The sequence below is a fragment of the Curtobacterium sp. MCBA15_004 genome (assembly GCF_001865055.2).
Classification (GTDB): Bacteria; Actinomycetota; Actinomycetes; order Actinomycetales; family Microbacteriaceae; genus Curtobacterium.
In genome coordinates this window covers 1712712-1828054 of sequence record NZ_CP126266.1, presented here as the reverse complement: position 1 = coordinate 1828054, position 115343 = coordinate 1712712, and the positions used below count along the sequence as shown (strand labels likewise).

General features: G+C 73.2%; 106 protein-coding genes, 5 tRNA genes and 1 pseudogene (1 of these 112 only partly in view). 53 read left to right on the top strand and 59 right to left on the bottom strand.

Annotated features, from left to right (window positions below; genetic code table 11):
• From deoC to QOL16_RS08620, 3 genes are all read left to right on the top strand, one after another.
• Positions 1-116 carry the end of a deoxyribose-phosphate aldolase gene (gene deoC, locus QOL16_RS08630; RefSeq protein ID WP_071281823.1) on the top strand. 631 nt of this gene lie to the left of the window's left edge, so 116 of the gene's 747 nt are visible here — the last part of the coding sequence; the start codon falls outside the window, past its left edge; it ends in the stop codon at positions 114-116.
• Between the two features lie 163 nt (positions 117-279).
• Positions 280-1263: an ROK family protein gene (locus tag QOL16_RS08625; RefSeq protein ID WP_071281820.1), complete on the top strand. Its 984-nt coding sequence runs from the start codon at positions 280-282 to the stop codon at positions 1261-1263.
• A 75-nt stretch (positions 1264-1338) separates the two neighbouring features.
• Positions 1339-1899 (top strand): type IV toxin-antitoxin system AbiEi family antitoxin, encoded by a 561-nt coding sequence (locus QOL16_RS08620; protein ID WP_175473021.1) that lies wholly within the window; start codon positions 1339-1341, stop codon positions 1897-1899.
• A 127-nt stretch (positions 1900-2026) separates the two neighbouring features.
• Here QOL16_RS08620 and QOL16_RS08615 read toward each other — a convergent pair whose 3' ends face one another.
• The 14 genes from QOL16_RS08615 to QOL16_RS08550 form a co-directional block, all read right to left on the bottom strand.
• A complete protein-coding gene (locus QOL16_RS08615) occupies positions 2027-4381 on the bottom strand; it encodes a bifunctional (p)ppGpp synthetase/guanosine-3',5'-bis(diphosphate) 3'-pyrophosphohydrolase (RefSeq protein ID WP_253181636.1) in 2355 nt (784 codons plus the stop codon).
• 57 nt (positions 4382-4438) lie between these two features.
• Positions 4439-4807 (bottom strand): rhodanese-like domain-containing protein, encoded by a 369-nt coding sequence (locus QOL16_RS08610; protein ID WP_065962263.1) that lies wholly within the window; start codon positions 4805-4807, stop codon positions 4439-4441.
• Entirely contained in the window at positions 4807-5811 is a 1005-nt protein-coding gene (gene secF / locus QOL16_RS08605) for a protein translocase subunit SecF (RefSeq protein ID WP_071247120.1), read from the bottom strand. The genes QOL16_RS08610 and secF overlap by 1 nt, the downstream gene beginning before the upstream one ends.
• Positions 5811-7559: a protein translocase subunit SecD gene (gene secD, locus QOL16_RS08600; RefSeq protein WP_065962268.1), complete on the bottom strand. Its 1749-nt coding sequence runs from the start codon at positions 7557-7559 to the stop codon at positions 5811-5813. The genes secF and secD overlap by 1 nt, the downstream gene beginning before the upstream one ends.
• A gap of 90 nt (positions 7560-7649) precedes the next feature.
• Complete coding sequence (gene yajC, locus QOL16_RS08595; protein WP_065962270.1) at positions 7650-8069, bottom strand: preprotein translocase subunit YajC; 420 nt, start codon at positions 8067-8069, stop codon at positions 7650-7652.
• Positions 8070-8196: 127 nt separating this feature from the next.
• Positions 8197-9228 carry a Holliday junction branch migration DNA helicase RuvB gene (gene ruvB / locus QOL16_RS08590; protein WP_071247124.1) on the bottom strand — a complete coding sequence of 344 codons (1032 nt, stop codon included), beginning with the start codon at positions 9226-9228 and terminating at the stop codon, positions 8197-8199.
• A complete protein-coding gene (gene ruvA / locus QOL16_RS08585; protein ID WP_071281818.1) occupies positions 9225-9848 on the bottom strand; it encodes a Holliday junction branch migration protein RuvA in 624 nt (207 codons plus the stop codon). The genes ruvB and ruvA overlap by 4 nt, the downstream gene beginning before the upstream one ends.
• A gap of 150 nt (positions 9849-9998) precedes the next feature.
• Positions 9999-10643 carry a crossover junction endodeoxyribonuclease RuvC gene (gene ruvC, locus QOL16_RS08580; RefSeq protein ID WP_065962278.1) on the bottom strand — a complete coding sequence of 215 codons (645 nt, stop codon included), beginning with the start codon at positions 10641-10643 and terminating at the stop codon, positions 9999-10001.
• Positions 10644-10647: 4 nt separating this feature from the next.
• Positions 10648-11412 carry a YebC/PmpR family DNA-binding transcriptional regulator gene (locus tag QOL16_RS08575; protein WP_065962279.1) on the bottom strand — a complete coding sequence of 255 codons (765 nt, stop codon included), beginning with the start codon at positions 11410-11412 and terminating at the stop codon, positions 10648-10650.
• An 80-nt stretch (positions 11413-11492) separates the two neighbouring features.
• Positions 11493-12086, bottom strand: a complete 594-nt coding sequence (gene pdxT / locus QOL16_RS08570; protein ID WP_139266263.1) for a pyridoxal 5'-phosphate synthase glutaminase subunit PdxT — start codon at positions 12084-12086, stop codon at positions 11493-11495.
• On the bottom strand, positions 12083-13009 hold the full coding sequence (gene pdxS / locus QOL16_RS08565) for a pyridoxal 5'-phosphate synthase lyase subunit PdxS (protein WP_065962284.1): 927 nt from the start codon (positions 13007-13009) through the stop codon (positions 12083-12085). Before pdxS ends, pdxT begins: the two co-directional genes overlap by 4 nt.
• A 12-nt stretch (positions 13010-13021) precedes the next feature.
• Positions 13022-13717, bottom strand: coding sequence for an HIT domain-containing protein (locus QOL16_RS08560; RefSeq protein WP_083394843.1), 696 nt, complete (start codon positions 13715-13717; stop codon positions 13022-13024).
• Complete coding sequence (gene thrS / locus QOL16_RS08555) at positions 13717-15738, bottom strand: threonine--tRNA ligase (protein ID WP_171898761.1); 2022 nt, start codon at positions 15736-15738, stop codon at positions 13717-13719. The genes QOL16_RS08560 and thrS overlap by 1 nt, the downstream gene beginning before the upstream one ends.
• A 53-nt stretch (positions 15739-15791) precedes the next feature.
• On the bottom strand, positions 15792-16334 hold the full coding sequence (locus QOL16_RS08550; RefSeq protein ID WP_065962287.1) for an adenine phosphoribosyltransferase: 543 nt from the start codon (positions 16332-16334) through the stop codon (positions 15792-15794).
• 149 nt (positions 16335-16483) lie between these two features.
• On the opposite strand from QOL16_RS08550, the gene QOL16_RS08545 reads away from it, so the two are divergent.
• Complete coding sequence (locus QOL16_RS08545) at positions 16484-17641, top strand: glycoside hydrolase family 6 protein (protein ID WP_071281814.1); 1158 nt, start codon at positions 16484-16486, stop codon at positions 17639-17641.
• Positions 17642-17877: 236 nt separating this feature from the next.
• Here QOL16_RS08545 and QOL16_RS08540 read toward each other — a convergent pair whose 3' ends face one another.
• The 3 genes from QOL16_RS08540 to ybaK form a co-directional block, all read right to left on the bottom strand.
• Complete coding sequence (locus tag QOL16_RS08540; protein ID WP_071281811.1) at positions 17878-18120, bottom strand: hypothetical protein; 243 nt, start codon at positions 18118-18120, stop codon at positions 17878-17880.
• Positions 18121-18843: 723 nt separating this feature from the next.
• Positions 18844-21441: an ATP-dependent Clp protease ATP-binding subunit gene (locus QOL16_RS08535; RefSeq protein WP_071281809.1), complete on the bottom strand. Its 2598-nt coding sequence runs from the start codon at positions 21439-21441 to the stop codon at positions 18844-18846.
• Between the two features lie 96 nt (positions 21442-21537).
• Complete coding sequence (ybaK, locus tag QOL16_RS08530) at positions 21538-22023, bottom strand: Cys-tRNA(Pro) deacylase (RefSeq protein WP_065962293.1); 486 nt, start codon at positions 22021-22023, stop codon at positions 21538-21540.
• Positions 22024-22090: 67 nt separating this feature from the next.
• Here ybaK and QOL16_RS08525 point away from each other — a divergent pair, with 67 nt between their 5' ends.
• Together QOL16_RS08525 and QOL16_RS08520 are read left to right on the top strand one after the other, a co-directional pair.
• Positions 22091-22381 carry a hypothetical protein gene (locus QOL16_RS08525; RefSeq protein WP_065963684.1) on the top strand — a complete coding sequence of 97 codons (291 nt, stop codon included), beginning with the start codon at positions 22091-22093 and terminating at the stop codon, positions 22379-22381.
• 52 nt (positions 22382-22433) lie between these two features.
• A complete protein-coding gene (locus tag QOL16_RS08520; protein ID WP_071281807.1) occupies positions 22434-23177 on the top strand; it encodes a membrane protein insertase YidC in 744 nt (247 codons plus the stop codon).
• A gap of 88 nt (positions 23178-23265) precedes the next feature.
• Here QOL16_RS08520 and QOL16_RS08515 read toward each other — a convergent pair whose 3' ends face one another.
• Entirely contained in the window at positions 23266-23523 is a 258-nt protein-coding gene (locus QOL16_RS08515; protein ID WP_065963679.1) for a hypothetical protein, read from the bottom strand.
• Between the two features lie 120 nt (positions 23524-23643).
• On the opposite strand from QOL16_RS08515, the gene QOL16_RS08510 reads away from it, so the two are divergent.
• Entirely contained in the window at positions 23644-24612 is a 969-nt protein-coding gene (locus QOL16_RS08510; RefSeq protein WP_071281783.1) for a hypothetical protein, read from the top strand.
• 238 nt (positions 24613-24850) lie between these two features.
• Complete coding sequence (locus tag QOL16_RS08505) at positions 24851-26251, top strand: MFS transporter (RefSeq protein WP_139266261.1); 1401 nt, start codon at positions 24851-24853, stop codon at positions 26249-26251.
• Positions 26252-26982: 731 nt separating this feature from the next.
• Here QOL16_RS08505 and QOL16_RS08500 read toward each other — a convergent pair.
• The 5 genes from QOL16_RS08500 to QOL16_RS08480 form a co-directional block, all read right to left on the bottom strand.
• Positions 26983-29244, bottom strand: coding sequence for a collagen binding domain-containing protein (locus tag QOL16_RS08500; protein ID WP_071284568.1), 2262 nt, complete (start codon positions 29242-29244; stop codon positions 26983-26985).
• A 698-nt stretch (positions 29245-29942) separates the two neighbouring features.
• The gene (locus QOL16_RS08495; RefSeq protein WP_065963670.1) at positions 29943-30398 is read right to left on the bottom strand and encodes an NUDIX domain-containing protein; all 456 of its coding nucleotides are present in this window, start codon (positions 30396-30398) and stop codon (positions 29943-29945) included.
• Between the two features lie 57 nt (positions 30399-30455).
• Entirely contained in the window at positions 30456-31556 is a 1101-nt protein-coding gene (locus tag QOL16_RS08490; RefSeq protein ID WP_071284566.1) for an SGNH/GDSL hydrolase family protein, read from the bottom strand.
• Between the two features lie 77 nt (positions 31557-31633).
• On the bottom strand, positions 31634-31990 hold the full coding sequence (locus tag QOL16_RS08485; RefSeq protein ID WP_065963667.1) for a PRC-barrel domain-containing protein: 357 nt from the start codon (positions 31988-31990) through the stop codon (positions 31634-31636).
• Positions 31991-32028: 38 nt separating this feature from the next.
• Complete coding sequence (locus QOL16_RS08480; protein WP_071284564.1) at positions 32029-33009, bottom strand: glycosyltransferase family 9 protein; 981 nt, start codon at positions 33007-33009, stop codon at positions 32029-32031.
• 63 nt (positions 33010-33072) lie between these two features.
• Between QOL16_RS08480 and QOL16_RS08475 the strand changes: the two genes are divergently transcribed.
• From QOL16_RS08475 to QOL16_RS08445, 7 genes are all read left to right on the top strand, one after another.
• Complete coding sequence (locus QOL16_RS08475; RefSeq protein ID WP_071247148.1) at positions 33073-33624, top strand: HAD-IIIA family hydrolase; 552 nt, start codon at positions 33073-33075, stop codon at positions 33622-33624.
• Positions 33625-33728: 104 nt separating this feature from the next.
• A complete protein-coding gene (locus tag QOL16_RS08470) occupies positions 33729-34802 on the top strand; it encodes a glycosyltransferase family 9 protein (RefSeq protein WP_071284576.1) in 1074 nt (357 codons plus the stop codon).
• A 135-nt stretch (positions 34803-34937) separates the two neighbouring features.
• Positions 34938-35939, top strand: a complete 1002-nt coding sequence (locus tag QOL16_RS08465; protein WP_071284562.1) for a glycosyltransferase — start codon at positions 34938-34940, stop codon at positions 35937-35939.
• Positions 35936-37255 carry a glycosyltransferase gene (locus QOL16_RS08460; RefSeq protein WP_071284559.1) on the top strand — a complete coding sequence of 440 codons (1320 nt, stop codon included), beginning with the start codon at positions 35936-35938 and terminating at the stop codon, positions 37253-37255. Before QOL16_RS08465 ends, QOL16_RS08460 begins: the two co-directional genes overlap by 4 nt.
• A complete protein-coding gene (locus QOL16_RS08455) occupies positions 37252-37878 on the top strand; it encodes an SIS domain-containing protein (RefSeq protein ID WP_065963657.1) in 627 nt (208 codons plus the stop codon). The genes QOL16_RS08460 and QOL16_RS08455 overlap by 4 nt, the downstream gene beginning before the upstream one ends.
• On the top strand, positions 37875-39401 hold the full coding sequence (locus tag QOL16_RS08450; protein ID WP_083395019.1) for a PfkB family carbohydrate kinase: 1527 nt from the start codon (positions 37875-37877) through the stop codon (positions 39399-39401). Before QOL16_RS08455 ends, QOL16_RS08450 begins: the two co-directional genes overlap by 4 nt.
• 139 nt (positions 39402-39540) lie before the next feature.
• On the top strand, positions 39541-40245 hold the full coding sequence (locus QOL16_RS08445; RefSeq protein WP_071284557.1) for an SDR family oxidoreductase: 705 nt from the start codon (positions 39541-39543) through the stop codon (positions 40243-40245).
• A 203-nt stretch (positions 40246-40448) separates the two neighbouring features.
• On the opposite strand, the gene QOL16_RS08440 is transcribed toward QOL16_RS08445, so the two are convergent.
• Positions 40449-41561, bottom strand: coding sequence for a glycosyltransferase family 9 protein (locus QOL16_RS08440; protein ID WP_071284555.1), 1113 nt, complete (start codon positions 41559-41561; stop codon positions 40449-40451).
• A 209-nt stretch (positions 41562-41770) separates the two neighbouring features.
• On the opposite strand from QOL16_RS08440, the gene QOL16_RS08435 reads away from it, so the two are divergent.
• Genes QOL16_RS08435 through QOL16_RS08425 form a run of 3 tightly spaced genes read left to right on the top strand, consistent with a single transcriptional unit; the run spans position 41771 to position 45932 of the window.
• Positions 41771-43411: an aldehyde dehydrogenase gene (locus tag QOL16_RS08435; RefSeq protein ID WP_071284553.1), complete on the top strand. Its 1641-nt coding sequence runs from the start codon at positions 41771-41773 to the stop codon at positions 43409-43411.
• A complete protein-coding gene (gene rfaE2 / locus QOL16_RS08430; protein WP_139266391.1) occupies positions 43408-45018 on the top strand; it encodes a D-glycero-beta-D-manno-heptose 1-phosphate adenylyltransferase in 1611 nt (536 codons plus the stop codon). The genes QOL16_RS08435 and rfaE2 overlap by 4 nt, the downstream gene beginning before the upstream one ends.
• Positions 45015-45932 carry a glycosyltransferase family 2 protein gene (locus QOL16_RS08425; protein ID WP_071284551.1) on the top strand — a complete coding sequence of 306 codons (918 nt, stop codon included), beginning with the start codon at positions 45015-45017 and terminating at the stop codon, positions 45930-45932. Before rfaE2 ends, QOL16_RS08425 begins: the two co-directional genes overlap by 4 nt.
• Before the next feature lie 186 nt (positions 45933-46118).
• Here the strand turns inward: QOL16_RS08425 and QOL16_RS08420 are convergent, their stop codons facing one another.
• On the bottom strand, positions 46119-46655 hold the full coding sequence (locus QOL16_RS08420) for an SIP domain-containing protein (protein ID WP_071284549.1): 537 nt from the start codon (positions 46653-46655) through the stop codon (positions 46119-46121).
• 201 nt (positions 46656-46856) lie between these two features.
• On the opposite strand from QOL16_RS08420, the gene QOL16_RS08415 reads away from it, so the two are divergent.
• Both QOL16_RS08415 and QOL16_RS08410 read left to right on the top strand, forming a co-directional pair.
• Complete coding sequence (locus tag QOL16_RS08415) at positions 46857-47450, top strand: molybdopterin-dependent oxidoreductase (protein WP_071284525.1); 594 nt, start codon at positions 46857-46859, stop codon at positions 47448-47450.
• Positions 47447-48256: an FAD-binding oxidoreductase gene (locus QOL16_RS08410; RefSeq protein ID WP_254780256.1), complete on the top strand. Its 810-nt coding sequence runs from the start codon at positions 47447-47449 to the stop codon at positions 48254-48256. Before QOL16_RS08415 ends, QOL16_RS08410 begins: the two co-directional genes overlap by 4 nt.
• Positions 48257-48409: 153 nt before the next feature.
• Here QOL16_RS08410 and QOL16_RS08405 read toward each other — a convergent pair.
• Positions 48410-48481, bottom strand: a tRNA-Gly gene (locus QOL16_RS08405).
• A 437-nt stretch (positions 48482-48918) separates the two neighbouring features.
• Here QOL16_RS08405 and QOL16_RS08400 point away from each other — a divergent pair.
• The 3 genes from QOL16_RS08400 (at position 48919) to QOL16_RS08390 (ending at position 50749) form a co-directional block, all read left to right on the top strand.
• On the top strand, positions 48919-49134 hold the full coding sequence (locus tag QOL16_RS08400; RefSeq protein ID WP_065963981.1) for a hypothetical protein: 216 nt from the start codon (positions 48919-48921) through the stop codon (positions 49132-49134).
• Between the two features lie 190 nt (positions 49135-49324).
• A complete protein-coding gene (locus QOL16_RS08395) occupies positions 49325-49957 on the top strand; it encodes a hypothetical protein (protein ID WP_071284523.1) in 633 nt (210 codons plus the stop codon).
• A gap of 45 nt (positions 49958-50002) precedes the next feature.
• A complete protein-coding gene (locus QOL16_RS08390; protein ID WP_071284522.1) occupies positions 50003-50749 on the top strand; it encodes a hypothetical protein in 747 nt (248 codons plus the stop codon).
• A 25-nt stretch (positions 50750-50774) separates the two neighbouring features.
• On the opposite strand, the gene QOL16_RS08385 is transcribed toward QOL16_RS08390, so the two are convergent.
• The 3 genes from QOL16_RS08385 to QOL16_RS08375 all read right to left on the bottom strand — a co-directional run bounded on the left by QOL16_RS08385 (position 50775) and on the right by QOL16_RS08375 (position 52284).
• Entirely contained in the window at positions 50775-51245 is a 471-nt protein-coding gene (locus QOL16_RS08385; protein ID WP_071284521.1) for a hypothetical protein, read from the bottom strand.
• 150 nt (positions 51246-51395) lie between these two features.
• On the bottom strand, positions 51396-51932 hold the full coding sequence (locus tag QOL16_RS08380; RefSeq protein WP_071284519.1) for a hypothetical protein: 537 nt from the start codon (positions 51930-51932) through the stop codon (positions 51396-51398).
• A gap of 52 nt (positions 51933-51984) precedes the next feature.
• Positions 51985-52284, bottom strand: coding sequence for a winged helix-turn-helix domain-containing protein (locus tag QOL16_RS08375; RefSeq protein ID WP_065963973.1), 300 nt, complete (start codon positions 52282-52284; stop codon positions 51985-51987).
• Positions 52285-52389: 105 nt separating this feature from the next.
• Between QOL16_RS08375 and QOL16_RS08370 the strand changes: the two genes are divergently transcribed.
• Genes QOL16_RS08370 through QOL16_RS08355 form a run of 4 tightly spaced genes read left to right on the top strand, consistent with a single transcriptional unit; the run spans position 52390 to position 57522 of the window.
• Entirely contained in the window at positions 52390-53910 is a 1521-nt protein-coding gene (locus tag QOL16_RS08370) for a proton-conducting transporter membrane subunit (RefSeq protein ID WP_071284517.1), read from the top strand.
• A complete protein-coding gene (locus QOL16_RS08365) occupies positions 53907-56363 on the top strand; it encodes a putative inorganic carbon transporter subunit DabA (RefSeq protein WP_071284515.1) in 2457 nt (818 codons plus the stop codon). The genes QOL16_RS08370 and QOL16_RS08365 overlap by 4 nt, the downstream gene beginning before the upstream one ends.
• On the top strand, positions 56360-56677 hold the full coding sequence (locus QOL16_RS08360) for a DUF190 domain-containing protein (protein ID WP_065963965.1): 318 nt from the start codon (positions 56360-56362) through the stop codon (positions 56675-56677). The genes QOL16_RS08365 and QOL16_RS08360 overlap by 4 nt, the downstream gene beginning before the upstream one ends.
• The gene (locus QOL16_RS08355) at positions 56674-57522 is read left to right on the top strand and encodes a DUF6671 family protein (RefSeq protein WP_071284508.1); all 849 of its coding nucleotides are present in this window, start codon (positions 56674-56676) and stop codon (positions 57520-57522) included. The genes QOL16_RS08360 and QOL16_RS08355 overlap by 4 nt, the downstream gene beginning before the upstream one ends.
• A gap of 278 nt (positions 57523-57800) precedes the next feature.
• On the opposite strand, the gene QOL16_RS08350 is transcribed toward QOL16_RS08355, so the two are convergent.
• The 3 genes from QOL16_RS08350 to QOL16_RS08340 all read right to left on the bottom strand — a co-directional run bounded on the left by QOL16_RS08350 (position 57801) and on the right by QOL16_RS08340 (position 58145).
• Positions 57801-57872: transfer RNA gene (locus QOL16_RS08350), tRNA-Val, on the bottom strand.
• Between the two features lie 45 nt (positions 57873-57917).
• Positions 57918-57991: transfer RNA gene (locus QOL16_RS08345), tRNA-Cys, on the bottom strand.
• Positions 57992-58073: 82 nt separating this feature from the next.
• Positions 58074-58145 (bottom strand) — tRNA-Gly (locus QOL16_RS08340).
• 376 nt (positions 58146-58521) lie between these two features.
• Between QOL16_RS08340 and QOL16_RS08335 the strand changes: the two genes are divergently transcribed.
• The 5 genes from QOL16_RS08335 to QOL16_RS08315 all read left to right on the top strand — a co-directional run bounded on the left by QOL16_RS08335 (position 58522) and on the right by QOL16_RS08315 (position 64977).
• A tRNA-Val gene (locus QOL16_RS08335) sits at positions 58522-58594 on the top strand.
• Between the two features lie 160 nt (positions 58595-58754).
• Positions 58755-60275, top strand: a complete 1521-nt coding sequence (locus QOL16_RS08330; RefSeq protein WP_071284506.1) for a DUF3375 family protein — start codon at positions 58755-58757, stop codon at positions 60273-60275.
• On the top strand, positions 60272-61123 hold the full coding sequence (locus tag QOL16_RS08325) for a DUF4194 domain-containing protein (RefSeq protein WP_083395018.1): 852 nt from the start codon (positions 60272-60274) through the stop codon (positions 61121-61123). Before QOL16_RS08330 ends, QOL16_RS08325 begins: the two co-directional genes overlap by 4 nt.
• Positions 61120-64497: an ATP-binding protein gene (locus QOL16_RS08320; RefSeq protein WP_071284504.1), complete on the top strand. Its 3378-nt coding sequence runs from the start codon at positions 61120-61122 to the stop codon at positions 64495-64497. The genes QOL16_RS08325 and QOL16_RS08320 overlap by 4 nt, the downstream gene beginning before the upstream one ends.
• Before the next feature lie 204 nt (positions 64498-64701).
• Positions 64702-64977 carry a hypothetical protein gene (locus QOL16_RS08315; RefSeq protein ID WP_139197471.1) on the top strand — a complete coding sequence of 92 codons (276 nt, stop codon included), beginning with the start codon at positions 64702-64704 and terminating at the stop codon, positions 64975-64977.
• Between the two features lie 673 nt (positions 64978-65650).
• On the opposite strand, the gene QOL16_RS08310 is transcribed toward QOL16_RS08315, so the two are convergent.
• Positions 65651-67114, bottom strand: a complete 1464-nt coding sequence (locus QOL16_RS08310; protein ID WP_065962975.1) for a peptide MFS transporter — start codon at positions 67112-67114, stop codon at positions 65651-65653.
• A 210-nt stretch (positions 67115-67324) separates the two neighbouring features.
• On the opposite strand from QOL16_RS08310, the gene QOL16_RS08305 reads away from it, so the two are divergent.
• Complete coding sequence (locus tag QOL16_RS08305) at positions 67325-69418, top strand: acyl-CoA dehydrogenase (protein WP_071284502.1); 2094 nt, start codon at positions 67325-67327, stop codon at positions 69416-69418.
• 218 nt (positions 69419-69636) lie between these two features.
• On the opposite strand, the gene csrA is transcribed toward QOL16_RS08305, so the two are convergent.
• The 13 genes from csrA to QOL16_RS08240 form a co-directional block, all read right to left on the bottom strand.
• Positions 69637-69990, bottom strand: coding sequence for a carbon storage regulator CsrA (gene csrA / locus QOL16_RS08300; RefSeq protein ID WP_083395017.1), 354 nt, complete (start codon positions 69988-69990; stop codon positions 69637-69639).
• Between the two features lie 4 nt (positions 69991-69994).
• The gene (locus tag QOL16_RS08295) at positions 69995-70993 is read right to left on the bottom strand and encodes a hypothetical protein (RefSeq protein ID WP_071247195.1); all 999 of its coding nucleotides are present in this window, start codon (positions 70991-70993) and stop codon (positions 69995-69997) included.
• Positions 70968-73022: a flagellar biosynthesis protein FlhA gene (locus QOL16_RS08290; protein ID WP_071284499.1), complete on the bottom strand. Its 2055-nt coding sequence runs from the start codon at positions 73020-73022 to the stop codon at positions 70968-70970. Before QOL16_RS08290 ends, QOL16_RS08295 begins: the two co-directional genes overlap by 26 nt.
• Positions 73019-74221, bottom strand: coding sequence for a flagellar biosynthesis protein FlhB (locus QOL16_RS08285; protein ID WP_071284496.1), 1203 nt, complete (start codon positions 74219-74221; stop codon positions 73019-73021). The genes QOL16_RS08290 and QOL16_RS08285 overlap by 4 nt, the downstream gene beginning before the upstream one ends.
• A gap of 6 nt (positions 74222-74227) precedes the next feature.
• Entirely contained in the window at positions 74228-75004 is a 777-nt protein-coding gene (locus QOL16_RS08280; RefSeq protein ID WP_071247199.1) for a flagellar biosynthetic protein FliR, read from the bottom strand.
• Positions 75004-75279, bottom strand: a complete 276-nt coding sequence (locus QOL16_RS08275; RefSeq protein WP_071247201.1) for a flagellar biosynthetic protein FliQ — start codon at positions 75277-75279, stop codon at positions 75004-75006. Before QOL16_RS08275 ends, QOL16_RS08280 begins: the two co-directional genes overlap by 1 nt.
• Entirely contained in the window at positions 75279-76100 is an 822-nt protein-coding gene (fliP, locus tag QOL16_RS08270) for a flagellar type III secretion system pore protein FliP (RefSeq protein ID WP_071284494.1), read from the bottom strand. Before fliP ends, QOL16_RS08275 begins: the two co-directional genes overlap by 1 nt.
• Positions 76097-76687: a flagellar biosynthetic protein FliO gene (locus tag QOL16_RS08265; RefSeq protein ID WP_071284492.1), complete on the bottom strand. Its 591-nt coding sequence runs from the start codon at positions 76685-76687 to the stop codon at positions 76097-76099. The genes fliP and QOL16_RS08265 overlap by 4 nt, the downstream gene beginning before the upstream one ends.
• Before the next feature lie 8 nt (positions 76688-76695).
• Entirely contained in the window at positions 76696-77400 is a 705-nt protein-coding gene (gene fliN, locus QOL16_RS08260) for a flagellar motor switch protein FliN (RefSeq protein ID WP_071284490.1), read from the bottom strand.
• Positions 77397-78275, bottom strand: a complete 879-nt coding sequence (locus QOL16_RS08255) for a flagellar motor switch protein FliM (protein WP_065962955.1) — start codon at positions 78273-78275, stop codon at positions 77397-77399. Before QOL16_RS08255 ends, fliN begins: the two co-directional genes overlap by 4 nt.
• A gap of 81 nt (positions 78276-78356) precedes the next feature.
• Entirely contained in the window at positions 78357-79289 is a 933-nt protein-coding gene (locus tag QOL16_RS08250) for a flagellar motor protein MotB (protein WP_071284489.1), read from the bottom strand.
• Position 79290: 1 nt separating this feature from the next.
• The gene (locus QOL16_RS08245; protein ID WP_071284486.1) at positions 79291-80109 is read right to left on the bottom strand and encodes a motility protein A; all 819 of its coding nucleotides are present in this window, start codon (positions 80107-80109) and stop codon (positions 79291-79293) included.
• Positions 80109-80423, bottom strand: a complete 315-nt coding sequence (locus tag QOL16_RS08240; protein ID WP_065962949.1) for a flagellar FlbD family protein — start codon at positions 80421-80423, stop codon at positions 80109-80111. The genes QOL16_RS08245 and QOL16_RS08240 overlap by 1 nt, the downstream gene beginning before the upstream one ends.
• Positions 80424-80657: 234 nt before the next feature.
• Between QOL16_RS08240 and QOL16_RS08235 the strand changes: the two genes are divergently transcribed.
• Both QOL16_RS08235 and QOL16_RS08230 read left to right on the top strand, forming a co-directional pair.
• Positions 80658-82241, top strand: coding sequence for a UDP-N-acetylglucosamine 1-carboxyvinyltransferase (locus tag QOL16_RS08235; RefSeq protein ID WP_253181654.1), 1584 nt, complete (start codon positions 80658-80660; stop codon positions 82239-82241).
• Between the two features lie 210 nt (positions 82242-82451).
• Positions 82452-84032: a Na+/H+ antiporter gene (locus tag QOL16_RS08230; protein WP_071284484.1), complete on the top strand. Its 1581-nt coding sequence runs from the start codon at positions 82452-82454 to the stop codon at positions 84030-84032.
• Positions 84033-84112: 80 nt separating this feature from the next.
• Here QOL16_RS08230 and QOL16_RS08225 read toward each other — a convergent pair whose 3' ends face one another.
• Positions 84113-84847: a FadR/GntR family transcriptional regulator gene (locus QOL16_RS08225; RefSeq protein WP_254780254.1), complete on the bottom strand. Its 735-nt coding sequence runs from the start codon at positions 84845-84847 to the stop codon at positions 84113-84115.
• Between the two features lie 82 nt (positions 84848-84929).
• Here QOL16_RS08225 and QOL16_RS08220 point away from each other — a divergent pair, with 82 nt between their 5' ends.
• The 6 genes from QOL16_RS08220 to QOL16_RS08195 all read left to right on the top strand — a co-directional run bounded on the left by QOL16_RS08220 (position 84930) and on the right by QOL16_RS08195 (position 90234).
• The gene (locus tag QOL16_RS08220; RefSeq protein WP_254780252.1) at positions 84930-85844 is read left to right on the top strand and encodes a proline iminopeptidase-family hydrolase; all 915 of its coding nucleotides are present in this window, start codon (positions 84930-84932) and stop codon (positions 85842-85844) included.
• 152 nt (positions 85845-85996) lie between these two features.
• On the top strand, positions 85997-87448 hold the full coding sequence (locus QOL16_RS08215; RefSeq protein WP_071284478.1) for an APC family permease: 1452 nt from the start codon (positions 85997-85999) through the stop codon (positions 87446-87448).
• Entirely contained in the window at positions 87445-88374 is a 930-nt protein-coding gene (locus QOL16_RS08210; RefSeq protein ID WP_071284476.1) for an acetamidase/formamidase family protein, read from the top strand. Before QOL16_RS08215 ends, QOL16_RS08210 begins: the two co-directional genes overlap by 4 nt.
• A 276-nt stretch (positions 88375-88650) precedes the next feature.
• Positions 88651-88896 carry a hypothetical protein gene (locus tag QOL16_RS08205; RefSeq protein WP_065962939.1) on the top strand — a complete coding sequence of 82 codons (246 nt, stop codon included), beginning with the start codon at positions 88651-88653 and terminating at the stop codon, positions 88894-88896.
• Positions 88893-89534, top strand: coding sequence for a gamma subclass chorismate mutase AroQ (aroQ, locus tag QOL16_RS08200; protein WP_071284474.1), 642 nt, complete (start codon positions 88893-88895; stop codon positions 89532-89534). The genes QOL16_RS08205 and aroQ overlap by 4 nt, the downstream gene beginning before the upstream one ends.
• Before the next feature lie 91 nt (positions 89535-89625).
• On the top strand, positions 89626-90234 hold the full coding sequence (locus QOL16_RS08195; protein WP_071284472.1) for a TetR/AcrR family transcriptional regulator: 609 nt from the start codon (positions 89626-89628) through the stop codon (positions 90232-90234).
• A gap of 30 nt (positions 90235-90264) precedes the next feature.
• Here the strand turns inward: QOL16_RS08195 and QOL16_RS08190 are convergent, their stop codons facing one another.
• A complete protein-coding gene (locus QOL16_RS08190; protein ID WP_071284470.1) occupies positions 90265-91335 on the bottom strand; it encodes a magnesium and cobalt transport protein CorA in 1071 nt (356 codons plus the stop codon).
• Between the two features lie 281 nt (positions 91336-91616).
• Between QOL16_RS08190 and QOL16_RS08185 the strand changes: the two genes are divergently transcribed.
• Positions 91617-92300 (top strand): DUF1345 domain-containing protein, encoded by a 684-nt coding sequence (locus tag QOL16_RS08185; protein WP_071284468.1) that lies wholly within the window; start codon positions 91617-91619, stop codon positions 92298-92300.
• Between the two features lie 99 nt (positions 92301-92399).
• Here the strand turns inward: QOL16_RS08185 and QOL16_RS08180 are convergent, their stop codons facing one another.
• On the bottom strand, positions 92400-93206 hold the full coding sequence (locus tag QOL16_RS08180; protein WP_071247230.1) for an alpha/beta fold hydrolase: 807 nt from the start codon (positions 93204-93206) through the stop codon (positions 92400-92402).
• A gap of 170 nt (positions 93207-93376) precedes the next feature.
• Here QOL16_RS08180 and QOL16_RS08175 point away from each other — a divergent pair, with 170 nt between their 5' ends.
• A complete protein-coding gene (locus QOL16_RS08175) occupies positions 93377-94135 on the top strand; it encodes an inositol monophosphatase family protein (protein WP_071284466.1) in 759 nt (252 codons plus the stop codon).
• 85 nt (positions 94136-94220) lie between these two features.
• Here the strand turns inward: QOL16_RS08175 and QOL16_RS08170 are convergent, their stop codons facing one another.
• Entirely contained in the window at positions 94221-94973 is a 753-nt protein-coding gene (locus QOL16_RS08170) for an SDR family oxidoreductase (RefSeq protein ID WP_071284464.1), read from the bottom strand.
• Positions 94974-95143: 170 nt separating this feature from the next.
• Here QOL16_RS08170 and QOL16_RS08165 point away from each other — a divergent pair, with 170 nt between their 5' ends.
• Positions 95144-95980 carry a helix-turn-helix domain-containing protein gene (locus QOL16_RS08165; RefSeq protein WP_065965061.1) on the top strand — a complete coding sequence of 279 codons (837 nt, stop codon included), beginning with the start codon at positions 95144-95146 and terminating at the stop codon, positions 95978-95980.
• Between the two features lie 100 nt (positions 95981-96080).
• On the opposite strand, the gene QOL16_RS08160 is transcribed toward QOL16_RS08165, so the two are convergent.
• Both QOL16_RS08160 and QOL16_RS08155 read right to left on the bottom strand, forming a co-directional pair.
• Entirely contained in the window at positions 96081-97049 is a 969-nt protein-coding gene (locus tag QOL16_RS08160; RefSeq protein ID WP_065965064.1) for an AraC family transcriptional regulator, read from the bottom strand.
• 72 nt (positions 97050-97121) lie between these two features.
• Positions 97122-97283, bottom strand: a complete 162-nt coding sequence (locus tag QOL16_RS08155) for a hypothetical protein (RefSeq protein ID WP_175473083.1) — start codon at positions 97281-97283, stop codon at positions 97122-97124.
• Positions 97284-97600: 317 nt separating this feature from the next.
• Here QOL16_RS08155 and QOL16_RS08150 point away from each other — a divergent pair, with 317 nt between their 5' ends.
• The 3 genes from QOL16_RS08150 to QOL16_RS08140 all read left to right on the top strand — a co-directional run bounded on the left by QOL16_RS08150 (position 97601) and on the right by QOL16_RS08140 (position 101119).
• Positions 97601-99151: an MFS transporter gene (locus QOL16_RS08150; RefSeq protein WP_083395015.1), complete on the top strand. Its 1551-nt coding sequence runs from the start codon at positions 97601-97603 to the stop codon at positions 99149-99151.
• Complete coding sequence (locus QOL16_RS08145) at positions 99144-100154, top strand: alpha/beta hydrolase (protein ID WP_071284462.1); 1011 nt, start codon at positions 99144-99146, stop codon at positions 100152-100154. The genes QOL16_RS08150 and QOL16_RS08145 overlap by 8 nt, the downstream gene beginning before the upstream one ends.
• Positions 100155-100276: 122 nt before the next feature.
• On the top strand, positions 100277-101119 hold the full coding sequence (locus QOL16_RS08140; protein ID WP_071284460.1) for a formate/nitrite transporter family protein: 843 nt from the start codon (positions 100277-100279) through the stop codon (positions 101117-101119).
• A gap of 258 nt (positions 101120-101377) precedes the next feature.
• Here the strand turns inward: QOL16_RS08140 and QOL16_RS08135 are convergent, their stop codons facing one another.
• From QOL16_RS08135 to QOL16_RS08115, 5 genes are all read right to left on the bottom strand, one after another.
• Positions 101378-101746 (bottom strand): hypothetical protein, encoded by a 369-nt coding sequence (locus tag QOL16_RS08135; protein WP_139266390.1) that lies wholly within the window; start codon positions 101744-101746, stop codon positions 101378-101380.
• Entirely contained in the window at positions 101733-102119 is a 387-nt protein-coding gene (locus QOL16_RS08130; RefSeq protein ID WP_139266389.1) for a hypothetical protein, read from the bottom strand. Before QOL16_RS08130 ends, QOL16_RS08135 begins: the two co-directional genes overlap by 14 nt.
• Positions 102120-102545: 426 nt before the next feature.
• Positions 102546-104234 (bottom strand): RHS repeat domain-containing protein, encoded by a 1689-nt coding sequence (locus QOL16_RS08125; RefSeq protein WP_071284458.1) that lies wholly within the window; start codon positions 104232-104234, stop codon positions 102546-102548.
• A gap of 111 nt (positions 104235-104345) precedes the next feature.
• Entirely contained in the window at positions 104346-104786 is a 441-nt protein-coding gene (locus QOL16_RS08120) for a hypothetical protein (RefSeq protein ID WP_139197440.1), read from the bottom strand.
• A gap of 414 nt (positions 104787-105200) precedes the next feature.
• The gene (locus QOL16_RS08115) at positions 105201-106427 is read right to left on the bottom strand and encodes a hypothetical protein (protein WP_305411569.1); all 1227 of its coding nucleotides are present in this window, start codon (positions 106425-106427) and stop codon (positions 105201-105203) included.
• A 1125-nt stretch (positions 106428-107552) separates the two neighbouring features.
• On the opposite strand from QOL16_RS08115, the gene QOL16_RS08110 reads away from it, so the two are divergent.
• The gene (locus tag QOL16_RS08110; protein ID WP_071246914.1) at positions 107553-107855 is read left to right on the top strand and encodes a hypothetical protein; all 303 of its coding nucleotides are present in this window, start codon (positions 107553-107555) and stop codon (positions 107853-107855) included.
• Positions 107856-107902: 47 nt separating this feature from the next.
• A complete protein-coding gene (locus QOL16_RS08105; RefSeq protein WP_071246912.1) occupies positions 107903-108265 on the top strand; it encodes a hypothetical protein in 363 nt (120 codons plus the stop codon).
• 213 nt (positions 108266-108478) lie between these two features.
• Here QOL16_RS08105 and QOL16_RS08100 read toward each other — a convergent pair whose 3' ends face one another.
• Positions 108479-110137 carry a glycoside hydrolase domain-containing protein gene (locus tag QOL16_RS08100; protein ID WP_071285370.1) on the bottom strand — a complete coding sequence of 553 codons (1659 nt, stop codon included), beginning with the start codon at positions 110135-110137 and terminating at the stop codon, positions 108479-108481.
• Positions 110138-110448: 311 nt separating this feature from the next.
• Here QOL16_RS08100 and QOL16_RS08095 point away from each other — a divergent pair, with 311 nt between their 5' ends.
• Positions 110449-112143, top strand: coding sequence for a ribonuclease J (locus tag QOL16_RS08095; RefSeq protein WP_071246910.1), 1695 nt, complete (start codon positions 110449-110451; stop codon positions 112141-112143).
• Positions 112144-112229: 86 nt separating this feature from the next.
• On the opposite strand, the gene QOL16_RS08090 is transcribed toward QOL16_RS08095, so the two are convergent.
• Positions 112230-113078, bottom strand: coding sequence for a helix-turn-helix transcriptional regulator (locus tag QOL16_RS08090; protein WP_071285372.1), 849 nt, complete (start codon positions 113076-113078; stop codon positions 112230-112232).
• 86 nt (positions 113079-113164) lie between these two features.
• Here QOL16_RS08090 and QOL16_RS08085 point away from each other — a divergent pair, with 86 nt between their 5' ends.
• The 3 genes and pseudogenes from QOL16_RS08085 to QOL16_RS08075 form a co-directional block, all read left to right on the top strand.
• A complete protein-coding gene (locus QOL16_RS08085; protein WP_065964913.1) occupies positions 113165-113950 on the top strand; it encodes an SDR family NAD(P)-dependent oxidoreductase in 786 nt (261 codons plus the stop codon).
• Positions 113951-114140: 190 nt separating this feature from the next.
• The gene (locus QOL16_RS08080) at positions 114141-114335 is read left to right on the top strand and encodes an MgtC/SapB family protein (protein WP_071246904.1); all 195 of its coding nucleotides are present in this window, start codon (positions 114141-114143) and stop codon (positions 114333-114335) included.
• Positions 114336-114348: 13 nt separating this feature from the next.
• Positions 114349-114561: pseudogene (locus QOL16_RS08075) on the top strand (RbsD/FucU domain-containing protein); the annotation flags it as partial.
• Positions 114562-115343: the final 782 nt, after the last annotated feature.

The following is a 115343-nucleotide window of genomic DNA, read 5'->3' as shown; positions in this document are numbered from 1 at the left end:
AGGCGGGTGCGGACCGCATCGGCACGAGCGCGTCGGCACGCATCCTCGACGAGGTCGCCCACCGCGCCGCGACGGGCACCGCGTCGACCGCGGGCGACGACACGTCGTCCTACTGAGCTCGTCCCGCCCACCCGGCACAGCCGGGTGGGCGGGACACCCTGCTCCCGTCCGCACCCGCGATCGGGAGCACCCACCACCACCGGACCGAGCCGTGCCGGACGCGACGAACGTCACCGAGCCGAGCCGGGCCTCCCGTCCATCCGCCGCATCGGAGCGCGCATGACCACCACCTCGTCCCCGGAACCGGCGACCACCGGTCCGACCACCGCCGGCGCACGCTTGGCCCTCGCCGTCGACCTGGGCGGCACGAAGGTCGAGGCGGCCCTCGTCTCCGACGCCGGCGTCGTCCTGCCGGCCACGCGCTTCCGCAGCCCGACCGGGCCCGGCCGGACCTCGGAGGAGCTGCAGGCCGCCGTGGACCAGGTCGTCACGAACGCCCTCGCGGCGCTGCCCGCGGACGCCGAGCTGGTCGGTGTCGGCGTCGGCTCGGCGGGACCGGTCGACGAGCAGCACGGCCTGGTGTCGCCGCTCAACATGCCCGTCTGGCGCGGTTACCCGCTGCGCGACCGTGTCGCCGCGCACGTGCCGGCCGGTGTGCCGGTGACGCTCCGCATGGACGGCCTCGCGATCACGCTCGCCGAGCACTGGGTCGGCGCCGCGCAGGGCCACGACCACGTGATGGGCATGATCGTGTCGACCGGTGTCGGCGGCGGGCTGATCCTGCACGGCCGCACCGTGAGCGGGCCCACCGGCAACGCCGGGCACATCGGGCACGTCGAGTGCGGCGGGTACGACGACCCGTGCGCCTGCGGTGGGACCGGCTGCCTCGAGGCCGTCGCGAGCGGCCCGAAGACCGTCGCCTGGGCCCGACGCCAGGGCTTCACCGGGACCACGGGCGAGGAGCTCGCGGCTGCGTACGCCGCCGGCGACGAGGTCGCGGTCGCAGCCGTCCGGCGCAGTGGTCGGGCGCTCGGACAGGCCATCGCGTCCGCCGCGAGCCTGGTCGACCTCGAGGTCGTCGCGATCGGCGGCGGGTTCTCGCACGTCAGCCCCGACCTGTTCGCGTACGCCCGCGAGGCGGTCGCCGAGCGCGTCGAGTTCGGGTTCGTGACGAAGGTGCAGATCGTGCCGACCGGGCTGTCGCAGGACGGGCCGCTCATCGGTGCAGCCGCGCTCGTGCACCGGGCCGACGTGCTGCGCTGAGCCGCGGCACCGGCGGTGCCCGGTCGCTCTCCACAGGGGGTGCAGCCGACGGGCATGGTCGGGCAGGATGAGCGGGTGTCGTCGCCCCGCCTCGTGACCAGCGACGACTGGCCGGTCGCCGAGCTGCACGCGGCGGTCCTCGCCGGGGAGCTCGTCGCGGTGGGGCCGTGCTGGGCCTCCCCCGCCGAGCCCCAGGACCCTGCCCTCCGAGCCGCTGCGCACGGCTGGCGACTGCCGGACCCGCGGCTCGTCGCGAGCGGGCGCAGTGCCGCCTGGATCTGGGGCGCGTGCTCGCGGGCACCCGAGCCCCTCGAGGTCAGCCTGCCGTCGCGCGTCCGCGTGCCGGTGGACCCGGACGTGCGCCTGCGCGAGGTCCGACTCCCGCCGACCGACGTCGTCCGGTTCGGGACGGTCGCCGTCACCACACCGTTGCGCACGGCGGTCGACCTGCTCCGGGTGCAGGACGGCTTCGACGACGCGTCCGCCGGTGCGGTGCACGGCCTGCTGGTGACCGGCACGGTCGACGAGGACGCCGTGCACGCGGCGCTCGACGCGCTCGGTACCGTCCCGATGGTGCGCCAGGCCGCACGACGGCTCCGGACCCTGACCGGCCGAGCCGGACCGACCCGGTCCTGACCGGCAGGTCAGCCCGACCGGGGTGGGTGGCACAGCGGCCCGCCGGCCCGGAGGGCTCGGCCGCACGACGACCCGGAGGCTCGGCCGCACGACGACCCGGAGGCTCAGCCCGCGCTGACCCGGAGGTTCAGCCCGCGCTGACCCGGTACACGTCGTAGACGGCATCGATGCGTCGCACCGCGTTGAGGACCCGGTCGAGGTGCGTCGTGTCGCCCATCTCGAACACGAACCGGCTCAGCGCAAGCCGGTCGGACGAGGTCGAGACCGTGGCCGACAGGATGTTCACGTGGTGGTCGGTCAGGACCCGCGTGACGTCGCTGAGCAGACCGGAACGGTCGAGCGCCTCGATCTGGATCTGCACGAGGAACACCGACTTGGACGACGGGGCCCACTCGACCTCGATCATCCGGTCCGGCTCGTTCATGAGCGACTTCACGTTCGTGCACGACGCCTGGTGCACCGACACGCCCTGGCCGCGGGTGATGAACCCGACGATCTGGTCGCCCGGCACCGGGGTGCAGCACTTCGCGAGCTTGACGAGGATGTCCGGCGCACCGCGGACCAGCACGCCGCTGTCACTGTTGCGCAGCTGCCGGCTCGTGACCTGCCGGGGGAAGGCGAGCTCGGACTCGTCCGTCTCGGTCTCGGTCTGCACGTTGCCGAGCACCTTCTCGATGACCGACTGGGTCGAGACGTGTCCCTCGCCGATCGCCGCGTACAGCGCCGAGACGTCGTCGTAGCGCATCGACGACGCGACCTCGGAGATCGAGTCCTGGCTCATGATCCGCTGCAGCGGGAGGTTCTGCTTGCGCATCGCCCGCGCGATCGCGTCACGACCCTGCTCGATGGCTTCCTCGCGGCGCTCCTTCGTGAACCACTGCTTGATCTTGTTCCGGGCCCGGGGGCTCCGGACGAAGGTCAGCCAGTCCTGGCTCGGCCCGGAGTCGGGGTTCTTCGACGTGAAGATCTCGACGACGTCACCGCTGGAGAGCTGGCTCTCGAGCGGCACCAGGCGGCCGTTGACCTTCGCACCCATCGTGCGGTGCCCGATCTCGGTGTGCACGGCGTAGGCGAAGTCGACCGGGGTGGCACCTGCGGGGAGCCCGATGACCTTGCCCTGGGGCGTGAAGACGTACGTCTCCTTCGCACCGATCTCGTACCGCAGCGAGTCGAGGAACTCCCCCGGGTCGCTCGTCTCGGCCTGCCAGTCGGTGATGTGGGCGAGCCACGCCATGTCCTGGTCGTCGGTGCTCGTCGTGTCGACGTCGCGGCCCTGCGCCCGCTGCTTGTACTTCCAGTGCGCTGCGACACCGAACTCGGCTCGCTGGTGCATCTCGTGCGTGCGGATCTGGATCTCGACCGCGCGCCCCTGCGGCCCGAGGACCGTGGTGTGCAGCGACTGGTACAGGTTGAACTTCGGGGTCGCGATGTAGTCCTTGAAGCGACCGGGCAGCGGGGTCCACCGCGCGTGCACCGAACCGAGCATCGCGTAGCAGTCGCGCACGGTCGGCACGAGGACGCGGATGCCGACCAGGTCGTAGATCTCGTCGAACTCGCGCCCCCGCACGATCATCTTCTGGTAGATCGAGTAGTACTGCTTCGGTCGGCCCATGACGTCGCCGCGGATCTTCGACGACTTGAGGTCCTTCTTGAGCGTGCCGATCACGTTCTGCACGAACTGCTCGCGCTTCGGCTGCCGTTCCTTGACCAGGCTGTCGATCTCGACGTAGAGCTTCGGGTGCAGGACCGCGAACGACAGGTCCTCGAGCTCCAGCTTGATCATCTGGATGCCGAGCCGGTGCGCCAGGGGCGCGTAGATCTCGAGCGTCTCCTTGGCCTTGCGCGTGGCCGAGGCGGACTCGACGAAGCCCCAGGTCCGGGCGTTGTGCAGCCGGTCGGCGAGCTTGATGACGAGGACGCGGATGTCCTTCGACATCGCGATGACCATCTTGCGGACGGTCTCGGCCTGCGCGCTGTCGCCGTACTTGACCTTGTCGAGCTTCGTCACGCCGTCGACGAGCATCGCGATCTCGTCGCCGAAGTCGGCGCGCAGCTGGTCGAGCTGGTAGTCGGTGTCCTCGACCGTGTCGTGGAGGAGTGCCGCCGCGATCGTGATCGTGCCGATGCCGAGGTCCGCGAGGATCTGCGCGACCGCCACCGGGTGGGTGATGTAGGGCTCACCTGACTTGCGCTTCTGCCCGTCGTGGGCGCGCTCGGCGACCGAGTACGCCCGCTCGATGAGCGTGACGTCGGCCTTGGGGTGGTGCGAACGGACCGTGCGGATCAGCGTGTCGACCGCGCCCGCGGGCTGCGCACGCGAGAACAGACGCGGCAGGAGGGACCGGAGCGAGCCGATGTTCCCCGTCGTGTTCGGTCCGAGCGGACTCGACGGGCGCGGGGCCGAACCGGGACGACTGGCGTCCTGACCACCGGCTCGTTGCGCAGGACCGCCCTGGGGCGTGGACTCACGGGTGTCCGTCATGAAGCGCCTCCAGCGACCGGTGTCCGGGTACGGTCCAGCAAGACTACGCGCGTCCGGTCAGTGCTCGTGACGCGGTTCGCCGTGGGCGTCGGCGTGCTCCACCTGGCCACCGTGCACGACCGGCTGGCCCGCCTGCTCCCACGCGACCATGCCGCCCGTCAGGTTCACGGCCGGCACACCCGACTGCTCGAGTGCCGCGACGACGCGGGCCGAGCGGGCGCCGGAGTGGCAGACCACGATCGCGGGCTGGTCACCCCCGTCGATCTCCTGCCAGCGCCCGACGAGCTCGGACATCGGCACGAGGGTGGCCTCCGGCGCGTGCACCGCGTCCCACTCCCCCTGCTCGCGGACGTCGAACAGCCGTGCACCGGCGTCGATGCGACGACGCGCCTCGGCGACGTCGACGTCCTGGACCTCGACCGCCATCAGACGGCCTCGGCGGTCGCGTCGACCTCGCGCTGCCGCTTGGCGGCGGCCTGGCGCTTCTTCTCGTCGGCCTGCTTCACCTTGGGCTCGTTCTCGCGCAGGTGCGCGTACATCGGCGACGCGATGAAGATCGTCGAGTAGGTGCCGACGATGATGCCGATGAACAGCGCGAGCGAGATGTCCCGCAGCGTGCCGGCACCGAGCACGTACGACCCGATGAAGAGGATCGCCGCGACGGGCAGCAGCGCCACCACGGAGGTGTTGATGGAGCGCACGAGCGTCTGGTTCACCGCGAGGTTGACCGACTGCGTGAACGTCCGGTGCGACTCCTGCGACGTGTTCTCGCGCACCTTGTCGAAGACCACGACGGTGTCGTAGAGCGAGTACCCGAGGATCGTCAGGAAGCCGATGACGGCGGCCGGGGTGACCTCGAGGCCAACGATGCCGTAGACGCCCGCGGTGATGAGCAGGTCGTGCAGGAGCGCCACCATCGCCGAGAGCGACATCTTCCAGGTGCGGAAGTACAGCGCCATGACGACCGCCGCCAGTGCCAGGAAGATCACGAGACCGCGGATGGCCTGTGCGAGCACGTCGGCACCCCACGTCGCCCCGATGTAGGTGGAGGCGACCTGGTCGTCGGAGACGTCGTACGCCTTCGCCAGGGCGTCCTGGACGTCGCTCGTCTGACGGTCGGTCAGCTGCTCGGTCTGGACGCGGATGCCGTCCTGGCCGACCTGCGAGACGCGCGGGATGCCCTCGGGGACGATCGACTCGACGGTGCGGGTCGCGATCGACTGGTCGAGGTCCTTCGCGTTCGAGATCGTGAACTCCGAACCACCGGTGAACTCGATGCCGAGCTGGTAGCCGCCGCGGAGCCACGGCACCGCGAGCGAGACGACGATCGCGATGATCGCGACGAGGTACCAGGTCTTGCGCCGGCCGACGATGTCGTACGAGCGCTTGCCCGTGTAGAGGTCGCTGCCGAACTGGCTGAAGCTGGCCATCAGTCGTCCTTCCCGTCCGTGGTCGAGCCGGTGGTGCCCGCGTTCTGCTGCGCCTTGCGCTCGGCGATGGTCTGGCGACGCTGCGCCTCGCCCGCGCTCCGCTGCCGCTTGCCGTCGACGACCGGGGCGCGGAACTGCGCGCGACCGCGGTAGACGGCGCCGAGCGCGGCCGGGTCGAGCCCGCTGAACCGGTGTCCTTCGCCGAAGAACCGGCTGCGGGCGATGAGCTGCATCATCGGGTGGGTGAAGAGCACGACCACGACGACGTCGATCAGGGTCGTCAGCAGCAGGGTGAACGCGAAGCCCTTCACGTCGCTGACCGCCAGGACGTAGAGCACGACCGCGGCGAGGAAGTTGATCGAGTCCGACGCGAGGATCGTGCGGAGGGCGCGCTTCCACCCGGCCTCGACGGCGCTCTCGAGCCCGCGTCCGTCGCGCAGTTCGTCACGGATGCGTTCGAAGTAGACGATGAACGAGTCCGCGGTGATGCCGATGGCCACGATGAGGCCGGCCACACCCGCGAGCGACAGTCGGTAGTCGACGCGCCACGACATGATCGCGATGACGAGGTAGGTCAGCGCGGCGGCGACGCCGAGCGACAGGACGGTGACGAACGCGAGCGCCCGGTACTGGATGACCGAGTAGATGATCACCAGGATCAGGCCGATCAGGCCGGCGACGAGGCCGCCGATCAGCTGCGCGGTCCCGAGCGTCGCCGAGATGTTCTCGTTCGACTGCACCTGGAAGTTGATCGGCAGCGCGCCGTACTTCAGCTGGTCGGCCAGGGTCTTCGCGGACTCGGCGGTGAAGTTGCCGGTGATCTGCGCCTTGCCGTTGGTGATCGCGGCGTTCGTCGCCGGAGCGGTGATGACCGTCCCGTCGAGGACGATCGCGAACTGGTTCTGCGGGGACTGCAGCTTGACGAGACGGTTCGTGACGCTGCTGAAGTCCTTCGAGCCGTCGCCGTTGAACGTCAGGTTCACGGCCCACTGGCCCGTGGTCGCACCCTGCGAGTCCTGGGCCAGGCCCGAGGTCGCGTTGCTGATGTCCGCGCCGGAGACCTCGACCGGGCCGAGCACGAACTTCGCGGTGCCGTCGGCGTCACAGGTGACGAGCGGCTCGTCGTCGGGCGCGGAGGTGACGTCGCCCGGCGCCTTGCAGTCGTAGTTCGTGTACAGGTCCTGCAGGCGCGGCGTGATCTGGTTCAGGTCGCTCGCGTCGGTCGGCTTCGCGCTCGGCGTCGCGGGCAGCGAGGCCGGCGGGGTGTAGGGCGTCGGCGACGCGGTCGCGGAGTCACCGCCGACGGCGGCGTTCGTCGCGGCCGAGGTGGTGAGCACCGGACGGAAGGTCAGCTTCGCCGCCGCCTCGATCCGGTCGATCGTCGCCTTGTCCGGCTTGCCCGGGATGGACACGACGATGTTGTTCGTGCCCTGCGTGTTGATCTGGGACTCGGAGACACCCGTCGCGTTGATGCGCTGGCGGATGATGTTGACCGCCTGGTTCAGCTGCTGCGAGGTGACCGAGCCGCCCTCGGTGTTCTGCGCCGCGAGGGTGAGCTGCGTGCCGCCCTGCAGGTCGAGCGCCAGTTCCGGCACCCAGCTCGCACCGGCGAACCACTTGCCCGTGTCGTCCTTGGTGTTGGCGGCCAGCACCGACGCCGCGGTGTTGAGGCCTGCGAGGGCCGCCATGATGATCACCAACCAGGTGAGCGAACGCAGCGCCTTCTTGACGGGTGTCGATCGTGCCACCGGTCGTCTCGTCTTTCTGTCAGGACCGACGGCGACGCCGGCGGCAGAGGTGAGGCCACCGGGTCCCGAGGGACCCGGTGGCCCGGGGTGTCAGTCTTCGGTCTTGCGCTTGGTCACATCGGGGTCGACCGGCTCGACCCGCTCGCCGAACTCCGGCTCGACGCGGCGGTCGGTGTCGTCCTTGCCGAGGTCGAGCACCGGGGCAGCGGCCGCGGTGTCGGTGACGACCGGGGTCTCCTCGACGTCGGAGGCGTTGTCGTCCACCACGCGCGAGAGCGTCTGGCGGTGGACGGTCACGACGGTGCCCGGGGCGATCTCGACGTCGGCGGTGACCTTCTCGTCGTCGACGGAGAGCAGCGTGCCGTACAGGCCGAAGGACAGCATGACGCGGGCACCCGGCTGCATCTTCGTCTGCAGCTCGGACTGCTGCTTCTTGCGCTTGCGCGAGCTGTAGAACATGAAGGCTGCGAACGCGACGATGATGACGATGAGGAAGATGGATTGGTCCATGGGGGCGTTGCCTTCTCTGGTTGCTCGACTTCGGGCCGTAGCAGTCTAGGGCACGGGTCGGCGGGCGGTCCTGCACGGTGCTGTCGCGCGGGGTGTCCGCTGGGCGGTACACAACATACCACGCGGTCTAGTCGTCGATGGGGAGTCCTGGTTGCGCAGCGGCACCCGCGCCCGGCGTGAGGCCGAAGTGCCGCCAGGCCTGCGGCGTGGCGATGCGCCCGCGCGGGGTCCTCGTCACGAGGCCGACGCGGACGAGGAACGGCTCGACGACCGACTCGATGGTCTCGGACTCCTCGCCCACCGACACCGCGAGGGTGTTCAGGCCGACCGGGCCGCCGTCGAACCGGGTGAGCATCGTCTCGACCACGGCGCGGTCGAGACGGTCCAGGCCGAGTTCGTCGACGTCGTAGAGGTCGAGCGCACCCTGCACCGCCGCCATCCCGTCGGACGTGCGGTGCACGAGGGCGAAGTCCCGGACGCGCCGCAGCAGGCGGTTCGCGATGCGCGGCGTCCCGCGGGAGCGCCCCGCGATCTCTCGCAGGGCGGTCCGGTCGATCTGCAGGTCGAGCAGGTGCGCCGCCCGGATGAGGACCTGCTCGAGTTCGCCCTTCTCGTAGAACTCGAGGTGGGCGGTGAAGCCGAAGCGGTCGCGCAGCGGGTTCGGCAGCAGGCCCGCCCGCGTCGTGGCGCCGACGAGGGTGAACGGGGCGAGGTCGAGCGGGATGCTCGTCGCGCCGGCGCCCTTGCCCACCATGACGTCGATGCGGAAGTCCTCCATCGCGAGGTAGAGCATCTCCTCCGCCGATCGCGCCATGCGGTGGATCTCGTCGATGAACAGGACCTCGCCGGGGACCAGGGACGACAGCACCGCGGCGAGGTCGCCGGCGTGCTGGATCGCCGGGCCGCTCGACATGCGCAGCGGGCGACCGGACTCGTGGGCGACGATCATCGCGAGCGTCGTCTTGCCGAGGCCGGGCGGACCGGCCATCAGGATGTGGTCGGGCGTGCGCTCCTGCATCGCTGCGGCCTTGAGCAGCAGGTCGAGCTGCCCGCGGACCTTGCGCTGCCCGACGAACTCGTCGAGGGACTTCGGGCGGAGCGCGCCCTCGAAGGCGAGTTCCTCCTGCGACTCGGCACCGGCGGACGTGATGCCGCTCACCGGCCGGCACCCGTCGGGCGGAGGGTGCCGAGCGCGGCACGGAGGAGCGACTGCGTGCCCATGGCTGCGGCGCCGGGGTCGGTCGCGACGACCGCGTCGACGGCGGACTGCGCGGCGTCCTCGCGCCAGCCGAGGCCGATGAGCGCCGACACGACGTCGAGCGCGGCCGGGTGCGCACCGGCGGCACCGGCGACGGGCGCACCGGCGGGGGCCCGCTCGAACGCGACGAGCTTGCCGGCCAGGGCGACCGTGATGAGCTTCGCGGTCTTCGGACCGATGCCGGACACCTTGCGGAAGGCCGCGTCGTCCTCGTTCGCGACGGCGTTCGCGACCTGGGACGGGTCGAGGTGCGCCAGGACGCCCATCGCCGACTTCGGTCCGACGCCGGACACGCTCCGGAGCAGGTCGAACACCTGGAGCGCGTCGGTCGACTCGAACCCGAAGAGCAGGTGCTCGTCCTCGCGCACGATCATCGCGGTGCGCAGGAACACCTCGGAACCCTGGCGCATGGTCAGGGCGTGGGCCGGGGTGACGGTGACGGCGTAGCCCACTCCCCCGGCCTCGACCACCACGGCCGATCCGGCGACGTCGATGCAGGTGCCCCGGAGACTCGCGATCATGCCCACGAGCCTAGGGCCGCCCACCGACGGCACCGGACCGCCGCGCGGCGACGGGCACGCCTGCCCGGCTGCGGTCGACCCGGCCAGCAGCGCGCCGACGGAGGCGCTCGGACGGGCAGCGGCGGACCAGGCCGGCCGCGACGCGTCGGATCAGGCCTGGCGGGCGGCCGCGCGACGCGCGGCGGCTGCTCCGTTCGGGCGCGCGGCGGCCGCCGCGGCACGCGCGAGCGGCGAGTCCGCGGTCCCGCCGTTCTGCGCCTCGCGCCACGCGCGTTGCGCCGGGGTGAGCGTCGCCGGACCGGGACCGACCCGGTCGGGTGATCCGAGCCTCCAGGCATGGCACACGGCCAGGGCGAGCGCGTCCGCGGCGTCGGCGGGCTTCGGGGCCTCGTCGAGACCGAGCACCCGCGCGATCATCGTCTGGACCTGCCGCTTGTCGGCGTTGCCGTACCCCGTGACCGCGGCCTTCACCTCGGAGGGGGTGTGCAGCCCGACGGGCAGCCCGCGCGCCGCGGCGGCGTGAAGGGCGAGCCCGGCGGCCTGCGCCGTCCCCATCACGGTCCGGACGTTCGCCTGCGCGAACACCCGCTCGACCGCGACGGCGTCCGGACGGTGCTCGTCGATCTCGGCGGCGATGCCGTCGGCGATGCGGAGCAGGCGCTGCTCGAGCGCCATGTCAGCCGGCGTGCGCACGACCGTGACGTGCACGAGCCGGGCGCGCCGGTTCGGTGCGACCTCGACCACGCCGACGCCGCACCGGGTCAGCCCGGGGTCGACCCCGAGCACCCGGAGCATCTGCCTAGTCCTCGTCCTCGTCGAGCTCGGCCTGGACGTCCGCGGGGATGTCGAAGTTCGCGTAGACGTTCTGCACGTCGTCGCTGTCCTCGAGCGCGTCGATCAGCTTGAAGACCTTGCGCGCGGTGTCGGCGTCGATCGGGACCTTGAGCCCCGGCACGAATTCGGCGTCGGCCGAGTCGTAGTCGATGCCGGCCTCCTGCAGCGCGGTGCGGGCCGCCACGAGGTCGGACGCCTCGGTGATGACCTCGAAGCCGCCGCCCTGGTCGATGACGTCCTCGACACCCGCGTCGAGCACGGCCGTCATGACGGTGTCCTCGTCGAGGCCGTCGACCTTCGACACCGAGATGACGCCCTTGCGGGAGAAGTTGTACGCGACGCTGCCCGGGTCGGCCATGGTGCCGCCGTTGCGCGACATCGCCGTGCGGACCTCGGCCGCGGCACGGTTCTTGTTGTCCGTGAGGCACTCGACGAGCATCGCGACGCCGTTCGGGCCGTAGCCCTCGTACATGATCGTCGTGTACTCGATCGACTCACCGGTCAGGCCGGCGCCGCGCTTGATGGCGCGGTCGATGTTGTCGTTCGGCACCGAGGTCTTCTTGGCCTTCTGGACCGCGTCGACCAGGGTCGGGTTGCCCGACAGGTCGGCACCGCCCATCTTGGCCGCGACCTCGATGTTCTTGATGAGCTTGGCGAACGACTTGGCACGACGGCTGTCGATGACGGCCTTCTTGTGCTTGGTCGTTGCCCACTTGGAATGCCCGGACACGGTGCTCCTTGCGTCTAGCGGAAGATCCGCACCAGTCTACCGGCCGGGAGGCGCGGATCGCCGCCGCCCCGCGGGTCGCGTCAGGCCGATGCGACCATCGCCAGGAAGCGGCGGTGGAAGCGGTCCTCGCCCGCGACCTCCGGGTGGAACGCGCTCGCGAGCACGTTGCCCTGCTGCACGGCGACGACCTGCCCGTCGGCGAGGGCACCGAGGACCTCGACGCCCGCGCCGTGCTGCTCCACCACGGGGGCCCGGATGAAGACCGCGTGCACCGGGGCCTCACCGAGCGCCGGCATCGGGATGTCGGTCTCGAAGGAGTCGTTCTGGCTGCCGAACGCGTTCCGCCGCACGGTGGTGTCGAGCACGTCGAGCGTCTGCTGCCCGGGGATGCCCGCGGCGATCCGCGACGAGAGCATGATCATGCCCGCGCACGTGCCGTACGTCGGCAGCCCGGCGCGGATCGCGGCCGACAGGGGCTCGGCCACGCCGAACGCCCGCGAGAGCTTGTCCATGACGCTCGACTCGCCGCCGGGGATCACGACACCGTCGAGGGTGTCGATTTCTTCCGGGCGGCGGAGCGGCACGACGTCCGCGCCGAGTTCGGTCAGCGAGGCGATGTGCTCGCGGAAGTCACCCTGCAGCGCCAGGACCCCGATGCGGGGTCGGGCGCTCACCAGCCGCGCTCGGCGAGACGGTGCGGGGCGGGGACGTCGGCGACGTTGATGCCGACCATCGCCTCGCCGAGCCCGCGGGACACCTCGGCGATGACCTTGGGGTCGTCGTGGAAGGTCACGGCCTTGACGATCGCGGCGGCCCGCGCGGCCGGGTCGCCCGACTTGAAGATGCCCGAGCCCACGAACACGCCGTCGGCGCCGAGCTGCATCATCATCGCGGCGTCGGCCGGGGTGGCCACGCCACCGGCAGTGAAGAGCACGACCGGGAGCTTGCCGGTCTGGGCGACCTCCTTGACGACGTCGAACGGCGCCTGGAGCTCCTTGGCGGCGACGTAGAGCTCGTCCTCCTTGAGGTACCGCAGCGCCGCGATCTCCTTCGAGATGGTGCGGATGTGCTTGGTCGCCTCGGAGACGTCACCGGTGCCGGCCTCGCCCTTGGAGCGGATCATCGCGGCGCCCTCGGTGATGCGACGGAGCGCCTCGCCCAGGTTGGTGGCACCGCAGACGAAGGGGGTGGTGAAGTTCCACTTGTCGATGTGGTTGACGTAGTCGGCCGGCGACAGCACCTCGGACTCGTCGATGTAGTCGACGCCGAGCTCCTGCAGCACCTGCGCCTCGACGAAGTGGCCGATGCGGGCCTTCGCCATGACCGGGATCGACACCGCGGCGATGATCTCCTCGATCATCGACGGGTCGGACATGCGGGCGACGCCGCCCTGCGCGCGGATGTCGGCGGGCACGCGCTCGAGGGCCATGACGGCGGTCGCGCCGGCCTCTTCCGCGATGCGCGCCTGCTCGGCGTCGATGACGTCCATGATGACGCCGCCCTTGAGCATCTCGGCGAGGCCGCGCTTGACGCGGTCGGAGCCGGTGATCGAGGTGCCGTTGCCGTTGGTGCCCGAGGTGCTGGTGCTGTCGCTCATGATGCCGACAGTCTAGTCCGCAGCGGGCCAGCCCTCCGCGACGAGACGGCGGGTGTCCCCCAACAGCTGGGACATCGACTTCGTGCGGGCGATGATCGGGAAGAAGTTCGCGTCCGAGGCCCACCGCGGCACGACGTGCTGGTGCAGGTGCGCGGCCACACCGGCGCCGGCGACCTCGCCCTGGTTCATGCCGATGTTGAAGCCGTCGCAGTGCGAGACCTCGCGGAGGACGCGCATCGCGGTCTGGGTCAGCTCGCCCATCTCGCGGAGCTCGTCGGGGGTCGCCTCGTCGTAGAGCGGGACGTGGCGGTAGGGGCAGACCAGCAGGTGGCCGTTGTTGTACGGGAAGAGGTTGAGCAGCACGTACGCGTGCTCGCCGCGGGCGACGATCAGGCCGTCCTCGTCGGACTTCCCCGGTGCCTCGCAGAACGGGCAGTCGTCCTCGTGCCCGCGCCCCTTGCCCTCGCGACCGGCGTCGATGTACGCCATCCGGTGCGGGTTCCAGAGGCGCTGGAAGGCGTCCGGCACCGCGGCGCCGGTGGCGGCGTCACGGATGACCAGCGGGTCGTCCGCGGACCCGGTGCCGGCGGCCCCGGGGCGGACCGTGTCCGTCGCGCCGGGCGCAGCATGGGCCCCGGAGCCGGCCGCGTCGACGACGTGACCGGTCCCGGGGACCTCGGGTGTGCCTCCCGGCTGCTCGGCGACCATCAGACCTGCGCGCGGTCGCGGATCGCGGTGGTGATGCGCTCGACCGCCTCGTCGACGGGCACGCCGTTGTCCTGGCGGCCGTCGCGGAACCGGAACGAGACCGCCCCGGCGTCGCGGTCGTCGCCACCGGCGATGAGCTGGAACGGCACCTTGGCCTTGGTGTGCGTGCGGATCTTCTTCTGCATGCGGTCGTCCGAGTGGTCGACCTCGGCACGGACCCCGTGCGCGCGGAGCTTCGCGACGACCTCGTCGAGGTAGTCGCCGTACTCGGCGGCGACCGGGATCGCGACGACCTGGACCGGCGACAGCCAGGCCGGGAAGGCGCCCGCGTAGTGCTCGGTCAGGACGCCGAAGAAGCGCTCGATCGAGCCGAACAGGGCGCGGTGGATCATCACCGGGCGCTTCCGGGAGCCGTCCGGCGCCGTGTACTCCAGCTCGAAGCGCTCGGGCAGGTTGAAGTCGAGCTGCACGGTGGACATCTGCCAGGTGCGGCCGATGGCGTCACGCGCCTGGACGGAGATCTTCGGGCCGTAGAACGCGGCACCCGCGGGGTCCGGGACGAGCTCGAGCCCGGACTCCTCGGCGACCTCGCGCAGGGTGTTCGTCGCGATGTCCCAGACGTCGTCGTCGCCGACGTACTTCTCGGGGTCCTTCGTGGACAGCTCGAGGTAGAAGTCGTCGAGGCCGTAGTCGCGGAGCAGCGAGAGCACGAACTCGAGGGTCGTGGTCAGCTCCTCCTTCATCTTCTCCTGGGTGGTGAAGATGTGGGCGTCGTCCTGGGTCATGCCGCGGACGCGCGTCAGGCCGTGGATGACGCCGGACTTCTCGTTGCGGTACACGGTGCCGAACTCGAACATCCGCAGCGGCAGGTCGCGGTACGACCGGGCCTGCGAGCGGTACGCCAGGATGTGCATCGGGCAGTTCATCGGCTTGAGGTAGTAGTCCGCGCCCTGCCGGGTGACGTTGCCGTCCTCGTCGCGCGCCTCGTCCATGTGCATGGCCGGGAACATGCCGTCCTTGTACCAGCCGAGGTGCCCGGACTGCTCGAACAGGTCGCCCTTGGTGATGTGCGGCGTGTAGACGAAGGAGTAGCCCTCCTGCTCGTGCCGACGGCGCGAGTAGTCCTCCATCTCGCGGCGGATGATGCCGCCCTTCGGGTGGAAGATCGCCAGCCCGGAGCCGATCTCGTCGGGGAACGAGAACAGGTCGAGCTCGGCGCCGAGCTTGCGGTGGTCGCGCTTGGCGGCCTCCTCGAGGCGCACGAGGTACGCCTTGAGCTGGTCCTTGTCCGGCCAGGCGGTGCCGTAGACGCGCTGCAGCTGCGGGTTCTTCTCGGAGCCGCGCCAGTACGCCGCGGCGACGCGCATGAGCTTCGAGGCGTTGCCGATCCAGCGGGTGTGCGGGACGTGCGGCCCGCGGCAGAGGTCCTGCCAGACGACCTCGCCGGTCTTCGGGTCGACGTTCTCGTACACGGTCAGCTCGCCGGCGCCGACCTCGACGCTCTCGCCCGAGTCACCCTCGGCAGCGGCGCCCTTGAGCCCGATGAGCTCCTGCTTGTACGGCTCCCCCGTCATGAGCTCGCGGGCCTCGTCGTCCGTGACGACCTTGCGCCGGAAGCGCTGGGCCTGCTTGACGATGCGGTCCATGCCCTTCTCGATCGCCTTGAGGTCGTCCGGGGTGAACGGCTCGGCGACGTCGAAGTCGTAGTAGTAGCCGTCGGTGACGGGCGGGCCGATGCCGAGCTTCGCGTCGGGGTTGATCTGCTGCACGGCCTGCGCGAGCACGTGCGCGGCCGAGTGGCGGAGGATGTCGAGGCCGTCCTGCTCGTCGAGCGTCACCGGCTCGGCGGTCTCGCCCGCCTGCACGTCGGCGGCGAGGTCCTTGAGCACGCCGTCGACGCGGATCGCCACCACGCCGCGGACGCCGTCGAAGAGCTCGGTGCCCGTCGTGGTCGTCGTCGCGGTGCGGGGCTCGGGTGCCTGGGGAAGGTCTGCGGGCGCGGGTGCGACTGACTCGGTCACGATCGTGGTGCTCCTCGGTTGGATCAGGGGTGGGTCAAGACTAGTGCGCGGCCTCAGGCGGGGACGCGTCCGAGCGTGGTCACGGGCAGGCGCGGCTCCAGGCGCTCCCGACCCGCCAGCCCGTCGAGCTCGAGCAGCGACGCGAACCCGATCGCCTCGTACCCGGCGCGCTCGAGCAGCGTGATCGTCGCCGCACCGGTCCCACCCGTGGCGAGGACGTCGTCGACGACGAGCACCCGGGTGCCCTGGGGTAGCTGCCCGGGGCGGAGCTCGAGTTCGGCCTCGCCGTACTCGAGCGCGTACTGCTCACTGAGCACCTCGCCGGGGAGCTTGCCGGCCTTGCGGACGGTCAGGACGCCGACCTGGTGCTGCGCGGCGATCCCGCCGGCCAGGGCGAACCCGCGTGCCTCGATGCCCGCGACGGCCGAGAACCCGGCGCCGATCGCGAACGGGGCGGCGAGGGCCTCGCAGACGCGGCCGAAGGCGACCGGGTCGGAGAACACCGGGGTCACGTCGCGGAACAGGATCCCCGGCTTCGGGAAGTCCGGGACGATCGCGGTGAGTCGTTCGACGAGGGCAGCAGCGGTTTCGGTCACCGCACAACGGTAGTCGACCGTGCCCGCACCACGCCGCCGCGGAGCCGTCAACCCCCTCCTTCTGGTGCTCGACCCGGCACGGGAGCAGGAGTTCCCATGGTCGGCACCGGGACCGCGTGCGCAGGGCACACGCCCGGTCGGGAGGAACCGTGCACCACCACAGGACCACCATCCCGGGCAGGGCCGGCTCCCACGGGACGACGACCAGGACGACGACCCCGGGCAGGGCCGGGCGCCGGGCAGCCGTCGTCACCGCCGCGGCCCTCCTGACCGGGGCGGTCGTGCTCACCGGCGCACCGGCGATCGCCGCACCGAGCGGGAGCACCGCCGCGCGCACGTCCGCCGTGGTCCCCCGCGGGTCGACCAGCACCACCGCGAGCACGACCGCCGTCGCCCGACCCCCGGTCACGCCGGGCACACTCCGCACCGCTCCCCCCGTCGAGGTCTTCGCGGGCGGCCCGACGCTGCAACCCGACGCGCAGGCCGGGGTCGCCGCCACCCGGCTCGCCGCCGAGGGCCGCACGACCGAGGCCGCCGCCGCCCGCACGATCGCCGCGCAGCCGGTCGCGACCTGGCTCGGCGACTGGCTCCGGGGCGACCTGCTCGACCGCGTCGTCGCGCGCAACCTCGCCGCCGCCGAGGCGTCCGGCACCACCCCCGTCTTCGTCACCTACGCGGTGCCGAACCGCGACTGCGGCGGGTTCTCGGCCGGCGGCCTGACCGCCGCCGACTACACCGCGTGGAACGAGCGCATCGCCGGGATGCTCCGCGGGCACCGGGCGGTGGTGCTCGTCGAGCCGGACTCGCTCTCGCACCTGCCGACCTGCCGCTCGGAGGACGCCACGCGCCCGGCACTCCTCGCGGCCGCGGTCGACGCGTTCGCCGCGGCCGGGGTGCCCGCCTACCTCGACGGCGGCAACGAGAACTGGAACAAGCCCGCCGTGCAGGCCGACCTGCTGCAGCGCGCCGGCATCGACCGCGCGCGCGGGTTCTTCACGAACGTGTCGAACTTCTACGCCCTCGAGGGCGAGCAGGCCTACGCCGAGCGCCTCAGCGCGCTGACCGGTGGCTCCCGCTACGTCGTCGACGTGTCGCGGAACGGCCGGGGCTGGCTCGGCACGTGGTGCAACCCGCCCGGCGCCGGGCTCGGGCAGACCCCGCGCGTGGCGAACGGGACGACCGGGCTCGACGCCCTGCTGTGGGTCAAGACCCCGGGCCTGAGCGACGGCACCTGCAACGGCGGCCCGGCGGCGGGCACCTGGTACGCGTCGTACGCGGTCGCGCTGGTCGCGAACAGGGCGCGCTGAGGCTGGCCGGGAGGCGCGCCCCACCTCCCTGCGCCCCCACCGCCCGCCGCGTGGGCGGCGCACCGCCGCGGGCTCGCCGGGCGCGCGAGCGCCGCTCGGCACCCCGCCCGAGCGGCTCGGGTGCGCGTCGCACAACGGGGAGCACCTCGCGCCACGGCGATGCGTGGCGCGAGGTGCTCCCCGTTGTGCAGATGGTCCGGCAGCGGAGCGCCCCCGGCGTCGGGCGACCGGGCCGGTCAGCGCCACATGCGCATCGCGGCGCCGCGGACGAGCAGGTCGAGCTCGCGCTCGCGCCGCTCGCGCTCCAGGCGCTGCCGGGTCGCGTGGTCGACGGACGGCCGCACGCGGCGGGTCCGACGACTCCAGATGATGAGCGACATGCCGACGCGCAGGGCGATGCGGTCGGCCAGGGACACGCGTCGCACAGCTGCGGCTGCGGCGGTGTCGGGCGGACGGGTGGACGTGGTCTTCGACGACACGGTGGTTCCCCTTCAGGGAGTGGTGCCCGGGAACGGGCGGTACGGAGGGTGCGGCGGAGCGCCGGCGCGGACGCCCGGCGGTCGGGCATCACGAGGACCCGGTCGACCGGCGCCACGGAAGAACCCGTCGGGAGGACGGTCCGACAAGCCCGGAGAACGGGCACGACACCTCGTCCGGGAATGCGGACGGGAATGTCGGGAACAATGCACGGACGGTGCATTCCGCAACGGTTCCGGATCGGAACGGGAGCGGTGTGGTGGAATGCCGCTGGACGAGCGCCGCACCGGCACGGGTACCCGCCGGGCGCAGCCGACACCGTCGCGACCACGCCGACACGGTCGGCGGTCACGGGTGCGGATGGGCAGGGCCCGGCGACGCCTGGCAGGTCACCCCCGGAGGGCGGACCTCAGTGCAGACGTGCCGGAACGGCAGGTGTCGAGCGGTGCGGGACGCTCGCGGTCAGCGGACCCGGAGCGGGGTCCAGCTGGCTCCACGGAATCCACGGAACGGAGTCATCGCGGTGATCATCATGGTCAGCCCCCCTCTCGGTCTCGTGCTGACGCGGTGTGCTCGTGAACACTATCCACACCGGGAATGCATGCGCAACCCTTTCCTCGAAGAATCTCGGAATGCATTCCTGCGCACACGGGACGACCCCGGTACCGAGGTGGTACCGGGGTCGTTGCGATCGTGCACGGACCGGGGTCCGGGCGCGCCGTCACCTACCGCGTGGCGTGCTCCGCGACCCGCGCCGTGAGCGCGCCGTCCTCGACGTCGACCAGGACGGTGTCGCCCTCCGCGACGGCGCCGTCGACCACCAGGGTCGCGATGCGGTCGTCCACCTCGCGCTGCACGAGGCGGCGGAGCGGTCGGGCGCCGTACTCGGGCTCGTACCCGTGCTCGGCGAGCCAGTCGGCGGCCGCGTCGGTGACCGTCATCGTCATGCCCTGTGCGAGCAGGCGGAGGCCGGTCTCGTGCAGCAGCAGCGACACGATCGAGCGGAGCTGTCCGGGCTCGAGCTTGCGGAAGAGCACGACGTCGTCGATGCGGTTGATGAACTCCGGCCGCATCGCCTCGCGCAGCTTGCCCATCACCCGGGCGCGGAGGTCCTCCTCGGCGTACCCGTCGGCACCGGCCGCCGAGAACCCGAGCGCGCCGGACCGCGACGCGAGGAACTCCGACCCGATGTTCGACGTCATCACGACGACGGTGTTCCGGAAGTCCACCGTGCGGCCCTGCCCGTCGGTGAGCCGCCCGTCGTCGAGCACCTGCAGGAGCAGGTTGAAGACGTCCGGGTGGGCCTTCTCGACCTCGTCGAGCAGGATCACCGAGTACGGGTTCCGCCGGACGCGCTCGGTCAGCTGGCCGGCCTCGTCGTAGCCGACGTACCCGGGAGGGGCACCGACGAGCCGCGACACCGTGTGACGCTCGCCGTACTCGCTCATGTCGAAGCGGAGCATCGCCGACTCGTCGCCGAACAGCGACGCGGCCAGGGCCTTCGCGAGCTCGGTCTTGCCGACACCGGTCGGGCCGAGGAACAGGAAGCTCCCGACCGGACGGCGCGGGTCGCCCATGCCGGTCCGGCTGCGCCGGACCGCGGTGGCGACGGCGCGCACGGCGTCGTCCTGGCCGACCACCCGCTCGTGCAGGTCGTCCTCGAGCGCGGCGAGCCGGGACCGGTCGCCCTGTGTCAGGCGCGTCGCCGGGATGCCGGTGGCGCGGGACACCACCTCGGCGACGTCGGCCTCCGTGATCGTGCGGTCACCGGCTGCCGGACGGGAGGCGCGGCTGACGTCACCCTGCGACGCGGCGGTGATCCGCGCCTCCAGTCCGTCCACCTCGTCGCGCAGGCGCGACGCGTCCTCGTAGCGCTCCTCGGCGACCGCGGCGTCCTTGGCCGCCGTGAGGGCGACGACCTGCTCGCGCAGGGCCGCGACGTCGTCGTCGCCCGACAGGGCGAGCCGACGGCGTGCGCCCGCCTGGTCGACGAGGTCGATGGCCTTGTCGGGCAGGTGCCGGTCGGTGACGTAGCGGTGCGAGAGCTCGACCGCGGCGCGCAGGGCGTCCGGGGTGTACTCGACGTCGTGGTGCTCGGCGTAGCGCGGGGCGAGGCCGGTGAGGATCGCGACGGCGTCCTCGACGCTCGGCTCGCCGACGGTCACGGGCTGGAAGCGCCGTTCGAGGGCTGCGTCCTTCTCGATGCGGCGGTACTCGGCGAGGGTCGTCGCACCGACGAGGTGCAGGTCGCCACGGGCCAGGCGGGGCTTGAGGATGTTGCCGGCGTCCATCGAGCCGCCCTCGCCGCCACCGCCCGCGCCGACCACGGTGTGCAGTTCGTCGACGAACAGGACGAGCTCGTCGGCGTGCGCCGCGACCTCGTCCATGGCCGTCGTGAGGCGCTCCTCGAAGTCGCCGCGGTAGCGGGTGCCGGAGAGCATGGCGGCGAGGTCGAGGGCGACCACGCGCTTGCCGCGCAGCAGGCCGGGGACGTCACCGTCGGCGATGCGCTGCGCGAGGCCCTCGACGATCGCGGTCTTGCCGACGCCGGGCTCCCCGATCAGCACGGGGTTGTTCTTGGTGCGACGGAGCAGGACCTCGACGGTCTGCTCGATCTCGGCGGCGCGGCCGATCACCGGGTCGATGCGGCCCTGCCGCGCGCGCTCGGTCAGGTCGGTCCCGAACCGGTCGAGCGTCGGGGTGTCGGACTGCTGCTGGTCGGTCTGCTGGTCGGACTCGGTGGTGCCGGGCATCGGGCGCCCCTCTCGTGCGGCCTCGGCCGCCTGCTGTGCGTACGACTGCAGGACCTGCGGCGTGACCCCGGCGCTCGCGAGGAGCTGACCGGTCACGGTGTCGTGGTCGGTGACGAGCGCGAAGAAGACGTGCTCGGGGTCGGTGTAGGTGCTGCCGAAGCCACGCGCGGCCTGGGCGGCCTCGAGCAGGATCCGCTGCGCGGTCGCGGTCAGCCCCGGACGCCCGGGAGCCGCGTCCTGGGACTCGCGGGCCATCGGCAGGCGCTGCTCGACCTCGGCGGCGAAGCGCTCCGGGTCGACGCCGGCGTGCTGCAGGACGGCGCCGAAGGGGTCGGTCCGGACGAGCACGTGCAGGACGTGGAGTGCGTCCACCTCGTGCTGGCCCTGGGCGACGGCGTACTCCGCGGCCTGCTGGAGCAGACCGTGGGTGCGGCGGCTGAGCAGCCGCGTGATGTCGACCGGTCGACCGAGCGGTACCGACCGCTGGCCGCCGGGCTGCTGTGCCGCGAGCAGGCGTGCGAGGAACGCGTCGAACGCGTCGCCGCCGGTCGGGCCGAACGTCTCTGGCAACGGGACCTCCTGGGGAACGTGAGTGCCTTCGACTCAGTGCAACGCAGGAGGGGTCGGCTCATTCCCGGCAGCGGGAAGAACTTGCGCCGGGGTGACTCAAGTCCGGGCGATCCGGGCCGTCCGGGCGTCCGTGGCCCGGACGAGGTCGGCCGGGGTGAGCTCGATGTCGAACCCGCGACGGCCGCCCGAGACGAAGATGCTCGGGTAGTCCGCGGCCGACGCGTCGACGACCGTCCGCAGGGGCGTCTTCTGCCCGACGGGGCTGATCCCGCCGACGACGTACCCGGTGCGCTTCTCGGCGAGGGCGGGCAGCGCGAGGGACGCCTTCTTGCCGCCGAGCACCGCCGCGACGGCCTTGAGGTCGAGACGGTTCGCGACCGGGACCACGGCGACGGCGAGCTGCCCGTCGACCGAGACGACGAGGGTCTTGAAGACCTGCTCCTCGCGGAGGCCGAGCGCGGCGGCGGCCTCCTCGCCGAAGTTCGTCGCCGTCTCGTGGTGTTCGTACACGTGCGGCGTGAACGGGATCCCTGCCCGTTCGAGGGCGAGGGTCGCTGGGGTGCTCGGCGATCCTGCGGTCATGGTCCGATCCTGCCCGCCCGGACCCGCCCGCCGACCGAGCCACGCGGGGCGCTAGCCTGAACCCACCATGACCGTGATCGAGCCCCTGCTGCGCATCGTCGCCGCGCTGGTGCTCGGCGACCCCTCGATCGGCCCCGCGCCGCTCGTCGCCGTGGTCGCCGTCCTCGGGGTGACGGCCGTCGCGGTCGCCGTGCTCGTGGCGCACCTGCTCGCGGTCGCGTTCGGGTTCGACCTCGCCCCCCTGCACCCGCAGCGGGGCGACCGCGACGACGACCTGCCGACACGGATCGCGTGGAGTCACCCGGACGCCGACGGACACGTCCGCGCCCGGGCACCGGGAGTGTGCACGCCGGCCTGACCACCGCGGTGGTCGGGTCACGCCTGCCCGTCCCTCCACCGAACGGAACGTCATGGACCCCACCACCCTGCCCGTCGTCGGCATGCTGCTGCACGGCGGCGCCGACCTGCTCACCGCCGTCGCCGAGGGCCTCTCCCCGTTCGTCGGGGACGCCGCCTCGGCGCTCGCCGTCGTCGCGCTCACCCTGGCCGTGCGCCTCGTGCTCGTGCCGCTCGCCGTCGTCCAGGTCCGGGCCGAACGCGACCGCCGGCGACTCGCCCCGCGACTGGCCGAGCTCCGACGTCGACACGGCCGCGACGCACAGCGTCTGCAGCGTGCCGTGCAGGAGCTGTACACCTCGGAGCGGGTCTCGCCGCTCGCCGGGTGCCTGCCCGTGCTCGCGCAGGCTCCGGTCCTGTCGCTCGTGTACACGCTGTTCAGCCACGGGACGATCGGCGGCGTGACGAACACGCTGCTCGAGGCGACGCTCGTCGGCATCCCGCTCGGGCGGTCCCTCGTGGTGGTGCTGACGTCCCCGCTGTGGACCCACGCCTGGGTCGTCGTGCTGCTGCTCGTGCTCCTCGCGCTCGTGGTCGAGGCCAGCCGCCGGGCGAACCTGCGGTGGAACCCGGTCGCGCCGGTGGCCGACGGGGCGGCGGACCCGAGCAGCGGGGCCGCCACGGCCGTCACCCGGTGGGTGCCCTTCGTGTCGGTCGTGTTCGCGGGGATCGCACCGCTCGCGGCGACGCTGTACGTCGTCACGAGCGCGGTGTGGACCTACGGCGAGCGGGCGGCGCTCCGTCGGGTGATCCGGTAGCGCCGAGTCGACACGCGCGCCCGCAGCGGTCGCGCCGGTCGCGACGGCCGGGTCGGTCCCGTCGACCGACCCGGTCCGGTGCGTCGGGTCAGCCGCCCTGGCCCTCCTGCTGTGGGCCCTGGTCGACCGGGTCGTACTCGGTGCCGCGCCCCTGCTCCTCGTCGGCGGTCGGGACGTGGCGCTCCGTCCCGCTGCCGCCGGGGCTCGTCGCGACGTAGTCGGCCTCGCCGGACTGGGTGTCGTGGCTGAGCGCCTCGAGGGTCTCCGGGTCGGCGTCGTGGCGGACGGCGTCGTGGCGCTCGGCGTCGCCCGTGGTGGTGGTGTCGGGTCCGGTGTCTGCGGTCATGGCACCCGTCTACCCGTCGCCGACTGGACAGCGGTCGGACGGTGGGCCCCGGGGAACGGGCACGCGGGTCGTCCCGGTGGGAGCATGGGCAGGTCCGGTGCGTCCGGACCGGGAGCGCTGATGGTCGACGACGACGTGGCACGGGAACGAGCACGGCTCGAGGCCCTCGCCTGGGGCCCTGCGACGCCTCCCGACGAGGCCGCGCGCGCCCGGGTCGCCCTGGCAGCGCTCGTGCCGTCCGACGATGGCCGAGCGGGCAGCGTGCACCCCGACTCCGCGCCGTCGGCCGACGGACCCGGACCCGGACCCGGACCGTCGAGCGGCACGCCCGCCGCGGTGTCGTCGACCCACCTCCCCGGGACGGACGCAGCCGGGGCGGAGCCGGTCGACCACGACCACGACCACGACCACGACCACGACGTGATGGGGTCCGCCCGCGCACGCTCCGACGGACCGCCGGGCGTGCGCGGACCCGGCGAGCCGACCCGTGTCGTGGACGCACCCGCTGACGGCGGCGACGGACGAGGCGGCGGTGGGTCGGGCCTCCCGTCCGACCGCGACGGCGGTCGTCGCGACCTGGTGACCCGGGTCCGCGAGGCGGTCCGCACGACGCGACCACGGATCTGGATCGTGCTCGGCGCGGCCGTGACCGCGGTCGTGGCGTTCGGTGCCGGCACGGTCGTCGGGACCGCGCACGAACAGACGGTGTCGGCGCCCCAGACCACCCCGACGCCCGGTGCGGTGACGCTCGAGGAGCTGCTCGACATCCCGCAGACCTACGCGGACCAGCTGCCGGGGCCGGTCGAGGCACCGGTCAGCCTGCGGACCACCCGCCTGGTGTTCACCAACCGTGCGCTCGACGGCAGCGCGTTCGAGACGCCCTGGAACGTGTGGGCCGGCGTCGGGACGGACCGGTCGACGATCTGCCTGGTCGCCACCGCGAACCGCCTGGCGTCGACGACGGCCTGCTACCCGCGGGAGGACGCCCTGCACGGGTCGGTGTCGCTCTCGGCGCAGTCGACCAGCGGGACCCTCACGGTGACGCTGCGCGGCGGCGCCGTCCAGGGCACGGTGACGAACGAGAGCTGATCGGGAATGCCCGCTCCAGCACTGCGTTGGAGCGCTCCTAGGACTTTCTCGGCTCCGCCCCTCGCGCAATCCGGATGCAGCGTGCAACACTGGATGAGCGCACTCGCCGTGGAGTCGTCCACAACCATCCCGGGTCACTCGACCCGGTCCACACCCACCGCGAGCGCGCACCTCGCACCGCCGTCACGACGGTCCGGTCAGACGCGTGCTCCGCCGTGCCCCGGAGGAGGTCAGCAGCGTGTCCACCAACACCACCACCTCGGCCGTGTCGACGAACACGCGGCCGATCACCGTCACCACCCAGTCCGTCGTCGGCATCGCCGTGCTCGGTCTCGCGACGTTCTTCGCGATCACCACCGAGCTCATGCCGGTCGGGCTGCTCGGGACCATGAGCCGCGACCTCGGCGTCAGCGAGTCGACCATGGGCATCGTCGTGACCGTGTACGCCGCCGCGGTGGCGCTGCTCGCGCTCCCGCTCACCTCGCTCACCGCCCGGCTCCCCCGCAAGGCCGTGCTCGTCGCGACGCTCGTCGGGTACGCGGTGTCGAACGTGCTCGTCGCGACCGCACCCTCGTTCGCGGTCGTGTGCGCCGGCCGGGTCGTCGGCGGCGTCGCGCACGCGCTGTTCTTCTCCGTGGCCTCGGCCTACGCGACCCGGATCGTCCCGCCGCGCCTGGCCGGCCGCGCGATCGCCTTCGTGTACTCCGGCAGCTCGCTCGGCTTCGTCCTCGGCGTCCCGCTCGCGACCTGGGTGGCGCAGAGCGTCGGCTGGCGTCCCGCCGTCGGCGGCGTGGCCGTCGCGGCAGCCGGGCTCGCGGTCGTCGCCGCAGCGTTCCTGCCCGCCGTCCGCGGTGCTGCGTCGCCCCACATCGGTTCGCCGCGCGCATGGGCACGCACCGGCCTGCTGTCGGTCGTCGTGGCCGACCTGCTGCTCTTCGGCGGCCACTACGTCGTCTACACGTACATCGGCCCGTACGCGATCGACGCCGGACTCGACTCCGGGATGGTGAGCGGCGCGCTGCTCGTGCTCGGTGGCACCGGGATCGTCGGGCTCTGGCTCGCGGGCATGTTCGTCGACCGTGCGCCCCGGCAGACCCTGCTCGCCGCGATCGCCGTGATGGTCGTCGCCTTCGCCCTGCTGCCGTTCGTGCACGGCTCCCTCGTCGGGACCATGGTCGTCGCCGGCGTGTGGATGGCCGCCAACGGCACCACGGGCACCCTCTTCATGGCCGCGGCGATCCGGACCGGGGGCGTCTCCCCCGACATCGCCGGCGCGCTCGTCAACGGTGCGTCGAACATCGGGATCGCCGGGGGTGCGGCCGTCGGCGGACAGGCGCTCGGGGCCGTCGGGCTGCAGTGGATGCCGCTCGCCGGTGCGGTCGTGCTCGTCGGGTCGCTCGGCGTCGTGCTCGTCGCGCGGCGCGGGTTCCCGGTGCACTCGCACACGCAGGAGCACCTGTCGACGTCGTCGATCGAGGCCATCACCTCGTCGCTCGCGGTCGTCACGACGTCGGTGCCGGTGGTCGGACGGGCGATCCAGACGCTCACCGGGTCGATCGGCGTGGTCACGGGGACGGTGCGGACGGCGACGGGGTCGGTGCGGACGGCGACCGGGTCGGTGCGGACGCACCGGGGCTGAGGGGCGGCGAGGCTGCGCTGCTGCGCCCGCTGCTGCGCTGCGCGCGTGCCGCGTGGTGCGAGCTGTCTGCGCACAACCAGAAGCACGTCGCGCCACGGAACCACGTGGCGCGACGTGCTCCTGGTTGTGCGGGAGCGCGGTGGACCGCGGAACCGCCGGACGGGAGGCGCGGGGCGGGCTGGCGCTGCGCCTCCAGACCGATGGGGCGGTCGCGGCCGCAGGCGCGGGCGCGGGCGCTGCGCACAACGGTCGGCACGTCGCGCCGCGGAACCACGTGGCGCGACGTGCTCCTGGTTGTGCGGGAGCGCGGTGAACCGCGGAACCGCCGGACGGGAGGCGCGGGGCGGGCTGGTGCCGCGCCTCCCGTCCGGCGGGCGGTCGCGGCCGCAGGCGCGGGCGCGGGCGCTGCGCACAACGGTCGGCACGTCGCGCCACGGAACCGCGTGGCGCGACGTGCTCCTGGTTGTGCGGGAGCGCGGTGAACCGCGGAACCGCCGGACGGGAGGCGCGGGGCGGGCTGGTGCCGCGCCTCCCGTCCGGCGGGCGGTCGCGGCCGCGTAGCGCTGCGCAAAGCGGCGGGCACGTCGCGCCACGGAACCACGTGGCGCGACGTGCTCCGGGTTGTGCGGGAGCGCGGGGAACCCTGGAACCGCCGGGCGGGATGCGCGGGGCGGGCGAGCGCCGCGCCTCCGGGTCGGCGGGCCCGCGGCTCCGCGCGAACCTCGCCGCGCTCAACCGCGCTCGGCGCCCACCCGCCGTCGCGTCCGGGCGGCGCGCGCCGTGAGGACGGCCGCACCGATCAGGACCAGAGCACCCGCGGCGATCGCCGTCGGGGCGACCTCCGCGCCGGTGAACGCGAGCGGCCCGCGGGGAGTCGCGCTCCCGACGCCGCTCGGGGCCGTCGGGCCGGCACCCGGTGTCGGAGCGGGCGTCACCGGGCCCGGCGTGACGGCGGCGGCGCGCAGGCGCAGCGCCAGCGGCACCGGCGTGGCACCCACGGCCGCCGTGGTGACCCGCTGCGCGGTACCCGCCGTCGCTCCGGTGCCGGCCGCGACGTCGTACTCGGTCGCCGACTGCAGACCGGGCAGCGTGAAGGTACCGTCCGTCGCGGTCGTCGTGGACACCGGGTCACCCGCGGTGGGCGTCGCGACGACGGGGACGCCGGCGGCGGGCCGTCCGTCCGCGTCCGTGACCGTTCCGGGTTGGTCGACCGTCGGCAGCGGGAGGACGAAGTCGACCCGGGCGGTCGCAGCTCCCGTCGCACCCGTCGTGACCGACGTGGTCTCGGCACCGGTCACGGTCAGGCGGTAGTCGGTCAGCGGGGTGAGACCCGTGAGGTCGTACGACCCGTCGGCTGCGGTCGTCACGACGACGACGGTGCCCGAACCGGCCTCGACCGGTCGGGCCGTCACGGTCGCTCCGGCCACCGGAGCGCCGCCGCGGTAGCTCACGGACCCCGCCTGTGAGGTGGTCGACGGGACGGGCGTGGCGAACGGGAAGTCCGCGCTCGCCGTCCCGGAGCCGGTCGCCGTGACCGTGACCTCGGTGCTGCCCGTCGCACCGACCACGGGCTCGGTGGTGCGGACGGTGTAGGTCCCGGGAAGGACGCGGAAGTCGTAGGAGCCGTCGGGCGCCGTGGTGGTGGTCGCGACCACCCTCCCGGCCTGCACGAGTTCGACCGTCGATGCACTCGGCGCGGCACCGTCGAGGGTGACCCGCCCGCTGATCGTGGCGAGCGGTGCCTGCACGACGATGGGCGCCAGGACGACGGTCGGCGCGCCGTCCGCACCGGTCGTGGCCGCGACCGGGGTGCCGCCGACGACGCTCGCCACGATGGCGGACCCCGCGGGGAGACCGACGGCGGTCCAGGCGCCGTCACCGTCGGTGGTGACCTCGGCGAGGACCGTGCCGTCCGTCGCGTCCCTGACGACCACCGGGACGTCGGCGACCGGGGTGCCCGCGGTGTCCACCACGGTGCCGTCCACCGCGACGGTGCCGGGCGGCGTGACGAAGGCGGTGTCGGCGCCCGTCACGTCGGCGCGGAGGGACACCGGGCCGGGAGCGGTCTGCACGGTCGCGTTGTCCGGGGTCGAGACCGAGACCCGGTAGCCGTCGGCCTGTGTCAGCGCCGGGACGGACCAGCGCCCCTGCGCGTCGGTCGTGGTCGTGACGACCGACCCGTTCGGTGCGGTCACCGTCACCAGGGCGTCCGGGAGGGCCGCCCCGTCGAGGGTCGCGGTGCCGGAGAGGGACGAGGTGCGGTTGGCGAACCAGGTCTGGTAGACGGGGGCACCGCTGCGCTGCTGGAACGCGATCGTGAGCGTCGCGAGGGAGGCCGTGGGCGTGAACCACGCGGTCGCCCCCGCGGTGTCGACCGCACCGGCGTTGCCACGCAGGACGCCGGTCGCGGCGTCCCAGGTCGGCACGTCCTGCCCGGCGGGCACACCGCCCGGGTCCCTCGGGCAGCTCCACCCGCCGGGCGAGACGGTCGAGCACGAGTTGTACGACCCCTGGTACCCGAGCTGTGCGACGGAGGCGGGGCTGCCGTCGGCAAGGGTCGCCGCGATCGTCGCCTGGTCGGCGTCGATGTCCCCGAGCACGAACGACCACCCGCCCGCACCGGGCGTGCCTCCCGCGAAGGTGTAGGTCGTCCTGGCTGCACCCGACGCGTCGGGGCGGTCGGCGGCCGGACGGAGGTTGAGGTACGAGTTGCCCCTGCTGTCCCCGTAGACCGCGCCGGGCGGCGTGGACGGGCCCTGACCCGTCGTCGTGCCGCCGATGACCTGTGCCTGGCGCGAGGTCGACGTCCAGGTGGTCGTCGGGAAGCCGGGCAGGGCCACCTCACCGGTGTAGGCGCCCGCCTTCCCCGTGGCGGTGAAGACACCCCAGTGCCCCTCGGTCGCGGCGGTCGCTGTGGTCGCCCCCGCGAGCACGAGGCCCAGTCCGAGGACGACGCCGGTCGCGCCGGCCGTGATCGTGCGCAGTCGGCGCATGAGTGTTCCCCTGTCCCGCGCCGGATCCTTGACGAGTCCTCAGGTTATCCGATGAGCGAGAGCATGTCCGTGCCTGCCTCGACGGAACCCGTGGCGGGTCCGTCGGCCGGGAGGCGCGGGGCGCGCTGGTGCCGCGCCTCCCGGCCGGTGGGTCGTCGCGCCCGGTGCGCGGGCGCGTTGCGCACGCCGGGCGGCGCTGGACGCGCGGTGGCTGCGCACAACGGGAGGCAGGTCGCGCCACGGAACGACGTGGCGCGACGTGCTCCCCGTTGTGCGGAGGCGAGGTGAACCGCGGAACCGACGGACAGGAGGCGCGGGGCGGGCTGGTACTGCGCCTCCCGGCCGGCGGGTGGTCGCGCGCGGTGCGCCGGCGCGCTGCGCCCGCCGGGCGGCGCTCGACGCGGGGTGGCTGCGCACAACGGGAGGCACGTTGCGCCACGGAACCACGTGGCGCGACGTGCCTCTGGTTGTGCGGGAGCGCGGTGAACCGCGGCACCGCCGGACGGGAGGCGCGGGGCGGACTGGAGCTGCGCCTCCAGGCCGGTGGGTGGTTGCGCGGCGGTCGCGCCTTGCGCACGCCGGGCGGCGCTCGACAGGCGGTGGCTGCACACAAACGGAAGCACGTCGCGCCACGGAACGACGTGGCGCGAGCTGCCTCTGGTCGTGCGGGAGCGCGGCGGACCGCGGGCTCCGGGCCGTCAGCCCGGCAGGCGGTCGAGCACGGGGACCTGTCCCGCGACGAGCAGGTCCCGCGCCGCGGCGAGCGGCACCCACCGGGCGTCGTCCACCTCCGGGACCTCGACGAAGCGGCCCGACCCCCGCGGGAGTTCGAGGCGCACGGTGTTGCTCCGGACGACGTCGACGCCGAAGTCCTCCGCACGGACGGCGAACACGTGCACGCGCTTGCCCGACGCCTGCCGGACCTCGCCGAGGTCGACCACGGTGCCCGTCGGTGGCGGGACGCCGATCTCCTCGGCGAACTCGCGCCGCGCGGTGTCGAGCGGGTCCTCCCCCGCCTCGACGAGGCCCTTCGGGATCGACCAGGCGCGCGGGCGGGAGCGCCAGAACGGGCCGCCCATGTGCGCGAGGAACACCTCCGCGTCACCGCCCGCGACGGATCCGCGGTGCAGCAGGAGTCCGGCGCTGGTGACCACGGCCCGAGGCTAGCCCGACGGGACGGGGCCCGCGCGCCGGCGCTGCCACGGTCGGGATCAGCCGGCGAGGGTCTGCAGCTCGGCGGCCACCCGCCGGGTCAGGTACGCGACGCCGCGCTCGTTCGGGTGCAGTGACCCGGCGACGAGGTCGATGCGGCTGAGGTTCCGGCTGCCCTCCAACGTCACCCCCTCGACGTACGCACGGCTCGTCGCGCACGCGGTCCGCGCCTGGGTGCTCGTGAACGCGTCGACGTAGGACACGCCCGCTGCGCGGGCCGCCGCGGCCGAGACCTCGTCGAGGTCGGCCTGGACGCCGTGCAGGTAGCGCACGTCGGTGTCGGTGAACGGGTACGTGTCGGTCGGGAAGCGCCCCGCCAAGGTGCCGAGGTCGAGGGTCGGCCGGAAGCAACCGCCCTTCGGCGTGTGCTCGGCGTCGGGGAAGATCGCCGGGTACCCGACGAGGACGACGACCGCGTTCGGTGCCGCTGCACGGACCCGCGCGAGGGTGTCGGCGATGCCGAGCGAGACGTCGGACCGGATCGTGTCGCCGAGTTCGTCGACACCGCCGCGCACGAGCTGGCTCCGGCACGACGGTGCGTCCCGCCCGGAGAACACCGGACCGTCCGGCGCGAGCGCCAGGCACGAGGCCGCGGTGCTGAACAGCCCGGCGTCGTTGCCCCCGATGGACAGGGTCACGAGCCGTGTCCGGTCGGACAGCGCCCGGATCTGCGGCGGCACGCCCTTGAACTGGTGGCCCGAGACGACGTCGCGGCTCGTCGCCCCACCGCACGTCACGTCGTGCAGCACGAGGCCGTACCGCGCAGCGATCCGGTGCGGGTAGTCCCGCGCGGACTGCCCGCACACTGCTGTCGGCAACCCGGTCGGGTCCGGCAGACCGTAGCCGGCGGAGTACGAGTCGCCGAGCGCGACGTACTCGCTGCCCGGCGGGAGACCCGCGAGGGTGTCGGTCGGCGGGTCGGTCGTCGGGAACGGGGCCGGCACCGGCCACATCGGCGCGGCAGCAGCGGACGGGACCCCGAGCACGCCGCCGGCACCGGTTCCGCTGCCCACGGCGACCCCGCACACGGCGACGAGGACGACGGCCAGCGCCGTGGCCAGGGCGCGCGGGATCCGGGAGCGCAGCAGGGGGACCTCCACGGGACGGGACGGACGACACCGCCGCGCGGGGCGCGGGCGGGACGGACCAGGCTACCGGTCCGACCCGCCCGCCGCGGTCAGCGCCGTCCCAGGCGCCGCTCGCCGCCGCTGCCGGTCTGGTACTGCAGGCCGTAGTGCTCGTACAGCACCGGCTCGGTCGTCGCCTCGAGCTCGCCGTCGGTCGGGATCGACGGCGCGTCCTTGACGAGCTTCTTCGGGAACGCGACACGCAGGTGCTTCGGCGCGACGGTGGCGCCGACGAGCGGCACGAACAGGAGCTTCTGGAAGCCGACGAGGCCGGTGGTCACGGAGCCGAAGGCCGGCTCCGACGTGGCGGTGTCGTAGTAGATGCTCTCGAGGGTGCCGATCTTGTCCTCGGTGTCGTCGACGACGGCGAGGCCGATCCAGTCGCGGACGTCAGCAGCTTCGAACACGGGGTGCTCCCTTCGAGCAGGACAGGTCGTCCTCGACGCTACCGAGCGCTGCTGCGGACGGTCACGGGCAGCGAGTCGACCGCGGCGAGCACGTCGTCGACGCCCACCGCGAGGAGCGCCGGGTCCGGGTCCTCGGCGAACACGTCGCCACGGCGGACCGACGCGTCGGTGAGGACGACGTGCGGACCGGACGCCGGCGGACCCCATGCCTCGGGCGGCGCCGGACCGAACACCACGACCGACGGGACGCCGTAGGCGGACGCGAGGTGCGCCGCGCCGGTGTCGACCGTGACGACGACCGCCGCATCGGCGATCACGGCCGCGAACGGCTGCAGGTCGAGCACGCCGGCCAGCACCGCCTCCGGCGCCAGACCGGCCCCCTGCGCGACGGCCGCCGCGCGGTCGACGTCGTCCGCGCCTCCCGTCAGGACCACGTCGTGTCCGCGCTCCCGCAGCCCGCGCGCGACGGCCGCGAACCGGTCGGTGGGCCAGTGCCGGGCACCGTGGAAGGCGCCCACGTGCACGACGGCCGCCCCGGGCGCGACCGAGGGGGTCTCGGGGCGGGCGATCGCGACGTCGTCCGGGTCGGCGGGGATGCCGTGCCAGGTGACCAGGCGTGCCCAGCGCTCGCGCTCGTGGACGTCGTCCGGCCACTCCGGGCCGTCGTACCCGTGGGCGGGGTCGGCGTGGCCGATCACCCGGCGCGCACCGAGCGCGGCGACGAGGTCGGACGACTCCGGGCCGACGCCGTGCAGGTTGACCGCCACGTCGACCGCACGGTGCGGCGCGGCGATCGCGTGGTCGAGCCCGTGCTGGGCGAGGTGCACGTCGACGGGGAGGAGCTCGACGACCGGGGCGAGCCAGGCGGTGGTCGCGAGGGTGATGCGGTGGCCCGGGAAGGCCCGGCGGAGGGCGTGCAGCGCGGGGACGGCGACGAGGGCGTCGCCGAGCTTGATGGCGCGCAGGACCAGGAGGTCCGGGCGCCCGTCGGACGGGGGCAGCGTGGGGACGGCGGTCACCCCGGCGACGCTAACCGGATCGCACTGGGGGCGTTCGCGGGTGCGCTCCGGTAGCACTGGGGCATGGCCCTCGCGAAGGACCGCGTCGTGCGCGGTCTCCTGTTCGACCGTGACGACACGCTCGTGATCGACGTCCCGTACAACGCCGACCCGCGACTCGTCGTGCCGGTGCCGGGTGCGCACCGTGCGGTCGAGCGTGCGCGTGCCGCCGGGCTCCGCGTCGGCGTCGTGACGAACCAGTCCGCGATCGCGAAGGGCCTCGCCACCCGCGAGCAGGTGGACGCGACGAACGCCCGGGTCGACGAGCTCGTCGGCCCCTTCGACGTGTGGTGTGTCTGCCCGCACGACGCCGGGGACGACTGCCGGTGCCGGAAGCCGCGGCCGGGCATGGTGCTCGACGCGGCGGAACGGCTCGGGATCGACCCGTCCGAGCTCGTCGTGGTCGGGGACATCGGCGCCGACGTCGGCGCCGCGGTCGCCGCCGGCGCGCAGGGCATCCTCGTGCCCACCCCGCGGACCCGCGCAGAGGAGGTCGACGCGGCGGACACCGTCGTCGACTCGCTCGACGACGCCGTGACCGCGGTGCTCGCCCGCGTCCCCGCCGCACGCGCGTGAGCGGGGAGCCGGGCGGCACGCCCGTGGGCGCGGAGCCGGACGGCACGCCCGTGGGCGCGGAGCCGGACGGCACGCCTACGGGGACGGAGCCGGTCGGCACGCCCGTGGGGACGGAGACCGGAGGCACGTCCCCCGCCGACGAGCCCCGCCGCCCCCGCGTCCTCGTGGTGCGCCTCGACTCGTTCGGTGACGTCCTGGTCGCCGGCCCCGCCGTCCGCGCCGTCGCGGCCGGCGCGTCGCACGTCACGATGCTCTGCGGGCCGCAGGGCTCCCCCGCCGCCGACCTCCTGCCCGGGGTCGACCGCGTGCGGGTGTGGGCGGCGCCGTGGGTCACCGAGACCGCCCGACCGATCGACGACGCCCTGCTCGGCGAGTTCCGCGCGCTCGTCACCGAGGAACAGCCGGACGAGGCCGTCGTCCTCACCTCGTTCCACCAGTCCCCCCTGCCGGTCGCGCTGCTCCTCCGCCTGGCCGGGGTCGCCCGCGTCTCCGGCGCCTCGGTCGACCACCCCGGGTCGCTGCTCGACGTGCGGCTGCGGCCCGGCGAGGACCTGCCCGAGGACCTGCCCGAACCGGAGCGGGCGCTGCGCATCGCCGAGGCCGCCGGGTTCCGGCTGCCGCCGGGTGACGACGGGAGGCTCGCGGTGCGGCACGACGCCGTCGCACCGCCAGAGGTGGTCGCGCTCGACCGCTACGTGGTCGTCCACCCCGGAGCGAGCGTCCCGGCGCGGTCGTGGCCCGAGGGCCACCACCGCGCGCTCGTCGCCGCGTACGCGGCCCGCGGCGTCCCGGTCGTCGTGACCGGCAGCCCGGGCGAACGCGCGCTCACCGCGGCGGTCGCGGGCGACACCGCGCTCGACCTCGGCGGCCGGACGAGCCCCGCCGAGCTCGCGGCCGTGCTCGCCGGCGCCGAGGTGGTCGTCGTCGGCAACACCGGGCCCGCGCACCTCGCGGCCGCGGTGGGTGCCCCGATCGTCAGCCTGTTCTCCCCCGTGGTGCCCGCGGTGAAGTGGGCGCCGTACGCCCCGGCCGTCGAGCTGCTCGGTGACCAGGCCGCACCGTGCCGCCTCAGCCGGGCCCGCGAGTGCCCGGTCGCCGGGCACCCGTGCCTGTCCGGAGTGCGCGTCGAGGACGTCCTGGCGGCCCACGAGCGACTGGTGGTCGCGCTGCGCGGATGATCGCGCGGAAGCCTGCGAGGAGGAGGAGCAGTCGCTGCGTAGCGTGCGCCACTGCTCCTCCTTCTCCTCGACCACGGGTCACCGACCCCGGCCGCAGGCCTCCCGGAGGGGCACCGACGAGACGGAAGGCCCTGCATGCGGATCCTCGTGTGGCACGTGCACGGCGGCTGGATGGACGCCTTCGTCCGCGGCCCCCACGAGTACCTCATCCCGACCACCCCCGCCCGCGACGGCTGGGGCCTCGGCCGAGGCGGACGTGACTGGCCGGACTCGGCGATCGAGATCGACCCGGCCGACCTGGTCGACGCCGAGGTCGACGTGGTCGTCCTCCAGCGCACCGAGGAACTCGAGGAAGCACAGCGGCTGCTCGGTGGCCGGGACGTCCCGATGGTCTTCGTCGAGCACAACGCCCCGCGGGTCGACGTGCCGGGCAGCCTGCACCCGATGCGCGACCGCGACGACCTCGTCATCGCGCACGTGACGCACTGGAACGCCCTGATGTGGGACTGCGGTCGCACCCGCACCACCGTGGTCGAGCACGGCGTCGTCGACCCGGGTCCGCTGTACACGGGGGCGCTCGAGCGGTTCGGCGTCGTCATCAACGAACCAGTCCGCCGCGGTCGCGTGGTCGGGACCGACCTGCTCCCCCGCTTCGCCGCGGTCGCACCCGTCGACGTCTGGGGCATGGGCACCGACCGGCTCCCGGAGCTCGGCTTCGGCGACCGCGTCGTCCCGCTCGGAGACGTCCCCGCCGACCCGATGCACGCCGCGCTCGCCGAGCGGCGCGCATACGTGCACCCGAACCGGTGGACGTCCCTCGGGCTCTCGCTCATCGAGGCGATGCACATGGCGATGCCGGTGCTCGTCCTCGCCACGACGGACGCGCCGCGGTCGGTGCCCGCCGACGCCGGCGCGATCGCGACCGACGTGGCGGACCTGGTCCGCGCCTCCCGGACGCTCCTGGAGGACCCCGAGGAGGCCCGCCGCCGCGGTGCCGTGGCACGGGAGGCCGCGCTCGCGCGGCACGCGCTCGGCCGGTACCTGGCGGACTGGGACGACCTCCTCGACGACGCCGTCGCGCGCGGAGCGCGACGCGACCGCGCGGCGACGCCCGCGCTGGAAGGGAGCGCGCGATGAGGATCGCCATGGTCTCCGAACACGCCAGCCCGCTCGCCGTCCTCGGCGGCGTGGACGCCGGCGGACAGAACGTGCACGTCGCGGAGCTCTCCGGGGCCCTCGCCGACCGGGGGCACCAGGTCACCGTGTACACCCGCCGCGACGACGCCGACCTGCCCGTCCGGGTCGCCCTGCGGCCCGGGGTCGAGGTCGTGCACGTCGACGCCGGACCCGCGCGCCACGTGCCGAAGGACGACCTGTACCCGTACATGGGGACCTTCGCCTCGGTGCTCGCCGCCGAGTGGTTCCTCGACCGACCCGACGTCGTGCACGGGCACTTCTGGATGTCCGGGCACGCCGCGATCGACGCCGTCCAGCAGGTCCAGGCGCGCACCGGCGGTGTCCGCATCCCCGTGGTGCAGACGTTCCACGCGCTCGGCGTCGTGAAGCGTCGGCACCAGGGGACGGCGGACACGAGCCCCGGGGAGCGCGAGTGGGTCGAGCCCGCGGTCGGCCGCACCGCCGACCAGGTCATCGCGACCTGCTCCGACGAGGCGTTCGAGCTCAAGGCGCTCGGCGTCCCCCTGCACGCGATCTCGGTCGTGCCCTGCGGCGTCGACACCGAGCTGTTCACGCCCGACGGACCGGTCGAGGAGCGCGGTCGCACCTTCCGTGTGCTCACGGCGTCGCGCCTGGTGCGCCGGAAGGGCGTCGGCACGACGATCGCCGCCCTCGCGAAGCTCCTCGACGAGGGACGCGACGTCGAGCTCGTCGTCGTCGGCGGCGCCGGTGTCGCCGGGGCCGACCTCGTCGACGACCCCGAGTACCAGCGCCTGGACGCCCTGGCCCGCTCGCTCGGTGTCCGCGAGCACGTGTCCTTCCGGGGGCAGCTCGGCCAGCGCGACATGCCGGAGGTGTACCGCAGCGCCGACGTCGTCGTCTGCGCCCCCTGGTACGAGCCCTTCGGGATCGTCCCGCTCGAGGCGATGGCCTGCGGCCGTCCCGTCGTGGCGTCGAGCGTCGGCGGCCTCATCGACACCGTCGTCGAGGACGCGACCGGCCTGCACGTCCCCCCGCGGGACGAGCACGCGGTCGCGGCCGCGGTCGGCCTCGTGCTCGACGAGCCGGAGCGTCGCGAGGCGTACGGCCGCGCCGGGCGACGTCGCGCCGAGACGAAGTACACCTGGCACAAGGTCGCCGCGGACAGCGAGCGCGTCTACGAACGGCTCGTCGCCGGGTCGGCCGCCGTGCCGACCACCACGACCACGGGCTCCCGCCCCACCCGCGTCGGACGGACCTCCCGCTCCACGCTCCCGACGGAGAGGACCGCACGATGACCATCGACCAGCAGGCCGGCACCCGCGACCCGGGCACCGAGGACAGCAGCGTCCGCACCGTCGTCGACCACATCGCGGCCTCGGTCCCGGTGATCGCGTCGCTCGTCGACCACAAGGACCACATCGCCGCCTGGGCGGACGACATCGCGTCACGGCTCGTCGCCGGTCGTCGGCTCCTCGCCGCCGGGAACGGCGGGTCGGCCGCGGAGGCGCAGCACCTGACCTCCGAGCTCACCGGCCGCTTCGACGGCGACCGCCCGGCGTACTCGGCGATCTCGCTGCACGCCGAGTCGTCCGCCGTCACCGCGATCGGCAACGACTACGGCTTCGACGAGGTCTTCGCCCGCCAGGTCACGGCGCACGCCCGAGCCGGGGACGTGGTCGTGCTGCTCAGCACGAGCGGCAAGAGCCCGAACCTGCTCCGCGCCGCAGCGGCTGCCCGCGCGGTGGGCGCCCGGTCGATCGCGATGACCGGCCCCGGCCCGAACCCGCTGGCCGACGCCGTGGACGACGCGATCCGGATCGAGGGGCCGTCGGCGAACGTGCAGGAGGCGCAGCTCGTCCTCGTGCACGCCCTGTGCCGAGCGATGGAGCCCGCCCTGCGCCGCGGAGCACGCCGATGAGCGGCGCACCGGGTGCAACCGAGACCGCCGGCACACCCCGCGCCACCAAGACCGCCGAGACCGCCGGCACGCCGCGCGCCACCGAGACCGCCGACACTGGCGACACTGCCGGCACGCACGGCACACGCCGCCGCGTCGTCGTGGTCGGCGACACCCTGCTCGACGTCGACGTCTCGGGCACGAGCGAACGACTCAGCCCCGACGCCCCGGTCCCCGTCGTCGACGTCCGCACCGACGACCGCCGTGCCGGTGGCGCCGGGCTCGTCGCCTCGATGCTCGCCCGGGACGGCCACGACGTCACCCTCGTCACGGTCCTGAGCGACGACGACCGCGCCGACGAGATCCGAGCCCTGCTGCCGGACGTCCACGTCGTCGCCGGACCGTCCGGCGCCCCGACGCCGGTGAAGACCCGCGTACGGGTCGTCGACCACGCCCTCGTCCGCATCGACGAGGGCTGCGCGACCCCGCCCGTCCCGGACACCACCCCGGAGATGACCGCCGCGCTCGAGGGCGCCGACGCGATCGTCGTCGCCGACTACGGTCGCGGCGTCGCCGCCTCCGCCGGCCTGCGTGCCGCGCTCGGCCGGGTCGCCGAGCACACCCCGGTCGTGTGGGACCCACACCCGAAGGGCGCAGCACCGGTCGCCGGCACCGCGGTCGTCACGCCGAACTCGAGCGAGGCACGGCGCTTCACCGACCTGTCCGGCGAGGGCGTGCCCTTCGCCACCGACGCCGCCGCAGCGCTCGTCGCCACCTGGGACGTCGCCGCCGTGGCCGTGACGCTCGGCGACCGCGGCGCCCTGGTCGCGAGCCGGCGTCCCTCGGCCGACGGCGGCGCGCACGCGCTCGACAGCCGGTTCGTCCCCGCCCCGTCGGTCACCGCGGGCGACCCCTGCGGCGCCGGCGACCGGCTCGCGGCCGGCGTCGCGGTGGCCCTGGCCGAGGGTACGGACGTCGCCGACGCCGTCGCCGCCGGGGTGCTCGCCGCATCGGAGTACCTCGCCGCGGGCGGCGTCACCGCGCTGTTCGCCGACGACGGTCCCGCGCCCGTCCCGGTCCCCGGCGTCGACCGCGACGCGATGCGGGTCGTGCACGAGGTCCGCAGCGCCGGCGGCACGGTCGTCGCGACCGGCGGCTGCTTCGACCTCCTGCACGCCGGACACGCGCGCACGCTCTCCGCGGCGCGCGCGCTCGGTGACTGCCTGGTCGTCTGCCTCAACTCCGACGACTCGGTCCGCGCCCTCGAGGGCCCGGAGCGGCCGATCATGACGCAGGACGACCGGGTCGAGCTGCTGCTCGCGCTCGACTGCGTCGACGCCGTGGTCGTGTTCGACGAGCACACCCCCGACGAGGCGCTCCGCCGCTTCCGCCCCGACGTCTGGGCGAAGGGCGGCGACTACGCCGCGAGCGAGCTGCCCGAGGCGGCGACGCTCGCCGAGTGGGGAGGCCGTGTCGTCACGGTGCCGTTCCACGCGGGGCGCTCGACCACCCGGCTCGCCGCCGCCATCGCGCGGGTCGGCTGACGCCGCCCCACCCGACCACCCACCGGACGGGAGGCACGGCGCACCGCCGCCACGCGCCTCCCGTCCGCCGGTCCCCACCTCCACGACCGTCCGCCGGCACCACCGACGGACCGCACCACGACCTCCCGGAAGGAAGTCCATGCCCGTCCCCACCACCCCCATCGGCCGCGTCCTCGTCACCGGCGGCGCCTCGGGTCTCGGCGCGGCGGTCGTCGCCGCCGTCACCGAGGCCGGCGGTACCCCGATCGTCCTCGACCTGCGGATCGACGCGGTCCCCGAGGGCGTCGACGCCGTCGCGGTCGACGTGACCGACACCGAGGCCACCGAGCAGGCCGTCCGCGCCGCCGCCGAGCGCCACGGCGGACTCGACGCCGTGGTCACCGCCGCGGGCATCGACAAGCCGGCCCCGATCGGCGCACTGACCTCCGGCGACTGGGAGCAGATCGTCGGCGTGAACCTGCTCGGCACGGCCGCCGTCGTGCGTGCCGCGCTGCCCGCGCTCGAGGCCACGCACGGCCGCGTCGTGACGATCTCGTCCTCGCTCGCGCTGCGCGGGGTCGGCGACGGCACCGCCTACTCGGCGTCGAAGTTCGGCGTCCGCGGGTTCTCACAGGCCCTCGCGGCCGAGACCGCCGGGCGCATCGGCGTGACGAACATCATCCCCGCCGGCATGCGCACGGCGTTCTTCGAGGGCCGCACCGAGCAGTACAAGCCGGGCCCGGACGCGCAGCTCATCGAGCCGGAGTACGTCGCGAACGCGATCCTGTTCGCGCTGTCGCAGCCGGCCGGGTGCGAGATCCGCGAGCTGTCGATCATGCCGGCGACCGAGCCCAGCTGGCCGTAGGTCGCCCGGGTCGGGTCGAGAGCGCCCCGAGGTCCCAGAATCCTGGAACCGCGGGGCGTTCTTCGTGCCGCCCCTGACACCTCGACGTACACGCCACGCGCGTCCTCGGCACCTCGACGTGCGGGGCCGCGCGTGGCGACGCGACCGACGGCCGGGCCGGACCGGCGGGGCGGGGTGGGCGGCGCCTCCCGACCGATCGTGCGTCAGCGCGCGACGGCGACCGGCCTGACCGTCGTGGCCAACAGGTCCGCGACGTCCGCCAGGACGGCCTCGGGCGTGACCTCGTCGACGTACGACGGGTCGTGCTCGCAGCGCTCCGCGGTCCAGCCCACCTGCGTGACGTCGACGCCGCAGACCGGGCACCGCGTGACGAAGGACAGGTGCACACGGTGGCGGCCGCGGTCGGTCGGGCCCGCGTTGACGACGTTCCCGAACCAGAACACGCCGACCGTCGGGGTGCCCACGGCGACCGCGAGGTGCCGCGGTCCCGAGTCGTCCCCGACCAGCACGTCGGCGGCGGCGAGCACCGCGGGCAGCTCGGTCAGCGGCAGCGCGTCGGTGAGGTCGTGCAGGTGGTCGTGCAGCGCCGTGGGGACCGCGCCGCGGATCGCCTGCGACGCCGGCACGTCGGACGCGTCGCCGACGAGCACCACGTCGTCCCCGGCGTCGAGCCGGGCGGTGACGACGGCCGCGAAGTGCTCCGGGCTCCAGCGTCGCCGCGGGTCGGTGGCACCGGGGTGCACCGCGACGAGCCGGCCCGTCACGCCGAGGCGCTCCCGGACGGCCGAGCGTTCCTCGTCCGTCACGCGGACGCGGGGGTCGAGCGTCACCGGTGCGGCGCCGGCGAGCGAGGCGACCTCGAGGCCGCGCAGCACCTCGTGCTGGTAGTAGACGTAGCGGACCCAGCGCTCCAGGACCTCGGCGTCCTCGGTGGCGGTGCCGACGGTGTGCCGGGCGCCGAGCCGGAGCAGGAACGGGTTCGAGTTGCGCCCGCCGCCGTGCACCTGCACGGCGAGGTCGAAGCGGCCGTGCAGCCGGGCGACGAACTCCTCGAGGTCGGGGGCGCCGTCGCCGGACTCACGGACGCCGGGGGCGACGGGGAGCTCCTCGAAGGCGTGCACCGCGTCGGTGCGTCCGCGCAGGACCGCCGGTGCGAGCGGGGTGCCGAGCAGGGTGATGCGGGCCTCGGGGTACGCGGCGGCCAACGCCTCGAGTGCGGGGACCGCGAACATCAGGTCTCCCAGGCCACCACCGCGGAGCACCGCGATCTCCCGGACGTCGTCGAACCGTTCTCCACCGTTGCCGATCAGCTGCACGCATCCTCGTCTACCGGAGCGGTCCCGAGAGCGTGGTCGGACTGCGCGGGCACGGGGCGCGCGACGGCCGGATCGCCCACCACCGGTGCGCTCCGCGGACGACGGTCGTGGGGCGCCTGCGTTCTGCGGATGAGCACCGCGCACCCGGACGGCCGCCCAGGGTGGCCCGAGCAGCGTGGGGCTCCCCGCCCGCCACTCGAAGGACATCCATGACCCTCGCTGCACCGTCCACGACCGAGACCGACGCCGATGCGATCGTCGTCACCGACCCCGTCACGGGCGCGGTGGCGTCGACCACCGCCCGCACCGCGCCGACCGAGGTGCGCACCGCGGTGGCCCGGGCACGTGCGGCGTTCCCGGCGTGGGCACGGACGGCACCGGCGGAGCGCGGGGCGCTCCTGCACGCGGCGGCCGAGCACCTGCGTGCGCACGCCCAGGAACTCGCCGACCTCAACACGCGCGAGACCGGCAAGGTCCCCGGTGACGCCCTCGGCGGCGTGCACGCCGGCATCGGCACGCTGGTCCAGTACGCCGAGCTCGGGCCGGTCCACCGCGGCGAGGCCCTCCGCGGGCAGTTCGGCGCCGCCGACTGGTCCGTCCCGCACCCCCGCGGCGTGGTGCTCGCCCTGACCCCGTGGAACGACCCGGTCGCCGTGGCGTGCGGGATCCTCGGCGCGGCAGTCGTGACCGGCAACACCGTCGTGCACAAGGGCAGTGAGCGCTCCCCCGCCACGACGGCCCGGCTGAACGCCCTGCTCGCCGAGGTGCTCCCCGAGGGCGTCCTCGTCGGGGTCGACGGTGACGCGACCACGGGCGAGCTCCTGCTCGAGCAGGACGGCATCGACGTGTACGCGCACGTCGGTTCGACCGCGACGGGCGACCGCCTCGCCGAGGTCGCCACCCGCACGCGCGCCCACGTCATCCGCGAGAACGGCGGCAACGACCCCGTGGTCGTGGACGGCGACGTCGACCCGGAGTGGGCCGCGGCGCAGGTCGCCCTCGGCGCGTTCGCGAACACCGGGCAGATCTGCACGAGCGTCGAGCGCGTCTACGTGCACCGCGCGGTCGCCGAGCCCTTCGTCGCCGCACTCGTCGCCGAGGCCGAGCGCCGCACCGCCTCGGCGGCCGCCGACTTCGGCCCGCTCGTCGACGAGCGGCTGCGCCACACCGTGCAGGCCCACGTCGACGACGCCGTGCGTGCCGGGGCCACGGTCGAGACCGGCGGGGTCGTCCCGGGCGGTCCGGGAGCGTTCTACCCGGCGACGGTCCTGACCGGGGTCACGGACACCATGCTCGTGATGATCGAGGAGACCTTCGGGCCGATCGCCCCCGTCCGCGTCGTCGAGTCCTTCGACGAGGGGCTCCGCCTCGCCGCCGCCGACCGCTACGGCCTCGCCGCGACCGTCCTGACCGCCGACACCGGCCACGCGCTGCGTGCCGCGGCCGAGCTGCCGGTCGGCACCGTGAAGGTGAACGCCGTCTTCGGCGGCGCACCGGGCGGCAGCGCCCAGCCCCGCGGTGCCTCGGGCGCCGGCTTCGGGTACGGGCCGCACCTGCTCGACGAGATGACGACCACGACGGTCGTGCACCTCGAGGCGGCACCGGCACGACGCTCCGACAGCACGAGCACGAGCACGAGCACGAGCACCGCAGTGGCCGGGACCGGCGCCACGACACCGGCCACCACGACGCCGAGCACCGCGGCGGCCGAGACCGGCGACACCGCCGGTACGGATGCCGCCGCCAGCACCGACGCCGGCACCGGTGCCGCCGCCGGCTCCGACGCCGGCACCGGTGTCGCCACCGGCTCCGGGGTCGGCACCACAGCGAACACCGAGGAGACCCGATGACCGCCGACGTCCGTCTCGTCCGCGACCTCGTCGCCGCCGTCGACGACCGCGAACCGCTCGTCGTCGTGGTCGGCGACTGCATCCTCGACCAGTGGACGGTCGGCGAGGCCGAACGGGTCTCCCGCGAGGCCCCCGCACCCGTCGTCCGCGTCACCGAGACCGTCGCGGTCCCGGGCGGCGCCGCGAACACCGCCGTCAACGCACGCGCCCTCGGCGCCCGCGTCCGGATGGTCGGGCTCGTCGGCGACGACGAGTCCGGACGCGTGCTGCGCGAGCGGCTCAGTGCCGCCGGCGTGGACACGACCTTCCTCGTGGAGGTCCCCGGCGCCCGCACCACGACGAAGACCCGTGTGGTCGGCGGCGACCGCGTGGTCGTCCGCGTCGACGAGATCACCGAGGCCCCGCACGCCCGGGACGGCGCACGGCTCGCCGAGGCGGTCGCCCGTGCCGTCCGCGGTGCCGACGCCGCCGTGGTCTGCGACTACGGCCTGGGCGTCGAGCCGTCGGACGTCGTCCCCGTGCTCGACCGGGACCGCCCCAACGCGGTGGTCGTCGACGCGCACGACCTGACCCGCTGGGCCGCCCTGCACCCCGACCTCGTGACGCCGAACGCCGGCGAGACCGCGGGCCTGCTCGGCCGGGAACTCGGCGCCGGTGCCGCCCGGGTCCCCGTCGTGGTGGACGCCCGCGCCGACGTCCTCGCCCGGTCCGGTGCGCGCGCCGCCGTCGTCACGCTCGACCGGGACGGCACCGTCCTGCTCGAGCCGGACGCCGAGCAGGCGTTCCGGACCCGCGCGACCCCCGCCTCCGAGCAGCAGGCGTCCGGCGCCGGCGACACGTTCTGCGCCGCCGCCACCGTCGCGCTCGCCGTCGACACCCCGCTCCGGGACGCCGTCGCGGTCGCCCAGGCCGCCGCCGACGTGGTCGTGCGCGAGGCCGGGACCTCGGTGTGCTCGGCCGCCGCCCTGCTCGAGTCGGTGACCGCCCCCGCCGCGACCGTGGTCGACCACGACGACCTGTCGCTCGCCGTGGACGCCGCCCGTGCCGCCGGACGACGCGTGGTGTTCACGAACGGCTGCTTCGACGTGGTCCACCGCGGGCACACGACGTACCTCCGGCAGGCGCGCGAGCTCGGCGACCTGCTCGTCGTCGCACTGAACGACGACGACTCGGTCCGCCGGCTCAAGGGCCCGGAGCGCCCGATCAACACCGCCGAGGACCGCGCGGGCGTGCTCGCCGCGCTCGCCTGCGTCGACCTCGTGACGGTGTTCGCGACGGACACCCCCATCCCGCTCATCGAGCGCCTCCGCCCCGAGGTGTACGTCAAGGGCGGCGACTACTCCCCCGAGATGCTCAGCGAGACCGACGTCGTGCGCGCCTACGGCGGCGAGGTCGTCATGGTCGACTACGTCCCCGAGCACTCCACGACGGCGGTCGTCCGGCGCATCCGCGAGGCAGCGGCGAACACCGCGGCGGCAGCGAACGCGGCCGGCCGCGTGGCGGCCGACCCCGCACCGTCGGCAGACACCGCGCCGGTCCCCGTCGACCGTCCCTCCGACGACCGCGCCCCGACCGCCGAACCGGTCGAGCCCGACCCGGCACCGTGAGCGCCGTCGGCACGTCCACCCCACCGGCCCTCCCGGTCGCCCGCTGGTCGGGCGACTGGGCACGTCCCGCCGCCGACGGTCCCGCGGTCGAGGTCGACGTCCTCGTCCCGACGGTCGGTCGTCCGGCCGAGCTGGCCACGACCCTCGCCGGGCTCGCCGCCCAGACCGACGTCGCCCTCCGCCTCGTCCTCAGCGACCAGTCCGCGGGCCAGGACGCCGCCACCGCGCCGGCGGTCGCCGCCATGCTCCGCGTCCTGGAGGCACAGGGCCGCCCCGTCACGCTCCTCGCGCACCCGGAACGGCGTGGCCTGGCAGAGCACCGGCAGCACCTGCTCGACCACGCCGCGGCCGCCGCGGTGCTGTACCTCGACGACGACGTCTGGCTCGAACCGGGCGCCCTCCGCCGGATGCTCGACGCCCTGCACGACCTGGGGTGCGGGTTCGTCGGCAGCGCGGTGCAGGGGCTGTCCTACCTGGCCGACCGGCGCCCGCACGAGACGGTGGTGTTCGAGCGGTGGGACGGGCCCGTCGTCCCCGAGGTCGTGCGCCGCGGCACACCGGCGTTCGACCGGCTCTCGCTGCACAACGCCGCGAACCCGGCGCACGTCGCGGCCGAACTCGACGTCGAGCCCGGCGGATGGGTGCCGTACCGGGTCGCCTGGGTCGGGGCCTGCGTGCTCTACGACCGGGACGCGCTCGAGGCCGTCGGCGGGTTCGGCTTCTGGTCGGCGCTGCCGAGCGAGCACGCGGGCGAGGACGTCGTCGCCCAGTGGCGCGTGATGGAGCGCTTCGGCGGTGCCGGCATCCTGCCCTCTGGCGCGGTCCACCTGGAGAGCCCGACGACGGTCACCGACCGGCGGGTCGACGCGCCGGACGTGTTCTTCGAGGACGCCGGGGCGAGGCACGGGGCCTGACCGGCCCCGGCCGGGCCGCACGCGACCGCAGGCCGCGCCGCCGCGTGCAGCGTCGGACCGGTCGCCGCGGCGGTCGACCCGGCCACCAGGGGACACGGCGACCCGTCGGTGGACCGCACCGGCCCCGTCGACCCGAGCCGCGCCTCCCGGCCGACCGGTCCCGTCCGTGACGGGCGCAACCAGCGGTCAGCCGCCGGACTCCACCTGCACCTGCTGCCCGGTGGCGGCGAGGTCGATCTGCACGATCGACCGGGCACGCTCGACCCAGGGGCTGTCGACGCACCCGATCCACACCGCGGTGTAGGGCTCGGAACCGACGACGCACCACTCCGCGGCCCAGGCCGTGACGGCGTCGGCGAGCAGTTCGCCGTGGTCGGCGAACAGCAGCGTCGTGATGGTCGACGGCCAGTCGCTGCGGACCAGCCACGTCACGGTCAGGTGCGGCGGGGCGGGCAGGATCCGGACCTCGTCGGCGAAGGCGACCTCGACGAAGACCTGGCCGTACGCGGAGTCGGGCAGCTCCTCGAGGATGCGGCGGACCTCGGGCAGGTCGGCGAGCCCGCCCGCCACGAGGACGCGGTCGGTGATCGGGCCCTGGTCGGTGTGGAGGTCGCCCAGGGGGTAGGCGTCGCCCGTGGCGTGGGCATCGCCCGTGCCGTGGGCGTCGCCCGGCGCGTGGTCGTCGTCGGTGTGGTCGGTGGGGTGCTCGTCGCTCCCGGACATGGCACGAGGCTACGCGCTGCCACCGACGCGTCGGCTGGGACAGTGGCAGGAGTCCGACCCGCCACGCCCGACGCGCCGCGCCCGACGCGCCGCGCCCGACCCGCCGCGCCCGACCCGCCGCGCCCGACCCGCCGCGCCGCCCGTGCGTCCCGCCCGCCGACCCGGCATGATCGTGAGCGACGGCCGGACGAAGGAGCACCCATGGCGACGTTCACCCGCGGCTTCGGTCGGGGACGGGACGACCGCGACGACGCGCGGATCCCTCCGGGGCAGACCCTGGTCGGCGACTGGCCCGTCCTCTCGGCGGGTGCCACCCCCGACGTCGCGCCGGCCGACTGGACCTTCTCGATCCGCACGGAGTCCGGCCAGCGCACCTGGACGTGGGACGAGGTCCGGGCGCTCGGCGTCGAGGACGTCACCGTCGACATCCACTGCGTGACGCACTGGACGAAGCTCGACATGGCGTGGCGGGGTGTCCCGCTCGACCGGCTCTTCGCCGAGGTCGACACCGCCCTCGGGTACTGCATGGTCCACAGCACCGGCGGCTACACGACGAACGTCCCGCTCGACGACCTGCTGCACGGCAAGGCGTGGATCGCGTTCGAGGCCGACGGCGCTCCCCTGACGCCCGAGCACGGCGGTCCGGCCCGCCTGCTGGTCCCCCACCTGTACTTCTGGAAGAGCGCGAAGTGGGTCAGCGGGATCGTCATGCAGGCCGACGACCAGCCCGGCTTCTGGGAGGATGCCGGCTACCACATGCACGGTGACCCGTGGAAGGAAGAGCGGTACTGGTGAGCGCGGCCGTTCCGTCCGACGCGCCGGCACCCGGTCTGGAGGCCCGTCCCGCCGCCGCCCCGTCGGCGACGGCCCGCAGGCGCCCGGCCTGGCACGCCGCGACCGTCGCGTCCGCCGCGCCGGAGACCCCGAACGCCCGCCGACTCGTCCTCGACGTACCGACGTGGCCCGGCAACGAACCCGGTCAGCACCTCGACCTCCGCCTCACGGCCGAGGACGGCTACCAGGCCTCGCGGTCGTACTCGATCGCGTCCTCCGGCGACGGCACGCGCGTGACGCTCGCGGTGGACCGGGTCGACGACGGCGAGGTCTCCCCGTTCCTCGTCGACGCGATCGAGGTCGGCGACGGCCTCGACGTACACGGTCCGCTCGGTGGCTGGTTCGTCTGGCGTCCCACGGGTTCGGCGCGCCCGGTGCAGCTCGTCGCGGGCGGGTCGGGGTTCGTCCCGCTGCTGCCGATGATCGTCGCGCACGCCGAGGCCGACGACCCGCAGCCGTTCCGCCTGCTGTACGCGACCCGCACGCCGGAGGACGTCTTCTTCCGCACCGAGCTCGACGACGCCCGCCGTGCCGACGCTCCGCTCGAGGTGACGCACGTGTACAGCCGCCGCGGTCCCGACGGGTCGGACGAGCCCGTGGGACGCCTGACCCGGGACCGCCTGGAGCGGTCGGTGCTCCCGCCCGAGGCCGGCGCCCTGGTCTACGTCTGCGGGTCGACCCCGTTCGTGGAGCAGGTGCTGCGGTGGCTCGGGGAGCTCGGCCACGACACGTCGGACGTCCGCGCGGAACGGTTCGGCGGGGCCTGATCCGGGCCGGGGACCGGATCTGCACCGGGACCCGATCGGTGCCGGGGACCGGATCTGCACAGGGACCCGATCGGTGCCGGGGCCCGGCACCGCGGACCTGATCCGCGCCGGCAACGACGAAGGCCCCGGTCGGTGACCGGGGCCTTATGTCCGAGCGGATGACGAGATTCGAACTCGCGACCCTCACCTTGGCAAGGTGATGCGCTACCACTGCGCCACATCCGCGTACGACACCACTCTAGCGCGCCCGGCCGCAGACCCCGGCATCCCCGCGGTGCCGGGCGCGTCGCGCGTCCGGCTCGCACCCTGGGTGCCGTGGACCGCCGGACGGACGAGCACCTCCCGGGGGCCCGTGGCCGCTGACCACCGGCCGGAGCAGGATCGTGCGGGATCCCGGGGCACGGGACTGCGGGACTGCGGGAAACCGCACGGCGCGGACCGGGACCAATCCGGACGGCCTCCGGCTCCGGATGTCTCCTCGGTGCCCGTCGTCGGCCAGACCCGCGCAGCACCCGGGGCCACCCACCCCGCCGTCCGGCCGATCGCGGCGACCCGAACGCTGCGAGCGGCCGGACGCACCCGGCCGGGCCGGTCGCGGCAGCCCGAACGCTGCGAACGGCCCGACCGGCCCCGCTCCCAGGGCCCGCGGGTTCACTGGTGCCATGAGCTACGTGCACGACAACCCGGGCGGCACCGAGGCCCACGGCGTCGACCTGATCGACGGCGACGCGCCCGCGGTCCGCATCCTGGTCCACGGCGACCTGCCGACGACGATCGAGCACGAGGGGACGACCTGGCTCGCCACCGGCGACGCGCACGACGACGGCGACCCGTCCGCACCGCCCATCGCGATCTACCACCCCGTCCGGCACCCCTGAGCGCGCCCCGGCCGAGGTCGGGTCCGGACGACTGCCCGTCGCACGTTCCGCCCTCCGGATGATGCGGCTGGCCGACCGGTTGCAGCACCCTGGTCGAGGTGGGGAACCCGCCTGGTCGCGGTCGCAGCTGTGGGGGCAGCGGCCGCGACCACCCGGGCGGTACGGTCGTGGCACCGACGGAGGGACGGCGATGACGGAGACGGCAGGCACGGGCGAGACGGGACCCCGCGGGGACGGCTCGGCCGCACGCGCGACCGCGGTGAGCATGACCGCCGCCCTGCTCGCGACCGCGGTGGCGCCCGTCGTGGAACTCGCCGGCGGAGACGTCTCCGCGACCACCGTCCGCCTGCTCGGTCTGCTCGGCGCCGTGCTGGCCGTGGTGTCGGTCGTGCTCGGGCAGCGCCGCAAGGACCTGCCGACGATGGTCCTCGGTGCGGGCATCGCGCTCGGCACGCTCAGCGGGGAGCTCCCGAACCCGAGCGGTGTCGTCCTCGTCTCCCCCGCCGGGGTCCTGTTCCTCGTCGCCGTGGCGCTCGTCGCCGTCGCCGGGGTCCTCGTCGCTGCTCGGACCGTCCGCTGGCCACGGGCGGTCGGCATCCTGCTCGCCGTCCTCGGGGCGCTCCGACTCGGCTACCTGGTGTGCATCGGGTACACCCCGGCCCTGCTCGCGCTGCCCCAGGACAGCCTCGGCGTCGCCCTCGCACTCCCGGCGCTGCTCGCACTGCTCGTGTTGCTCGTCGCCGCGCTGCTGTTCGCCCCCGTGGTGTTCGCCCCGGTCGGCCGTGGCGTTCGCTGGCTCTGGCGCACCGCCGACGTACGCTGACCGCTGGCCGGACCGACACGACCGGCCGCACACCACCGGGGGAACATGACCACGCTCACCAGGCGCGAGCGCGAGCGCCGCACCGCGCAGCTCTTCAACGGGGCCTTCGCCGTCCTCCTCGCCGTCGCGACGGTCGTCCTGCACCGCGAGATCATCGCCGCGCACCCGCTCGACTTCTGGCTGCCCACGGTCGCCGGGCTCGCCTACGGCGCGGTCGCCTGGCGTCTCGGACGCGACAGCACGTCGGCGTGGTTCCCGCTCCTGCCGGTGCTCGGATGGGTCGCCGGGGTCGTCCTGCTCGCACGCCTGCACGTCGCCGCCGCCCCGGCGTGGGGCTTCGCGGTCATGATCGGTGCGTTCGCGGTCACCGCGGCGTTCCCGAAGCGACCGGCTCCGCGTCCCGCCCGCAAGGTCGCGTCGACGGAGGTCCGGCCGTGGACCGGCTCCGGGGTGACCGCCGTCCCGACCGAGCACGACCTCGGTCGTCGGTCCGCGCACGCGGTCTCCGTCCGGACCGGCAGCGCGACCTCGACGTTCCTGGTGTCCGACCTGGCCGCCTTCGTCGACGCCGAGCGGCAGATCGCCGACTCGGCTCCGGGAGCCCCGCTGATGTTCCTGGCCCGCGCCGGCGTCGCCTCGTCCGACTCGATCATCGGCGAGGTCACGACGGACCTGCCGGACGGCACGGTGTTCCTCCACGCCGGCGGCGAGGGCGTCCCGCCCGCGGCCGTCCTCTCCGAGGACGACGCGCGGACGTTCGAGGACTGGGTCCGGTCGCTGCCCGAGGACTGACGGCCCGCTGCTGACGGCGTCCGGCTCAGTGTGCGTCGGAGAGCCCGCTCGCGACGTACTCCGACGTCACCGAGTCGTCCGTGAGCGTGCAGTTGTAGACGGCCCAGGGGTCCTCGTGCCCGTCGAGGAACGTGAACGGGTAGATCACCTGGTACCTGCCGTCGTCGTCCCGGTACCCCGTCGGGTGCTCGGTGAAGCTCAGCCGGACACCTGCCTCAGGCGCCCCGCGGGAGCACTCGTCGAAGACGTGCTGGGCGAGCGCCGACCCGGCGGGCTGCCCGGCAGAAGTGCCCGGAGCGGGAGCGGCCCCGCCCTCCGGGGCGGGGCCGGACGTCTGCGTACCCGACGGCGCCGACGTCGTCGGGGTCGGGGTCGCGCTCGCGGTCGGCCGCGCCGTCGTCCGGTCGGGGACCGGCCCGGAAGTGTCGGTGGTGCACCCGGAGAGGACCGCGACGGCGGCGAGTGCGGTGGTGACGGTGATGATCGGACGGCGCATGGTGTTCCCCCTGGGGTCGTCGTGGCCTGTACCCAGGAATGTCCCCGACCGCCCCGATCCTGACAGATCGTCCCGCTGCGGCGCGTCGCTTCCGGCGACGAGGAGTGGTCGGTGGTCGCCTCGGCCTCGTCGGAGGCGCGACACCGTCGGTCACGGCGCCGCCGCACGCTCCCAGTCGGTGTTCACGTCGGCGAGGTGCGGGTACACCTCGAGCATCCGGTCGGGATCCACCTGCCACGTGTCGTGGTCCCAGTCACGTGGCTGGTCGGCGCCGATGTACCCGACGCCGTCCCGTCGGCGCTCCTCGAGATTCGACGCCGCGATGTCGTCCCGGATCCGTTCCGACAGCGGTTGCAGCGCACCGGCGTCGGCGAGCCAGGTGACGACGGCGTCCATGACCGGTCGACGGGGCCCGGAGCCGCGGGTGTCGTCCATCAGCGCCGAGTACACCCGCCCCGGCATGACGAGCCAGCCGTTCGTCGGGAACGGCACAACGCGAGCATCCACCTGCCGACCCCAGGAGCGGGCATCGACGACCTCGCGGAGCAGGTACGTCTCGCACCGGTGGAAGCGCGCGAGCTCACTGCGGTCGAGGGGCGGGTACGGGATGGTCGCCCGTCCGGCGTCGTAGACGCTCGGTCGGGGCTGCTCGTCCACCGACCGCCACCAGGCACGGAGCCGGCTCACGACGGGACGCCCGACACTGCGACGTCGGCGCGGCGATCCCCACCCGGACGCACTACTCGGCCGGCCCCTGCGCAGCCGGCTGCGCCGTGAGCAGGGTCACCAGCTCGCCGATGTGGTGTTCCTGGTCCATCGGGTGCCGCATCCGCGCGTCCGGGTTCAGCGTGTACCGGTTCCGCCGACCGTCGCGCGCCTTCGTGAGGTAGCCGGCGTCCTCGAGCTCGGTGAGGATCCGCTGCGTCGCCCGCTCGGTGACGCCCACGGTCTGCGCGATCTCCCGCACGCGCGCGTCCGGGTTCGCCGCCACGCACAACAGCACGTGTGCGTGGTTGGTGAGGAAGGTCCACTGCGTCACGGGCCCAGCGTAGACCTCGACGCCCTCTCAGGTGATCTGCGTTACACGACATCGAAGTCCGGTTATAGTTAGCACGTAATCCGAATCCGGAAAGGCGGGACGCTCATGGTCCTCGAGTTCGTGGCAGCCCTGGTGTGGCTGGTCGGTGCCGCAGCGGCGGCACACCCCGGGATCCCCCCAGCACGAGCGGCATCACTCGCAGTCGGAGTCGGCTCGGTCGGCATCGCGGCCGCCGTGGGCTCGGTGGCCCTCCGTTGGACGACCGGTGCCGGGCCGGCCTGGTTCGCCGTCCTCGCGGCCGTCTTCGTCGCTGGGCTCAGCGTGTGGATCCAGCGGTTCGCGGTGGCGCACCTGCGCGGAGACACCGGGCAGCGCCGGTTCGTGGTGTGGGTGAACGTGCTCACCGCCGCGGCCGTCGGTCTGGTGCTCGCGCCGTCGGTGCTGTGGTTCGCCGTCGCGTGGACCGTCGCGGGCGCTGCGCTGATCGTCCTGCTCGCGACCTACCGACGGTCCCGCCAGGCACGCGACGGCGTCGCGCGAGCCCTGCGGCAGCTCGCCGTCGGCGACCTGGCGCTCTGGGCGGCCGTCGTGACCGTCAGCGGGACGGCGCGGGGCGACGTCGAGTGGGCGCGCCTGGCGGCGGTGACCGAGCGCCTCCCGGCCTGGTCGGCGGCTGTGGTCGCCCTGCTCCTGGTCGTCGCGTGCGTCTCGCGGTCCGCGCAGTTCCCGCTGGACGGCTGGCTCCGGACCACGCTCGCCGCGCCGACGCCCGTCTCGGCGGTGATGCACGCCGGGCTGGTGAACGCCGCCGCGTTCCTCGTGATCCGCTTCGCCCCGATGGTCACCGCCCACCCGGCCGCGCTCGCCCTGCTCGGGGCGTGCGGGGCGGCGAGCATGGTCGTCGGCTCCGCCGGGTACCTGGTGCGCGCCGACCTGAAGGGACGGCTCGTCGCCTCGACCACCGCGCAGATGGGCGTGATGCTCGTGACGCTGAGCGTCGGCGCCTGGGGTGCGGCGGTCTTCCACCTGGTCGGCCACGGCATGTACAAGGCGCGGCTGTTCCTGCGGGCCGGCGAGCAGGTGGACGACAAGCGCCGTGCGCTCGCCACCCCGGTGACCGATCCCGCCCCGGCCGCGCAGCGCCGGGCCGCCGCGGTCGTGGCTACCGTCCTGCCGGGCCTCGGCATCGTCCCCGCGGCGTGGCTGTCCACCGGGCCGGCGACCCTGTCGAGCACCGTGCTCGCCGCCTCCGGGTGGGTCGCCGCCGCGCTCGTGCTCCACAGCGTGCTGACGAACCGCGGGGTGCACGTCGGCGTGCGGGTGCTCGCGGTCCCGCTCGTGATCGTGGCGAGCGCGGTGTACACCGCCGCCGTCCACGCCCTCGACGCCCTGGTGTCGTCCGACGTGCCCGCCGCCGTCGATCCGCTGCCGGGCTGGGTGCTCGTCGTCCCGCTGCTCGTCGTCGGCGCCCTGTCGCTCCTGCCGCACCTGCCGATCGCCCGCGACCCCGTGCTCTACGGCTGGGTCGCCCGGGTCGCCGGCACGCCCGTCCCGCGCCTGCGGCTCACGCGTCGCAGCACCCTCGCCCGCCCGACGTCCACGAGCCCCGTCCAGGAGACCGCATGACCCAGCCATCCGCACCCCAGGTCCGCGCCGCCGTCGCCGGTGCCGCGCGGACGATCACCCCGACCTGGCCGCTCACCTCGTTCATCGCGGTCAATCCCGCCTCGGGACACCTGCGCCGACCGATGCAGGCGCTGCACACCGTCCCCGGCGAGACCCCGACCCGTCCGGAGCACGAGTACCTGCAGGGCGACGTCGACCTCGGCGCGCTGCGGACCGCCGTCGCCGAGGTGTTGCCGGCGCTGACGACCGCCGACGACCTCGAGCTCGCCGGACGCCGGTCCACCGCACTCGACGTCGCGGTCGCCGCGCTGCTGCACCCGCCGGTCGACGCCGCGTCGGCGTCGGATCCCGAGCGGGACGACGCCCTCGACCCGGTCGACCAGTACCTGTCGCAGTCCCTCGCGCGGTTCTCGGCCGACCCGGTCTGGGCACCGGCACCCGGTACCGGACTGTTCGACCGCTTCCGGCAGCTCGCCGGGCACGACCGCACCGTGCCGAAGCGCGCCCGGACCACCCTGCTCGCACTGCCGACCACCGTCGAGGCCGCGATCGCCGAGGTCATGCGGGCGAACGGGATCGGGGCGGCGTCACGGGCCGCGGTGGTCGGCGCCCAGCTCCACGCACTGCCCGGGTGGGCAAGCCACCTGGCGTGGCGGGCCCAGCACACCGGGGACGCCACGTTGACCGACCTGGTCGCGTGCCGGTTGGCCCTCACGCACGCCCTTGGTGCGGTGGTGGACGTCCCCGCGGTCGATGCCGCTGCTCCGGCGGCGGACAGGGTGTCGGTCGCCGCGCCGGACGCCGGCTGGGTCGAGCGGGCCCTCCGGCTCTGCGTGGGCGACACGACGCACGAACCTGCGCCTGCCGAACGCATCGCCGTGTCCCGGGTGCTGCGGCTGCTCGACCCCGCGACGCGCACGACGGTGTGGCAGACCGCGGCGGAGACGGCCTACCGCGACGGACTGATGGCGACCATCGCGCGGGGCGGGCCGGCCGACACGGTGGCACCGGAGGCGCGCCTCGACGTGCAGATGGTGTTCTGCATCGACACCCGGTCCGAGGGCCTCCGCAGGCACCTCGAGCTGACCGCCGGCGTCCGGACGTTCGGCCTCGCCGGGTTCTTCGGCGTCCCGCTGCGGTACACGTCGCTGTTCGGGCAGCAGCCGCGGGAGCAGTACCCCGCCCTGCTCAGCACCGGGTACGAGGTGACGGACCAGGCGGTCGACGCCGCGGCAGCCCGTCGCGCCCGCGACCGCCGGGCCCTCGCCGGTGCCGTCCGGTCGACGACCAAGCGGGTGGCCAGCACCCCCGCGTCGGCCTTCGGGTGGGCGGAGCTGTCCGGGTGGGGCACGCTCGTGGCGGACCTCGTGCGCCCGGTCACCGGGAACCGTGACGGAGGTCGGATCCCGACGCCGGACACCGTCCTGGACGTCTGCGAGCAGATCCCCCTGGACGACCGGGTCGTCGCCGCCGAGGCCGCCCTGCGGATGACCGGCCTGACCCGCTTCGCGCAGCTGGTCGTGCTCACCGGGCACCGGACCGAGACCGTCAACAACCCCTACCGGGCCGCGCTCGACTGCGGTGCCTGCGGCGGCAACCCCGGCGGTGCGAACGCCCGTGCGGCCGCCGCGATCTGCAACGACCCCGCCGTCCGCCGTCGCCTGGCCCAGCGTGGTCTGTCGATCCCGGACACGACGTGGTTCGTGGCCGCCGAGCACGAGACCACGACCGACCGGCTCACCGTGCTCGACCGGCACCTGGTCCCCGGCACGCACCGCGAGACGGTCGACCGGCTGCTCGCCGCCGCCGCCGTGGCCGGCGACGCGCTGACGGCCGAGCGTGCCCGCGACCTGCCGGGTGCGGGCGAGCGGACGTCGCTGCGCCGGGTCCGCCGTCGCGCGACCGACGGGTCCGAGATGTACCCGGAGCTGGGCCTCGCGAACAACGCGGCGATCATCATCGCGCCGCGGGCGATCACCCGCGGCGTCGACCTGGAGCGCCGGACGTTCCTGCACGACTACGACCCCGCCGCCGACCCGGACGGCAGTGCCCTGACGAACATCATGACGGCGCCGCTCATCGTCGCGCAGTGGATCAACGCGCAGTACTACTTCTCGACCATCAACCCCGAGCGGCACGGAGCCGGCAACAAGACCGTGCACAACCCGCTCGGCGACCTCGGGGTGCTCGCCGGGCACACCGGGGACCTGCGGACCGGTCTGCCCTGGCAGTCCGTCGCGGTCGGCGGTCGACTGCTGCACGAGCCCCTCCGGCTCAGCGTGCTCATCCAGGCACCGCTCGACCGGATCGCGCAGATCGTCGCGGCCACCGACGCGCTCCGCGCCCTGCTCGACGGGGGCTGGATCTCCCTCCACGCCCGTCAGGACCCCCACCAGCCGTGGCAGCGGTACCGCGCCGCCGGCTTCACCACCGACGAGAGGAACCTCCCATGAACCACCTCATCACGATGATCCGCATCGAGGTGATCGCGCCCTCGGACGTGAGCACCGCGGTCCACGAGCTCATCACCTCGGCCGGCGCGACCGGCTACACCAGCGTCGCCGGCGTCTCCGGCGTCGGCCACTCCGGAGCGCACAACGGGCGGCACCTGTTCAACGACCACGACGCGCTGGGGATGACCATCACGGTCCTGCCGGCCGAGCGGGCCGAGCCGTTGATCGAGGCGCTCCGCGAACTGCTCGAGGGCGGGAGCGGTGTGATGTTCATCACCGACACCTGGGTGTCCCGCTCCCAGTACTTCCAGTGACCGACGCGGACCGTCACCGTGGCGCCACCGTCGTCTTCGCGACCCGGCACGGCAAGCAGGACCAGGCCGCCGAGGTCTTCCGCGAGCTCCTCGACGCGCGCGTGGTGGCACCGGACGACATCGACACCGACCAGTTCGGCACGTTCACGGGCGAGACCGCCAGGGTGCGCACACCTCGGCAGGCGGCACTCGACAAGGCACGACTCGGCATCGCGCTGACGGGGCACCGGTTCGCGCTCGCGTCCGAGGCCACGTACACGAGCGCGTGGCCGACCGGCAGCCACCACGAGCTGCTGGTGTTCCTCGACGACGATCGCGAGGTGGTCCTCACCGAGGAAGCCGTCGTCCCCGCACCCGGGCAGGGTGCGGTCACACTCCGCGACCCCGGGGACGCCCTCGCCGTCGCCGCCCGGTTCGGCTTCCCCGACACCCGCGCCGTCGTCGTGTGGCGGCGGGACGGGCTGACCGTCGCCCGCAAGGGTCTGACCTCGGCTGCCGCGGTCACGGCGGCGGTCGCCGACGCGGTCGCCGACGTGACGCCCGACGACGGCACCGTGCTCATCTGTCCGGACCTGCGGGCCCACGCGAACCCGGCCCGTCGACGGGTGATCGCCGACCTGTCCCGTCGCATGGCCGAGCGGCTCGCGCGGCCGTGCCCGGCGTGCCGCTCGGCGGGCTGGGGACGCATCGGGGTCGAGCGTGGCTTGCGGTGCTCGGGGTGCGGGACCGCGTCGGCGGGGGTGGCTGCCGACGTGCTCGGGTGCGCGGTGTGCGACGCGACGGAGGTGGTGCCGCGCTCTCCCGGAACGATCGAGCCGGAGTGGTGCGAGGTCTGCAACCCGTGAGGCCGGGCCGTCCGTCCCGCGGCCCGGCCCGGCCCGGCCCGGCTCGTCCGGCTCGCCCCGCTCGTCCAGCTCGTCCGGCTCGTCCGGCTCGGCGGTCGGCGGTCGGCGGTCGGCCGTGCGGCGCCGTCCCGCGGCGCGCGCTCGGCCGCGGGACGCGTGACGGATCGCCGAGATCACACCGGGAGCCCGGGCATTCAGCCGGAAGAGCACCCGGCAACCGGAACAACACCCGGGAACACGAAAGCCCCCGGATCGAATGATCCGGGGGCTCCCTGCTGTGGGCGATACTGGGATCGAACCAGTGACCTCTTCCGTGTCAGGGAAGCGCGCTACCGCTGCGCCAATCGCCCAGAGACCTGCTGACCGAAGTCCTGCATGGTCTTGGAGGGTGTTGCTGGAGGTGGGGACGGGATTCGAACCCGCGTGGACGGCTTTGCAGGCCGCTGCCTAGCCTCTCGGCCACCCCACCATCGAGGTTCACGTCTCCGTGAGTACCCGAACGGTGGGATACCCTCTGGTGAGTCGTGGTCGTCCGGGGACTCCCACACTCGAGCGGATGACGAGATTCGAACTCGCGACCCTCACCTTGGCAAGGTGATGCGCTACCACTGCGCCACATCCGCATTTGGCCCGACCGAGAGCAAGTCTCGCTCAGTCCGTGTCTCTCCGCTGTCGCGGCGACGAGAAGAACTCTATACGAACCCGGGCGCTTCCGCCAAAATCCTCGCCGTTCACCGGGCGTGTCCCCCGAGTTCACGCGGATCGCGGCCCTCCCGACCCTGTCCCCGGGCTCCCCACCGAGCCTCCCGGGGGTGGGATGGAGCAGCAACTGTCGGGTCGGGAGCGCGGACCCGACAGTTGCTGCTCCATCCCGGGCGGGCACGCGGACACGCAGACGGACGGGAACCCGCCCCCGAGACCCGCGCCACACCCGGGCTGCGCGCCGTGTTCGGAGGAGCCCCGGACTTCCGCTACTATCGACTGGCACGCAAGTGCAGGGGGCGATTGGCGCAGTTGGTAGCGCGCTTCGTTCACACCGAAGAGGTCATCAGTTCGAGTCTGGTATCGCCCACCCCGCCGGCCACCACCGGCACCGAGAAGCCCGGCGCCACACCGCGCCGGGCTTTTCGTTTCCCCTGGCGGCCCTCCGTCAGGACCGGACAGCGCCCGGGCCCGCACACGCGCGAACCACGAGCCACCACGACCCGACGACCGACGACCCGAGAGGCAGCATGACCGACGTCGACCTCGAGTTCGCACGCGTCCGCGCCGTGCTCGACCGCCCGACGCTCCGGCTCGTCTCCCGCCCCACCAGCGCCGCGGTGCTCGCGGTCTTCCGCACGGTGTTCGACCGCGACGTGCAGTACGTCCCCGCCGACCGGATGCACCTGCAGGTCGAGGAACACGTCGCGCGCCTGCGGGCGACCGGCGCACGCGTGCCGGCGGGCGACCAGGGCGAGGGCGACCCCGCGGACGCACGACCGAACGGCCGGGCGCTCTGCCGGGACTGGGTCGCGGCGCAGTGGCTCGTCCGCTCGAACTCCCCCGACGGCGACGAGCAGTACTCGCTGACGAGCCACGCGCTCGAGGCCCTGAGCCTGGTGGACGCCCTCTCGGCCGACCGCGCCCTGATCAGCGAGAGCCGCCTCGCCATGATCGTCGACGCCGTGCACCGCTGGGCCGCCCGCGCCGAGCCGGACCCCGAGGAACAGGTCCGCCGGCTCGACGCCCAGATCGCCGAACTGCAGGCGCAGCGGGAACGCCTGCTGTCCGGCGAGGAGGCCACGACGGTCGACGACGACCGGATGCGCGACGGCTACACGAACATCTCGGACCTCATCCGCCAGCTCCCGAGCGACTTCAAGCGCGTCGAGGAGGCCGTGGCGGCGATGCACCGCGAGATCGTCGAGGACTTCCGGCAGGAGGTCCGCCCGATCGGCGAGATCCTCGACGACTACCTCACGCGCACCGACAACCTCATGCAGGCCACCCCCGAGGGCCGCGCGTTCGAGGGCGCCTTCGAACTGCTCCGCGACGACGGCCTGCTCCTCCGGCTGCGCGACGACATCGGCACGATCCTCGCCCACCCCTTCGCCGAGTCGCTCGGCGCCGGGGAGCGACGCGCCTTCCGCAACACGGTCGCGATCCTCCGCCAGGGCATCGAGGACGTCCTCGCCCAGCGCCGGCAGCTCACCGCCACGCTCCGCGACCAGATCGTGGCGCACGACGTCGTCCGCGACCGCGAGCTCGACGCCGTCCTGCGTTCGGTGAACCGCGGGCTCGCCGCCTGGATCGAGCGCGGGACCGCCCGCGACCGCGTCCCCCTCCGCCTGCTGCCCGCGACCGCCGAGGTCGGCACGCTCCGCGAGCGCTTCCACGACCCCGACGACGACGCCGTCCCGCCGCCCATCGAGGAACCGGACGACGACGTCTTCGAAGAACTCGACGTGGAGAGCCTCCGCCGCCACGGCGGTCCGCTCCTCACCGAGCTGCGCGCCGTGCTCCGCTCCGCCGCGCCGGACAGCGCCGACGCGTTCCACGCCCTGCCGCCCGAGCAACGGCGCCCGGTCGAGCTCTTCGGTCTCGCCCACCTGCTCACCGGGCGCGAGGACTTCGAGTCCGCCGCGCACGTGGTCGCCCACCACACGGTGCGTCCGGACGGCGAGACGGTCACCTTCCACATGCCGACCGCGGCCCTCCCCGGCACGTCGGCCCACGACCCGCACGACGACAACGGCCAGGAGGCACGGTGAGCGACACGACGCCGGCACCCGTCGACCAGGTGGTCACCGACCACGGCGACACCCACCACCGCGACGCGGCGCACGTCCCCGACGCGGTCCCCGCCGACCTGTCGGACCGGTCCGGTCCCGCCGACGGCCTCGACCCGGCCGGCGCGGACGACACCGTCGACGAGGAGCGCGACGAGACGACCTTCGCCCTGTTCGAGGGCGACGAGGGCCGGCTCGACGAACCGCAGCGACGCGCGCTCGTGGCACTGCTCCGCAACACCTACGTCAGTGCCCGGACGCACGCCGACGAGTGGCGCGCGATCACCGACGGCGAGCACCAGCTGCGCTCGCGGTGCAACGACCTGTTCCTCGAGCTGCACGTGGACCGCGTGCGCGAGGTCGCGTGGAAGCGCCAGGCCCGCTCGGAGAGCCAGCGCCGCACCTTCCCGACCCTGCTGCGCGACGTCCCGTACACGCGCGAGGAGACGATCGTCCTCGTCTACCTGCGCATGCGGCTCCGCGCCGACGCCCGCCCCGGCCTCGACCAGGTGGTCGTCGACCGGTCCGAGATCCTCGGCCACGTCGCCGGCTTCCTCCCGCCGACCACCGACCGCACCCGTGACGAGTCCCGCGTCGCGAAGGCGATCGACCGCCTCGTGACCTCGCGCATCCTGGTGAAGACCACCGACCCGGACCGCTTCCGCGTCGCGAGCGTCGTCGAGGTCCTGCTCCCCCTCGACCAGCTCCGCGACCTCGACCGCTGGCTGCAGGGCGCGACCACCGACGGTGGTGCGCCGACCGACGGCGGCGACCCGGGCCTCCCGGCCGACCCGACCGACACCGACGACGAAGGCGAGCCGAGCGCATGACCGACACCGCCACCGGCCTGTCCGGCCTCGACCTCGGGACGCCCGCGCTCTTCGACACGGTCGCGCAGTGGCGCGCCGAGTCGATGCAGGTCGTGAACTGGGGCGGCTTCCACGGCCACCGCCACGTGGAGCTGTCCGGCACGGCGACGCTCATCTCCGGTGCCTCCGGGACCGGCAAGTCGACGCTCATGGACGCGTACCTCGCGGTGATGATGCCGTCCGACGTGCCGTTCAACGGCGCGTCGAACGACGCGACCACGGGGCGGGCGCGCAGTGCCGACCAGCGCAACCTGCTGACGTACCTGCGCGGCAAGGTCGACACCCGCCGGGACCCCGAGACCGGCGCGCTGCGCGACGTGAACCTGCGCGGCGACGACCAGACCACGTGGGGCGCGGTCGCGGTGACGTTCCGGAACGACGACGAGCGGCGCTTCACGGTGCTGCGGGCGTACGTGGTGCCGAAGCGGGCGCGCGGCGTCGGCGACATCCAGATGACGATGGCGACCGTCGACGACACCTTCGACCTGCGGCGGCTCGAGGAGTTCGTGCCGTCGCGCTTCCACCACCTCGAGCTGACCGGCCGCGTGCCGGGACTCGTCGTGCGGGACACCTACCAGGAGCTCGCGTACACGCTGCAGACGCGTCTGGGCATCGGCGACTCGGGTGGCGGCAACCGGGCGATGCGCCTGCTCGCCCGGATCCAGGCCGGCCAGCACCTGCCGACCGTCGACGCGCTGTACAAGTCGCTCGTGCTCGAGACCCCCGGGACGTACGAGGCGGCCGACCGCGCGCTCGCGCACTTCTCGGCGCTCGACGAGGCGTACGAGGCGATGGACACCGAGGAGCGCAAGGTCCGCATCCTCGCGCCCATCGTCGAGCTGCACGACGAGATCGACCGTGCGACGACCGCCGCCCGTGCCCTCGACGGGATCGCCACGGGAGCCGAGGTCTCACCCTTCGCGCACTGGACGGCGTCGCGGAAGCGCGCGCTGCTCGACGCCGAGGTCGCCCGCAACCGTCGTGAGGCCACCGCCGCGCGTGCCGACGTCGCCGCGACCGAGGCCCGGCACGGTGCGGTCGAGATCGAGCTCCGCGAGGCCGAGGGCCGTCTGCGCGACCAGGGCGGCAACGCGCTCGCCCAGCTCGAGGACCGCATCGAGCGGCGCACCCGGGAACGCGACGCGGTCGCCCGCACCCGCACGACCTTCGAGGAGCGCACCGCGCCGCTCGGACCCACACTCGACGACGAGACCGCGTTCGCCGCGGCGCAGCGCTCGTCCCGGGAGTTCCTCGGAGCGGTCGCCGACCGGCGCGCCGAGCTCGACGCCCGACGGGACGCCCTGACCCGCGAGGAGTACCCGCTCCTCGACCGCGAGCGGACCCTCCGCCAGGAGCGGCAGTCGCTCGAGCACCGCCAGGGTGCGATGCCGCTGCCGATGCACGAGGCACGGCTCGCGATGGCCCGCGCCGCCGGGATCGACCCCGCGTCGCTGCCCTTCGTGGCCGAGCTGCTCGACGTGCTCCCCGGTGAGGAGCAGTGGCGCACCGCGATCGAGTCCGTCCTGGCCCCGCTCGCCCGCACCCTGCTCGTCGACCAGGACCGGCTCTCCGACTTCAGCGAGGCCATCGACGCGCTCCGCCTGCCCGTCCGTGTGCAGTTCGAGGGCGTCCCGACCGGCCCGCACCTCGACCTCGACGGCGACCCCGCGATGGTGTCCGGCAAGCTCACGATCAAGGACTCCCCCTTCAGCACCTGGGTGCGGGAGCGGATCGAGTCGGACCGCATCGACGCGCGCTGCGTCGACACGGCCGCCGAGCTCGGTGGCGGCGGACGACGGGTCACGCCCTCCGGTCAGCTGCGCGACGGCCGACGCGGCGCCCACGGCGACCGCCGGCAGTCGAACGTCATCGGCTTCACGAACGAGGCGCGGAAGGCGTCCGTCGAGCAGGAGCTGACGGCGATCGCGCAGGACCTCGCGACCCTCGAGGCCCGCCGCACCGACGTCGCGCAGGACCTCACCGCGCTCGACGTGCTCCGTGCCGCCCACCAGCACCTCGTCGACACCACCTGGGACGCGATCGACGTCGCGGGGGTCGAGGCGTCGCTCGAGCGGCTCGACGCGGAACGCCAGGCGCTGCTCGCCGCCGACGACGGGCTCCGCACGCTGCGCGAGTCCGTCGCCCGGCTGCGTCGCTCGCTCGACGAGGCCGCGGACCGTCGGTCCGCCGCGCGGCTCAGCGTGACCCGGCTCGACGAGCGCCACGCCGTGCTCGTCGACGGCCAGGACGCCGCGGCCGAGATCCTCGAGCGCTTCGAGGAGGCCCCGACGCAGGTGCCCGACGAGGAGCAGGACCGGCTGCTCGCCGAGGCGTTCGACGAGGTCGGCGCCCCCGACGGCATCGACGGCTTCGACGACGCCACCCGACGCCTGCGCCGACGGCTCGAGGAGCGGCTGTCCCAGGCGCTCGACGGGGCGGCCGCTGCGTCGACCGCCCTCACGCTGACCTTCCAGCGGTACCAGGACGCCTGGCCCGACCCGAACCTCGGCACCGGGGTCGCGTCGTACCCGGACTACCACGCGATCCTCGACCAGATCCTCGCGACCGGCCTGCACGCCCGCCGCACCGAGTGGCGTCGGCGGCTGTCGCAGTGGAGCGGCGAGGACCTCGTGCCGCTCGCGGGCGCCTTCGACCGGGCCGTCGTCGAGATCGAGGAGCGGCTCGAACCGGTCAACGAGATCCTGCGGGAGCTGCCGTTCGGTGCGAACCGGGACCGGCTGAAGATCCAGATCCGCCGGGTCACACGCGAGGACGTCACCGCGTTCCGCCGGGAACTCCGTGCCCTGTCCGCCTCGGTCGACACCGAGCTGACCGACGACGTGCTCGAGACCCGCTTCCGCCGACTCCGGCGCTTCATGGCGGTCATCCGCCCCGAGCCCGGTGCCCCTCGTGGTCGGACGACGCAGCGCGACGCCGTGCTCGACGTCCGTCGGCACATGGAGATCACGGCGGTCCGGTACGACACCGACGGCAACGACCTGGGCGTGTACTCGTCACTCGGCGACAAGTCCGGCGGCGAGACGCAGGAGCTCGTGGCGTTCATCGTCGGCGCCGCCCTGCGCTACCAGCTCGGCGACGAGACCCGGCCCCGGCCGCGGTTCGCCCCGGTGTTCCTCGACGAGGCGTTCATCAAGGCGGACTCCGAGTTCGCCGGGCGTGCGGTGACGGCCTGGCTCCGGCTGGGCTTCCAGCTCGTCGTGAGTGCGCCGCTCGACAAGGTGACGGCGCTCGAGCCCTCGATGGAGCGACTGCTGTCCATGCGGAAGCACCCGGACACCGGGCACTCGTCGATCACGGAGATCGCGCGGGGGTAGGGCGCCCGGGGCCCCGAGGTGGGCGTCCGGCGCGCCCAGGTTCCAGAATTCCGGAACCTGGGCGCCCCCGCACCCCGGCACGTGACACCTCGGCGATCCGTCGACGGCGCGTCGCGGAACCTCGACGTCGGGCTGTCCGGCGCGTCGGAGGTGGACGCGACGGTCGTGACGCTGCCTCCGTACCGACCGCGGTACGGTGGGCGGGTGTTCGGCCGCCGCTCCCCCACCTCCCGTCCCGACGAGCCCGGTGTCGGTATCGGCGCGCTCGTGCAGGTGGTGAACGGCGACCGCGGCGGGGAGCGTTGGGCGGGCGACCCGGTCGGCGTCGTCGTCGCACCGGGCGGGAACCAGATCGGCGGACTCCAACGTGCGTGGGTCGTCGCGTTCGACGAACCGGTCTACACCGAGGACGGGCGCGGCCCCTACGAGCGGGCGACGGTCCTGACCCGGCAGCTCGTGCCGCTCACGCCCGACGCCTGACGCCTGACGGCCGACCCCCGACCGCCGACCCCGGACCCCGGACTCTGGACGTTCGTCGCGGAGTCCCTGACCCAGCCGGCCGACGGCGGGTCCGTCGGCCGCGGACCGACCGGTCGTCGTGTGTGCTGCGAACGCGACACATCTCGGAGCCGTGCGGCCGTCGTACCCGCGAGGGCGACAGATCGTGGCGGATGGTCCACGCGGATCTGTCGCTTTCGCGAGATGCCAGCCGGGCAACGGTGCAACGGGGCGGACGGGGCGGGCTGGGACGGGGCGGACGGGGCGGGCTGGGACGGGTCTGGGCGGCACCGCCGCCGGACAGCACGGCGCCCCCGCCGACACGTGGTCGGACGGGGGCGCCGTCGTGCTCGGACCCGGACGCTCGGCCCGGTGCCCGCGAGGACTCAGTACTCCTCGGAACCGCTCTTCATCATGGCGGCGACCGCCATGCACATCCCCACGCCGCCGAGGACGCCGATGCCGATGATGACGCCTGCGATGACTTCGAGCATTGGGGACTCCTCGGTTCCGGGGCCGGCACCTGACCGGCCGGGGTGACTGCGTCCAGGCTACCGGACGGCAGCAGTGGGGGTGGGTGCGGCACACGGTCCGTGCCACCGCGCACGGCGGTCGGGTCCGCTGTGCGCCGTGCCCCGTGCGACCGCTCGGAGGGTCACCGCACGCCGCGCATGAGCCGCAGCACCGGCTTCGTGCACAGGAGCAGCACGACCCCGACGGCGACCGCCGCGAGGCCGAGTACCGTGAAGTACGGCGCCTCGTTCGTCGGGTCGTAGTACTTCGCGAGCACACCGGTGACCGCGGTGCCGAGCGACACCGACAGGAAGAACAGCGCGACCATCTGCGTCTGGAAGCGTGCCGGCGCGAGCTTCGTCGCGATGGACTGCCCGACGGGCGACAGGAACAGCTCGGCGATCGTGAACACGAGCAGGATGCCGACCAGGGCGACGAGCGGGGTGCCGTGCTCGCCCGTGCCGGCGAACGGCAGGAAGAGCAGGAAGGCGAGGCCCATGATGCCCGTGCCGAGGGCGAACTTCACCGGGGTGGACGGCTGCCGGTCACCGAGCTTCGTCCACACCGCGGCGAACACGCCGGACAGCAGGATGATGAAGACGGGGTTGATCGACTGCGCCCACGCGACGGGCATCGTCCAGTGCCCCAGCGACCGGTCGAGGCGCTCGTCGGCGTAGGTCGTCACGACCGTGAACTGCTGCTGGTACAGCGACCAGAACACCGCGCTCGCGACGAAGAGCGGGATGAAGCCGAGGACCCGGGACCGTTCCTCGGCCGTGATGCCGCTCGTCAGGATGACGACGAAGTAGGTGATCGTGGCCACGACCACGACGGCGACCACGATGCTCGGCAGGGTGCTGACGGTGAGCAGGCCCGTGAGCACCGCCACGACGACGAGGACGAGCACCACGACGGCGATGCCCGCGACCAGCGGCAGCCGACGTCGGTCGACGGGGTTCGTGGCGTGGCGGACGACCTCGGGCAGCTTGCGGCGCCGGACGCCGTACTGCACGAGGCCCGCGGCCATCCCGACGGCTGCGAGCCCGAAGCCCCAGTGGAAGCCGAGCGTGCTCTGCAGCAGGCCGGTCAGGAGCGGACCGGCGAACGCACCGAGGTTGACGCCGAGGTAGTACAGCGAGAACCCGGCGTCACGCCGCGGGTCGTCCCGCGAGTAGAGCCCGCCGACGATCGTCGTCGCGGTGGCCTTCAGCCCGCCCGACCCGAGCGCGATGAGCACGAGACCGGCTCCGACACCCGCGACGCCCGGGACGAGGGCCAGCGCGACGTGGCCGAGCATGACGATCACCGCGCTGCCGAACAGTGTCCGGTCCGCGCCCGCCAACCGGTCGGCGACCCAGGCCCCGATGATCGTGAACAGGTACACCGAGCCGCCGTAGGCGCCCATGATCCCGGTCGCGAGCCCGCGGTCGATGCCGAGCCCGCCCTTCGTGAGCGAGTAGTACATGTAGATGAGGACGATGCCCTGCATCCCGTAGAACGAGAACCGCTCCCACAGCTCGACCGCGAACGGTGTGGACAGCTCGAACGGCTGCCCGAAGAACGTGCGTTCCTGCTTCGGCTTCGGTGGTGCGGTGGTTCCAGACATCCGCTCAGTCTCCCCCGTGGTCGGGCCTGCCCGGAAATCGACGATGCCCGCTCATCAATCCCGGACCGTGTGTGTTGGAGGGTTCCCACCACGACCACCCGCTCCTGCGGGACGCGGTTGTGCACCGGCACGGCGTCCGGGCGACTGTCGGCGAAGGTGCCTAGCGTGGGTTCTGCAACACGGACAGAGCAGTTCAGGAAGGCTCCCACCATGGTCGACACCGCACCCGCACGCCCCGGCACCGAGGCCCCGAACGCCGACGCCACGGGCGACCCGGCAGCGGGCACCCCGATCGGCGCCACCGACACCGACGTCCGCATCGACACGACGCTCCTCGGCGAGCTCCTGCTCGGGCGCTGGGCCGAGGACCGTCGCATCTCGCGCCGGCTGACGAAGGACCCCGCGCTGCACAAGATCGAGGGGCAGCCGCTCGCCGAGCACCGCGCCCGCGCGCTCGAGCAGCTGCAGATCCTCGTCGACGCCGGGGCCATCCAGCGCCCCTACCCGCTCGAGTTCGGCGGCCAGGAGAACCACGGCGGCAACCTCGCCGCGTTCGAGGAGCTGACCACCGCCGACCCGTCGCTCCAGATCAAGGCCGGCGTGCAGTGGGGGCTCTTCGGCTCGGCCGTGCACCACCTCGGCACCGAACGGAACCACCGCGAGTTCCTGCCCGGCATCATCCGCTTCGACGTGCCCGGCTGCTTCGCGATGACGGAGACCGGCCACGGCTCCGACGTGCAGAGCATCGCGACCACGGCGGTGTACGACCCCGACACGCAGGAGTTCGTCATCCACACGCCGTTCCGCGGCGCGTGGAAGGACTACATCGGCAACGCCGCACTGCACGGCAAGGCCGCGGTCGTCTTCGCGAAGCTCGTCACCGCCGGGGTCGACCACGGCGTGCACGCGTTCTACGTCCCGCTGCGCGACGACGAGGGCGCGTTCCTGCCCGGTGTCGGCGGCGAGGACGACGGCGTCAAGGGCGGCCTGAACGGCATCGACAACGGTCGGCTGCACTTCGACCACGTCCGGGTCCCGCGCACGAACCTGCTGAACCGCTACGGCGACGTCGCCGAGGACGGCACGTACTCGTCGCCGATCGCGTCGCCCGGCCGCCGGTTCTTCACCATGCTCGGCACCCTCGTGCAGGGCCGTGTGTCGCTCGACGGCGCCGCGGTCGTCGCGCAGAAGCTCGCCCTGCAGATCGCGCTGACGTACGCGCGCGAACGCCGGCAGTTCCCGACCGGGGGCGGCGAGGAGGGCGTGCTGCTCGACTACGGCCGCCACCAGCGCCGGCTCATCCCGCGCCTGGCGACGGTGTTCGCGCAGTCCTTCGCACACGAGAAGCTCCTGCGCACCTTCGACGACGTGTTCAGCGGTCGCGAGGACACGCCCCAGCGACGGGAGGACCTGGAGACCCAGGCCGCGGCGTTCAAGTCGATGTCCACGTGGTCGGCCCTCGACACCCTGCAGGAGGCACGCGAGGCCTGCGGTGGTGCCGGCTTCCTGGCCGAGAACCGGCTCACCGGGCTCCGCGCCGACCTCGACGTCTACGTGACGTTCGAGGGCGACAACACGATCCTGCTGCAGCTCGTCGGCAAGCGCCTGCTGACCGACTTCCGCGCGCGTGCGCCGAAGGACCCGACCTCGACCGCGAAGTTCGTCGCGGCGCAGGCGGCCTCGAAGCTCGCCGACGCCTCGGGCATCCGACGCCTCGGGCAGACCGTGGTCGACCGCGGCTCGATGGCGGCCTCGGTCGCCGACCTGCAGGACCCGTCGACGCAGCGCGCCCTGCTCGCCGGCCGGGTCGACACGATGGTGACCGAGATCGGGATGCGGCTCGCCTCGGCGGGCAAGGACCGGGCGAAGGCGGCGCGGCTGCTCAACCGGTCGCAGCACGAGCTCATCGAGGCCGCCAAGGCGCACGCCGAGCTCATGCAGTGGGATGCGTTCACCGAGTCGATCGAGTCCGTGGCGCCCGGCGACACCCGGACGGTCCTCGTCTGGCTCCGCGACCTGTTCGCGCTCGGCCTGCTCGAGCAGCACCTCGACTGGTACCTCGTGCACGGTCGGCTCAGCGCCCAGCGCGCACGGGCGGTCTCGGCCTACGTCGACCGGCTCATCGCCCGGGTCGTGCCGATCGTCCCGCAGCTCATCGAGTCGTTCGGGTACGCGCCCGAGCACGTCCGCGCGCCGATCGCCCTCGGCGAGGAACGCGCCCGACAGGACGAGGCGGCGGCGTGGTTCGCGGCCGAGGCGGCGGCGGGACGACTCCCCGAGCAGGAGAAGAAGCCCCGGCCCTAGCGCGGCGGACCGGCCCCGCGCGCATCGCGAGCGCGTGCGGGGCCGCCGAGCGGGCCCCCACACCGCGGGCGCGACCGTGCAGCGGGCACCGACACCGCGACCGGGCAGCGGGCACCGACACCGCGACCGTGCAGCCGGCACCCACACCGCGAGCGCGACCGGGCAGCGGGCACCCGCACCGCAGCCGGACGACACGCGTCAGGTCGGCGTCGCGGGGTTCAGCCCTCGCCGCGGGGACGATCCGCGCCGAGCGCACGTCGCAGTCGCGCCTCGGCGTCGTCAGCCGTCCCGGCAGCAGCACCAGCACCCGACGCCCCACCGGCCGCGCCCGCGGTCCCGGCCGACGTCCCCGACGCCCCGGCACCGGCCCCGGCTCCCGACGCAGCGGCAGCAGCAGCGGCCTCGGCGTTGGCCTCGATGACGGCGCGGACGACCTCCTCGCGCTGGATCTTCACCCCGCGTGGCGCGTCGATGCCGATCCGCACACCGTCGCCCCGGCTGTCGAGGACCGTGATGACGACGTCGTCACCGACGAGGATCCGCTCGCCGACCTTCCGCGTGAGTACCAGCACTCCGTCAGCCTAGCGACAGCACGGGGACGCCCAGTCGGTGCACCGACTCCGGCGTGGCGGTCTCCCCCGCCCCGATCGCGACGATCCCGGCGACCGGCGTGCGCGACGCGACGGCTGCGACCATCGCGACGGTGTCCTCGTGCTTGCGGCCCACGTCGACGACGACCCACACCTGGTCCGGGGCGAGCCCCGCGACGGTCGCCGCGTCGTCCCACGCCGCGACGCCGAGCAGGGCGTGCCCCTGCCGCACCCCGTCGGCCCGGGCGAGGATCCCGGACCGTCGGTCGGCAGCGGGCGTGGCCCGCAGCGCGTACCGGGCCGCGAAGACCCCGGCGGCCGCGTCGACGTCCCCCGCGCGCCCGACCAGGAGCACGAGGTCGCCGTCCGCGGACCGCACGGCGGGCAGCGACGCACCCACGAGCGCAGCACCGACCACCCCGTCGACCGCAGCCGACGCGGCCACCGCACCAGCGCCTCCCGTCCGACCGTCGCGACCGTCGCGGCGGTCACCACCGTCACCGCGGTCACGTCCGTCAGCGAGGTCAGCTGCGTCACGCCAGTCGTACCCGTCCTGGAGGCGCGACCCGGCCCCGTCGACCCGGCCCGCCTCCGGCGGGTCCGCCGTCGGGCGCGGTGCGCGGGGCGCGATGCCGTCCGCGACGAAGCCGTCGAGCACCGACGCGAACGCGTCGGCCCGTGCCGTCGCGGTGCCGTCGGCGCGGGCGATGCGTGCCTCGGTCTCGTCGGCCTCGGCGAGGAGCGCAGCGATCCCGACGCGGGTGACGGGGGTGTCGGCGATCGCGACGCGGGCGGTGACGGGGGTGCCGGGGTCGGGCACCTCGACGACGGCCTCGACGTGGGCACGCTTGAACAGCCCGCCGATGCCGGGGGTGGTGACGCGTTCGGCGGAGACGATCCGGGCGCCCGGGCCGAACTCGGCGCGGACGGCGTCGCGGACGGCCTCGAGCGTCGGACCGCTACGCAGCGATCGGGTCGGCGGCACGGACCACCCCCACGGTCTCGATGGTGGAGCCCGCGGCGGTGGCCTCCTGGTACGACAGCACCGGCAGGCCGTTCGCCTGCGCCGACACCATCCGGTGCACGGCGGGGCGCAGCTGCGGCGCGCAGACGAGGACCGCGGACAGGCCCTGCTCCTCGACCGAGCGCACGGCGTCGCGGAGGGACCCGAGGACCTGCTCGATGCGGTGCGCGTCGAGCACGATCTGCGTGCCCTGCTCGGACGGCCGGAGCCCCTCGAGCATCGACTGCTCGAGGAGCGGGTCGATCATGATGACCCGCAGCGTGCCGTCCTCGGCGTGGCGTGCGGGCAGGGCGGGCCCGAGTGCGGCGCGGGCGGCCTCGACGAGCCCCTCCGGGTCGCTGGACACCTTGGCGCGCAGGGTGAGCGCCTCGCAGATGCGACCGAGGTCGTTGATCGGGACCCGCTCGGCCAGGAGCCCCTGCAGCACGCGCTGGAGCTCGGCGAGCGAGAGCATCCCGGGCACGAGTTCCTCGACGGCGGCGGGGTTGACCTGCTTGACGCCCTCGGTGAGGACCTTGACGTCCTCGCGGGTGAGCAGGCGCGCGGCGTTGTCGCCGATCACGGCCTGCAGGTGGGTGACGAGCACCGAGACGCGGTCGATCACGGTCGCGCCGGTCATCTCGGCCGCGTGGCGGAGCTCGGCGGGCACCCACTTGCCGGCGAGTCCGAACACCGGCTCGACCGTCACCGTGCCGGGCAGCCCGTCGAGCTGGTCGCCCAGTGCCAGGACGCTCCGCGCGGGGGCGGTGCCGCGGCCGGCCTCGACGCCCGCGATGCGCACCGCGTAGGTCGACGGCGGGAGCTCGATGCTGTCGCGGGTCCGGACCGGCGGGACGACGATGCCCATGTCGACGGCGATCTTGCGGCGGAGCGCGCGGACGCGGCCGAGCAGGTCGTCGGAGGACCCGGACACCATGTCGACGAGGTCGGGCGCGAGCAGGATCTCGAGGGCGTGCACGCGCATCTGCTCGAGCAGGTCCTCGGGGGTGTCGGCGGACGGCGCGGCGGCTGCGAGGGCCTGCTGCTGCTCGGCCTCGGCCTCCTGCCGCTTCGCCTGCTGCCCGAGCCGCCAGCCGGCGAACAGCAGCCCGGCGCCGATGAGCAGGAACGGCACGATCGGCATCCCCGGGATGAAGCCCATCGCGATCGCCGCAACACCCGCGATCACCAGCGCGTTCCGGGACTGCGACAGCTGCTGCGCCGCCGAGGAGCCGATGTCGGTCTCGGCGCCGGAGCGGGTCACGATCATGCCCGTGGACACCGCCATGAGCAGGGCCGGGATCTGCGTGACCAGGCCGTCGCCGATCGTCAGGATGCCGTACTTCGACAGGGCGTCGGTGACCGACAGCCCGTTCTGCACCATGCCGATCGCGATGCCGCCGACGAGGTTGATCACGATGATGAGGATGCCCGCGATCGCGTCGCCCTTGACGAACTTCGACGCGCCGTCCATCGCGCCGTAGAAGTCGGCCTCGGCGGAGACCGCCGCGCGGCGCTCCTTCGCCTCGGCGTCGGTGATGAGCCCCGCGTTGAGGTCGGCGTCGATCGCCATCTGCTTGCCGGGCATCGCGTCGAGGGTGAAGCGGGCCCCGACCTCGGCGACGCGCTCGGCGCCCTTCGTGACGACGACGAACTGGATGACCACGAGGATGAGGAACACGACCGCGCCGATGATGACCGACCCGGACACCGCGACGTGGCCGAACGCCTGGATGACGTCGCCCGCGAAGCCCTCGCCGAGCACGAGCCGCGTCGAGGCGACGTTGAGCCCGAGCCGGAACAGCGTCGCGACGAGCAGCAGGGACGGGAACACCGAGAAGTCGAGCGGCTTCTTCACGAACAGCGTCGTGAGCAGGATCACCAGCGCGAGCAGGATGTTGCAGATGATGAGCACGTCGAGCAGGAACGACGGCACCGGCAGGATCAGCAGCAGGACGATGCCGACGATGAAGATCGGGACGGCGAGCTTGGCGGTGTCCTTGCGGTTCATGCGGGGGCTCCCTGCGGGTCGGCCGAGGGCTCGGCGGTGGGACGGGACGGGCGGAGCCGGCGCGGACGCAGGTCGCCGGTGAGCGTGGTGGGGTCGAGGACGGTCGCGACCTCGTCCGGGGTGGTCGGCCGCGGCGCCTGGTGCGTGCCGGCCGCGGCCCCGCGGGTCCTCAGGGCCATCACGAAGGACAGGACCCGGGCGACGGGCGTGTAGAGGTCGACGGGGACCTCCTGCCCGAGCTCGCACGCGGCGTGCAGGGCACGGGTGAGCGGGACGTCGCGGACGATCGGCACGCGTTCCTGCTCGGCGCGCTCGCGGATCACCTGGGCGACGGGCCCGGCGCCCTTCGCGGTCACCCGCGGTGCGGAGCGGCCCGGCTCGTACTTGAGCGCGACCGCGTAGTGCGTCGGGTTCGTCATCACGACGTCGGCGTCGCCGATCGCGGCGACCATCCGGTTCCGGCTCATCGCGAGCTGGCGGGACCGCCGCTGCGACTTCACGAGCGGGTCGCCTTCGCTGTGCTTCGACTCGTCCTTGACCTCGCGCTTGGTCATCATCGTGCGCTTGCGGTTGCGGCGCACGACGACGAACACGTCGAGCGCGGCCAGGACGAGCCCGGCGGCGACGGCCGCGCGGAGCAGCGTGCCGGTGCCCTCGCGGGCCGCGTCGAGCACGGAGGACAGCGGCAGCGACCCGCTCGACATGAGCACGGGGACGAGCGACTGCACCGCGAACCACAGGACGAGCCCGACGACCGCGGTCTTGAGGAGCGCCTTCACGCCGTTCCAGAGCGCCTGGACGCCGAACACGCGCTTGACCCCGGCGACCGGGTCGAAGTGGTCGGGCTGCGGGGTGAGTCGGCGGACGTGCACGCCGCCCTGTACGACCGAGACGGCGAGGACCGCGACCGCGACGACCGCGAGCATCGGCCCGAGGGTGGCCGCGAGGGACGCCAGCGCGTCGGTGAGCGCCTGGCGGGCGACCGCGAGCGACGGTTCCGCGATGACGTGCTGCACGGCGCGGAGCTGCTGCTCACCGGCCGCCGCGGCGTTGCCGATCGTCGCGGGCATGACGAGCGCCGCCATCGCGATGCCCGTCCACGCGCCGAGGTCCTGCGACCGGCCGAGCTGCCCCTTCCGGTGCACCTCCCGCATGCGCTTCTGGGTGGCCTGTTCGGACCGTTCCCCGCTGTCGGACACCGGGCCTCACCCCCGTCCCGTGATGGCCGCGACGGCGTCGCCGGTGAGCGACGACACGACGGCGGGCAGGGCCATGAAGAGGGCGCCGGCGAAGACGACGGTCAGGCCGATCTTGATCGGGAAGCCCATCTGGAAGGCGTTCAGCGCGGGTGCGACCCGGGTGAGCAGGCCGAGCCCGACGTCCGCGAGGAACAGCACGACGACGAGCGGCCCGGCGATCTGCAGCGCCGCGAGGAACATCTGGGACAGCGCGGCGACGAGCACCCCGGCGAGCGGTCCGAGTGCGAGCGTCCCCGGTGCCCCGTCCGCGCCGACGAGCGGGACCGCGTCGAACGACCGCACGAGCCCGCCGACGATGAGCTGGTACCCGCCGCTGGCGAACAGGAGCGCGAGCGAGGCCATCTGGAACAGGCGGGTGAACTGCGCGCCGTTCACCTGCGACTGCGGGTCGAACGCCTGCGCGAGGGTGAAGCCGCCGAACAGGTCGATGAGCGCGCCGGCCGACTGCACCGCGGCGAAGACGAGGTACACGAGGAAGCCGAGGGCCAGCCCGACGACGAGCTGGGTGAGCAGGGCGAGCAGGAACCCCCCGGTGTCGAGGGACACGTACCCGGCGGCGACCCGCGGTGCCACCCCGATCGCGAGAGCCAGGCCGAGGATCACCTTCACCATCGCGGGGAAGGCCCGGTACGCGAACGGCGGCGCGAGCACGAAGAACGCGACGAGCCGCACGCCCGCGAGCATCGTGGCCTCGAGCCGGGACGCGTCGACGACGAGGTCCATCAGCCGGTCCCGAGCAGCTTCGGGATCATGTCGAACGCGACGTGCGTGAAGGACACCATCTCGGCGATCATCCAGTTGCCGCAGACGACCAGGGCGATCGCGACGGCGACGGCCTTCGGCACGAACGACAGCGTGACCTCCTGGATCTGGGTCACGGACTGGAACAGCGAGATCGCGAACCCGACCACGAGCGAGGTGACGAGGACGGGTGCGGCGAGCTTCCCCGCGACGAGGAGCGCCTGCAGCGTGAGGTCGATGACGGCCTGCTGGTTCATCAGTGCACCACCTGGTAGCTCTGGATGAGCGACGTGATGATGAGCCCCCACCCGTCGACGAGCACGAACAGCAGGATCTTGAACGGCAGCGAGATCATCACCGGCGGGAGCATCATCATGCCCATCGACATGAGCGCAGCGGAGACGACGAGGTCGATGACGAGGAACGGGATGAAGATGACGAACCCGATGATGAACGCGCTCCGCAGCTCGGAGATGACGAACGCCGGGATCACGGTGGTCATCGGGACCGCGTCCATGTCCTTCGGGTTCGCCTGGCCGGCCGCGCGGGTGATGAGGGCGACGTCCTCCTCGCGGGTCTGGTGCAGCATGAACGTCCGGAGCGGCTTCGTGCCGAGCTCGACGGCCTTCGCGAAGTCGATGTGCCCCGCCAGGTAGGGCTGGAGGGCGTCGTCGTTCACGTGCCCGAGGACCGGCGCCATCACGAACAACGACAGGAACAGCGCCAGCCCGGCGAGCACCTGGTTCGGCGGGATGCCCTGCAGCGCGAGGGCGTTCCGGGTCATCGCGAGGACGACGAAGATCTTCGTGAACGACGTCATCATGAGCAGCAGGGCCGGCGCGACGCTGAGCAGCGTGATGCCGAGCAGCGTCACGACCGCCGACGACGGCGCACCGTCCGGGCCGTTCACGCTGACGCTGAAGTCGCCGGTCGCCGGGGCCGTCGGGGTCGCGGGCGCGGTCGGCTGGACGACCCCCGCGGCGTGCGCGCCGGTCGCGGTGAGCAGGACGACACCGGCGACGACCGCGGTGGCGAGGAGGACGACGGTGAGGGTGCGCCCGGCGCGGGCGGCGGTCACCCGGCCCGCCGGTCACGGAGCGCGGCGGCCGCCTGCCGCCAGGTGTCCACCGACAGGATCGAGCCCTGCAGCTGCTGCGCGGTCGGCAGCGCGGCGCGCTGGGGACGGCGGTTGCGCGGACGCATGGGCAGCGGCTCCGCCGCGTCGGTCGGGAGGACCGTGGCCGGGTCCACGTGCTGCTCCAGTTCCGCACGGAACCGGTCGGCGGAGGTGGTGGTCGGCTCGGCCACGGAGCGTGCGGCGGGCGCGTCGGGTGCGGACGGGACCGCGCGGGGCACGGTCGGGAGCACCACGGGGCCGGTCACGATCGCGAGCTCGGGTGCGGGGGCCTGGCCGCTCGTGAGCAGGGCGACGCCGTGCTCCGAGACGCCGAGCACGAGCCGCTCCCCCTCGACGTCGACCACGACGACGCTCGCCTTGCCGCCGATGCCGGTGCGGCCGACGACCTCGACGGTCGCCGAACGGCGTCCGCGGGCCTTCGTCCGGCCGAGCTGTCCCTTCGCGACGCGGCGGTGCAGCACCCACATGAGGGCGAGCACGACGCCGAGCGACAGCGCGACGCGGAGGACGATGACGAGGGTGTCCACCGGCGGGCTCAGACGCTCTCGGCGACGTCGAGGATCTTCGTGATGCGCACCGCGTAGTCCTGGTCGACGACGACGACCTCGCCGTGCGCGATGAGCCGGCCGTTCAGCAGGACGTCGGCGGGTGCACCGGCGCTCCGGTCGAGCTCCACGACCGCGCCGGGCTCCATGCCGAGCACGTCCCGCACGGACATCCGGGTGCGGCCGATCTCGACCGTCAGGGTCATCTCGACGTTGTTGATCCGGCCGAGGTTGCCGGTGGGCGTCGCGGCTGCGACCGCGGGGGCCGACACCGTGCCGTTCTCGCGGACCCGGATGCCGAACCAGCCCCCGGTGACGCCGGCCGACGACAGCTCGAACACGACCGTGTCCGGGTCGGCGAACAGCGACGAGGCCGACTCGCGGCGGGCGTCGCCGAGGACACCGACGCCGAGGACCGCCGCGGCGGCCTCGAGCGAGGGGCGCAGGACGTCGGTCACGTCGACGATCCCGGCGTCGGTGCCGCCGGCGGCCACGACGGCGTCGAGGTCGATGAGCACGAGGGCCAGGTCGGCCGACAGGCCGCCGACGAACGAGGCGACCACCGCGTCGGCCGCCGCTCCGAGGACGACGGGGGTCGCGCCTCCCGGCTGGGCCGTCGCGGTGAGGGGAGCCGCCGTCGGGAGCTGCGCCGCGAGCGACTCGGCGGCGGTCGTGTGGAGGGTGGTCGTGCTCATGCGTGCTGCTCCGAGGTGGTCGTGACGACGATGCCCGCGAGTCGCGAGCCGTTCGCGCCGACGGCGGCGGTGCCGACGGGTTCGCCGTCGACCGCGATGGTGAGGGGACGGTGCTGCGGGTGCGGCAGGGGCAGGACGTCGCCGACGGCGAGTCCGAGCACCTGCGCGGGCAGGACGGTGGCGGGCGCGAAGCGCAGGCCGACGCCGACCGGGACGGCCGCGAGCTGCGCGTCGAGGAGGGCCTTCGCGTCGGCGGCCGTGACGCTCGCGGTGTCCTCGCCGAGCTGCGGCAGCACCGCCTCGGCGGGCAGCGCGAGCGTGCCCGGGGCGATGCGGTCGCCGACGCGGATGTCGAACGAGGCGACGATCATCAGGTCGCCCTTCTGGGCGGCCTGGGCGAACTGGCTGTTGAACTGGAAGCCGCCCGTCGTGACCTCGTGCGCGAGGAGGCCGCCGAACGAGTACCGGAGGTCGTCGAGGGCGTCCTCGACGATCTTGCGGACGAGGGCTTGCTCGATCGGCGTGAAGGTGCGCTCCGGGGTCGGCAGCGGCTTCGAGGCGCCGAGCGCGTGCGACACCCAGGTCAGCGCGGCGTCGAGCGGCACCTGGAGGACGCCCTTCGGCACGAGACCGGCGATCGGCAGCAGCACCATGCCGGTGAGCGCGGGCAGCGACGAGGCGTACTCGTCGTACGTGCGGATCTGCACCTGGCCGCACGTGACCTGGCTCACCGCGCGGACCTTGGCGGTCAACTGCGTGCCCCACTGCCGCGCGAAGGTCTCGAAGGCGAGCTCGAGGACCCGTGCGTGCTCGCGGGCGAGCGTCGACGGGCGCGCGAAGTCGTACACCTCGGGCGCGGGCAGGGTCTCGGTCACGTAGGGCGTCTATCGGACCGCTGGGGATCGGCCGGTAGCGCTGTACCCCGTACTGGGGAGGCGGAGGGTGTCTCGTCGCGGTCAGCCCTGGCGTGCTCCGTCCTGTGCCGAGGCGAGTGCGGGCATCAGGGCGCTGACGTCCTGGTCCTGGTTCGACAGCACGACGATGTCGACGCGGCGGTTCAGCGCGAGGTCGGCCTCGGTGTCGCCCTTCGCCAGCGGGCGGCTCGACCCGAAGCCGACGCTCTGCACGTGCTCAGCCGACATGCCCCCGCGTTCGACGAGGTCCCGGAGCACCCCGGTCGCGCGGGCGGCGCTGAGCTCCCAGTTCGTCGCGTACGGGGCGGTCGAGTTCCGCTGGTCGGCGTGCCCCTCGACGCTGACGTCGTGCTGGCTGGTCGACAGGACCGGGGCGATCGCGTCCATGATGCGGCGGGCCTGGTCGGACAGGTCCGCGCTGTTCGTCCCGAAGTACGTCTCGCTGCCGATCAACCGGACGGTCAGGCCGCGGGCGTCGACCGAGAACTGGACGTTCGCGGTCTGCCCGGACTGCTGCAGGTTCGCCTGGATCGCGGCCTCGATCGCCTTGAGGTCGTCGAGCTCGTGCTGTGCTGCCGCGAGGTCCGCCTTCGACGCGACCGGCGGCACGGCGGTCGACGCCGGGTCGACGTTCGTGTCCTTCGCGCCGGACGCCGCGGTCGAGTGGTCGGCGTCCGACTTGTCGGTCGCGTAGCCCTTGCCGTCCTTCGTCACCTCGGACTTCGTGACGACGGTGCCCGAGGCGGTGTCCACCTTGCCGCTCTTGACCTCGCCGAAGCCGGTCGCGAGCGAGTTCTTCAGCGCGATGTACTTGTCCTGGTCGACCGAGGACATCGCGAACAGCACGAGGAACATGCACATCAGGACCGTGATCATGTCCATGTACGAGGCCATCCAGCGCTCGTCGGGGTGCTCGGCCTCGTCGTGTCCGCCGCGCTTCCGGCCGCGGCCCCGACCACGGGGGTTCGCGCTCACGTCAGGCCGCCAGCTGCTGGTCGTCGACGTCGGCGGTCCTGCCCTTGCCGGTCTTCCCGCCGGTCTCCTGGCGGGCGGCGGGCGGCACCATGGCCTTCAGGCGCTCCCCGAGCAGGCGGGGCTGGCTGCCGGCCTGCACGGCGAGGAGGCCCTCCATGAGCAGCGTCTGCCGGTCGGTCTCGAGCTGCGCGAGCTTGCGGAGCTTGCCGCCGAACGGCAACCACAGGAAGTTGGCGGTGAGCAGACCCCAGAGGGTCGCCACGAACGCGCTCGCGATGAGCGGGCCGAGCTCGTCCGGCTTGCCGAGGTTGGCGAGCACGTGGGTGAGCGAGACGACGGTGCCGATGATGCCGACGGTCGGCGCGAAGCCGCCGAGGCCCATGAAGAACGCGCTCGCGCTCCGCATCGGTGCGGCGTTCGACTCGATCTCGTCCTCGAGCAGGATCCGCAGCTCGTCGCCGTCGGTGCCGTCGGCGATGTTCTGCAGCGCCTTCTTCATGAACGGGTCGTCGTGCTTCTCGGCCTCCTGCTCGAGTGCGAGCAGCCCGTTCGCCCGGGCGGTCTCGGCCAGCGCGACGACGTCCTCGATCACGGACTGCGGCGGCGTGACCTTGCCGGTGAAGGCCTTCGGGACGGCCGTGAACGCGGCGATGGCGTCCTTCATCGTGGTGCTGGCGACGCCGCAGCCGATCGTCGCGACGAACACGAGGAGCATCGGGGCGGGGAGGAAGAGCCCCGCCATCTCGACGTGCTCCATCTGCGCCATGCCGAACAGGGCACCGAAGGCGAGCAGGATGCCGACGATGGTCGCGATGTCCATCAGCGGCCCCCGTCCATCGACCGGGCCGGGGTGGGCAGCGCGGCGACCGGGGCGAGGACGGGGTGCGGGCCCGTCGCGGCACGGAGCCCGGGTTCGGCGGCACGGAGTGCGGGGTCGGCGGCACCGGATGCCATGCCGACGATGCGGGCGCGGTACGCGGCGACGAGGTCGATGACCGCGGCCATGGGCTCGCGGACGATGTACTTCGCCCCGTCGACCATGATGAGCGTCGTGTCCGGTGTCTCCTGGATGCGCTCCACGAGGTCGGGGTTGACAGCGAATGCGCTGCCGTTGAGTCGTGTGACGACGATCATGGCCCGTCCTGGTTCTCGATCGTCCCGCCGCCGTCCGTGGGGCGGGATGCAGCTCCGTCCGTGGTGCTGCACCGGGGCCTATCGGCGGTGCCGTCGGGGGCGTTAGCGATCGGCCCGAGGGCGATCGACACCCGTCGCCGAACTTCTCATGGACGAGATATTCCCGATCCGTTCCTGCGAGTCTGGTGCGTGTACGCCCCTGCTTTATCTCATGAGCGTGTTAGCGTGGCGCCCATGTCCGACACCACCACCGTCGTCACGTCCGCCGACCAGGCTGCTGCCCCGGCGACCCCCTCGGCCCCGCTCCGCGAGGTCGGCGCCCTCATCCGCGGCGCCCGCAAGGGCCGCTCGATGACCCAGACCCAGCTCGCCGAGCGCGTCGGCACCAGCCAGAGCGCGATCAACCGGATCGAGCAGGGTGGCCAGAACCTGTCCCTCGAGATGCTCACGCGCATCAGCGAGGCACTCGACCAGCAGATCGTCTCGATCGGCGGCGCCCCGCAGCGCTCGCACCTGCGCGTGCAGGGCGGGCGGAAGCTCAGCGGCTCGATCGCCGTGAACTCCAGCAAGAACGCCGCCGTCGCGCTGCTGTGCGCGTCGCTCCTGAACCGTGGGGTGACCCGTCTGCACCGGGTCGCCCGGATCGTCGAGGTCGACCGCATCATCGACGTGCTCCGCAGCCTCGGTGCCACCGTGACGTGGTCCGAGGACGGCGAGGTGCTCGAGATCGTCGCCCCCGACGACCTGCGACTCGACGCCATCGACGCCGACGCGGCCCGCCGCACCCGCAGCGTCCTCATGTTCCTCGGCCCGCTCAGCGGCCGGTACCCCGAGTTCCGCCTGCCCTACGCCGGCGGCTGCGACCTCGGCACCCGCACCGTCGAACCGCACCTCATCGCACTCCGGCCGTTCGGCGTCGACGTCGAGGCGACCTCCGGCTGGTACGAGGTCGGCGTCGCGAACCAGGCCGTGCCGACCTCGTCGGTCGTCCTCACCGAGCGTGGCGACACCGTGACCGAGAACGCGATCCTCGCCGCGGCCGCCCGCGACGGCGTGACCACGATCCGCAACGCCAGCCCCAACTACATGGTCCAGGACCTCTGCTTCTTCCTCGAGCTGCTCGGGGTGCAGGTCGAGGGCATCGGGACCACCACGCTCAAGATCACGGGTCGCAGCCGGATCGACGAGGTCGTGGACTACTGGCCGAGCGAGGACCCGGTCGAGGCGATGAGCCTGCTGACCGCCGGCATCGTCACGTCCTCGACGCTGACGGTGACCCGCGCGCCGATCGAGTTCCTCGAGATCGAGCTCGCCACCCTCGCCGAGATGGGCCTGCGCTTCGACGTCAGCGAGGAGTACGCCGCCGCCAACGGCCGCACCCGCCTCGTCGACATCACGGTGCACCCGTCCGAGCTGCACGCGCCGATCGACAAGATCCACGCGATGCCGTTCCCGGGGCTGAACATCGACAACCTGCCGTTCTTCGTCGTCATCGCCGCGATGGCCGAGGGCACCACGCTCGTGCACGACTGGGTGTACGAGGGCCGGGCGATCCACCTGCTCGACCTGACCCGCCTCGGTGCGACCGTCACGCTCCGCGACCCACACCGGCTCGACGTCACCGGCCCGACGCACTTCTCGGGCGCCGAGGTGAGCTGCCCGCCCGCCCTCCGCCCCGCGGTGGTCATCCTGCTGGCGATGCTCGCGGCGAAGGGCGAGAGCGTCCTCCGCAACGTCGGCATCATCGCGCGCGGGTACGAGCAGCTGCAGGAGCGCCTCAACTCGCTCGGTGCCTCCATCGAGACGTTCCACGACTGAGTCCGACACTCCGGCACACCTGACGAGGGCGGTCTCCCGCAGCGGCACGACGCTGCGGGAGACCGCCCTCGTCGCGTCGTGCGGGAGGGGCGGTGTTCGCCCGATGCCGCGTCGAGCGGACGCCCGGCACGGATCGGGAAGGGAACGCAGGGTCCCACGCGTTGACTGGCCCGGCGGACGGGTCCACCGTCCGACAGCGTGAGGAGACACGTGCTCGGTCCTGAACTGGTGGTCGTCCTCGGCCTGGCGATCGCCGTCACGGCCGCGGTGGCCGACCGCATCCGCGTCGCACCGCCCGTGCTGCTGCTCGTGATCGGCGCGTTGCTCGCGTTCGTGCCGACCTTCGCGCGCGTCGAGCTCCCCGCCGAGGCCGTGCTGCTGCTCTTCCTGCCGGCCCTGCTGTACTGGGAGAGCCTGACCACGTCGCTGCGCGAGATCCGCAAGAACCTCCGCGGCATCGTGCTCATGGGCACGGTGCTGGTCGTCGTGACGGCCGGGGTCGTCGCCACGCTGCTGCACCTGCTCGGGCTGCCCTGGGGACCCGCGTGGGTGCTCGGCGCCGCGGTCGCCCCGACGGACGCCACCGCGGTCGGTGTGCTGACCAAGATGCTGCCCCGCCGGAACGTCACGGTGCTCCGGGCCGAGAGCCTCGTCAACGACGGCACCACCCTGGTCGTGTACGGCATCGCGGTCGCGGTGACGGTCGGCACGCAGGAGCTGACCTTCTGGAACGTGTCCGGGATGCTCGTGCTGTCGTACGTCGGCGGCGTCGCGGCCGGACTGCTCGCCGCCTGGCTCGGCTCCCTGGTCCTGCGCCGCGTGGACACCGTGGTGCTCGAGAACCTGGTCACGCTGCTCGTCCCGTTCGCCGCGTTCCTCGCTGCCGAGGCGATCGGTGCCTCCGGGGTGCTCGCGGTGGTCGCGGCCGGCATCGTCGTGAGCCAGGTCGCCCCGAAGCTCGACCGCGCCGAGACCCGGCAGCAGGTGCGCGCGTTCTGGTCCTTCCTGACCTACCTGCTCAACGGGGCGCTGTTCGTGCTCGTCGGGATCGAGGCCATGATCGCCGCGCGCGAGCTCGACGCCGGCGAGGTGCTCCGCGGGATCGGCATCGTCCTCGCCGCCTCGGTCGTCCTGGTGCTCGTCCGGTTCGCCTTCGAGGGGTCGATCGGCGGCACGGTCTGGCTCGTGACGCGGCGGTTCGGCGGTGAGCCCCGCGAGGGCCGCCGCGACCGGCTCGTCAGCGGGTTCGCCGGGTTCCGCGGTGCCGTGTCGCTCGCGATGGCGGTCGCCGTCCCGCGCACGCTCGAGTCCGGCGGCGCGTTCCCCGAGCGGGACCTCATCGTGTTCGTCACCGCGGGCGTCGTCGTCGTCACGATCGTCGGCCAGGCGCTCGTGCTGCCCGCGGTCCTGCGCCGTGCGGCCCTGCCGGAGGACGAGTCGGTCGGCGAGGAACGGCGACTGGCCGAGCGCACCGCGATCGAGGAGGCCCTCGCGGCACTCCCCCGACTCGCCCGCGCCGCCGGGGCCGACCGCGCGACCGTCGACCGGATCCGCAAGGACTACGAGGCGCACCTCGACGTGATCCAGGCCCGCGAGGAGGAGGACGAGGACCACCCGGCGCTGCAGCGGCACGACTCCGCGGTCGCACTCGAGCTGGCCCTCGTGCAGCACAAGGCGGCCACGTTGCTGCGGCTGCGGGACGCCGACGAGATCGACGACCTCGTCCTCCGCCAGGTCCGCGCCGGCTACGACGCCGAGGAGGCACGGCTCGAGGGGTCGACCCCGCCCTGACCGGGCCGGCCCCGATCGCACCTGACCGGCCGGGAGCCCACCCGATGGCGCCGCACGGCCGACGTCGAACGGCCGGGACCCTAGTGCGCCGGCACCTGCCCGGTCCGGCGCATCGCCCGCTCGAGCAGTTCGAGGTCGATCCCGACGTGCCGCCGGGCGACCTCCCCCGCCTCGACCGCACGTCCCGCGCAGACCGCGTCGACGAGCGCCTCGTGCTCGCGGAGCGCCCGGTCCTCCATCTCCGCCATGCCCTCGGCCGTCCCCCACAGGTGCGCCGGCGCCGCGATGGACACCTGCGACTCGAGCCCGGCGAGCTTCCCGGCGAGGACGGCGTTGCCCGCCGCGTCGATGATCGTCCGGTGCAGGACGGCGTCGGCCTGCTGCTTCTCGAACCCGGTGGCCGCGCTCCGGAACGCCTCGAGCCGTTCCCGGATCCGTTCGGCCGTCGCCGGCGTGACCCGCTCGGCGGCAGCGGTCGCGAGCGCGCCGTGCAGGAGCGCGACCGCGTCGGTGGTCTCGCGGATGCCCGCCCACCGTGCGATCAGGGTGCGGCCGACGGCGTCGGAGGACGAGTCCGGCCACTGGGTGCGGACGAAGGTGCCGCCACCACGACCCCGCCGGGTCTCGAGCAGCCCGCGGTCGACCAGCCGGGCGAGGGCCGACCGGAGGGTCACCCGCCCCACCCCGAGCAGCACGGTGAGCTCGCGTTCGGCGGGGAGCCGGGCACCGGGCAGGTACTCGCCGACGGCGACGGCCGTGACCAGGCGGTCCTCGACCTCGTCGACCCGGCTCTCCGGAGCGCGTTCCGCGACCACTGGCTCCTCCTCGCGTTTCGTCCACGTTAAAGGACGCGGAAAGGTCTTGCACGGGACCATTGAGCGGGCCATGCTGCACACCATGTCCCGCATCACCGAAGGCACGATGCCGTTCCAGGACGGCCACACGTGGTACCGCGTCACCGAGCCCGACCGCCCCACGCCGGGAGCGCTGCCCCTCGTCGTCCTGCACGGCGGCCCCGGGATGGCGCACGACTACCTCCGGAACCTCGCGGCCCTGGCCGACGAGACCGGTCGGACCGTCGTCCACCACGACCAGTTCGGCTGCGGTCGGAGCTCCCACCGCCCGGACGCCCCCGTCGACACGTGGGTCCCGCAGCTCTTCGTCGACGAGTACGCCGCACTCGTCGAGCACCTCGGCCTCGGCGACCACCACGTCCTCGGGCAGTCGTGGGGCGGCATGCTCGGCGCCGAGATCGCCGTCCGGCGGCCGGTCGGCCTCCGGTCGCTCATGATCTGCAACTCCCCCGCGTCCATGCAGCTCTGGGTCGACGGCGCCGCCGAGCTCCGCGCGCAGCTGCCCGAGGACGTGCAGGACGCCCTGACCCGGCACGAACAGGCCGGCACGGTCGACGACCCCGAGTACCTCGCCGCGACCCAGGTCTTCTACGAGCGGCACGTCTGCCGTGTCGTGCCGATGCCGCAGGACTTCGTCGACTCCGAGACCCAGATGGAACAGGAGCCGACGGTCTACCACACCATGAACGGCCCGAACGAGTTCCACGTCATCGGCACCATGCGCGACTGGACCATCGTCGACCGGCTCGACCGCATCACCGTCCCCACCCTCGTCGTCGCCGGTGAGCACGACGAGGCCACCCCCGCCACCTGGCAGCCCTTCGTCGAGCGCATCGCCGACGTCCGCCAGCACGTCTTCCCGGGCGCGAGCCACTGCACGCACCTCGAGCAGCCCGAGGAGTTCCGCCGCGTCGTCGCCGCGTTCGCGGCGACCCACGACGACCATCCCACCAGGTAGGTCGCGGCCACCCACCGGACGGGAGGCGCGGCACGACCCCGCCACGCGCCTCCCGACCGTCGGTCCACCGGACGTGCGGTGCGGCACCACCCCGCCACGCGCCTCCCGTCCGTCTCCCCCTCACCACGCACCGTCTCCCCGAACGGAACCCCATGTCGCACCAGCACAGCGAGCTGTCCGCACAGCAGCAGCTCGAGGCCTACGGCTACGAGCAGGAGCTCAAGCGCTCCGTGTCCACCACCGACCTGCTCGTGTACGGGCTGGTCTTCATGGTGCCGATCGCCCCGTGGGCGATCTTCGGCACCGTCTACAACGCGTCGAGCGGGATGGTGCCGCTCGTCTACCTGGTCGGCCTCGTCGCGATGATCTTCACCGCCCTGGCCTACGCGCAGATGGCGAAGTCGATCCCGCTCGCCGGCAGCGTGTTCTCGTACGTCGGCCGCGGCATCCACCCCACCGCCGGGTTCTTCGCCGGCTGGGCGATCCTGCTCGACTACCTGCTCGTCCCGACGCTGCTCTACGTGTTCGCCGCGGAGAGCATGGTCGGGATCTTCCCCGGGACGCCCCGCTGGCTCTGGGCACTGCTGTTCGTCGCGATCAACACCGTGATCAACCTGCTCGGGGTGTCGTCGCTCAAGCTGGCGAACCGCGTGTTCCTGCTCATCGAGCTCGTGTTCGTCGCGATCTTCGTCGTCATCGCGATCGTCGCCCTCACCGGCGGGACCGTGCCCGGCGCCTCGTTCTCCACCGACCAGGTGTGGGACCCCTCGAAGGTGTCCGCGCCGCTCATCGCCAGCGCCCTGTCGATCGCGGTGCTGAGCTTCCTGGGCTTCGACGGCATCTCGACGCTGTCCGAGGAGTCCACCGGCCGCCGGGGCGGTGCCGGACTCGCGATGATCCTCGCGCTCGTCATCGTCGCGTTCCTGTTCGTCCTGCAGACGTGGCTCGCGTCGGCGCTCGCCGCGGGTCGCGATTCGTTCTCCGACAGTGAGGCCGGCAACGCCTTCTTCACCATCGTCGAGCAGGCGTCGTCGAGCGGCTGGGCGACCGCGTTCTTCGCGGTCAACGTCCTCGCCGTGGGCATCGCGAACGCCATGGCCGCGCAGGCCGCCACGAGCCGCCTGCTGTTCTCGATGAGCCGCGACCGGCAGCTCCCGGCGTTCCTGCACAAGCTGAACGGCCGACAGGTCCCGCAGAACGCGATCATCGTGGTCTCGGTGCTGTCCGCGATCCTCGTGCTGTTCTTCGTCGGGCAGATCGACACGATCTCGTCCCTGGTGAACTTCGGTGCACTGTTCGGCTTCATGCTCCTGCACGTGTCGGTGGTCGTGCACCACGTCGTGAAGGGGAAGTCGCGCAACTGGCTGCTGCACCTGGTCGTGCCGCTGATCGGGTTCCTGATCATCGGCTACGTGCTGGTCAACGCCGCGGTCGAGGCGAAGGTCGGCGGCATCGTCTGGCTGGTCGTCGGCGCGGGCGTGTTCCTGTACTACCGCGCGACGGGCCGCTCGACCGAGGTCGGCTCGGAGGAGCCGGGGACGCTCGGCGAGGGCGGCGCCGGCACGGACGCCGCGTCGACCACCACCGGGAAGGACCACGCATGACCCCCGACCACTTCCTGCCGAACACCCTGGGCGTCCCGGGCTTCGCCGCCGACCGGGAGCCCGTGCTGCGGGTCCGTCCCGGCACGGGCGAGACGATCGGCTTCGAGACGACCGACGCCGTGTACGCCGAGCTCGACCGGCACCACGACCTCGGACAGCTGCAGGCACCGATCAACCCGGTGACCGGCCCCGTCCACGTCGAGGGTGCTGAACCCGGCGACACCCTCGCGGTGCACATCCACGACATCCAGCTCACCACGCACGGCTGGTCGGTCTCGCTGCCCGGGTCCGGCGCGCTCCAGCACGTCATGCCCGAGGGCGTCTTCGCCCGCCGCTGCCCGATCGAGGACGGCGTCGTGCGGGTCACCGACCGGCACGCGTTCCCGGTTCGGCCGATGATCGGCTGCATCGGCGTCGCCCCGGCCGAGGGGACGAACTCGACGATCATGCCCGCGTACGCCGAGGGCGGGAACATGGACGTCACCGAGGCCCGGCCCGGCTCCACCGTGTACCTGCCCGTCCGGGTGCCCGGGGCGCTGCTGTCCATCGGGGACGTGCACGCGCTGATGGCCGAGGGCGAGTCGTCCTTCGTCGCGATCGAGGCCCAGGGCACCGCGATCGTCTCGGTCGACCTGGTCAAGGGCGGCCCGGCCCTCCGCGCACCCCGGATCGAGACACCCGAGGAGTGGCTGTTCGTCGGCCTCGGCGACCCGGTGCAGGAGAGCGTCCGGCGCGGCTACGAGGACGCGTTCGCATTCCTGGTCGACGAGCACGGGTGGACCGCCGAGGACACCTACGCCGTGCTGAGCGCCGTGGGCGACTCGAAGCTCGGCGGCCCGACCGGCTCGGGTGACCCGGACCCGCTGCACCCGTTCGCAGCCGTCGGCGCCGTGACGCTGCACCGGGTGCCGAAGGCTGTGCTGTAGGGCCGCGGAGGGTGCTCGCGGTCGCGGTCGCGCTGCGGTCGCGGCGCGGTTCGCACAACGGAAAGCAGCTCGCACCACGGTTCGCCGTGGCGCGAGCTGCTTCCGCTTGTGCGGGAGCACCTCGCACCACGCGCCGCCCGCCACCCCCGAGCCAACGCGGCAGGACCCGGCAGCGCGGTAGCCGAGGGCTGAGCGCACCCTCATCGCGCCGGGCGCGACCCGCGTTGTACCTTCCTGTCGTCAGACGATCGTCTGGCGACAGGAAGGAGCGGCGGCATGGTGCTGCACCGCGTCACCACGGTCTACCCCGGACTCGACGTGCCCGTGATCGAGTCGTGTTCGTGCCCGTCCGCGGTGGACCACGTCGAGGTCTACCCGGTGTGGTCGGAACTCGTCGTGGAGCCCCTCCGTCGGGCGCTCCGACGCCGGAGCACCGAGGTGTCGATCCGCTTCCTCGACCAGGAGGAGACAGGACACCCATGGACCACGGAACCACGACTGCTCGACGACGAGCCACGATGACCACCGCCGTGCTGCTGGGCCTCGTGGCCGCGGTGGTCGGCTCCGGTCTCACCGCGGCTGCGCCCGCCGTCGCCGCGACCACGACCCGGCCGGCCGTCGTCGATCCGGCAGGCCAGCCGGCGGCGGCGGAGCGAACGCGGGCGACCACGTCGCAGGCCGACGCCGATCGGCTCCGGCCCGTCGGCGACCTCGTCGTCAGCCGACTGGCGCTCGCCGAGCCCGTCGCCGAGAGCAAGTGGCTCAGCGGGAAGCCGATCGCCGACCCGACGCGGGAGCAGGCCGTCGTCGACGCCGGCGTCGCCCGGGCCCGCGCGGAAGGGGTCGACCCGGACCTCGTGGAGCGGGTCCTCCGCGACCAGATCGCGGCGAGCAAGCTCGTGCAGCGCGGCCTGTTCACGCGCTGGACCCACGACCCGTCGTCCGCTCCGACGACGGCTCCGGACCTGACGGCGGTGCGCACGCAGATCACGCAGATCGACGACGACCTGGTCGACCGGCTCGCGGCGGTGACGCCCGTCGCGTCCGAGCCGCGCTGCGCCCACGCCGTCGTCACCGAGCGGCAGCGGGTCGAACCGGGGCTCGGGTCCCTGCAGCGCAAGGGCCTGCACGTCGCGTGGTCGAGCTTCTGCCGCGCCTGACGCCGACGGTCCACAGCCTCCTAGAGTGGTCCCGGGTCGACCCGACGACCCGGGACCGACCAGGAGCACCGTGAACCGACGACAGGCAGCGATGGCAGCCTCCCGCGACGCGATCATCGCCGCGGCCGGGGCCCAGTTCGCCCGCTACGGCTACGAGGCGACGAGCTTCGCCCGCATCGCCGAGGCGATGGGCCGACCGAAGTCCGCGATCGGCTACCACCTGTTCCCCTCGAAGCACGCGCTCGCCGTCGCCGTGATCGAGGAGCAGCAGGTCCGCTGGACCGCCACGGTCGCCGAGGCCTCGGACGAACCCGCCGGGGTCGAGCGTCTGACCCGGGTGCTGCTCGACACGGCGCTCGAGACCCGCGAGCGGCCCGGTGCCGGCGGCGCCGTCCGACTGCTCCGCGAGCTCCTGCACACCGACGTCGAGGTCCCCCGCGGCTTCGTGTGGGTGGACTTCATCCGCGAGCAGCTCGACGCCGCTCGCTCCGAGGATGCCCCGCCACTGCCGGACCGCGCCGAGGAGCTGCTCCTCGAGGCGACGTTCGGCCTCGTCACCTCGTCGGTGCCGACGACGGCCGAGGACCTCGTCGACCGCCTGCGCGCCCTCTGGGTCCCCCTGCTCACGTCCTTCGGCATCCCCGACGCGGCCGACCGGGTCGCGTCCGTGGCGGAGGCCGCGACCAGCGGTCGCGTCTGACGGCACGGACGGCGGACGGGAGGCGCGGGGTCACAACCAGCCGCGCCGTTTGAAGACGAACCAGAGCACCACGGCCATCACGAGCATGAGCACGATCGCGAACGGGTACCCGAACGTCCAGTGCAGCTCGGGCATGTGGTCGAAGTTCATGCCGTAGATCGACGCGACCAGCGTCGGCGCGAACAGGATCGCCGCCCACGAGGAGATCTTCTTGACCTCCTCGCCCTGCCGCATCGACGCCTGCGCGAGCCGACGACTCTCCTCGCCCTGGGCGAGCGACGCACTCGTCATCCGGCGCATCGCGTCGTTCTGTTCCTGCGTGACGAGGGTCGCGTGCAACGTGAGGGCGTTCTCGAGCAGGGCGCGGAACGTGTCGGCGCGCTCGGTGATCCGGATGGCGTGGTCGAGGACGTTCCGCAGCTGGTTCTGCACCTCCGGGTCGGTGCCGTACTTCTCGGCGCCGAGCAGGAGCGAGCGGGCCATGCCGGGCAGCGGACTGATCGCCCGTTGGAACCCGATCACCTCGCTGAGCAGCTGGTAGATGCGCTTCGAGGAGTCCGGGTCGACGTCGCCGTCGAACAGGTCGTCCTCGATCTCGTCGACGTCGTCCTGCAGCCCGGCGACGACCGGGGCGTAGCCGTCCACGACCTCGTCGAGCACGGCGCACAGCACCGCCTCGGACCCCCGACCGAGCCACTCCGGGTCCGTCTCGAGCCGCTTCCGCACGTCGGCGAGGTTCGGTCGCGCGGCGTGCCGGACGGTCACGACGAAGCCGTCGCCGGTGAACAGGTGCACCTCGCCGAACTCGACGGTCTCGGCGTCGTGGTCGTACCAGGCGGGCCGGAGCACGACGAAGAGCGTGTCGCCGTACCGTTCGAGCTTCGCGCGCTGGTGGCCCTTGCTGGCGTCCTCGACCGCGAGCGGGTGGAGCCCGAACTCGTCGGCCACCGAGGTCAGCTCTGCGTCGGTCGGCCGGAAGAGCCCGATCCACGCCATCGCTCCGCCCCCGGCAGCGTCGAGCGCGTCGTACGTCCGTCGCAGGTCGGTGGGTGACTGGGTGCGGACGCCGTCCACGTAGATGCCGTTGTCGATCAGGGCCATCGCGGTCCTCCTCGGTCGGGTGCCGGTGCGTGGCCGTCGGACGGCCCGTGCGATCGTACCCGCGGTGACGGCCACGACCCGGCGTCCTGACGGGATCCGAACGGCCCCGTGCTCGCCGGGACGGCCGCACCCCGCCAAGCGCACGGCGGCACGCGCCAGGCGGCGGGCGGCGACCGGCGGGCCCTCCCGCCACGTGCAGCGCGGGCCGGACCTGGGCGCACCCTCAGCAGCAGGCGCACGCTGCACGGTGCCGTGACGGCGGACGCGGCCAGGGTGGAGCCGTGTCCCCGTCCCCGAACCCGCCGGCTCCTGTCCCGACGCCGACCCCGCACGTCGGCCGCTCCCGGCGCTACCGCACACGCCTCGTCCTCATGGTCGTCGTCTGCGTGGTCGCGGCCGTCGTCACCGCCCTCGTCGTCGGCCCCCGCTGGTCGGCGTCGGTCGGGTGGGCGGCGGCGTGCGCGGTCTACGTCGTGACGGCGTTCCCGCTCCTCGACGACGACGCCGAACGCACCGCGCAGCACGCCGCCCGCGAGGACCCGCGCCGCACCGTGTCGGACCTGCTGCTCGTCGGTGCCTCCGCCGCGAGCGTCGTGGCGATCCTCGTCGTGCTGAGCACCGCCCGGGACCTGCACGGCAGCGCGCAGGACGCCGCAGCCGCCCTCGGCGTCGTGAGCGTCTTCCTGTCGTGGCTGCTCGTGCAGACCCTGTTCACGCTGCGCTACGCCGAGCTGTACTACAGCGGAGCACCCGGCGGGATCGACTTCAACCAGCAGGAGCCGCCGCGCTACTCCGACTTCGCCTACTTCGCGGTGACCGTCGGCATGACGTACCAGGTGTCCGACACGTCGATCACGTCGAGTGCGATCCGCGTCGCGACGCTGCGGCACGCGCTCCTGTCGTTCTTCTTCGGCACGGTGGTCATCGCGAGCGTCATCAACCTGGTGGCCGGTCTCGGCAGCTGACCGACCGCGGGCGAGCGCAGTCCGGGTCCCGCCCGGCTCGACACCCGACCACGGTCGGACGGGAGGCGCGTGGCGGGCCCGCACCGTGCCTCCCGTCCGTCAGGCGGTCGCGTCCATCCGCGCGAGCCAGTCGCGCACGAGCGCCGCGGTGACCGTGGGCTGCTCCAGGTGCACGTTGTGTCCGGCCGTGTCGAGGACCACGAACGACCCGCGCGGGTAGTGGTCGCGGAGGGCGAGCCCGTCCTCGTACCCGACGACCTCGTCCTGCCGACCGAACAGGTGCAACGTCGGCGCGGTGAACGGCTCCGGGTGCGCAGCCTCGGGCTCCACCGGGAGCGCGTAGTCCTCCGCGACGGCGTCGAGCACGGCCTGGTCGGCACCCCGGAGGCCGGGCAGCACCCCCGCGACGAAGGCGTCGAAGGTGGCTGCGTCCTGCACGACGCTGTTCGCGACGAAGTCGTCGCGGGCGTCACCGGCGCGGTCGAGCACGGACGGATCGACGCGCAGGACGGTGCGCTCCGGGACGGTCCGGGCAGCGTGCACGGCCTCGACGACGCCGGCGAGGGTGGCGAGGCCGAGCACCTGGTCCCGGAGCTCGTGCGCGACGTACCGGGCGACCATGCCGCCGAACGAGTTGCCGACCACCGCGAACGGCTCGTCGCCGAGCGCGTCGCGGAGCTCGGCGACGACGCCCCGAGCGACCTCGAGGGTGCTGGTCGGGACCCGCGCGGAGCCGGAGTCCGCTGCCGCGCGCCGGGCGGCCGCGGTCCACGGCAGGTCGACGTAGACCCGCCGCCACGGAGCGTCGCCCACCATGTGCTCGAGCGGCAGCATCACGCGGTGGTCGAGCCCGAAGCCGTGCAGCGCGACGAGCGGACGACCGGAACCCTCGGTGCGGATGATCACCGGACAACCGTAGCGACCGACGCCGACACAGCCCGGCCTCGTGCTGCCGTGATGTGCCGATGGAGAGCACTCCGGAACACCGCGCGGCGCGGTTGATCGCGGCGACCGCGCCCTGACACGCCGCCGGAGCGCTGGTCCCGGCCCGGTCCGACGCCCGCTACCGTGACCGGATGGACGACCGCACCCTCGCCACCGCCCTCGTGACCGACGCCGCGGACCTCGCGGCCACCATGCGCCGTGCGGGGACGGAGACGACGCAGAAGACGTCCGCCGCCGACCTCGTCACCGCGGCCGACCGCGCCGCCGAGGACCTCGTGCGCCGGATGCTCGCCGAGCACCGTCCGGACGACGGCGTCACCGGCGAGGAGGGCGCGCACGCCGACGGCACCTCCGGTCGCCGGTGGCACGTCGACCCGATCGACGGCACGTGGAACTACGTCGCCGGGCTGCCCGCGTGGTGCAGCGCCGTCGCGCTCGAGACGGACGGGGTGCTGACCGCCGGTGCCGTCCGTCGGCACCTGCCCGACGAGACCTGGGTCGCGCTCGACGGCCGGACCGAGTGCGACGGGCAGGTCGTGCCCGACATCGCCGACCTCCCGCTGGCCCGGGCGAGCGTGGCGACGTTCCTCGACGCCGCACACCTGCGCGACGACGCCACGGCTCCCCTGTTCGCGCTGCTCGCCGCGGCGGCGACCCTGCGCGTGAGCGGCTCCGGCTCGTGCGACCTCGCCGACGTCGCCGCGGGACGCATCGGCCTGTGGGTGCAGGTCGACTGCGCCGCGTGGGACTGGCTGCCCGGCCGGGCACTCGTCGAGGGCGTCGGCGGGACGGCCGAGGTCGTCCGGGCGCACGGGCACGACTGGCACCTGGCCGGTGCGCCGACGGCCGTCCGTGAGGCCGCCGCACTGCTCCGGACGCAGGCGGGCTGACGCCACCGGCAGCGCGCCCCGGGCCCAGCGCACCCGGGCCCAGCGCCCCGGGCTCAGCGCCCAAGGGCCCGTCGCCCCCCCGGGCTCACCGCCCCGGCAGCTGGGCCAGCGGCTCGGACCGCACCCGGAGCAGGTCCGCGTAGGTCCCGTCCCGCTCGGCCCACCGCAGGTACTGCGCGGCCTCGACGACGACCTCCTGCGGGGTCGGCTCGGTGGCCAGGATCGCGAGGACCTCGTCGAGGAACGCGTCCAGCGGCAGCGCCCGCGGGTTCACCCGCTCCTGCCCGGCCGTCGCGACCGCCGGCGGAACGAGCTCGGTGACGGTCACGCCGGTCCCGGCGAGCTGGGGACGCAGCGCCTCGGTCCACGCGTGCACGCCGGCCTTCGACGCCCCGTACGCCGGCATCAGCGGGAAGGGCAGGAACGCGATCCCGGAGGACACCGTGACGACGTCGGCAGCGCCCCGCGCGGTCAGGTGCGGCAGGAACGCGTCGACCACGCGCATGGTGCCGAGCAGGTTGACCGCCACGGTCGTCTCGGCTGCTACTGCATGACCGGGGTCGAGCAGGTCCTCCTGCGACATCACCCCGGACATCGTCACGAGCAGGTCGAGGTCGGGGTGGCGGTCGAGCACCTCGTCGCGTGCGCGGAGGACGGACGCCGGGTCCGTGACGTCGATCCGGACGGTGTCGAGGCCGTCGAACCGGCCCGCGTCGCGCTCGGGGTCGCGTCCGCCGACGACGACGGTGCTGCCGGCTGCGGCGAGCCGTCGCGCGAGGCCGAGGCCGATGCCGGAGGTGCCCCCGACGACGAGAGCGGTGCGGTCGATGGTGCGCATGGTGTCTCCTGTCCGTGCTGGTCGGGAGCGGGGCCCGACGCTGTCCGTCGGACCGGGCGGTCCGACGGTGTCGATCGTGCGACGACGCGGAGCCGGGCGGGAGGACCCCGCGCATCCGGGGAGTGGCAGGACCCCCGCTGCGGGCGCCGGGGTCGCGTAGCGTCGGCGGGGTGGAGACGACGGGACCGGTCAACGTGCTCGGCGAGTACCTGCGCGCCCGACGCGCCCTGGTGACGCCCGAGCAGGTCGGCCTGCCCGAGGGCACGCGGCGACGGGTCCCCGGCCTCCGCCGCGAGGAGGTCGCCCTCCTCGCCGGGATCAGCGCCGACTACTACCTGCGCCTCGAACGCGGTCGCGACGCCAACCCCTCGCCCCAGGTGCTCACCGCGATCGCCCGGGTCCTGCAGCTCGACGACGTCGAACACGCCTACCTCCTCGGGCTCACCGCGCCGCGACCCCGCACCCCCCGCGCCCCGGCGGCCGAGCGCGTGCCACCGCGCCTGCACCACCTGCTCGCCGCGCTCGACGTCCCGGCCTTCCTCGAGGGCCGCACGTTCGACGTCCTCGCCGCGAACGGCCCGGCGACGGCGTTCTCGCCACGACTGACGCCCGGACAGAACCGGCTGCGGTCACTCGTGCTCGACCCGGAGGAGCGCGCCTTCCAGGTGGACTGGGAGGACTCCCTCGCGTCCTTCGTCGCCGCGGCCCGGCACACCTCCGGCGAGGACGGCTCGGACCCACGCGCCGCCGCCCTGGTCGGTGAGCTGTCGATCGCGAGCGCGCGGTTCCGCGAGCTCTGGGCACGCCACGACGTCCGGGAGATGACCGGCGGCAGCGTCGTCGTCGAGCACCCCGTGGTCGGTCGCCTCGACCTGCTCCGCGAGAAGCTGCCGGTCGACGGGCTCGTCCTCGTCACGTACTACCCCGAGGCGGGCAGCGCGAGCGCGGAGAAGCTCCGGCTGCTCACCGCGCTCGGCGCGACCGCGGGATCCGCGAGCCAGCACTGACGGGTGCGGGTCGCGTGGACGCGACCGGGGGACGGACGGGAGGCGCGGGTCGGGCCCGCACCGCGCCTCCCGTCCGTCTCGGCGCCGGACCGGCGGCCACCTACCGGGGGCGGCGGAGGGTCTCGCTCGGCGACTCGCCGAACCGCTTCGCGTAGGCGGCCGAGAAGCGGCCGGCGTGCGCGAAGCCCCACTCGCGTGCGACGCCGGCGACGGTGACCTCGCCCAGCGCACGGGAGCGCAGCACCGACCGCACCCGGTCGAGCCGCATGCCGCGGAGCATGCCGTTCGGGGTCTCGCCGACCTGGCGCTGGAACCCCTGCTGCAGCCCGCGGACGCTCAGGCCCACGTACTCGGCGACGTCCGTGGTCGAGAGCGGGCGCTCGACGTTGGCGTGCATGTACTCGATGGCCTGCTCGACGCGGCCCGTCGCCTGGGGCGGCACCGGTGCACGCGTCGCGAGGGTCACGTGCGGGAACGTCCGGAGCATCGCGAACGCGGTCCGCCGCGCGGCCTCGGCCATGGCGAGCGGCGACAGCGGGGCGGAGCCGAGGACCGTCGGGGCCGTGCCCCGGAGTTCGGCGTCCCAGAAGCGCAGCGCGCTCCGGACCGGGGCGGCCGCGTGGTCGAAGACGATCGGCGCGGGTTCGGTGCCGTGCAGTTCCGCCGCGACGTGCTCGAGCGTGGTGCGGTCGAACTGCACGACGTTCTGCCGGACGTCGGCGAGGTCGAAGCGGAACGGCCGCGCGCTGGGGAACACGACCGGACGACCCGGGGCGAGCACGACCTCGTCGCGGCCGATGTCCATGACGCCGCCGCCGTCGCTGACCCAGGTGACGAAGTAGTGGCTCGTCGCGTCGACCTCGCCGGCCATCCGACCGTCGAACCGCTTGGCGTCGAGCGTCAGGGTGGCGTTGCCGACCGACCGGAACCGGTACCCGAACGGACGCGCCGTCCGCTCCGGCAGGAAGCCCGCCGCGTCGTACGCGCCCTCGAACAGCGCCCGGGCGGCGTCGAGGTCGTCGCCCGTCGCTGCCGCCACCTGGCGGACGTCCGGGACTGCGGCGGTCATGGGGTGATGGTCGCACGCGGCCGGGAGGAGTGGCTGTGAGTCACGAGCGAGACTCACCTCGGTCCGGGCGCCTCACGGAGCGGTGAAGAAGTCGCTGTAGGTCGGCTCGGTCGGGACGTCCTCGAGGAGTCGTCGGTGCACCATCGCCTGGAGCTCGTCGGGGTGGCTCATGCCCCGGCGGTGCCACTCGCTCGGGCGGGTCCGGAGTTCGGACAGCGTCGGGTGCGGCTTCACGGGGACACCGTCGTCTCGGTGCGACCGGCAGCCGTCTCGCGGTCGGCGGTGGAGGGACCTGCTGTCCGTGCCATGACGACCCGCCTCACTGCTGGGGAGTGCACCTCGGGTGGGCGCCGGACCAGCATGCGACCCGGAGGTTAGTTTGTCTAACTACGTTCGCCTTCCGGCTAGCGCCACCCGCCGCGCACGGTGGCGCCGCTGCGCGGACGTGCGCTAGCCTCTGGCGCAGAGGGAAAAACGCCTCCGGCCCCGGCCGGCGGTACCGCGTACGTGACTCACGGGAGTCGCCACTTCTTCGTCGAAGGAGTGCGCCCGTGTCCGTCCCCACCTCGTCCCCGGCCTCCGAGACCGCGGCTCCACCCCGTCTTCGTGACGCCTGGTTCGCCCTCGCCGGACTCTCAGCCGTGTTCCTGTTCGAGATGCTCGACAACTCGGTCCTCACCGTCGCGCTCCCGACCATCGGCCGCGACCTCACCGCGTCGACGGCCGCCCTGCAGTGGGTCTCCGGCGCCTACTCGGTCGCGTTCGGCGGCCTCATGCTCCTGTTCGGCGCCGTCGCCGACCGGTTCGGCCGCCGCCGCGTCATGCTCGTCGGTCTGGTGCTGCTCGCCCTGGTGAGCATCGCGACCGTCCTCGTCACCTCGGTCGAGCAGCTCATCGTCGTCCGCGCGCTCACCGGTGTCGCCGCCGCGATGACCACGCCGGGGTCGATGGCCCTGGCGTTCCGGCTGTTCGACCGGCAGGACCTGCGCGTCCGGGCGCTCACGGTCATCTCGACCGCGGGACTCGTCGGCCTCGCCGTGGGACCGACCATCGGCGGGTTCGTGCTCGCGGTGGCGCCGTGGCAGGTGCTCCTCGTCGCGAACGCCCCCGTCGCGGTCGTCGCGTTCGTCGGCATCCGCGCCGGGATCGCCGTCGACCGTGCCGGCGACCTGCACCGCGACCCGGTCGACCTGCTCGGCGCGGTCACCGGTGCGGTGGCGGTGGCCGGGGTCCTCGTCACGCCGACGCTGTTCGTCGTCGGTGCCGGTGCCGGCTCGTGGGCCGCCGTGGTGCTCACGGTGCTCGCAGCCGCGGGCTTCGTCGTCCGGCAGCACACCGCGCCGTACCCGCTGCTCGACCTCCGGCTCGTCGCGCGCCCCCTCGTGGCCAGCGGCCTCGCCCACAAGGCCGCCGCCGGGCTCGCCACCGCCGGCCTGTCGTACCTCGTCACGCTGCAGCTGCAGTCCGGGTGGGGGTGGCCGCCCGCCCTCGCCGCCGTCGGGACCCTGCCGCAGGTGGTCGTGCTCCTCGCGAGCGGCCGCCTGGTCGGGCCGTTCGTCGCCCGCGTCGGCCTCGATCGAGCGGCGTGGACGAGCGCGGTGGCCGTCGTCGCCGGACTCGCCGTCTTCGCCGGGCTCGGTCGCCACGGGTACCCGTTCGTGGTGGTCGCCCTCGTGCTCGTCGCCGCCGGGATGCGGGTCGTCGGGGCGGTCGCCGGCACGAGCGTGCTGACCGGCCTGCCCGCCGACCGCACCTCGGTCGGCGCGGCCCTCGTCGACACCGCGAGCGAACTCGCCACCGCGGTCGGGATCGCCGCGAGCGGCACCGTCCTCGCCGCCCTCGTGACCGGCAGCGTCGCAGCGGTGCACCGGTCCGCCGCCGAGGGTGCCGCGTTCTCGTCCGCGGTGCAGGTCGCCGCCGTCGCCGTGACCGTCCTCGCCGCCGTGCTCGTCACCCTCGGCATCGTCGCGGGCCGCCGCGGTCGCGGCACCCGGACCGACACCCGACCGGGCGACGACACCGAGCCAGGGGCCGGGACCGACCCGCGCACCTCGCCCGTCCACACCACCCCCACCACCGACCAGGAGTCGACCCGTGCCTGAGACGCCCACCACCACCACAGCAACCACCACCGTCGCCCGCCCGCCGTTCGACCCCGAGCTCGTCCCCTTCCTGACGGCCCTCGAGGCGCGCGGCCCGTTCACCCTGACCCCCGAGGCACTCCCCCACATGCGCCGGCTCGAGCAGACCGAGGAGTCGCTCGACGCCTGGCTGCACGCCCGCGGGTGGGAGCGCCGCACCGTCAGCGTGCCCGGGCACCTCGGGGCACCGATCGACCTCGCCGTCGTCCGGCGCACCGGGCAGACCGGCACCGTCCCGGCCGTCTACACGGTCCACGGCGGCGGGATGGTGATGGGCCACCACCTCGGCAACCTCGACGCCTACGAGGGGTGGCTGCTCGACCACGACGTCGTCCTGCTGAGCATCGACTACCGCCTCGCGCCCGAGCACCCGGACCCCACCCCGGTCGAGGACTGCTACGCCGGCCTCGTCTGGGTCGCCGAGCACGCGGCCGAGCTCGGCATCGACCCCGACCGCATCGTCGTCGCCGGACAGAGCGCCGGCGCCGGGCTCGTCGCCGGCACCGCACTCCTCGCCCGCGACCGCAGTGGGCCGGCGATCCTCGCGCAGGTCCTCGTCTCCCCCATGCTCGACGACCGCGACGACACCGTGTCGACACGGCAGATCGACGGCGTCGGCGTCGCCGACCGCGGGATGACGCGCTTCGGGTGGGACGCCTTGCTCGGCACCCGCCGCGGCACCGACGACGTCTCGGTGTACGCCGCACCGGCGCGCGCCACCGACCTGTCCGGCCTGCCCCCGGCGTACGTCGACTGCGGGACCGCCGAGGTCTTCCGCGACGAGACCGTCGTGTACGCGAGCCGCCTCTGGGCGGCGGGCGTCGACGCCGAGCTGCACGTCTGGCCGGGCGCGTTCCACGGCTTCACGAGCATGGTGCCCGACGCCGTCGTGTCGCGGCGCGCCGTCGGCGCGCTCGCCGACTGGACGACGCGACTGCTGGGACCGGCGGCACCGCGTCCGTGACGTGCGGACCGCCGGACGGGAGGCGCGGTGCCAGCGGGTGCCGCGCCTCCCGTCCGACGTCCGGTCGCGTCCCGCGCCCGTCCCTGGTGGCGGCCCGGCGACCCAGGGCTAGCGTCTGAGCGGTGACGGACGACCGACGGCGGGAACTGGGCGAGGGCGACGCACCGGTCGAGGACGAGATCGAGGAGTCCTTCGACGCGGTGGTCGAGGAGGGCGCGGAGCGGCTGCAGCGCACGCTGCGGGTGGTCCTCGCGACCGGGTTCGCCGGTGGGCTCGAGATCGGCCTCGGTGTGATGGGGTACCTCGCGGTCCTGCACGCCACCGGCGACCACCTGCTCGCCGGCCTGGCGTTCAGCGTCGGACTCGTCGCGCTCTTCCTCGCGCACAGCGAGCTGTTCACCGAGAACTTCCTCGTCCCGATCGTCGCGCTCATCGCCCGCGAGGGCACCTGGCTGCAGCTCGTCCGTCTCTGGGCGGGCACGTTGCTCGCGAACCTCGCGGGCGGGTGGGTGTTCATGTGGATCGTCGTGCAGGCGTTCCCGCAGTGGCACACGGTGCTCGAGGAGTCGGCCCGCCACTACGTCGACAGTCCGTTCGGCCTGCAGACCGTGGCGCTCGCGGTCCTCGGCGGCAGCACCATCACGCTCGTGACCCGGATGCAGCAGGGCACCGACTCCGACCCGGCGAAGATCGTCGCGGCTGTGCTCGGGGGCTTCCTGCTGTCCGGGCTGCAGTTGTTCCACTCGATCCTCGACTCGCTCCTGGTGTTCGGGGCGATCCAGGCGGGCGCGTCGATCACCTACGGGCAGTGGCTCGGGTGGTTCGGGTACACGCTGCTCTGCAACGTGCTCGGCGGGGTCCTCCTCGTCACGGCGCTGCGGCTCGTGCGCTCGGCGGACCTGCTGAAGAGGCGCCGACGGAATGCACCGGACGCGCCTGACCGGTCGGGGCGCGAGCAGACCTGAACTCGGTGCGCGTTCGAGATGGGCGCTGCCCGGGAGGCCCGGTGCCTACCGCGATCTCCTGGACGCGCGGCCCGCACTCGACTGGCTGGATGTCGTCGGTGATGACGGCCGCCGGCTTACATGTGGTGATGGGCTTCACGCCTGCGGTGCCGTGATCTCCGGAACGTCGCGTGCGCGGCCAAGGCACTCCAAGAGTGCATGGACACAGCTCTTCCCTCTCAGCGGCAGACACTGGTACCGAGTCGGCACTCGCGACTTCTACATCAAGTTCAGACTTCTCGCGTCCATCGCGCGAATCCACCCATTGATGAGGAGCAACGCCGTCGCCGTCTTGTCAGCAGACAAGATCTTCTCCTCGAGAAGCGTCTCTAGAAGAGCAATCACGCGATCATGATCAAGAAGATCTTGAGATATCGAATACTCCGTCGCGTTTGCAAGCAGAATCGCCCAATCCGCCTTCAAATCTTCGCCGTTGATGAGTAGTGGGAGACTCCTTCGAGCCAATCGCGTCGTATGAGGACGCCTGGGCGTTGTGACGACAAGCCCGAGCCCACCCCAGCCCTCCGTCACGAAATCGATGCGCAGCAAAAGCTCACGCAGATTGACGGGAGCATCAAGATAGGTCATGAGGTACCGCATTCGGCGTCGTCGGATGAGCTGTGATGATGTGCCCGTGCGGGTCTACGGCAACGCGAGCATCACATGAACCGTAGTACTGATGATCTTCTTCGTCTTCTGACAGCGAAGCCCAGAGTTCGCGCCGACGCTCCTCATGCCAACGCATTCCCGCATGGAAGTCATCCGGGCTCAGGCTGCAGCTCACGCCCTCCGAGCGCGTGATCGCGTCGATCAGGCCACCCTCGCCGGCTCCGCAGAGATGATCACTCGAACCGTTCACGACCACGTCGATGGAGTCTCCGGTGATTCTGATCTCCGGTGCTGGAAGCCAGAGTCGGTACGCGTTCGGATGGTGCTGGGATACAGGGATGCGTCCTGCCACGAACCAAGAACTGGCATGTCGAGAAGACCGCGGTCTCCCGGCGACACCGCCAGGAGGCCACGATTCCAGCGGCGGAACGAGATTGCTCGATGGAATGAACGGCGTCATCTCTGCACGTACTCGTTCACGACGCCCTCGTCGACTCAAGCGCATCAAGATCTCCCCTCGGCGTCCGACGTGCAGACCGCGGTGGTCATCGCGTCGCCGGTGAAGTGAACCATCGCCATCTTGGCGCACGGTACGACGAGACAGTTCCGGATGACGGTCCGACCCCGACCGGGCCGCGCCCGCGGACGCAGGGCCCACGACCTCGTTCGTCGCGGGAGAACGTCACAGCGTGTACCGGACGATCCGACCCCAGGGCGGGAGCGCGGTGCCAGCGGGTGCCGCTCCTCCCGTCCGTCGTCCGGTCGCGTCCCGCTCTCCTCAGGCTTCCGAGGAGTCCGCTGGAGCGGTGTGCGCGGCGCTGCGGGCCTGCTCCAGGTGCTGCAGGTTGTCGGCAGCGTGGGTGTCTCCTCGTTCTTGGCCACTCGTGTACGCCGCTCGAGCACCGTCCACGTCGGCGAAGTGATCGAGGAGCAGGTTTCCGAGCGGTACAGCCGCCTCGACATTGGTGTCGATCATGCTCTCGAGAGTCAGCCGAGCGAGCATGAGTCGGCCTTGCTCGGCCCAGAGCCGGCACAGTGTCGGCCCGGCACTCGGATAGATCCCGAACCCGCGCACCAACATGCTCTCCGTGGAGTCGTCGCGATCTCCCTCGTCGAACTTCCACACTCCGATGACCCCAGCCGCCTCCGCTCGCATCGCGGGATCGTCCGAGTCGACGACGACCTCCATCAGTCGCATCGCCTCGTCGTCGTTCTCGTCGACCTTCTCCATCCAAGCCAGGGCGTACGCGCACTTGACATCACCCCCGCTGAGGCCTTGCGCAAACGCGCGCCTGGCGGCAGTGGCGTCACCGTCCTCTTCCAGCACCGACCCTGCATTGAAGAAGGCCTCGACCACACCTTGGAAACCCTCCGGGTAGGACCACTTCGCGTGCATGTCCCTGCCGTATTTTGTTGCTCCCGTCTCTCCGTTGGCGCGCCCAGGCTCCTCACTGAGGGGCTTCGCCCCGGCGCCACCGACGGGGTCGCCCCAACCCCCGGCAGGATCGAGTTCTTCGAACGTCGAGCGGCCGGTGAGGTCGAACGCATCGATGGGATCGTTGACGTACGCGTAGGCATTGTCGGTGCCCCCTTCAACGGGGTCGACCTGCAGGAATCGTCCGAGCGCTGCGACGGACTGCCGGGCGCCCATCTCGATCGTGGCGATCGAGCCGAGGTGTTCGCTGAGCTTCTGGTGCTGCCCGAGCCATCCGTAGTCGGCGTTGCCCTGCTGCGTGTCCGGCCCGGACTGGTTCGCCGTGGCCGTGCCGAACAGGCCGGTGGCCTGGTCCATGACCTGCCCGAACGGGTCGTACACCGGCAACACCTGCGAGGCGAGCTGGCCCGACCCGTCGGTGGTGGCGACGATGTCCCCGTGGAGGTTCGGGTACGACCACACCGCGCTCGTCCCACGGAGCTCCGCGGTCAGCCCGCCCGGCAGGGGCAGGTCCCACTCGGTGAGCTTGCTCGCGCCGTCGTAGACGAAGTCCGGGGTGTCGCCGTCGCCGGTGAACCCGTACCGGGTGACGGTCTTCGTCCCACCTGGGGTCTGTTCCGTGCGCTGCACGATCCGGTTCGACGCGTCCCGCACGTACGACACCTTCGACCCGTCCGTCAGCGTCGTCTGGACGTGCCGGTCCTGCCCGTCGTAGACGAGGGTCTCGTCTGCCAGGGTGGTCGTGTTCCCGTGCGCGTCGTAGACCAGCTGCGCACCGGTCAGGGACTGGTTCACCGGCGTCGCTCCCGTGACCGGGTTCGTCACCGTGGTGCCGATGAGCCGGTCCGCTGCGTCGTAGCAGGACGCGACCTGCGTCGCCGACCCGACGGCGGCTCCCGAGGCGTCGAGGAGCTGGTCGGACGAAGCGGTTCGGTTCCCGTTCTTCCCGGCCGCAGCGACCGCACCCGACTGGGCGCACGTGCTGGCACCGAAGCCGTAGGTCAACCGGTGCCGCGGGATCGACGCGGCCACGAGCCTCCCAGCCGTGTCGTAGGAGGCGGGCGTGGCCGTTGTGATGGTGCTTGCGGCCGGGGCGAATGAGCGAGCGCCCCGAACGGCCGGTCCTGAATAGCCAGGCGAACGTCACCGCCGGTGATTCGGCTCTTCACGCTTGACACGTTCCGGTAGACCCGCCCACTTCCGAATGATGGCCGCATTGCGCTCAGCAGTCTTCCTCGACGAGATAGTAGCCGGGAGTCGAAGCTCACGCCCAGCATGTCGAACGACCAGCATTCGACAAAATTGCCAAAGCGGGTCAATGCCGCTTTCGGCACTTCGATTGATCAATCCGCTATAAGGCAATAGATCGACGCCATGGATTGCATGCCTGGCGATCCGATAGTTCCTATACCAGGAGTGTACGATCATCTCGTCCCCGCGCAGTTCAATCCCCATCATTGAAGCACGCCCTGTGAAGAGCATGAAGGGTACATAGAACAAGATTTGCCCAAATCCAGGGCTGTAGGCGGCTGACGCGACCGTGAACACCAGCGGCAGTGGAAGCGTGATGGTGATTGATGCCACGACAGCCCCTAGCCTGCTTCCCCTTATTCGTCTAATGATCATCTCCAATACTTCCAAACGGCACGCTTGCTCCAAGCGCTCCCATCCGCGTGGGACCCGACCGCCTTCTGTGCCACATTCGACACTGCGTTAGCTCGGAAATTGGCCCGCCGGCGCTGAGTGGACGCCCACTTTCGAGTCACAGTGCGCCCCGCTTTGAACACGCGATCAACGTGACTGCGACTCATTACCCTTTCCGCTGCAACCAGGCCCTTTGACGCATATGAACCGCCGATCATGCCCACCGCTGAAACCGCAGCCATACCGACCCTCCCTTGAACCAGATAGGCTGCCGTCTGAATTCCTCCACAAACCATGGAGACGACCCCCGGAACCACTCCGCATGCAAAGAACACGGCACTCATGACCGAATTGTCAGTGAGGAACTTTGAGAAGCTGCGCGGCCGAGCTCGCGTCGGTCCACTGCTGGACCTGTCCGGTCACGTCGAACGACGCCGTCCCGGTGTACCCGGCCGTGAAGTTCGTGCGGGATGCGTTACGGACACCGCAGTTCCACGCGTATGCCGACGCCCACCCAGCGACCGACGTGGTCGCGGTCGCGGTCCCGGAGTTGGCCTGTGTCTCCGCCAGCTGTGCGGAGAGGATCTGCTTGCCGTAGAGCTGCTCGTACGGGAACTTCAGCACGGTCCGCCAGACGCTCGGTGCGTTGTTGATCCGCGAGTTGCCGATGCTCGCGTACGACGCCGTCGCAGCCACGCTCTGACCGCTGTTCGTCGACATGTACGACTGCAGCGCGGACGGACCGTTCCAGATCGACGGGTCCAACGACACCGGGTACACCCGGGCATCGTCGCGGAGCCACTCGGCGTCGGGCGTCAGGGTGATCCGCCAGTCGTCCCCGGACAGGTGGTCGATGCTCACCGGGATCGTCGCGACCGCGTTGTCGGACTTGCCCGAGACACCGGACGAGTCCGTCATCAGCGGCGTCGGCGTCGAGAACACGGTCTTGCCGTCGTCGTCGACGAACTTGATCGATCCGACCGGGCCGTCCTCCACCGACAGGCCCGGAGCGTGCACCTTCCAGCTGTAGGACGGCTTCGCGGCCTTCGGAGCACGCTCGAGGATCAGCGCCTCCTTCACCCCGCCAGCATCGACCTGGTACGACATGTCGGTCCCGGGCAGCACGTCGTCGTAGGCAACACCGTGCGATGCCTTGGCGTCCGGCTGGTCCGATGCCGCGAGCTGGCTCTTCGTCGGCACGTGCGCGTCGGCGTCCCGTTCGCCCTCGAGCTCGAACGACACCCGGTCCCCCGTGGACGACGACGTGACCGTGTAGTCCGGACCGTCCTCCCCGGTCGACGCGGCGAACTCCGGCTGCAACGGGTGGTCATCGACTGCGAAGCCACCGCCGTCGGTCTCCTCGACCTTCGTCGAGATCGGCACCCAGTCCCCGGAGCCGTCCTTCACGTTCAGCGGCACGCGTGACATCTGCGTCACCTTGGTGCCGTTCGGGTTGGTCCACGTGTTCTGGTACGTCGACCGGGACGTCAGGTCCGCGCCCTTCGCGATGCCCGTGGCCGAGGCCCCTGCCGCAGGGTCCTTGCTGGCGGGAGCCTGGTCGTCCGGGTCTCCGGTCTTCATCGCCTTCGTCAGCAACGATCCGGGCGCCTGCAGACCGTTCGCAGCCAGTGACGAGCCCGCGTGGAGGTCGTCACCCTGCGACGACGGCAGCGCCGGCAGATCCGTCGGCGACGTCGCCGTGACCGGATCGGCATGCGCCGGCACGCCCACCAGCAGCCCAGCGACCAAGGCACTCGACGTGATGACCCCAGCGAGCACACCGGCTCGCGAAGAACGCCCCGACATGGGACTCCCCTACTACTGCAACGGGACGAACCCGAGAACGCTCCGCCCTCCCCTGGAGAGCACGGGCCTGAGCGTAGGGAAAGCGGGTCACAGGAAATTCTTCGCCCGTGGCCCCCGTTCGGGGCCCCATCTGCCCTCGGGGTACAGCGCATGTTCCGACTGACAGGCGACTTGTGGACCGGAACGGAGGGTTCGTGTGCGCCTGATACGTCTTTCGGGGTACATCGAGGAGGTGAAGGTCCGCACAGCGCGGACGTTGGCGAGAACTATCCGCTCCGCGTGTGTCACCGAGCGTGAGCTTTGCGCCTTCCTGACAGGGCGCTCCGCAGCCGCATCATGGGTCAGTCATCGAGCTCGGAGACCGGTCTCATCGGGCCCTTGAGCATGGAAGGCCGGGCCGGGCCGTCGCGGGCCCATTCGGCACCGGCGGCGACCGCGAGGGTCGCGGCATTCGGGTCGCCCTGGTGAGCCCTGCCCACGCGACCCGCCGTCGAACCGCTCCACGCCCCCCGGGCGCCTCAGCGAAGACGGAAACGATCGCGCGGACGGCGATCAGAACGGGCACCATCTTCGCGCATGGCGCAACGAGGCAGCTCCGGACGGCGGCCCAACCCCGACCGGGTCGCGCCCGCGGACGCGGTGCTCACGGCCGCGTTCGTCGCGGCAGAACGTCACAGTGCCGCGGTGGCCGCGCTCGATGTCGACAACGCTCAGGCAGGTCCATCGACGGCTCGACGACGAGTCCGTCGGGCGCTGCGAGCGGGCAGACTGGAGCGACGACGACCTGGGGGGCAGGACATGGACGACGCGACGGACACGACGGGGGCGACCGCAGCCGCAGCAGGGACAACACGGGCGCAGGCCGGAACGGGACAGACCGGGAAGGCGCGACCACGATCCGTGGCATGGCCGCTCGGGCTGCTCGCGATCTCGGGGCCGGTGGCGATGTTCGTCGTGCTCGTGGTGACCGTCGCCCGGATGCAGGTCTCCGGCGTCCCCTTCGTGGTGGCCGCGGTCTGGTGCGTGGTGAGCCTGCTGCTCGGCGGCGCCGCCATCGTGGTCGCCGTCGAGGACCGCAAGGCCCCACAGGGCACCGGGCCACGCCTCGCGGACGCGGGGATGGCGCTCGGGACGGTGGCTGCGGCGCTCGTCGGGGTCGGGATCCTCGTCGTGTTGCTCGCCTGGGCCTCACTCAGCGTCTGAGCCCCCGCGGTGCGGTGGCGGGACGCGCCAGCGCCTACCCTGGACGGATGCTCTCCCGACGTGAGGCCGCCGTGCGCCTCGACATCCCCCTCGAGATGGCGGCGCACCACGGCATCCCGTCGCGCCTCAGCGAGGACGACCTCGCCGCGATCGAGCAGGACCCGCCCGCCTGGCTCGTGCAGTCCCGTGCGAACCGCACCGGCACGAAGAAGGTCTGGGTCGAGCTGGCCTGCGTCGTCTGCGGCTACACCGAGACCGCGCGGCCGAAGAAGTGGTGGCCGGACTGGGACCACCTGATGTGCGACTACCACGCCCCCTACCAGGCGCCCGAGCCGCCCGCCGGCTTCGTCCGAGGCGAGGTCGAGGGAATCGGCAGCCGCTTCGTCGCGCTGGTGGACGAGAAGCCGTAGCGGCGATCGCCGGGCTGCGCCCGGTGGCGGACGGGAGGCCCGTGGCGGGGCCGCACCGCGCCTCCCGTCCGGCGGTGGGTCGCGACCGGAGGCGCGTGGCGGGACCGCGCCGCGCCTCCCGTCCGCCTGTTGTAGCGGTCCGACCGCCGGTCCTGCCGGTGTGCGCGCTGCCGCCGACCGCGGCGGCGGGCCGGGGCCGCGCCGCCGCCGACCTCAGTGCAGCTGCACGCCCAGATCGCGGCCGGAGACCACCACGGCGTCGATCTCGACACGACCGGCACCCTGGCCGACGGTGCGCGTCTGGATCTGGTTGAACGCCCAGTCGTCCGGGAGCGGTCGGAGCACGTTGCCCTCCCAGCCCGTGGACATCCCGGCGACGAAGGAGTGGTGCGCGAGACCCGCGTGCGCGACCGCTGCGCAGGTCCGGCGCGATCCGTAGACCCCCGGGTGGTACTCGTCTCCACGGGCGCGCAGCCCTGCCGCGACGCCGCGGAAGTAGGGCAGCACCCGCTCGGTGACGTCGTCCGCGGTGGCGTCGTAGTCGACGGCGAACGAGATCGTGGTCTGCTTCGGGATGCCGAGCGCACGAGCGGCGTCGTGCGCGCGTTCCGCGTCGCGGACCCCCTGTTCGTGGCTGAACCACGATGCCTCGTACCCGCCCTCCTCGAAGATGGGCCAGACCCGCAGGCACGCCGAGGCGAGCGCGTCGAGTTCGCTCGGGGTGAGGGCCTTGTCGAGCGCGCCGGGCACCTGTTCGTCCGTCAGGTAGCGCCCCACGAGGGAGATGCCGGACGCTCGGACCGCGGCGGCCTGGTCGGCGGTGAGGCGGGTCGCGGTGTCGGCCCCGGTGACCGGTCGGTCGGCGTCGCCGCAGCTGACCGCGAGGGCTGCCCAGCTGGCGGGGTCGCAGGCGCCGGTCTGCGCAGCGGGCTCGAACGCCTGGGAGGCCTGGAACTGCCGCATCGACTCGACGTCCACGGCCGACCACGCGGCGTCGAACGGGACGTGGACGCCGTTCAGGACCAGCAGGCCGGCGGCGAGCTGCGCCCAGCTGCCCGTGTCACCCGGGCGGACCGTGGCCTGGGTCGCGGCGCGGAGGGCGGCGGCGGTCGCCGGTCCCCAGACGCCGTCGACGTCCTGCACGCCGATCGCGGACTGGAGCGCGCGGACGACCGCGCCACCCGTCGGGACGTCGGCGACACCACCCGTCCCGCAGTAGGCACCGCCAGGCACCTCGGCCGCGGTGCGGTTCAGGTACTGCTGCACCGCACGGACCTCGGTCGACCCACCGGGCACGAGCGTGGCGGTCCCGACCGTGAACAGTGCGGCGAACAACGCCGGGGACACCTCGGCACCGCGGGTCGGGTCGGCCGTCGGGGCCCCGAGGTCCGCACGGTAGGCGTCGAGGGCTCGACGGGAGGCGTCGTCCCAGTCCCCCGTGACGCGCACCCCGGCTCCACCGGCGCAGATCAGCCCGGCCTGGACGAGGCTGCACCAGGCGGCGGCGTCCTGATCACCGTCGAGCCGGACCGGACCGTGGTCCCGGAGACGCTGCTCCGTCTCCGGGCCGTACGCCGGGACGAGCGGCGTGATGCCCAGCAGCGACTGCGCTCCCTGCAGGACGCCGGTGCGGGTCCCCGCTCCCGCGACACCGTCCTCGTCGACGTGCTGCCATCCCTGGAGCTGCCCGAACGTCGCGTTCAACCACCGCTGCACGGCTGCGACGTCTCCGGGAGCACCGTCGGCGGTGCCACCGGTGGGCGACGGGGAACCGCTCGGTTCCGCTGCCGCCCGGGCCGGATCGGCGAGGACGGCACCCAGGATCGGGACGGCCCCGAAGAACGCGAGGGCACCACGGCGCGAGACGGACATGGGAGGGCTCCTTCGTGGTCGGACTCTGCGGCTCCGGTCCGACCGCCGTCCAGCGCGCCGGCGAGGTCGCTCACGGGCACGTCGAGCTCCCCCACACGCTGGTCAGACGATCGTCTGGCCAGCAGCGTAGTTCGACGCCGACGCGCGGACGATGAGGCTCCTCTCAGGCCACGGGGCGGCGGCGCGCACCGGCGATCGGCGCGACACCACGGCTCGTCGAGTCGAGCGCGTCGCGGGAGCCGGTCGCCGGGCCGTCTACGCTGGAACGCGAGTCCGTGCAGACTCACCGACGAAAGGCAGTCCCGCTCACCATGCCAGCCCCCAAGCACGCGCTCGACCTGAAGACTCCCCCGCCCCTGAAGCGTGGCGCCCTGCGCGTCACGCCGCTCGGCGGCCTCGGTGACGTCGGGCGCAACATGACCCTCTTCGAGCACCGCGGGAAGCTGCTCGTCGTGGACTGCGGTGTGCTCTTCCCCGAGGAGAGCCAGCCGGGCATCGACGTGATCCTCCCGGACTTCACCGCCGTGCGGGACCGTCTCGACGAGGTCGAGGGCATCGTCCTCACGCACGGGCACGAGGACCACATCGGTGGCGTCCCGTACCTGCTCAAGGAACGCCCCGACATCCCCGTCATCGGCTCGAAGCTCACGCTCGCGTTCATCACCGCGAAGCTCCAGGAGCACGGCATCACGCCGCGCACCCACGAGGTCGCCGCGGGCGACCGGCACAGCGCCGGCCCGTTCGACCTCGAGTTCGTCGCCGTGAACCACTCGATCCCGGACGGTCTCGCCGTCGCCATCCGCACCAGCGCGGGCACCGTGCTGCACACCGGCGACTTCAAGATGGACCAGTTCCCGCTCGACCAGCGCCTGACCGACCTCAACGGGTTCGCGCGGCTCGGCGACGAGGGCGTCGACCTGTTCCTGGTCGACTCGACCAACGCCGAGGTCCCCGGCTTCACGACCGCCGAGCAGGACATCGCACCGGCGATCGACCGCGTGTTCCGCGAGGCACCGAAGCGCATCGTCGTGTCGAGCTTCGCGAGCCACGTGCACCGCATCCAGCAGGTCCTCGACGCCGCGCAGCGCCACGGGCGCAAGGTCGCGTTCGTCGGTCGGTCCATGGTCCGCAACATGCAGATCGCGGCCGACCTCGGCTACCTGCACATCCCGGACGGTCTCGTCGTCGACCTGAAGCGTCTCGGCAAGCTGCCGGACAACAAGAGCGTGCTCATCTGCACCGGTTCGCAGGGCGAGCCGATGGCCGCCCTGTCGCGGATGGCCCGTCGCGAGCACCTCATCACCGTCGGCGAGGGCGACACGATCCTCCTCGCCAGCTCGCTGATCCCCGGCAACGAGAACGCGATCTACGGCGTCATCAACGGGCTCATCCGCTGGGGTGCCACGGTCGTGCACAAGGGCAACGCGAAGGTGCACGTCTCGGGCCACGCCAGCGCCGGCGAGCTCGTCTACTGCTACAACCTCGTGAAGCCGAAGAACGTGCTGCCGGTGCACGGCGAGTGGCGGCACCTCGTCGCGAACGCCGAGCTCGCCGTCCGCACGGGCGTACCCGAGGACCGCGTCCTCGTCGTCGAGGACGGCGTCGTCGTCGACCTCGACCGCGGCCGTGCCCGCGTCGTCGGCCGCATCCCCGCGCCGTACGTGTTCGTCGACGGGACCACCATCGGCGTCGCGACCGAGTCCGCCCTGAAGGACCGGCTCTCCCTCGCCGAGGAAGGGCACATCACGGTGCTCGGCATCTTCGACGAGGGCACGCAGAAGCTCGTCGACCCGGTCGAGTTCCTGCCGAAGGGCTTCGTCGAGGCGGAGGGCTGGATGCAGCACGCCGAGCAGGTCGCCGAGAAGGCGATCACCGAGGCGGCCGGTCGCGGACACATCGACGGCGCCGCGGCGGAGCAGGCCATCGCGACCGGTCTGGAGCGGTGGTTCCTCCGCCGGCACCGCCGGACGCCGGTGATCACCGCGGTGGTCGTCGACGCCGACTGACGCCGGACCGCGGCGGACGGGCGTCGGTCCGGGCCGGGCTCGCGTCCGGGGTCCGGGCTCGTGTCCGGAGTCCGGGCCGAAGCCCCCTAGCGCCGGATCCCCGGACCGACCATCACGAGCAGGGCCAGGGAGTCGGCGTCCGGTGATCCCGGTGCCGCGGTGTAGAGCACCAGGAACTGGTCGGCGTCCGTGAGCGCCAGGGTGTCGCAGTCGACCGTCACCGCGCCGACCGCCGGGTGGTGGAAGGTCTTCGTGAGCATCGGCGCCGGCTGGACGTCGTGCCGGTCCCACAGCCGCGCGAACTCGGCGTTCCCGGCCTGGAGGTCGTCGACGAGCGCGACGACATCGTCGTCAGCGGGGTGTTCCGCGAGCGTGGTCCGCAGCCGCATCACGACGTGGTGCCGGAACTCCGCGGCGTCCGAGATGCCGTAGGGCGGCTCCGTGGGGTGGTCGGCACTGCCGACGGGGAACGCCAGGCGGGCGAGGTTGCGACCCGCGCGGTCCCGGAGCGCGAAGTCCTCCATGAGCGCCGCCGCCAGCGGGTTCCACGCGAGGACCTCGAAGTCCGCGGCCAGCACGATCGCCGCGGTCTGCGGCAGCCGCTCGATGACGGCCAGGATGCTCGGGCGGACCGCGCGCCGGAGCGACCCGGTGCGCGGGCGAGCCGTTCCGGCCAGCAGGAACAGGTGGTCGGACTCGGCGTCCGTGAGCCGCAGCGTGCCCGCGATGCCGGCCAGGACCTCCGCCGACGGCCGCGGCGCGCGGCCCTGTTCGAGCCGCACGTAGTACTCCGTCGAGATGTGGGCGAGGACCGCCACCTCCTCACGGCGCAGGCCCGGCGTCCGCCGGCGCGTGCCGGACGGCAACCCGACGTCCTCGGGGCGCAACCGCTCTCGACGCGACCGGAGGAACGCGGCGAGTTCCTGCTTGTCCATGCCCCGATCCTCCCCCGCCGGACCGACGGCGTCCTGGTACCGGCTGTACCTGGATCGGGTGGCCGCGCCGGACCGACGCTGGGGCCATGACCGACACCACCTCCCCCACCCGAACGCCCGACCTGCTCTCCGGCAAGGTCGTCCTCATCACCGGAGCCAGCCGTGGCATCGGTGCCGCAGCCGCACGACTCTTCGCCCGCGAGGGTGCCGCGGTCGTGCTCGCCGCCCGGAGCACCGACGCCCTGGAGGCCCTCGTCGCCGAGGTCCGCAGTACCGGTGGCACCGCGGACGCCGTCGCCCTCGACCTCGCCGACCCCGCCAGCATCCGCGCCGCCGTGGCCCGGGTCGACGCCCTGCACGGTCGACTCGACGGCGCCTTCAACAACGGTGCGGCGATCCAGCAGCCGGGGCCGCTCGACACGACGAGCGACGAGGACGTCGAGACGCAGTTCGCCGTCAACTTCCGCGGGCACTGGGTCGCCATGAACGCCGAGGCAGCCCTCATGCGGCGGTCCGGCGGCGGGGCGATCGTCAACACCTCGAGCATCGGGAGCCGCCGCGCGAACCCGGCCCTCCCCGCCTACGGCGCCATGAAGCGCGCGCTCAACAGCATCACCGAGACGGCCGCGGTGACCTGGGCACCCGAGGGCATCCGGGTGAACGGCATCACCCCGGGCGGCACCGAGACCGAGATGATCGAGGAGTGGGAGGCCGCGACGCCGGGGATCACCGAGCAGATCAACGCGTCGGTACCCCTCGGCAGGATGGCGCGGCCGGAGGAGGTCGCGGAGGTCGCCGCGTGGCTGCTCAGCGACCGCGCGTCGATGGTGACGGGGGCGAGCATCCCGGTGGACGGCGGGGCCGGGGCGTAGGGGCGGTCCGGTGGGGTCCGGTCCGGTCCGGTCCGGTGGGGTCCGGTCCGGTGGGGTCCGGTGCGGTGCGAGGTCCTACAGGGACCGGCCGCGGGCCGCGGGCTCGCAGTAGCCTCCACCGGAACCGTGCTCTCGCTCGGTCCGGTGGCCGTCCGCTCCGCGATGGAGCATCCCGAGGAAGGACCGTGTCGTGACCGCCGACCTCTCGAGCCCGTTCGCCGGTCAGGGCTGGACCCAGATCGGTGAGCTCCTGCTCGCGTTCGTGCTCGCCTCGTCCATCGGGCTGGAACGGCAGCTGCGATCGAAGAGTGCCGGGCTCCGCACACAGGCGATCGTCGGGACGGCTGCGGCGCTGATGATCCTCGTGAGCAAGTACGGCTTCTAACGTCGTCGACGCGCTCCTCGGCGACGCCGTCTTCGAGAGCTGCACCGCGGCGGTCGAGAGCGTCGGCACCGTTGCCGGAGACTGGATCAGCGACCGGTTCCCGGGGCACGCGACCGTGCCGCACGCCGAGCTCAAGGCGCGGTGCGCGGATGCGCGTGTGTTCGTCCGGACCGGCGAGGCGACGTCCTACGCCAACGTGCTCCTGACCTGCGGCGTCCCGTTCTGACACCGGCGCGACGACGGCCGCGGTCGGGCGGCGGCGTCCCGCCGCTCGGTCGGTCACGCCAGGTCCGCGACCGCCGGTGCCGGCGCGCTGCGCCGTGTGGTCCCACCGCTGCGACCTGCTGGTCGCTCCCGTCCCTCGGGTGGTCACCGGACGGACGGGAGGCTCCTCCCGCGGCCCCGCCACTCCGCTCTCGGTCCTCGCGGGCCGCCCCTGACGCCAGGGTTGGCAACTGCTGCCTCGGCATCGGTCGGGAGACGGTCGTGCTGACGGTCGCTCCGCCTGCCGGCGTGATCGCGCTCGTGGCCTCGGTTCTTCCTGTGGAGCTCCAGTCCGAGCCGTCGGCGGACCCAGTACTGCTGCGATCGCCCGCCGGGCACGAGGAGACCGCCGTCCTCGGCTCCGCGAGCGCCTCTGCTGGATCGCCGACGAGCCTCACCGTCTGCGGCGCGGTCCCGTTCGTGTCGAGCGGAGGACTGGGGCTGTGGACCGGACGCCGTGACGGCCCCCGGGTGCGCCGCCGCTCCGCCTCTCGGAGCTTCGACCACTCGCGCTGGAGACGCCACGCTGCATCCCGGGCCCGGTCACGGGCGGTCGCTTCCGTCACGTCGTCCAGCGCGGCGTACGCGTTGAGGAGGTCACGCTGCGCCAGAGCGCCGCTCCGTCGCACCCCGGTGGCCGGGAACGAGCGGAAGGACGATCCGGTGGCGGCGAGCATCGAGGTGTTCCCGGTCCGCCGGCCGTCCGACAGGAAGAACCAGTCGTCCCACTTCTCGACTCGGAAG

Coding starts and splice junctions, on each gene's coding strand:
- QOL16_RS08625 (WP_071281820.1), top strand. CDS start 280: ATGACCACCACCTCGTCCCCGGAACCGGCGACCACCGGTCCGACCACC.
- QOL16_RS08615 (WP_253181636.1), bottom strand. CDS start 4,381: ATGACGGACACCCGTGAGTCCACGCCCCAGGGCGGTCCTGCGCAACGA.
- QOL16_RS08610 (WP_065962263.1), bottom strand. CDS start 4,807: ATGGCGGTCGAGGTCCAGGACGTCGACGTCGCCGAGGCGCGTCGTCGC.
- secF (WP_071247120.1), bottom strand. CDS start 5,811: ATGGCCAGCTTCAGCCAGTTCGGCAGCGACCTCTACACGGGCAAGCGC.
- yajC (WP_065962270.1), bottom strand. CDS start 8,069: ATGGACCAATCCATCTTCCTCATCGTCATCATCGTCGCGTTCGCAGCC.
- ruvA (WP_071281818.1), bottom strand. CDS start 9,848: ATGATCGCGAGTCTCCGGGGCACCTGCATCGACGTCGCCGGATCGGCC.
- ruvC (WP_065962278.1), bottom strand. CDS start 10,643: ATGCTCCGGGTGCTCGGGGTCGACCCCGGGCTGACCCGGTGCGGCGTC.
- pdxS (WP_065962284.1), bottom strand. CDS start 13,009: ATGAGCGACAGCACCAGCACCTCGGGCACCAACGGCAACGGCACCTCG.
- QOL16_RS08560 (WP_083394843.1), bottom strand. CDS start 13,717: ATGGTCGCCGAGCAGCCGGGAGGCACACCCGAGGTCCCCGGGACCGGT.
- ybaK (WP_065962293.1), bottom strand. CDS start 22,023: ATGACCGCAGGATCGCCGAGCACCCCAGCGACCCTCGCCCTCGAACGG.
- QOL16_RS08525 (WP_065963684.1), top strand. CDS start 22,091: ATGACCGTGATCGAGCCCCTGCTGCGCATCGTCGCCGCGCTGGTGCTC.
- QOL16_RS08520 (WP_071281807.1), top strand. CDS start 22,434: ATGGACCCCACCACCCTGCCCGTCGTCGGCATGCTGCTGCACGGCGGC.
- QOL16_RS08515 (WP_065963679.1), bottom strand. CDS start 23,523: ATGACCGCAGACACCGGACCCGACACCACCACCACGGGCGACGCCGAG.
- QOL16_RS08510 (WP_071281783.1), top strand. CDS start 23,644: ATGGTCGACGACGACGTGGCACGGGAACGAGCACGGCTCGAGGCCCTC.
- QOL16_RS08500 (WP_071284568.1), bottom strand. CDS start 29,244: ATGCGCCGACTGCGCACGATCACGGCCGGCGCGACCGGCGTCGTCCTC.
- QOL16_RS08475 (WP_071247148.1), top strand. CDS start 33,073: ATGGCCCTCGCGAAGGACCGCGTCGTGCGCGGTCTCCTGTTCGACCGT.
- QOL16_RS08465 (WP_071284562.1), top strand. CDS start 34,938: ATGCGGATCCTCGTGTGGCACGTGCACGGCGGCTGGATGGACGCCTTC.
- QOL16_RS08460 (WP_071284559.1), top strand. CDS start 35,936: ATGAGGATCGCCATGGTCTCCGAACACGCCAGCCCGCTCGCCGTCCTC.
- QOL16_RS08455 (WP_065963657.1), top strand. CDS start 37,252: ATGACCATCGACCAGCAGGCCGGCACCCGCGACCCGGGCACCGAGGAC.
- QOL16_RS08450 (WP_083395019.1), top strand. CDS start 37,875: ATGAGCGGCGCACCGGGTGCAACCGAGACCGCCGGCACACCCCGCGCC.
- QOL16_RS08445 (WP_071284557.1), top strand. CDS start 39,541: ATGCCCGTCCCCACCACCCCCATCGGCCGCGTCCTCGTCACCGGCGGC.
- QOL16_RS08435 (WP_071284553.1), top strand. CDS start 41,771: ATGACCCTCGCTGCACCGTCCACGACCGAGACCGACGCCGATGCGATC.
- rfaE2 (WP_139266391.1), top strand. CDS start 43,408: ATGACCGCCGACGTCCGTCTCGTCCGCGACCTCGTCGCCGCCGTCGAC.
- QOL16_RS08420 (WP_071284549.1), bottom strand. CDS start 46,655: ATGTCCGGGAGCGACGAGCACCCCACCGACCACACCGACGACGACCAC.
- QOL16_RS08415 (WP_071284525.1), top strand. CDS start 46,857: ATGGCGACGTTCACCCGCGGCTTCGGTCGGGGACGGGACGACCGCGAC.
- QOL16_RS08400 (WP_065963981.1), top strand. CDS start 48,919: ATGAGCTACGTGCACGACAACCCGGGCGGCACCGAGGCCCACGGCGTC.
- QOL16_RS08395 (WP_071284523.1), top strand. CDS start 49,325: ATGACGGAGACGGCAGGCACGGGCGAGACGGGACCCCGCGGGGACGGC.
- QOL16_RS08390 (WP_071284522.1), top strand. CDS start 50,003: ATGACCACGCTCACCAGGCGCGAGCGCGAGCGCCGCACCGCGCAGCTC.
- QOL16_RS08385 (WP_071284521.1), bottom strand. CDS start 51,245: ATGCGCCGTCCGATCATCACCGTCACCACCGCACTCGCCGCCGTCGCG.
- QOL16_RS08370 (WP_071284517.1), top strand. CDS start 52,390: ATGGTCCTCGAGTTCGTGGCAGCCCTGGTGTGGCTGGTCGGTGCCGCA.
- QOL16_RS08365 (WP_071284515.1), top strand. CDS start 53,907: ATGACCCAGCCATCCGCACCCCAGGTCCGCGCCGCCGTCGCCGGTGCC.
- QOL16_RS08360 (WP_065963965.1), top strand. CDS start 56,360: ATGAACCACCTCATCACGATGATCCGCATCGAGGTGATCGCGCCCTCG.
- QOL16_RS08330 (WP_071284506.1), top strand. CDS start 58,755: ATGACCGACGTCGACCTCGAGTTCGCACGCGTCCGCGCCGTGCTCGAC.
- QOL16_RS08320 (WP_071284504.1), top strand. CDS start 61,120: ATGACCGACACCGCCACCGGCCTGTCCGGCCTCGACCTCGGGACGCCC.
- QOL16_RS08310 (WP_065962975.1), bottom strand. CDS start 67,114: ATGTCTGGAACCACCGCACCACCGAAGCCGAAGCAGGAACGCACGTTC.
- QOL16_RS08305 (WP_071284502.1), top strand. CDS start 67,325: ATGGTCGACACCGCACCCGCACGCCCCGGCACCGAGGCCCCGAACGCC.
- QOL16_RS08290 (WP_071284499.1), bottom strand. CDS start 73,022: ATGAACCGCAAGGACACCGCCAAGCTCGCCGTCCCGATCTTCATCGTC.
- QOL16_RS08280 (WP_071247199.1), bottom strand. CDS start 75,004: ATGGACCTCGTCGTCGACGCGTCCCGGCTCGAGGCCACGATGCTCGCG.
- QOL16_RS08275 (WP_071247201.1), bottom strand. CDS start 75,279: ATGAACCAGCAGGCCGTCATCGACCTCACGCTGCAGGCGCTCCTCGTC.
- fliN (WP_071284490.1), bottom strand. CDS start 77,400: ATGAGCACGACCACCCTCCACACGACCGCCGCCGAGTCGCTCGCGGCG.
- QOL16_RS08245 (WP_071284486.1), bottom strand. CDS start 80,109: ATGGACATCGCGACCATCGTCGGCATCCTGCTCGCCTTCGGTGCCCTG.
- QOL16_RS08240 (WP_065962949.1), bottom strand. CDS start 80,423: ATGATCGTCGTCACACGACTCAACGGCAGCGCATTCGCTGTCAACCCC.
- QOL16_RS08235 (WP_253181654.1), top strand. CDS start 80,658: ATGTCCGACACCACCACCGTCGTCACGTCCGCCGACCAGGCTGCTGCC.
- QOL16_RS08220 (WP_254780252.1), top strand. CDS start 84,930: ATGTCCCGCATCACCGAAGGCACGATGCCGTTCCAGGACGGCCACACG.
- QOL16_RS08215 (WP_071284478.1), top strand. CDS start 85,997: ATGTCGCACCAGCACAGCGAGCTGTCCGCACAGCAGCAGCTCGAGGCC.
- QOL16_RS08210 (WP_071284476.1), top strand. CDS start 87,445: ATGACCCCCGACCACTTCCTGCCGAACACCCTGGGCGTCCCGGGCTTC.
- QOL16_RS08205 (WP_065962939.1), top strand. CDS start 88,651: ATGGTGCTGCACCGCGTCACCACGGTCTACCCCGGACTCGACGTGCCC.
- aroQ (WP_071284474.1), top strand. CDS start 88,893: ATGACCACCGCCGTGCTGCTGGGCCTCGTGGCCGCGGTGGTCGGCTCC.
- QOL16_RS08195 (WP_071284472.1), top strand. CDS start 89,626: ATGGCAGCCTCCCGCGACGCGATCATCGCCGCGGCCGGGGCCCAGTTC.
- QOL16_RS08190 (WP_071284470.1), bottom strand. CDS start 91,335: ATGGCCCTGATCGACAACGGCATCTACGTGGACGGCGTCCGCACCCAG.
- QOL16_RS08175 (WP_071284466.1), top strand. CDS start 93,377: ATGGACGACCGCACCCTCGCCACCGCCCTCGTGACCGACGCCGCGGAC.
- QOL16_RS08170 (WP_071284464.1), bottom strand. CDS start 94,973: ATGCGCACCATCGACCGCACCGCTCTCGTCGTCGGGGGCACCTCCGGC.
- QOL16_RS08160 (WP_065965064.1), bottom strand. CDS start 97,049: ATGACCGCCGCAGTCCCGGACGTCCGCCAGGTGGCGGCAGCGACGGGC.
- QOL16_RS08135 (WP_139266390.1), bottom strand. CDS start 101,746: ATGACCTATCTTGATGCTCCCGTCAATCTGCGTGAGCTTTTGCTGCGC.
- QOL16_RS08115 (WP_305411569.1), bottom strand. CDS start 106,427: ATGAAGACCGGAGACCCGGACGACCAGGCTCCCGCCAGCAAGGACCCT.
- QOL16_RS08105 (WP_071246912.1), top strand. CDS start 107,903: ATGCTCTCCCGACGTGAGGCCGCCGTGCGCCTCGACATCCCCCTCGAG.
- QOL16_RS08100 (WP_071285370.1), bottom strand. CDS start 110,137: ATGTCCGTCTCGCGCCGTGGTGCCCTCGCGTTCTTCGGGGCCGTCCCG.
- QOL16_RS08095 (WP_071246910.1), top strand. CDS start 110,449: ATGCCAGCCCCCAAGCACGCGCTCGACCTGAAGACTCCCCCGCCCCTG.
- QOL16_RS08090 (WP_071285372.1), bottom strand. CDS start 113,078: ATGGACAAGCAGGAACTCGCCGCGTTCCTCCGGTCGCGTCGAGAGCGG.
- QOL16_RS08085 (WP_065964913.1), top strand. CDS start 113,165: ATGACCGACACCACCTCCCCCACCCGAACGCCCGACCTGCTCTCCGGC.